This window comes from Umezawaea tangerina, from assembly GCF_003002815.1.
GTDB classification, from domain to species: domain Bacteria; phylum Actinomycetota; class Actinomycetes; order Mycobacteriales; family Pseudonocardiaceae; genus Umezawaea; species Umezawaea tangerina.
This window is the reverse complement of record NZ_PVTF01000007.1, coordinates 1-114,001: the sequence shown is the minus strand read 5'-3', so window position 1 is coordinate 114,001 and position 114,001 is coordinate 1. Positions and strand designations below refer to the sequence as shown.

At 73.5% G+C, this 114,001-nt stretch carries 107 protein-coding genes and 1 pseudogene (1 of these 108 cut by a window edge); 54 read left to right on the top strand and 54 right to left on the bottom strand.

Annotation, left to right across the window (positions count from 1 at the left end; genetic code table 11):
* Together CLV43_RS23660 and CLV43_RS23655 are read left to right on the top strand one after the other, a co-directional pair.
* Positions 1–231 carry the 3' portion of a hypothetical protein gene (locus CLV43_RS23660; protein ID WP_106189469.1) on the top strand. The gene continues 90 nt to the left of window position 1, outside the view, so the window shows 231 of its 321 coding nt (coding positions 91–321); the start codon falls outside the window, past its left edge; the stop codon is at positions 229–231.
* 97 nt (positions 232–328) lie between these two features.
* Positions 329–2,962: a SpoIIE family protein phosphatase gene (locus CLV43_RS23655; protein ID WP_245886890.1), complete on the top strand. Its 2,634-nt coding sequence runs from the start codon at positions 329–331 to the stop codon at positions 2,960–2,962.
* Between the two features lie 9 nt (positions 2,963–2,971).
* Here CLV43_RS23655 and CLV43_RS23650 read toward each other — a convergent pair whose 3' ends face one another.
* The gene (locus CLV43_RS23650; RefSeq protein ID WP_106189802.1) at positions 2,972–4,048 is read right to left on the bottom strand and encodes a carboxylate-amine ligase; all 1,077 of its coding nucleotides are present in this window, start codon (positions 4,046–4,048) and stop codon (positions 2,972–2,974) included.
* 231 nt (positions 4,049–4,279) lie between these two features.
* Here CLV43_RS23650 and CLV43_RS23645 point away from each other — a divergent pair, with 231 nt between their 5' ends.
* Positions 4,280–4,624 carry a DUF6292 family protein gene (locus CLV43_RS23645; RefSeq protein ID WP_106189468.1) on the top strand — a complete coding sequence of 115 codons (345 nt, stop codon included), beginning with the start codon at positions 4,280–4,282 and terminating at the stop codon, positions 4,622–4,624.
* A 6-nt stretch (positions 4,625–4,630) separates the two neighbouring features.
* Here the strand turns inward: CLV43_RS23645 and CLV43_RS23640 are convergent, their stop codons facing one another.
* Both CLV43_RS23640 and CLV43_RS23635 read right to left on the bottom strand, forming a co-directional pair.
* Positions 4,631–5,086 (bottom strand): GNAT family N-acetyltransferase, encoded by a 456-nt coding sequence (locus tag CLV43_RS23640; RefSeq protein WP_245886953.1) that lies wholly within the window; start codon positions 5,084–5,086, stop codon positions 4,631–4,633.
* A gap of 132 nt (positions 5,087–5,218) precedes the next feature.
* On the bottom strand, positions 5,219–6,016 hold the full coding sequence (locus CLV43_RS23635) for a GAF and ANTAR domain-containing protein (protein ID WP_106189467.1): 798 nt from the start codon (positions 6,014–6,016) through the stop codon (positions 5,219–5,221).
* A gap of 370 nt (positions 6,017–6,386) precedes the next feature.
* On the opposite strand from CLV43_RS23635, the gene CLV43_RS23630 reads away from it, so the two are divergent.
* Entirely contained in the window at positions 6,387–7,166 is a 780-nt protein-coding gene (locus CLV43_RS23630) for an SDR family NAD(P)-dependent oxidoreductase (RefSeq protein ID WP_106189466.1), read from the top strand.
* 140 nt (positions 7,167–7,306) lie between these two features.
* The gene (locus CLV43_RS23625; RefSeq protein WP_106189465.1) at positions 7,307–8,041 is read left to right on the top strand and encodes a hypothetical protein; all 735 of its coding nucleotides are present in this window, start codon (positions 7,307–7,309) and stop codon (positions 8,039–8,041) included.
* A gap of 65 nt (positions 8,042–8,106) precedes the next feature.
* Here CLV43_RS23625 and CLV43_RS23620 read toward each other — a convergent pair whose 3' ends face one another.
* The 6 genes from CLV43_RS23620 to CLV43_RS23595 all read right to left on the bottom strand — a co-directional run bounded on the left by CLV43_RS23620 (position 8,107) and on the right by CLV43_RS23595 (position 18,238).
* Entirely contained in the window at positions 8,107–11,499 is a 3,393-nt protein-coding gene (locus CLV43_RS23620; RefSeq protein WP_170155979.1) for a DUF4132 domain-containing protein, read from the bottom strand.
* A 127-nt stretch (positions 11,500–11,626) separates the two neighbouring features.
* Positions 11,627–12,838 (bottom strand): MFS transporter, encoded by a 1,212-nt coding sequence (locus tag CLV43_RS23615; RefSeq protein WP_245886888.1) that lies wholly within the window; start codon positions 12,836–12,838, stop codon positions 11,627–11,629.
* Between the two features lie 5 nt (positions 12,839–12,843).
* Complete coding sequence (locus CLV43_RS23610) at positions 12,844–13,539, bottom strand: GntR family transcriptional regulator (RefSeq protein ID WP_106189462.1); 696 nt, start codon at positions 13,537–13,539, stop codon at positions 12,844–12,846.
* A 469-nt stretch (positions 13,540–14,008) separates the two neighbouring features.
* Complete coding sequence (locus CLV43_RS23605; protein WP_106189461.1) at positions 14,009–15,661, bottom strand: methyltransferase; 1,653 nt, start codon at positions 15,659–15,661, stop codon at positions 14,009–14,011.
* A 15-nt stretch (positions 15,662–15,676) separates the two neighbouring features.
* The gene (locus CLV43_RS23600) at positions 15,677–16,906 is read right to left on the bottom strand and encodes a 4-hydroxybenzoate 3-monooxygenase (protein WP_245886885.1); all 1,230 of its coding nucleotides are present in this window, start codon (positions 16,904–16,906) and stop codon (positions 15,677–15,679) included.
* Between the two features lie 129 nt (positions 16,907–17,035).
* Positions 17,036–18,238 carry a cytochrome P450 gene (locus CLV43_RS23595; RefSeq protein WP_245886883.1) on the bottom strand — a complete coding sequence of 401 codons (1,203 nt, stop codon included), beginning with the start codon at positions 18,236–18,238 and terminating at the stop codon, positions 17,036–17,038.
* A gap of 543 nt (positions 18,239–18,781) precedes the next feature.
* Here CLV43_RS23595 and CLV43_RS23590 point away from each other — a divergent pair.
* Together CLV43_RS23590 and CLV43_RS23585 are read left to right on the top strand one after the other, a co-directional pair.
* Complete coding sequence (locus CLV43_RS23590; RefSeq protein ID WP_106189459.1) at positions 18,782–19,681, top strand: ABC transporter substrate-binding protein; 900 nt, start codon at positions 18,782–18,784, stop codon at positions 19,679–19,681.
* Between the two features lie 91 nt (positions 19,682–19,772).
* Positions 19,773–20,983: pseudogene (locus tag CLV43_RS23585) on the top strand (cytochrome P450).
* Positions 20,984–21,106: 123 nt separating this feature from the next.
* On the opposite strand, the gene CLV43_RS23580 reads toward CLV43_RS23585, so the two are convergent.
* Entirely contained in the window at positions 21,107–21,703 is a 597-nt protein-coding gene (locus CLV43_RS23580) for a cadmium resistance transporter (protein ID WP_106189458.1), read from the bottom strand.
* A gap of 237 nt (positions 21,704–21,940) precedes the next feature.
* On the opposite strand from CLV43_RS23580, the gene efeU reads away from it, so the two are divergent.
* Complete coding sequence (gene efeU / locus CLV43_RS23575; RefSeq protein ID WP_106189457.1) at positions 21,941–22,765, top strand: iron uptake transporter permease EfeU; 825 nt, start codon at positions 21,941–21,943, stop codon at positions 22,763–22,765.
* 14 nt (positions 22,766–22,779) lie between these two features.
* Positions 22,780–23,913 carry an iron uptake system protein EfeO gene (efeO, locus tag CLV43_RS23570; RefSeq protein ID WP_106189456.1) on the top strand — a complete coding sequence of 378 codons (1,134 nt, stop codon included), beginning with the start codon at positions 22,780–22,782 and terminating at the stop codon, positions 23,911–23,913.
* Positions 23,914–23,965: 52 nt separating this feature from the next.
* Here the strand turns inward: efeO and CLV43_RS23565 are convergent, their stop codons facing one another.
* The 3 genes from CLV43_RS23565 to CLV43_RS23555 are packed head-to-tail and all read right to left on the bottom strand — an operon-like array spanning position 23,966 to position 25,909.
* Positions 23,966–24,709 (bottom strand): ABC transporter permease, encoded by a 744-nt coding sequence (locus tag CLV43_RS23565; RefSeq protein ID WP_211304511.1) that lies wholly within the window; start codon positions 24,707–24,709, stop codon positions 23,966–23,968.
* A gap of 4 nt (positions 24,710–24,713) precedes the next feature.
* Complete coding sequence (locus CLV43_RS23560) at positions 24,714–25,301, bottom strand: phosphatase PAP2 family protein (RefSeq protein WP_106189455.1); 588 nt, start codon at positions 25,299–25,301, stop codon at positions 24,714–24,716.
* Entirely contained in the window at positions 25,298–25,909 is a 612-nt protein-coding gene (locus CLV43_RS23555; RefSeq protein ID WP_106189454.1) for a DedA family protein, read from the bottom strand. The genes CLV43_RS23560 and CLV43_RS23555 overlap by 4 nt, the downstream gene beginning before the upstream one ends.
* Before the next feature lie 60 nt (positions 25,910–25,969).
* On the opposite strand from CLV43_RS23555, the gene CLV43_RS23550 reads away from it, so the two are divergent.
* From CLV43_RS23550 to CLV43_RS23515, 8 genes are all read left to right on the top strand, one after another.
* Positions 25,970–26,344, top strand: a complete 375-nt coding sequence (locus tag CLV43_RS23550) for a BlaI/MecI/CopY family transcriptional regulator (protein ID WP_245886882.1) — start codon at positions 25,970–25,972, stop codon at positions 26,342–26,344.
* Positions 26,344–27,216, top strand: a complete 873-nt coding sequence (locus CLV43_RS23545; RefSeq protein ID WP_106189453.1) for a M56 family metallopeptidase — start codon at positions 26,344–26,346, stop codon at positions 27,214–27,216. The genes CLV43_RS23550 and CLV43_RS23545 overlap by 1 nt, the downstream gene beginning before the upstream one ends.
* 21 nt (positions 27,217–27,237) lie before the next feature.
* On the top strand, positions 27,238–27,933 hold the full coding sequence (locus tag CLV43_RS23540) for a response regulator transcription factor (protein ID WP_106189452.1): 696 nt from the start codon (positions 27,238–27,240) through the stop codon (positions 27,931–27,933).
* Positions 27,930–29,348, top strand: a complete 1,419-nt coding sequence (locus CLV43_RS23535) for a sensor histidine kinase (protein WP_245886881.1) — start codon at positions 27,930–27,932, stop codon at positions 29,346–29,348. The genes CLV43_RS23540 and CLV43_RS23535 overlap by 4 nt, the downstream gene beginning before the upstream one ends.
* Positions 29,349–29,442: 94 nt before the next feature.
* Complete coding sequence (locus CLV43_RS23530) at positions 29,443–31,446, top strand: glycosyltransferase (protein ID WP_106189451.1); 2,004 nt, start codon at positions 29,443–29,445, stop codon at positions 31,444–31,446.
* Entirely contained in the window at positions 31,376–31,642 is a 267-nt protein-coding gene (locus CLV43_RS23525) for a hypothetical protein (RefSeq protein ID WP_106189450.1), read from the top strand. The genes CLV43_RS23530 and CLV43_RS23525 overlap by 71 nt, the downstream gene beginning before the upstream one ends.
* 33 nt (positions 31,643–31,675) lie before the next feature.
* Entirely contained in the window at positions 31,676–32,380 is a 705-nt protein-coding gene (locus CLV43_RS23520; RefSeq protein ID WP_146174883.1) for a phosphatase PAP2 family protein, read from the top strand.
* On the top strand, positions 32,377–32,805 hold the full coding sequence (locus tag CLV43_RS23515; RefSeq protein ID WP_106189448.1) for a DUF1707 SHOCT-like domain-containing protein: 429 nt from the start codon (positions 32,377–32,379) through the stop codon (positions 32,803–32,805). The genes CLV43_RS23520 and CLV43_RS23515 overlap by 4 nt, the downstream gene beginning before the upstream one ends.
* Positions 32,806–32,814: 9 nt before the next feature.
* On the opposite strand, the gene CLV43_RS23510 is transcribed toward CLV43_RS23515, so the two are convergent.
* Together CLV43_RS23510 and CLV43_RS23505 are read right to left on the bottom strand one after the other, a co-directional pair.
* Complete coding sequence (locus tag CLV43_RS23510) at positions 32,815–34,329, bottom strand: FAD-dependent monooxygenase (protein WP_106189447.1); 1,515 nt, start codon at positions 34,327–34,329, stop codon at positions 32,815–32,817.
* A gap of 50 nt (positions 34,330–34,379) precedes the next feature.
* A complete protein-coding gene (locus CLV43_RS23505; RefSeq protein WP_106189446.1) occupies positions 34,380–35,108 on the bottom strand; it encodes an SDR family NAD(P)-dependent oxidoreductase in 729 nt (242 codons plus the stop codon).
* A gap of 182 nt (positions 35,109–35,290) precedes the next feature.
* On the opposite strand from CLV43_RS23505, the gene CLV43_RS23500 reads away from it, so the two are divergent.
* Together CLV43_RS23500 and CLV43_RS23495 are read left to right on the top strand one after the other, a co-directional pair.
* Positions 35,291–35,629, top strand: coding sequence for a winged helix-turn-helix transcriptional regulator (locus CLV43_RS23500; RefSeq protein ID WP_211304510.1), 339 nt, complete (start codon positions 35,291–35,293; stop codon positions 35,627–35,629).
* 98 nt (positions 35,630–35,727) lie between these two features.
* Positions 35,728–36,243: a hypothetical protein gene (locus CLV43_RS23495; RefSeq protein WP_211304509.1), complete on the top strand. Its 516-nt coding sequence runs from the start codon at positions 35,728–35,730 to the stop codon at positions 36,241–36,243.
* Positions 36,244–36,325: 82 nt separating this feature from the next.
* Here the strand turns inward: CLV43_RS23495 and CLV43_RS23490 are convergent, their stop codons facing one another.
* From CLV43_RS23490 to CLV43_RS23450, 9 genes are all read right to left on the bottom strand, one after another.
* Positions 36,326–37,057: an SDR family oxidoreductase gene (locus CLV43_RS23490; RefSeq protein ID WP_106189445.1), complete on the bottom strand. Its 732-nt coding sequence runs from the start codon at positions 37,055–37,057 to the stop codon at positions 36,326–36,328.
* Positions 37,054–37,962, bottom strand: coding sequence for an SDR family oxidoreductase (locus CLV43_RS23485; RefSeq protein ID WP_106189444.1), 909 nt, complete (start codon positions 37,960–37,962; stop codon positions 37,054–37,056). Before CLV43_RS23485 ends, CLV43_RS23490 begins: the two co-directional genes overlap by 4 nt.
* A 118-nt stretch (positions 37,963–38,080) precedes the next feature.
* Complete coding sequence (locus CLV43_RS23480; protein ID WP_106189443.1) at positions 38,081–38,959, bottom strand: helix-turn-helix transcriptional regulator; 879 nt, start codon at positions 38,957–38,959, stop codon at positions 38,081–38,083.
* A gap of 163 nt (positions 38,960–39,122) precedes the next feature.
* The gene (locus CLV43_RS23475; protein WP_106189442.1) at positions 39,123–40,196 is read right to left on the bottom strand and encodes an alkene reductase; all 1,074 of its coding nucleotides are present in this window, start codon (positions 40,194–40,196) and stop codon (positions 39,123–39,125) included.
* 196 nt (positions 40,197–40,392) lie between these two features.
* The gene (gene mmsB / locus CLV43_RS23470; RefSeq protein ID WP_106189441.1) at positions 40,393–41,316 is read right to left on the bottom strand and encodes a 3-hydroxyisobutyrate dehydrogenase; all 924 of its coding nucleotides are present in this window, start codon (positions 41,314–41,316) and stop codon (positions 40,393–40,395) included.
* Positions 41,317–41,351: 35 nt separating this feature from the next.
* On the bottom strand, positions 41,352–41,738 hold the full coding sequence (locus CLV43_RS23465) for a cupin domain-containing protein (protein ID WP_106189440.1): 387 nt from the start codon (positions 41,736–41,738) through the stop codon (positions 41,352–41,354).
* A gap of 26 nt (positions 41,739–41,764) precedes the next feature.
* Positions 41,765–43,120: an FkbM family methyltransferase gene (locus CLV43_RS23460; protein ID WP_106189439.1), complete on the bottom strand. Its 1,356-nt coding sequence runs from the start codon at positions 43,118–43,120 to the stop codon at positions 41,765–41,767.
* Positions 43,117–44,733, bottom strand: coding sequence for an HAD-IIIC family phosphatase (locus CLV43_RS23455; RefSeq protein ID WP_106189438.1), 1,617 nt, complete (start codon positions 44,731–44,733; stop codon positions 43,117–43,119). Before CLV43_RS23455 ends, CLV43_RS23460 begins: the two co-directional genes overlap by 4 nt.
* A 140-nt stretch (positions 44,734–44,873) precedes the next feature.
* Entirely contained in the window at positions 44,874–45,419 is a 546-nt protein-coding gene (locus CLV43_RS23450) for a carboxymuconolactone decarboxylase family protein (protein ID WP_106189437.1), read from the bottom strand.
* Between the two features lie 228 nt (positions 45,420–45,647).
* On the opposite strand from CLV43_RS23450, the gene CLV43_RS23445 reads away from it, so the two are divergent.
* Positions 45,648–46,259 carry a MarR family winged helix-turn-helix transcriptional regulator gene (locus CLV43_RS23445; RefSeq protein WP_106189436.1) on the top strand — a complete coding sequence of 204 codons (612 nt, stop codon included), beginning with the start codon at positions 45,648–45,650 and terminating at the stop codon, positions 46,257–46,259.
* Between the two features lie 30 nt (positions 46,260–46,289).
* Here CLV43_RS23445 and CLV43_RS23440 read toward each other — a convergent pair whose 3' ends face one another.
* Positions 46,290–47,756 (bottom strand): catalase, encoded by a 1,467-nt coding sequence (locus CLV43_RS23440; protein ID WP_106189435.1) that lies wholly within the window; start codon positions 47,754–47,756, stop codon positions 46,290–46,292.
* Between the two features lie 193 nt (positions 47,757–47,949).
* On the opposite strand from CLV43_RS23440, the gene CLV43_RS23435 reads away from it, so the two are divergent.
* From CLV43_RS23435 to CLV43_RS23420, 4 genes are read left to right on the top strand one after another with little or no spacing between them, the layout of a single operon-like run.
* Positions 47,950–48,627, top strand: coding sequence for a type 1 glutamine amidotransferase (locus CLV43_RS23435; protein ID WP_211304508.1), 678 nt, complete (start codon positions 47,950–47,952; stop codon positions 48,625–48,627).
* Entirely contained in the window at positions 48,624–49,325 is a 702-nt protein-coding gene (locus tag CLV43_RS23430; protein ID WP_106189434.1) for an MOSC domain-containing protein, read from the top strand. Before CLV43_RS23435 ends, CLV43_RS23430 begins: the two co-directional genes overlap by 4 nt.
* 1 nt (position 49,326) lies before the next feature.
* Positions 49,327–49,860 (top strand): redoxin domain-containing protein, encoded by a 534-nt coding sequence (locus CLV43_RS23425; RefSeq protein WP_106189433.1) that lies wholly within the window; start codon positions 49,327–49,329, stop codon positions 49,858–49,860.
* A gap of 7 nt (positions 49,861–49,867) precedes the next feature.
* Positions 49,868–51,130 (top strand): MFS transporter, encoded by a 1,263-nt coding sequence (locus tag CLV43_RS23420; protein ID WP_425445769.1) that lies wholly within the window; start codon positions 49,868–49,870, stop codon positions 51,128–51,130.
* Here the strand turns inward: CLV43_RS23420 and CLV43_RS23415 are convergent.
* The 6 genes from CLV43_RS23415 to CLV43_RS23390 form a co-directional block, all read right to left on the bottom strand.
* Positions 51,096–51,701: a MarR family winged helix-turn-helix transcriptional regulator gene (locus CLV43_RS23415; protein WP_106189432.1), complete on the bottom strand. Its 606-nt coding sequence runs from the start codon at positions 51,699–51,701 to the stop codon at positions 51,096–51,098. The genes CLV43_RS23420 and CLV43_RS23415 overlap by 35 nt on opposite strands.
* Before the next feature lie 92 nt (positions 51,702–51,793).
* Positions 51,794–52,117, bottom strand: a complete 324-nt coding sequence (locus tag CLV43_RS23410; protein ID WP_106189431.1) for a hypothetical protein — start codon at positions 52,115–52,117, stop codon at positions 51,794–51,796.
* Positions 52,118–52,127: 10 nt separating this feature from the next.
* Positions 52,128–53,594, bottom strand: a complete 1,467-nt coding sequence (locus CLV43_RS23405) for a nickel/cobalt transporter (protein WP_106189430.1) — start codon at positions 53,592–53,594, stop codon at positions 52,128–52,130.
* Positions 53,591–54,904 carry a tetratricopeptide repeat protein gene (locus tag CLV43_RS23400; protein ID WP_106189429.1) on the bottom strand — a complete coding sequence of 438 codons (1,314 nt, stop codon included), beginning with the start codon at positions 54,902–54,904 and terminating at the stop codon, positions 53,591–53,593. The genes CLV43_RS23405 and CLV43_RS23400 overlap by 4 nt, the downstream gene beginning before the upstream one ends.
* A gap of 67 nt (positions 54,905–54,971) precedes the next feature.
* On the bottom strand, positions 54,972–56,489 hold the full coding sequence (locus tag CLV43_RS23395) for a DUF4331 domain-containing protein (RefSeq protein WP_245886879.1): 1,518 nt from the start codon (positions 56,487–56,489) through the stop codon (positions 54,972–54,974).
* A 646-nt stretch (positions 56,490–57,135) separates the two neighbouring features.
* Positions 57,136–57,777 carry a LysE family translocator gene (locus tag CLV43_RS23390; protein WP_106189427.1) on the bottom strand — a complete coding sequence of 214 codons (642 nt, stop codon included), beginning with the start codon at positions 57,775–57,777 and terminating at the stop codon, positions 57,136–57,138.
* A 292-nt stretch (positions 57,778–58,069) separates the two neighbouring features.
* Between CLV43_RS23390 and CLV43_RS23385 the strand changes: the two genes are divergently transcribed.
* Positions 58,070–59,287 (top strand): MFS transporter, encoded by a 1,218-nt coding sequence (locus CLV43_RS23385; protein WP_211304507.1) that lies wholly within the window; start codon positions 58,070–58,072, stop codon positions 59,285–59,287.
* Here CLV43_RS23385 and CLV43_RS23380 read toward each other — a convergent pair.
* From CLV43_RS23380 to CLV43_RS23360, 5 genes are all read right to left on the bottom strand, one after another.
* On the bottom strand, positions 59,267–60,283 hold the full coding sequence (locus CLV43_RS23380) for a LacI family DNA-binding transcriptional regulator (protein ID WP_170155978.1): 1,017 nt from the start codon (positions 60,281–60,283) through the stop codon (positions 59,267–59,269). The two genes, CLV43_RS23385 and CLV43_RS23380, sit on opposite strands and share 21 nt — an antisense overlap.
* Before the next feature lie 81 nt (positions 60,284–60,364).
* On the bottom strand, positions 60,365–61,207 hold the full coding sequence (locus CLV43_RS23375; protein ID WP_106189425.1) for an NmrA family NAD(P)-binding protein: 843 nt from the start codon (positions 61,205–61,207) through the stop codon (positions 60,365–60,367).
* Between the two features lie 165 nt (positions 61,208–61,372).
* Complete coding sequence (locus CLV43_RS23370) at positions 61,373–62,098, bottom strand: SDR family NAD(P)-dependent oxidoreductase (protein ID WP_106189424.1); 726 nt, start codon at positions 62,096–62,098, stop codon at positions 61,373–61,375.
* Between the two features lie 76 nt (positions 62,099–62,174).
* Positions 62,175–62,867, bottom strand: coding sequence for a helix-turn-helix domain-containing protein (locus CLV43_RS23365; RefSeq protein WP_106189423.1), 693 nt, complete (start codon positions 62,865–62,867; stop codon positions 62,175–62,177).
* Between the two features lie 34 nt (positions 62,868–62,901).
* Entirely contained in the window at positions 62,902–63,843 is a 942-nt protein-coding gene (locus CLV43_RS23360) for an NADP-dependent oxidoreductase (RefSeq protein ID WP_106189422.1), read from the bottom strand.
* 108 nt (positions 63,844–63,951) lie between these two features.
* Here CLV43_RS23360 and CLV43_RS23355 point away from each other — a divergent pair, with 108 nt between their 5' ends.
* Complete coding sequence (locus CLV43_RS23355) at positions 63,952–64,596, top strand: TetR family transcriptional regulator (RefSeq protein ID WP_106189421.1); 645 nt, start codon at positions 63,952–63,954, stop codon at positions 64,594–64,596.
* A 146-nt stretch (positions 64,597–64,742) separates the two neighbouring features.
* On the top strand, positions 64,743–65,051 hold the full coding sequence (locus CLV43_RS23350; protein ID WP_106189420.1) for a DUF1540 domain-containing protein: 309 nt from the start codon (positions 64,743–64,745) through the stop codon (positions 65,049–65,051).
* Positions 65,052–65,146: 95 nt separating this feature from the next.
* Here CLV43_RS23350 and manD read toward each other — a convergent pair whose 3' ends face one another.
* Positions 65,147–66,376 (bottom strand): D-mannonate dehydratase ManD, encoded by a 1,230-nt coding sequence (manD, locus tag CLV43_RS23345; protein WP_106189419.1) that lies wholly within the window; start codon positions 66,374–66,376, stop codon positions 65,147–65,149.
* 141 nt (positions 66,377–66,517) lie between these two features.
* On the opposite strand from manD, the gene CLV43_RS23340 reads away from it, so the two are divergent.
* Positions 66,518–67,996 (top strand): amidohydrolase family protein, encoded by a 1,479-nt coding sequence (locus tag CLV43_RS23340; RefSeq protein WP_106189792.1) that lies wholly within the window; start codon positions 66,518–66,520, stop codon positions 67,994–67,996.
* A gap of 7 nt (positions 67,997–68,003) precedes the next feature.
* Here the strand turns inward: CLV43_RS23340 and CLV43_RS23335 are convergent, their stop codons facing one another.
* Positions 68,004–68,894, bottom strand: coding sequence for a DUF7666 domain-containing protein (locus CLV43_RS23335; RefSeq protein WP_146174882.1), 891 nt, complete (start codon positions 68,892–68,894; stop codon positions 68,004–68,006).
* Positions 68,895–68,994: 100 nt separating this feature from the next.
* Here CLV43_RS23335 and CLV43_RS23330 point away from each other — a divergent pair, with 100 nt between their 5' ends.
* On the top strand, positions 68,995–69,726 hold the full coding sequence (locus CLV43_RS23330; protein ID WP_106189417.1) for a TetR/AcrR family transcriptional regulator: 732 nt from the start codon (positions 68,995–68,997) through the stop codon (positions 69,724–69,726).
* Between the two features lie 195 nt (positions 69,727–69,921).
* Complete coding sequence (locus tag CLV43_RS23325) at positions 69,922–73,056, top strand: S8 family serine peptidase (protein ID WP_170155977.1); 3,135 nt, start codon at positions 69,922–69,924, stop codon at positions 73,054–73,056.
* A gap of 123 nt (positions 73,057–73,179) precedes the next feature.
* Here the strand turns inward: CLV43_RS23325 and CLV43_RS23320 are convergent, their stop codons facing one another.
* Together CLV43_RS23320 and CLV43_RS23315 are read right to left on the bottom strand one after the other, a co-directional pair.
* Positions 73,180–75,345, bottom strand: coding sequence for an FtsX-like permease family protein (locus CLV43_RS23320; protein WP_106189415.1), 2,166 nt, complete (start codon positions 75,343–75,345; stop codon positions 73,180–73,182).
* Positions 75,342–76,001: an ABC transporter ATP-binding protein gene (locus CLV43_RS23315; protein ID WP_106189414.1), complete on the bottom strand. Its 660-nt coding sequence runs from the start codon at positions 75,999–76,001 to the stop codon at positions 75,342–75,344. The genes CLV43_RS23320 and CLV43_RS23315 overlap by 4 nt, the downstream gene beginning before the upstream one ends.
* A 109-nt stretch (positions 76,002–76,110) precedes the next feature.
* Between CLV43_RS23315 and CLV43_RS23310 the strand changes: the two genes are divergently transcribed.
* Both CLV43_RS23310 and CLV43_RS23305 read left to right on the top strand, forming a co-directional pair.
* On the top strand, positions 76,111–77,247 hold the full coding sequence (locus tag CLV43_RS23310; protein WP_245886877.1) for a sensor histidine kinase: 1,137 nt from the start codon (positions 76,111–76,113) through the stop codon (positions 77,245–77,247).
* The gene (locus CLV43_RS23305; RefSeq protein ID WP_106189412.1) at positions 77,244–77,870 is read left to right on the top strand and encodes a response regulator; all 627 of its coding nucleotides are present in this window, start codon (positions 77,244–77,246) and stop codon (positions 77,868–77,870) included. Before CLV43_RS23310 ends, CLV43_RS23305 begins: the two co-directional genes overlap by 4 nt.
* 22 nt (positions 77,871–77,892) lie before the next feature.
* On the opposite strand, the gene CLV43_RS23300 is transcribed toward CLV43_RS23305, so the two are convergent.
* Positions 77,893–78,672 carry an alpha/beta fold hydrolase gene (locus CLV43_RS23300; protein ID WP_106189411.1) on the bottom strand — a complete coding sequence of 260 codons (780 nt, stop codon included), beginning with the start codon at positions 78,670–78,672 and terminating at the stop codon, positions 77,893–77,895.
* A gap of 132 nt (positions 78,673–78,804) precedes the next feature.
* Here CLV43_RS23300 and CLV43_RS23295 point away from each other — a divergent pair, with 132 nt between their 5' ends.
* The 6 genes from CLV43_RS23295 (at position 78,805) to CLV43_RS23270 (ending at position 84,676) form a co-directional block, all read left to right on the top strand.
* Positions 78,805–79,494 (top strand): GntR family transcriptional regulator, encoded by a 690-nt coding sequence (locus tag CLV43_RS23295; protein ID WP_106189410.1) that lies wholly within the window; start codon positions 78,805–78,807, stop codon positions 79,492–79,494.
* Positions 79,495–79,665: 171 nt separating this feature from the next.
* Positions 79,666–79,995 (top strand): hypothetical protein, encoded by a 330-nt coding sequence (locus tag CLV43_RS23290; RefSeq protein ID WP_106189409.1) that lies wholly within the window; start codon positions 79,666–79,668, stop codon positions 79,993–79,995.
* A 136-nt stretch (positions 79,996–80,131) separates the two neighbouring features.
* Complete coding sequence (locus CLV43_RS23285; protein WP_106189408.1) at positions 80,132–81,412, top strand: amidohydrolase family protein; 1,281 nt, start codon at positions 80,132–80,134, stop codon at positions 81,410–81,412.
* Between the two features lie 272 nt (positions 81,413–81,684).
* The gene (locus CLV43_RS23280) at positions 81,685–82,374 is read left to right on the top strand and encodes a glycoside hydrolase family 12 protein (RefSeq protein ID WP_106189407.1); all 690 of its coding nucleotides are present in this window, start codon (positions 81,685–81,687) and stop codon (positions 82,372–82,374) included.
* On the top strand, positions 82,371–83,360 hold the full coding sequence (locus tag CLV43_RS23275) for a pectinesterase family protein (protein WP_106189406.1): 990 nt from the start codon (positions 82,371–82,373) through the stop codon (positions 83,358–83,360). Before CLV43_RS23280 ends, CLV43_RS23275 begins: the two co-directional genes overlap by 4 nt.
* 113 nt (positions 83,361–83,473) lie before the next feature.
* Positions 83,474–84,676, top strand: coding sequence for a serine/threonine-protein kinase (locus CLV43_RS23270; RefSeq protein WP_245886873.1), 1,203 nt, complete (start codon positions 83,474–83,476; stop codon positions 84,674–84,676).
* Positions 84,677–84,709: 33 nt separating this feature from the next.
* Here CLV43_RS23270 and CLV43_RS23265 read toward each other — a convergent pair whose 3' ends face one another.
* Entirely contained in the window at positions 84,710–85,156 is a 447-nt protein-coding gene (locus tag CLV43_RS23265) for a MarR family winged helix-turn-helix transcriptional regulator (RefSeq protein WP_106189405.1), read from the bottom strand.
* Between the two features lie 62 nt (positions 85,157–85,218).
* Here CLV43_RS23265 and CLV43_RS23260 point away from each other — a divergent pair, with 62 nt between their 5' ends.
* The 9 genes from CLV43_RS23260 to CLV43_RS23220 all read left to right on the top strand — a co-directional run bounded on the left by CLV43_RS23260 (position 85,219) and on the right by CLV43_RS23220 (position 94,984).
* Positions 85,219–85,587, top strand: coding sequence for a VOC family protein (locus tag CLV43_RS23260; protein ID WP_106189404.1), 369 nt, complete (start codon positions 85,219–85,221; stop codon positions 85,585–85,587).
* Between the two features lie 62 nt (positions 85,588–85,649).
* A complete protein-coding gene (locus CLV43_RS23255; RefSeq protein ID WP_211304506.1) occupies positions 85,650–86,297 on the top strand; it encodes a TetR/AcrR family transcriptional regulator C-terminal domain-containing protein in 648 nt (215 codons plus the stop codon).
* Positions 86,298–86,386: 89 nt separating this feature from the next.
* Positions 86,387–87,343, top strand: coding sequence for an alpha/beta fold hydrolase (locus CLV43_RS23250; RefSeq protein ID WP_106189403.1), 957 nt, complete (start codon positions 86,387–86,389; stop codon positions 87,341–87,343).
* A 104-nt stretch (positions 87,344–87,447) separates the two neighbouring features.
* Entirely contained in the window at positions 87,448–88,785 is a 1,338-nt protein-coding gene (locus tag CLV43_RS23245; protein ID WP_146174881.1) for a glutamine synthetase family protein, read from the top strand.
* Positions 88,786–88,824: 39 nt separating this feature from the next.
* Positions 88,825–90,828, top strand: a complete 2,004-nt coding sequence (gene asnB, locus CLV43_RS23240) for an asparagine synthase (glutamine-hydrolyzing) (protein WP_106189401.1) — start codon at positions 88,825–88,827, stop codon at positions 90,826–90,828.
* Positions 90,825–91,553, top strand: coding sequence for a class I SAM-dependent methyltransferase (locus CLV43_RS23235; RefSeq protein WP_106189400.1), 729 nt, complete (start codon positions 90,825–90,827; stop codon positions 91,551–91,553). The genes asnB and CLV43_RS23235 overlap by 4 nt, the downstream gene beginning before the upstream one ends.
* Before the next feature lie 5 nt (positions 91,554–91,558).
* Positions 91,559–92,416 (top strand): pantoate--beta-alanine ligase, encoded by an 858-nt coding sequence (gene panC, locus CLV43_RS23230; protein WP_211304505.1) that lies wholly within the window; start codon positions 91,559–91,561, stop codon positions 92,414–92,416.
* Between the two features lie 22 nt (positions 92,417–92,438).
* On the top strand, positions 92,439–93,728 hold the full coding sequence (locus tag CLV43_RS23225) for a KamA family radical SAM protein (protein ID WP_106189399.1): 1,290 nt from the start codon (positions 92,439–92,441) through the stop codon (positions 93,726–93,728).
* Positions 93,725–94,984: a pyridoxal phosphate-dependent aminotransferase gene (locus CLV43_RS23220; RefSeq protein WP_106189398.1), complete on the top strand. Its 1,260-nt coding sequence runs from the start codon at positions 93,725–93,727 to the stop codon at positions 94,982–94,984. Before CLV43_RS23225 ends, CLV43_RS23220 begins: the two co-directional genes overlap by 4 nt.
* Here the strand turns inward: CLV43_RS23220 and CLV43_RS23215 are convergent.
* Complete coding sequence (locus tag CLV43_RS23215; protein ID WP_106189397.1) at positions 94,959–95,819, bottom strand: helix-turn-helix transcriptional regulator; 861 nt, start codon at positions 95,817–95,819, stop codon at positions 94,959–94,961. The genes CLV43_RS23220 and CLV43_RS23215 overlap by 26 nt on opposite strands.
* Before the next feature lie 501 nt (positions 95,820–96,320).
* Between CLV43_RS23215 and CLV43_RS23210 the strand changes: the two genes are divergently transcribed.
* Complete coding sequence (locus CLV43_RS23210) at positions 96,321–96,767, top strand: nitroreductase family deazaflavin-dependent oxidoreductase (protein ID WP_106189396.1); 447 nt, start codon at positions 96,321–96,323, stop codon at positions 96,765–96,767.
* A 54-nt stretch (positions 96,768–96,821) separates the two neighbouring features.
* Here the strand turns inward: CLV43_RS23210 and CLV43_RS23205 are convergent, their stop codons facing one another.
* The 3 genes from CLV43_RS23205 to CLV43_RS23195 all read right to left on the bottom strand — a co-directional run bounded on the left by CLV43_RS23205 (position 96,822) and on the right by CLV43_RS23195 (position 99,419).
* On the bottom strand, positions 96,822–97,508 hold the full coding sequence (locus CLV43_RS23205; protein WP_106189395.1) for an SDR family NAD(P)-dependent oxidoreductase: 687 nt from the start codon (positions 97,506–97,508) through the stop codon (positions 96,822–96,824).
* A gap of 137 nt (positions 97,509–97,645) precedes the next feature.
* A complete protein-coding gene (locus CLV43_RS23200; RefSeq protein ID WP_106189394.1) occupies positions 97,646–98,254 on the bottom strand; it encodes a TetR/AcrR family transcriptional regulator in 609 nt (202 codons plus the stop codon).
* 208 nt (positions 98,255–98,462) lie between these two features.
* Complete coding sequence (locus tag CLV43_RS23195; RefSeq protein WP_106189393.1) at positions 98,463–99,419, bottom strand: quinone oxidoreductase family protein; 957 nt, start codon at positions 99,417–99,419, stop codon at positions 98,463–98,465.
* Between the two features lie 51 nt (positions 99,420–99,470).
* Here CLV43_RS23195 and CLV43_RS23190 point away from each other — a divergent pair, with 51 nt between their 5' ends.
* Positions 99,471–100,073 carry a TetR/AcrR family transcriptional regulator gene (locus CLV43_RS23190; RefSeq protein ID WP_106189392.1) on the top strand — a complete coding sequence of 201 codons (603 nt, stop codon included), beginning with the start codon at positions 99,471–99,473 and terminating at the stop codon, positions 100,071–100,073.
* A 21-nt stretch (positions 100,074–100,094) separates the two neighbouring features.
* On the opposite strand, the gene CLV43_RS23185 is transcribed toward CLV43_RS23190, so the two are convergent.
* The 3 genes from CLV43_RS23185 to CLV43_RS23175 are packed head-to-tail and all read right to left on the bottom strand — an operon-like array spanning position 100,095 to position 103,709.
* A complete protein-coding gene (locus tag CLV43_RS23185; RefSeq protein ID WP_146174880.1) occupies positions 100,095–101,702 on the bottom strand; it encodes a CocE/NonD family hydrolase in 1,608 nt (535 codons plus the stop codon).
* A gap of 17 nt (positions 101,703–101,719) precedes the next feature.
* Positions 101,720–102,541 carry an alpha/beta fold hydrolase gene (locus tag CLV43_RS23180; RefSeq protein ID WP_106189390.1) on the bottom strand — a complete coding sequence of 274 codons (822 nt, stop codon included), beginning with the start codon at positions 102,539–102,541 and terminating at the stop codon, positions 101,720–101,722.
* Between the two features lie 34 nt (positions 102,542–102,575).
* Complete coding sequence (locus CLV43_RS23175) at positions 102,576–103,709, bottom strand: MDR/zinc-dependent alcohol dehydrogenase-like family protein (protein ID WP_211304504.1); 1,134 nt, start codon at positions 103,707–103,709, stop codon at positions 102,576–102,578.
* Between the two features lie 271 nt (positions 103,710–103,980).
* On the opposite strand from CLV43_RS23175, the gene CLV43_RS23170 reads away from it, so the two are divergent.
* Complete coding sequence (locus CLV43_RS23170; protein WP_106189388.1) at positions 103,981–104,781, top strand: IclR family transcriptional regulator; 801 nt, start codon at positions 103,981–103,983, stop codon at positions 104,779–104,781.
* Positions 104,782–104,802: 21 nt separating this feature from the next.
* Here CLV43_RS23170 and CLV43_RS48555 read toward each other — a convergent pair whose 3' ends face one another.
* The 3 genes from CLV43_RS48555 to CLV43_RS23155 are packed head-to-tail and all read right to left on the bottom strand — an operon-like array spanning position 104,803 to position 108,466.
* Positions 104,803–105,600 carry a nuclear transport factor 2 family protein gene (locus CLV43_RS48555; RefSeq protein ID WP_106189387.1) on the bottom strand — a complete coding sequence of 266 codons (798 nt, stop codon included), beginning with the start codon at positions 105,598–105,600 and terminating at the stop codon, positions 104,803–104,805.
* Positions 105,597–107,345, bottom strand: coding sequence for a CocE/NonD family hydrolase (locus tag CLV43_RS23160; protein WP_106189386.1), 1,749 nt, complete (start codon positions 107,343–107,345; stop codon positions 105,597–105,599). Before CLV43_RS23160 ends, CLV43_RS48555 begins: the two co-directional genes overlap by 4 nt.
* Positions 107,342–108,466, bottom strand: a complete 1,125-nt coding sequence (locus tag CLV43_RS23155; protein WP_245886871.1) for an FAD-dependent oxidoreductase — start codon at positions 108,464–108,466, stop codon at positions 107,342–107,344. The genes CLV43_RS23160 and CLV43_RS23155 overlap by 4 nt, the downstream gene beginning before the upstream one ends.
* A 153-nt stretch (positions 108,467–108,619) precedes the next feature.
* Between CLV43_RS23155 and CLV43_RS23150 the strand changes: the two genes are divergently transcribed.
* Entirely contained in the window at positions 108,620–109,525 is a 906-nt protein-coding gene (locus CLV43_RS23150) for a LysR family transcriptional regulator (RefSeq protein WP_342749807.1), read from the top strand.
* Positions 109,526–109,540: 15 nt separating this feature from the next.
* On the opposite strand, the gene CLV43_RS23145 is transcribed toward CLV43_RS23150, so the two are convergent.
* Positions 109,541–110,392 carry a helix-turn-helix domain-containing GNAT family N-acetyltransferase gene (locus CLV43_RS23145; RefSeq protein ID WP_106189384.1) on the bottom strand — a complete coding sequence of 284 codons (852 nt, stop codon included), beginning with the start codon at positions 110,390–110,392 and terminating at the stop codon, positions 109,541–109,543.
* Positions 110,393–110,490: 98 nt separating this feature from the next.
* Between CLV43_RS23145 and CLV43_RS23140 the strand changes: the two genes are divergently transcribed.
* On the top strand, positions 110,491–111,810 hold the full coding sequence (locus tag CLV43_RS23140; RefSeq protein WP_106189383.1) for an FAD-dependent oxidoreductase: 1,320 nt from the start codon (positions 110,491–110,493) through the stop codon (positions 111,808–111,810).
* Positions 111,811–111,907: 97 nt separating this feature from the next.
* A complete protein-coding gene (locus tag CLV43_RS23135; protein WP_106189382.1) occupies positions 111,908–112,321 on the top strand; it encodes an arsenate reductase/protein-tyrosine-phosphatase family protein in 414 nt (137 codons plus the stop codon).
* Between the two features lie 10 nt (positions 112,322–112,331).
* Here CLV43_RS23135 and CLV43_RS23130 read toward each other — a convergent pair whose 3' ends face one another.
* On the bottom strand, positions 112,332–112,985 hold the full coding sequence (locus tag CLV43_RS23130) for a DUF4232 domain-containing protein (RefSeq protein ID WP_106189381.1): 654 nt from the start codon (positions 112,983–112,985) through the stop codon (positions 112,332–112,334).
* Between the two features lie 755 nt (positions 112,986–113,740).
* Here CLV43_RS23130 and CLV43_RS48550 point away from each other — a divergent pair.
* A partial coding sequence (locus CLV43_RS48550) for a hypothetical protein (protein ID WP_211304503.1) occupies positions 113,741–114,001 on the top strand: 261 nt, incomplete at its 3' end.

The following is a 114,001-nucleotide window of genomic DNA, read 5'->3' as shown; positions in this document are numbered from 1 at the left end:
CCCGAGCCCGCGGCCGCGGTGCTGCGCAAGGCGCTGATGGCCGCGCGCCGCGATGTCGGACGGGCGCTGCGCGCCGGTGACGACCCCGCCTCGGCACGTGCACGGGTCCAGGTCGCGAAGGTGGCGCTCGGCGAGCGCGGCACCCCGTGGTGGGAGCAGACGTCCGAGCAGCGGCGACACCGGTGGGAGCACGGCTTGGCCGAACTGGGGGAAGCGCCCGCCACGGGGTGAGCCCCGCCCCCGGCAGCGGCCGGAACGCGGCCGCCTCGGCAACGTGAAAGCATGTCGGCAAACCATGGGGAAGCGGAGCCGATCTCCCGGGAGCGATGTGGAAGACCTGGACGTCGGGGAAGGCTCGGACATCGTCGCCTTCGTCGGGCCCGACGGTCGCTTGGCGCACCTGAACCCGGTGGGACGGGCGCTGCTCGGCCTGGGGGCCGACGCGGACGTCACCGGGACCCGCTTCGACCGGTTCCTGGTCGACGGGGCACTGGCCGCGGCGTTGGCCTCGGCCGACCGGGTCTGGTCGGGCGACACGACGCTGCGGGGCGACGGCGACGACGTCGCGGTCTTCCTCGTCTGCGCGACGGCACCCGACGGTGGTCTCACCGTCGTGGCGCGCGTCCGGGCGGACACCGGCGCCGACGGGCGCTTCCTCGCCGACCTCGAACGCGAATGGCAGGCGCTGGACGACGCCGAGGCCGTCATGGCGCTGGCGACGCGGCGGCTGGGCAGGCACCTCGGCGCCGACCGGTGCGCCTACGCCAGGACCGAGGCCGACGAGGACCACTTCGTCATGAGCGGCGACCACGCCACCGGCCTGCCGCACCTGGCGGGGAGGTTCGCGATGTCCCAGTTCGGCGAGGGCTGCCTGCGGGCCATGCGCGCGGGCGAGCCGTGGGTGGTCGCCGACAGCCTCGACGACGACAGGCTGCGCGACGACGACCTGGCCGCCTACGAGGTCACCGGCATCCGCGCGGTGATCTGCCTGCCGCTGCTGAAGAACGGCCGGTTCGCCGCGGCGATGGCGGTGCACCAGGCGACCGCGCGGAAGTGGACGGCGGCGGAGGTCGACCTGGTCGCGGCCGTGGTCAACCGCTGCTGGGAGTCGGTGGAGCGGACCCACGCGGACCGGGCGCTGCGCGACAGCGAGCAGCGCTACCGGCTGCTCGTGGAGCGCGCCACGGACGGGATCTGGATCGTCGACCGCGGACTGAGGTTCGTCGAGGTCAACCCGGCGGCCTGCGCGCTGCTCGGCTACGAGCGCGCGGAGCTGCTGGGCACGTCGGTGACCGACATCGTTGTCTCCGGCCCGGAGAACGCGCTGGACGGGCCGTCGGCCGAGGTCACCGACGTCTGGGACGTCCGCCGCGCCGACGGCACCGTGCTCTCGCTGGAGCTGGGCGTCCAGGGCACGCCCACGGGGTGGCAGGCCATCGCGCGGGACGTGACGGCCCGTCGGCGCGCCGACGCCGAGCGGGAGCTGCTGCTGCGGCACGAGCACGAGATCGCCGAGACCCTGCAGCGCAGCCTGCTCCCCCGGCGGCTGCCCGACCTGCCGCGACTGGCGGCGTCCGCGCGGTACCTGCCCGCGTCGACGTACGGGCGGACCGGTGGCGACTGGTACGAGGTGCTCCAGATCGCGGACTCCACCGTCGCGCTGTCGGTGGGCGACGTCGTGGGCAAGGGACCCACCGCCGCCGCGGTGATGGGGCAGCTGCGCAGCGCGCTCGCGAGCTACCTGCTGGACGGGCACTCCCCCGCCGGGGCGCTGGAACGCCTGGACACCTTCGCGCTGCGGGTCAACGGCGCGGCGGGCAGCACGTGCGCGTGCCTGACGTTCGACTGGTCCAACGGCCTGCTGCGCTGGGCCGTGGCCGGGCACCCGCCACCTGTGCTCGCCGACGGCGGCGAAGCCCGGTTCCTGGAGGGGCGGGCCGGACCGGTGCTGGGGGTCCGCGGGCGGACGACCTACCGCGAGGAGACGGCGCTGCTGGCGCCGGGTGCGTCGATCGTGCTCTACACCGACGGGCTGGTCGAACGCCGCGACGTCCCCATCGACGACGGGTTGGGCAGGCTCCTCGACGTGGTGCGCGCAGGTAGCGGGTCCGCGCCGGACGCGCTCACCGGAGCCGTCACCGACGCGATGCTGGCCGACGGGCACGACGACGACGTGGCGCTGCTCGTCGTGCGCTACCTGCCCGCGTCCTTGCGCGGGCTCGGCGTGCCCGCGGAGTCCGCCCAGCTCGGCGTGATGCGGCGCGCGGTCGACGGGTGGGCCGCGCAGGCCGGTCTCGCTCCGGACACGGTGGACGACCTCCAGCTGGCACTCGGCGAGGCGGCGGCCAACGCGGTCGACCACGCCTACCCCGACGGTGGCGGCGACTTCGACTACGAGGTCGCCCGCACGACCGCCGGCGGCGTCGACGTGGTGGTGCGCGACCACGGCCGGTGGCGCCCGGTCCCCGCGGACAACGGGACGAGGGGCCGCGGCCTGAAGATCATCAAGGCGCTGGCCGAACGCTCGACCTTCGACCACGGTGACGGCACCGGCACGACCGTGCGCTTCCGGCTCGCCCCCGAGAAGACCGAGCTCCCCGCCGAGTCGCACCCCGCCCCGGAGCAGCCGCGGACGGACGCGGACGGGGCGGGACTGGTGCTGGAGCTCACCGGCGACCTGGACCTCGCGGAGGTGCAGGAGGTGCGGGCCGGGCTGCTGGCGCGGATCGCCGCCGCGGCGCACCTGCGGGTCGAGGTCGACCTGACCCGGTTGCGGTACCTGAGCAGCTCCGGCATCGCCCTGCTGCTCGACCTGGCCGCGGCCGCCACCCGCGTGGACGGCACGTTGGGCGTGACCGCGGCCCGTGGCAGCGGTCCCGCGCGGATCCTGGAGCTCTCGGGGCTCGACGGGATCTCCACGGGGAGCAACCTCTCGGTGCGCACGGTGCCCGTCACGCCGTGACCGCCCCGGTCAGCCGCCGGCCCTCGTCGCCTCCGCCACGAGGTCCACCACGGCCGCCCCGCCGCCGACGGCCGCGCGACGCTGCCGCTCGGCACCCGTCCCGTCGGCCACGAGCTCCTTGAGCAACCTCCGCACCAGGGCGTCGTCCCCCGTGTCCTCCAGCGCCGCCGCGACGTGGCCGAGCATCCCCGCCACCAGGTCACCCACCGGTACCGCCCGGCCCGCGAGCACGTCGACACCCGGTCCGGTGACGCCGTGCCGCGCGGCCGACCACACCGCGGCGGCCGCGACCTGCTCGTCGACCACCGGCCCCTCGACGCCCCGGTCCAGGTCGGCCAACGCGGTGCGCACGAGCGCGCGGGTCAGGACCGCTTGCAGCACGGCGCCGTCGACCGTCAACGCGGCGTCGGCCGCGCGCACCTCGACCGTGGGGAACACCGACGACGGCCGGGCCAGCCAGAAGCTCATCCGCGGGTCGACCAGCACACCGCAGTCCACCAGCCGCGCGACCCCGGCGTCGTACCCGGCCGCCGACCCGAACCGCGGCGGCACGCCGAAACCGGGGAACGCCGACTGGCGCACCACCCGCCAGCTGCCGTACCCGGTGTCGCGCCCGCCGCCGAACGGGGAGTTGACCGACAGCGCCAGCAGGGTCGGCAGCCACGGTCGCAGGTGGTCGACCACGGCGACCGCCGTGTCGCGGTCGGGCACCCCGACGTGCACGTGCAGACCGCACGACTCGTAGTCGTCCACCACCGCCCGGTACCGGTCCGCGATCGCGTCGAACCGAGGTCCGGGGGTGTTCCGGACGTCCGCACCCGACAGGCACGGCATGCCCGTGGCAAGCAGCAGGCAGTCCTCCTCGCGGGCCGCCTCCACCAGCCGCGCCCGCCCCGCCACCAGGTGCGCGCGCAGCTCCTCCGCGTCACCGCACACCCCGGTGGTCGCCTCCACCTGCGACGTCAACAGCTCGGCGTGCACCAGCCCAGGACCACCGGCACCCACCCGTGCCAGCACCGCGGGCGCTCGGGGCGCGGTCAGCCGGGTGGTCCGGTCCGCGAGCAGGAACTCCTCCTCGACACCCATCGTGACACCACCGCGGCCGGTCACCCGGACACCCGCGCGGGAAGTTCGTTCTGCTCCATGGCTCGGGGATAACCGCGTGCGCCGGTTCGAACCCGACTGGGCCCCTGTTCCCCGGTCACCGTCCCGTTTCGCCACGTGCAGGATTGGCCGACTGTCCACTTGGGTACCTCGTGGTCGCGTCAAACAGTCGGCGCCTCCGTTTTCCGGACACGTGGTGAGGCAGGTCGTGCTGTGGATGTCGACTTCGACTACGAGGCAACGCAGGAGCTGCGCAGGCACGCCCGGCAGGTCAGCGAGGCGCTGGGCCTGACGGGCGAGAGCTGGTGCGTGGAGTCCGAACGACCCGGCGCGCTGTACCTGGCCGTCGACGGGCACGTGCCCACCTTCCCCGACGACGACCTCGCCCTGGTCTGGCGGGAGCGCCGCGGGTGGTCCGCGGTGGTCGAGCGGCCGGACGGGCGGGGTCTCCAGGAGATCGCCCACCTCCGCGGCCAGGTCGACCCGTCCCCGGCGGCGGTCGCCGAGTGGGTCGCGGGCCTGGTGGACGACTTCGGGGCACTGCCCAAGTCGGCCTGAGGCGACTCAGGTATCCGCGACCGGCCCCGCGGTGTCGCGCTCGAAGATCAGGTCGACGCCGTTGGCGTGGTCCTCGACGTGGCGGAAGCCGTGCCGTTCGTAGAGCGCCCGGACCCGGCTGCCCCGGTTGATGGACAGCCGCACCGGAAGGTCGGGCGCGCACCGCTCCAGGACGGCCGCCAGCACCCCGCTGCCCAGGCCGCGCCCCTGCACCGACGGCGACAGGTAGAAGTGCTCCAGCCACCGCGCGTCCGGCTCCTCCCGGACGGCGACGCACCCGACGTCCTCATCGTCCAGGACGACGACCAGCGTGTTCGCGGGCACGAACGCCGCCAGGAACCGGTCCCGCGCCCACGGCGGGTCCCAGTAGCCCAGCCGTTCGAGATCCGGCCGCATGACCTCGACCTTCAGGTCGGCCAGCCACCCGGCGTCCTCCGCCGTCGCCTGCCTGAACTCCCACACGTCACCCAAGAGGCCCTCCTGCCACCCGAGCACCGAACCCCGCTCCCGGTCACGATCGACAGTACCGAGCGGCGCGCCGGTGGGCCTGTCTTCGCCTGGTGTTCACGACCGCCTGCGCACCACCCCTGCCCCCTAGGAGGGCAGGTCGATCTCCTCGTGGCGGGCGGCGAACGTGGTGGCCAGGTCGGCGAGCTTGACGTTGAGCCGCTGGGAGGTCGAGCGCAGGGTGTCGAACGCCTCGTCGGCGGTGATCCCCCTGCGGTGCATGAGGATGCCCTTGGCCTGGCCGATGACGTCACGCGAGTCGACCGCCCTGCGCAGGTGCTCCAGCTTGAGGTCGGCGGCGGTGACCGCCCTGGTCGCGGCCAGCGCCAGCGAGCCGTGGGTGGCCAGCAGCAGCGCGGTGTCGCGGTCGGCCGCGGTGAACGCCGCCGTCCTCGCCGAGTACACGTTGAGCGCGCCCGACAGCAACGGCGGACGGGAGTCGGGCATCAGCGTCGTCGACAACAGCGAGTGCATGCCGTGCGCGGCGGAGGCGGGGCCGAACGTCGGCCACTTCGGGTCGCGGGCCAGGTCGTCGCTCTCCGCGATCCCCGGACCCGGCATGCGCGCCATGTCCACGCAGGGCCCTTCACCGGTGGCGTACTGGATCCGGTCGATCTCGTCGGCCAGCGGGTCGGTCTGCACCGGGGTGTGGAACGTGCCGTCCGGGGCGCGCAGCGTCACGCTCACGACGCTCGCGGCGGGGATCGCCTCGAGAGCCGCGAACACGACGCGGTCCAGGACGTGCGCCACGGACGGCGCGTCCAGCAGGGACCTGGTGAGCCGGGCGAGCTGCCGCACCAGCGGGCTCGACGCGGGTCGCGCGACCTCGTCGGTCTCCTCGACGAAACGGGACTTGTCCTGCTCCCACTCGAGTTCGTCGGACACGCGGTCCCCTGTTCAGCAGACGGGTTCCCCGGACGGACTCCCGCCCCGGGACTGGTCACGGCATCCGCTCGCTGCTGAACACGCGACACGGGCCGGAACCACGCGTCGCACCACCGCGCGGGAAGCCTACCCCGACCACCGCCGCGAGCACCCCCGCGGTGGAGGCGACTGTCGCCGTCGTCACAGCAGACTGTCCACAGTGGACTAAAGGTGTCGTCTTGAGGGGGTCCTGCCACTCCCCCGGCCGGCCAGGGCACTGGTCGGGCGGCACGACCGGGCGCAAGCTCGACGTCGTCGACCGCCGCGGCCCCACGACCGACGTGGACCGGGCCGGGCACCGCGGTCGACGCGTGGACAAGGAGTCATCCCGATGGACAAGCTCGCACTGGTGACCGGCGCGTCCTCCGGCATCGGCAAGGCGTTCGCCGAGCGGCTGGCGGCCGACGGCTACGACCTGGTCGTCGTGGGCAGGCGGGAGGACCGCCTCGACGAGCTCGCCGCCTCGCTGTCCTTTGTGGACGTCGAACCGCTGGCCGCGGACCTGGCGACCGAGCGGGGTGTCGAGGCGGTCGCCGAGGTGTGCTCGTCCCGACCGTTGACGATGCTGGTCAACAACGCCGGTGTCGCCCACTACATGCCGCTCGCCGACCTGCCCGCGGACAAGGCGCGGGAGCTCGTCCACGTGAAGGTCGTCGCCCCGACCATGCTGACCCGCGCCGCCGTGCCGGGCATGCTGGCCCGCGGCACCGGGGCGGTCGTCAACGTCGCGGGCATGATCGCGTTCAGCGGCCCAGCCCCGCACACCCAGATGCCCCGACGCGCCGTCTACGCGGGCTCGCTCGCCCACCTCGTCACCCTGTCCCAGACCCTCAGCGCCGAGCTCGAAGGTACCGGCGTCCGGGTCCAGGTCGTCTGCCCCGGCGTCGTCGCCACCGAGTTCCACACCCGCCAGGGCCTCGACCTGAGCACCGTCCCCCGGATGAGCGCCACCGACGTCGTCACCGCGTCCCTTCGCGGCCTCGAACTCGGCGAGGTCGTCTGCGCCCCCGGCATCGAGGACACCACCCTCCTGGACACCGTCTTCACCGCCGAGCTGTCCGCCTTCACAGCCCAGAGCCCCACCCTCGCCACCCGGTACCGGACCTCCTGACCCCCTGGGCCCGCAAACCCTTGGCCCAGCGGGTATTCCTGGTGCCGTGGACTTGCGACCGTTGCGGCGGAACGCTTTCCCGCGTCGGGTAAGTTCGGCCGCCCTGGTCATCGGCGGCGGGTCGGAGCGACGTGGCGGAAGTGGAACCGGAAGAAGAGTCCGGCGGTGCCGACCGGGAACCGCCGGTCAACTCGCTGACGGGCCAGGTGAGCGGGCAGTCGTTGCAGGTGGGCACCGTGTCCGGTGATGTCCTCGTGAACGGGTCGGGGTCACGCGGGGTGGCGGTGGCGGCGGTCGTGGCGCTCGTGCTGGCCGCCGCGGCGGTGACGCTGGCGTTGACGCGGTCGACCGCCCCGACCACCACCGCGACCGCCTCGACGTCCCCGGTTCCCGCGCCGGTCACCGACGTGTCCAGCTCGACCGGCCAACCCGCCACGACATCCACCACGACGACCGCGAACGCCTCGGCGGCGGAGTACGTGATGCCCTTCAAGACGTGGGGCGTCCCGCACCAGTTCCTCGACCTGGACAACGCGAACGCGGTCGAGGACACCGGGGCCGCGTGGGACGTCGACCTGGGTTGCCGCGAGGTCGAGGACCGGTCGACCGGGTGCACGCCGGGGCAGGCCGCGCACTACGACATCGGGGCCAACAAGGGCGTCGAGATCCTCGGGGTGACGTCCGCGGACCCCCGCTCGTGCCCGGACACCGGTTACACGACGGGGTTCCTGCCGTTCGTGCCCGGTGACGTCTTCTGCGTGCGCACGTCGGCCACGGTCGGCACGGTCGCGATCACCTCCGCGTCCCCGACCAGACCCGCGACCAGGCCGACCACCGTGCGGGTGGCGGTGGAGCTGCGCCGGATCGGGCGCTAGCGGGCCCGGACCACGGCGACGGCGTGGCCGGAGGCCCGGCAAGCACCGGACCCCCGTGCCGCGGCTCAATCGGTCAGGGAAGCAAGCTCGGCCAGCAGTTCCGACGCGGTGACCGGGTCCAGTTCGGCGAACGTCCTCCGGCCGCGGAAGAGCGCGACCTCGCGCAGGGTCTGGGGGCCGAGCTCGTCCGGTGTGCCGACCGGGATTCCCGGATCCAGGGCCGCCTCGACCGTGCCGCCGCCGGGCAGCGGTCGGATGATCTCGTTCTCGATGCCGGCGTCCATCGGCGCCCCGCGCTGCCACGCGCCCCTGGTCAACGCGAACAGCCTGCCCACCTCCACCTGCACGCCCGTGAACCTGTCGAGCACCCTGGAGGTCAGCTCGGCCTCGGTGAACCGGAACACCGGCCGCCCCAGCTGCACGAACGGCTGGAGGATCTCGTAGTCGGCGAACAGCTCCGCCCACGCGGCCACGTCGTCGCCGAGGTGAACCGGGTGCGCCACGCCGACCACCGCGTCGTCCGCCAGCGCGAACACCTCGTCGCGCACGTCGGCGAAGGTGCCGTCCTCGGCCACCCGGAACGAGTGCCCGTCCTCGGTCACCCACACCAGCCGCCGGACCAGGTGCCGCAGCAGCGGGTGCCCGACCAGCAGGGTCCGGAACCGCTCGGCGGGCCACCGGCGCACCAGGACCATCGCCCGTTCCAGCCGGACGACCTGGTCGCCGGCGATCGTCCGCACGTCCTTCTTCAGCTGCGCGAACCGCTTGTGCTCCGCCGCGGCCCGCTCACCGTCCTTCGCCCCCGGCTTCGGCAGGTCCTTGAGCCGCTTGCCGGACGCGTCCAGCACGAACGGCCGCAGCTGCTCGTCGAACCCGACGGTGAACCGCCGGGTCCCGTAGTCGACCACCAGCGTCGCCGCGTCGTCGAGCCCGAGGTCCGGGACGAGCCGGTCGCCCAGCTCCTCGGCGGTGAGCCCCATCGCGGCGGCGACCTCGTCGACCTTCTGCCGCGCCCTGTTCTTGATCCCGCCGAACTTCACCCGCTGCGCGATGCTGTTCAGCCCCGCCAACGCGGTGTCGGTGCCGATCGCGGCCAGCACGTCGAGCCCGGTCACCGCGCGGGCGTGCTGCGCCTCACCGGGCCACGCGCGGATCAGCGGCACCAGCCCGCGGGCCACCTCGTCGTCGCCCAGCACGCCGAGCGCGGTGAACACCCAGCCGTCCTTGGGCGGCATCCCGTTGGTGCGCCACACCTCGAACAGCTCCCACGCGAACCGCGCCAGCGACTCCTCGTCACAGGCCTCGCGCACGGCCCGCACGTCGGCGTGACCGTCGTCCGGCCCGCTCAACGCCAGCAGGGTCAACAGGGTGGGCACCACCGCGGCGGGCAGCGCCTGCCTCGTCCCGCGCAGCAGCACCGGGGGCAGCACGTCCAGGTCGACCCACTTGCCGAGCGCGGGGGCCTTCACCGGCACCACGACCTCCGTCGCGAGCAGGTCGGCGACCACCTTGGCGGCCTCGGGCCCGTACTCGCGCGCCACGTCCGCGGCCTGGTCCGGGATGACCCGCAGCGCGGCCTCCGCGGCCCGGCGCGCCGCACCCGTGGGCCCCACCGCGTCGGGCACCAGGAAACGGGCGGCGTGCACGGGGTTGCGCGTGAGCCACGCGACGCAGAGGTCGCGGGTGGACTTCAGCTTCACCAGCCACTGCGCCACCAGCCTCGCCGTCTCCAGCGACACCAGCGGGAGCAGCAGCCCGTCCTGGTCGCCCTTCAGCGCGGGGGCCAGGGCCAGCGCGTTCGGGATGGCGTCGACCTCGAAGCGGGCCACGACCACCTTGGCCAGCGAGGCCGACCGGTACCACCGGGAGCAGTCGAACCCCGGCACCAGCGGGCGCAGCTCCTCCACCGGACCGTGCACGAACAGGCCGATCTGCTGCTGGACGTCGAGCTCGCCCGCGCGGTACGCGTCGATCCGCGCCGACCAGTCCTCGTCCGGGCGGGGGAAGGCGAACTGCCTGGTCCACGCGTCCCGCTCACCGGGCTCCCACTCGACCGCCCGGAGGTCGGGCGCCGTGATCCCCCTGAGCACCACGGGTTTCGCGGGCTTGGGCGGGTCCTTCACCACCCACGGCGGGTCGACCAGGACGGCGGGCAGCGCGTCCACCGGCGCGTCCTCGACACCCGCCTTCGCCGCGCGCGTCCGGTCGACGAACGCCCGCACGTCCTCGGGGAGGTCGACGCGGTCGGCCAGGTCGGGATGGCTCCTGAGGTGCCGTTCCAGCAGCGGTGCGACCTGCGGCGCCTTGGCCGCGACGAACCGCTCCAGCGCCACCACCGGGTGGCGGCGGGCCATGTCGAGCACGGTCGGCAGCGCCCGCTTGGTCTTGAGCCGGACCAGCAGCCCGTCGAACGCCTCGGCGGTCGGGAACTCGGCCAGCGTCGCCAGGAGCAGGTCCCGGAAGTCGCCTTCGAGGTCCAAGTCCAGCAGCGCGGCGAGCACCGGCACGACGTCGGGACCGATGCCGTCGACCGCCGTGCACACGGCGTCCCTGGTGGCGAAGTACCCCTTCACCCCGTCGACCGCCAGCACCCGGCGCAGCCGGTCGGCCGTGCCGCAGGAGTACGACAGCAGCCCGTAGGCGGCCCCGCGCCGGTACCAAGGGAGGTTCGTCCGCTCGATCTCGTCGAACGCCTCGTCGACCCAGTCCTGCCGGTCGGGGAACAGGTACGTGGCGGCCAGCGTCGCGCGGAGGTCGACGCGCCCGTCCCGCACGGCCGCCATCGCGGGTTCGCGCTCCTCGTCGGACGCCACCGCCAGCAGCGCCCGCACCCTCCGCACGCTCGCGGTGTCGAAGCGGTGCTCCAGCGGCAGCCGTCGCAGGTGGGACGCCACCTTCCCGTAGTCGTTGCGGTGCAGCTCGACGCCGTGCGTCTCGACGGCCGCGCACGCGGCGAACGCAAGCCCGTGCTCCAGCACCCACGCGTCGGCCGACCGCGGCTCGGATCCCAGCAGCACACCCAGCACCGCCGCGCCCAGCGGAGTCGGCTCACCGGCCAGGTGGGCGCGGGCCGCGGCGACCAGGTCCGGCTCGCTCGCCGGGTCGGCCAGCACCGCCTCCACCGTCGGCAGCCGCTCGGCCAGCGCCTCCCGCTCACCCTGCACGGCGTCCGCCGCGACGACCGCGTCACCGAGCAGCCCGCCGCCGCGCCGCACGTGCACGTGCCGTCGCCACTCGGCGGGCATCGTGAAGGCGGGCACGCTCGTGTAGCCCTCCTTCTCCTTCCCGGCGACCAGCTCCTCGACGTGCGCGGACGCCGCCGCCGCGGAGTCGAAGGACATGGTCCCGGAACTGCCCGCCGTGCCCAACCGTCCACATCGGACGGTCACCTGCGACCCGTCGACCGCGACTTCCCAGAACTCCGCCACGCCGTCACCAACGAGCTGCCACCTGCGCACGCCATGCTCCCCACTCCAGTCGGTGCCGCAGACCCTATTGCGGGGGTCCGACAAGAACCGACATGTGGACCACCGCGCGCAGTGGACCAGCTCCGACCGCCACATCGGCGAGGCGCGGCCAAGGCGATCACGACGCGCGCGTGTCCCCGTCGTCGGTCGGCGGGCGGTCGCTCTGCCGGAGTCGTGCCGCGGCGATCCCGGCGGCGGTCAGTCCCACGGCGGTCAGGACCAGGACGCCGGAGGCCCCTGTCCCCGCCGCTAGCAGGCCCGCCGCACTGGGGACGACGACCTGGCCGACGCGGTTGCCGGTGAGCCGCAACGACATCGCGCGGCCGCGCAGGCCCGGCGGGGTCGACTCCGCGAGCCAGGACATCGTCAGCGGCTGGCCCACGCCGAGGCCGAGGCCGATGGCGAGGACGACCAGGCCGAGCAGCCAGACCGGCATCGGGACGGCCGCCGCGAGGAGGCCGAGGGCGGACAGCGCGATGCTGCCCACCAGCAGCACGCGTCGACCGAGCCAGGCCGCGAGCCTGCCGAGGAACAGCCTGGACCCCATCGACGCCACCGCACGCAGGGTGAGCAGCACCCCGACCACACCGGAGGCGATCCCGCGTTCCGCGCCCAGCGCGGGCAGGTACACCAGGGTGATGTCCACGGCCGCGATCACCACGCAGCTCACGGTGAGGGCTCGCAGGAGTCCGGGGCGGCGCAGCAGGTCGCGCAGACCGGCCGGTTCACCGTCCACAGCGGCCGGACGGGCGGTGGCGGGCGGACGCAACGCGACCGTGACACCCAGCAGCACGAAGGTGATCGCGATCGTCACGCCGAAGATGGTGTCGGTGTGCGGGATCGTCCGGTCACCGCCGAACAGCAGGATCAGCCCCGGCCCCACGGCCTGGCCCAGCGAGGCGGCGAACGTGTAGTAGCCGAACGCGGCGTCGTAGCGGTGCGGCGCGGTCACGTTCGCGACCAGCGCCTGCTGCGCGACGACGGAGCACAGGTGCCCGGTGCCCAGCAGCACGCTGCCGACCAGCAGTCCGACCACACCGTCGCCGAGGAACTCGAACACCCCGGCCGAGGCGCACACCAGCACCGCGCCCGCGAGCAGCACCCGGCGTTCACCGAGCCGGTCGACGGCCTGCCCGGACGGGATGGCCAGCAGCAGCGGAGCCACCGCGAACGCCGCCGAGAGCACACCCAGCCACGCCGACGGCACACCCAGCTCCAAGGCGCGGTAGGTGGAGGTGGGGCGCAGCACGAACGTCACGAGCTGGACGAGCACGGTGTGCGCGAGCAGCAGTGCCAGCATCCCGCGCGCGGGCCCGCGCTCGCCGTCCACGCCGGTCAGGACAGGGCGCGCGGTGTCGCGACCGGGCGCACGCCCAGTCGTGCCGCGGCCTTCGCCCCGAGACTGGCGGTGACGTGCCGGTGCATCACGGCCGCGGCCGCGTCGGAGTCACCCGCGACGACGTGCTCCACCAGAAGCTCGTGCTCGGTGGCCGTCCGCTCGCGCTCCTCCTCGCCGCGCACGTCCTCCAGCGCGAGCCTGCGGTAGCGGTCCGCCTTGTCCCACAGGCCGTCGAGGGTGGCGATCAGCAGGTCGTTGTGCGACGCCCGGTACAGCGCGGCGTGGAACCGCCGGTGCGCCACCAGGTCGTCCACCGCCGGGTTGCTCGGCAAGGGCTCCAGCCCGCGCGCCGCCGCCCGGATCTCCTGGATGTCGGCCTTGGTGCGGCGCTGCGCCGCCAACGCGACGGCCAACGGGTCGAGCGACCCGCGCAGCTCCAGCAGGTCACGCGCCTCCTCCGCGGTCAGCTCCGCGACGCGGGCGTCGCGGTGTGCGTCGAGCTCCACCAGCCCCTCGGCCTTCAACCGCCGCAGCCCCTCGCGCAGGGGAGTCGTGCTGATGCCGATCGTGCGCGCCAACGTCGCCTGGTTGAGCACCTCCCCCGGCCCGAACTCGCCGGACAGGATCTTCTCGCGCAGGGTCGCGTACGCGAAGTCGCTCTTCGTCGTGAACGGCTCGGCGGGCTCCGCCATCACAGGTCCTCCCTCGCGGCTTGGTTATAACCTACCCCGAGGTGGGATGACTCCACCATCGAATGTGATGGCTCTAGCTGGTTAAACGTGGGTGAACGAGGTTATAACCTTCGGCTAGCGCCTATCCGACGCTCGGGGCAGCGTCCGCGCCGGCCGTTCGATCCAGGCGAGCAGGCGCAACACCTCGGAGCCGACGAAAGCGGTCGCGCCGGTCGGAACCACCTTCACGGTCCACAACCTTGGGTAGGCCGCACTCTGAAGTGGGTCACTCACCTTTCTGCTCTCGTCAGCCAGTCGAGGCCAGGTGCGCTCGGAACTCTTCTTCGCCCCTCCCACCAGGCCCGCTTCGCCGCCGGCTCCGAGAGCGTCGCCGACGGCGGCTTCGGCCTCAGTCCCCTGTCCTGGCGGACGAGCCCAGCGGGTGGGCGGTTCCCCCTTGTCGCGGCGGGGATCCGCCCACCCGGTGGGCTCAGCGGCGGCGGGCGTGCACGAGGTGGGCGTCCAGCGGGAGCGGATGGGTCTCGACGACCTCGAAGCCCGCCTCGGCGAGCAGTGCCCGGTAGTGGGAGGCGGTGCGTTCGCGGCCGCCGGTGTTGCACAGCATGTGGACGTCCCACGGCACGGCCAGGGACTCCGGACCGCCCGGCTCCGGCAGCAGGCGTTCGACCACCAGCAGCTCCGCGTGCGCGGGCAGGTCCCGTGCGAACGTGGCCAGGATGGCGCGGCACCGTTCGTCGTCCCAGTCGTGCAGCACGCGGGACAGCAGGTAGACGTCGCCGGTGTCGGGGACGGACTCGGTGAAGTCGCCGGGGACCAGGGTGACGCGGTCGGCGAGGTCGGCCAGGTGGGCCTCCGCGGCCGTCAACGCGTGCGGGCGGTCCATCAGCACGCCGTGCAGCGCCGGGTTGGCGCGCAGGACGCGGGACAGCAGCTCGCCGTTGCCACCCGCCACGTCGACGACCGTGCGCGCGGCGGAGAAGTCGAAGACCCTGGTGACACCGGCGAACATGGCGTTGCTGGCGGCCATGGACCGGTGGAACAGGTCGGCGAGGTCGGGGTCGGCGGCCAGGTGCGCGAAGTGGTGGGCGCCGAAGACCTTCGCGTAGCCCTCGTCACCGCTGCGGACGGCCTCGGTGAGCGCGCCGAACGACTGGTAGAACGGGCCGCCGTACATCTGCGCGAGCGACCGCATCGAACCGTCCACATCGGAGCGCAGCAGCTCGCCGAGCTCGGTGGGGCAGTACCGGGTTCCCGAGGTGTGCACCACACCGAGCCCGTCCAGGTAGCGCAGCAGCCTGCCCAGGCTGTGCTCGTCGGTCCCGGTGGCGGCGGCGAGGCCCGGCAGGTCGCCGGTCGTGTCGAGGTGGTCGAGCAGCCGCAGCTCGGCGGCGGTCGCGAGGGCCTGCGTCGCCCACGCGCCGGTCAGCAGGCGCAGCAGCCCGGTACCCGCGCACGACTCGCGCCGGTGCGTGGCCAGCAGCTCGGCGAACCGGCCCGCGCAGACCAGCTCCAGCCTGCGGAACGACGGGTCGGTGCCGTGCGCGTCGCGGAAGTAGAGGACGGTGGAGTTCTCGTACCCGTTGTACCCGCCCCCGTCCGGGCGCATCGCGGTGCGGATGGCGGTGCGGAGTCCTTGCAGCAGAACGGGGTCCGGCCGGCGGACGGTCAGCGCGAAGTGGTTCTCCCTGCCGTGCGCGCGTTCGTCGTCGGCGATGTGCGCCAGCTCCGGCGGTGTGACCATCGCGAAGATCTCGACCTGGCGGGGCAGGCCGGTGCGGTCGGTGGCGCAGGCGCGCAGGATGCCGACTCGCAGCTCGTGCGGCGGCACGCCGTACCGGTGGGCCAGCCGTTCGCGGACGACGACGCTGGGCGCCATCCCGCCCACCCGGACGCCGTGCTCGGCCAGCTCCTCGGCCAGGCCGTCGAGGGTCTCGGGGAAGATCAGCAGGGCTACGTGGTCGACGGTGACGTGGCCCGCCACAGCGGCTCGGTGGTCCTCGTCCAACGACGGCAGGGCGGCGGCGAGCACCGACGCGGTGTCGTTGGCGCCGAGCAGGTCGATCGCCGCGGTGACGCGGGCGAGGTCCGCTGTGGCGAGCACGGGTGTTGTTGTCGCGATCATGGTTCTTCCCGGTGGTCAGATGCCGACGTAGTGCTCGGCGAAGAAGTTCTGGTGGGCGTGGGACTCGCGCAGGCTGTCGAGCCGGGCGTGGCGCAGTGCGCGCTGGAAGTCCGCGTCGGCGGAGGCGGCCGCCGGGCCGTGCAGGAGCTCGATCATCCAGCGGGAGAACTCCTGCGCCCGCCAGATGCGCGGCAGGCAGGTCCGGGAGTACTCGGCGAGCGCGCCGTGGTCGTCGCGCACGAGCGCGTCGGCCAGCGCGCGGGCCAGCAGCTCGGCCTCCATGATCGCCAGGTTGGCGCCCTTGGCCGCCGACGGGCTGATCAGGCTGGCCGCATCGCCGACGAGGAACAGCCGCTCGTGCTGGATGGGGTCGACGACCTCGGAGCGCAGGTGCACGATCCGGCGTTCGGTGATCGGGCCCCGGCGCAGCGGGCCGAACTCGCCGGTCCGCATCCGGGTCTCCAGCGCGGCCCAGATCCGGTCGTCCGTCCAGGCCCGCGGATCGTCGTCCGGCGGGACCTGGAGGTAGTAGCGCGTCACCTCGGGGCCGCGGGCCATGTGGCCCGCGAACCCGTCGTCGTGGATGGCGTAGGTGACCGCCGCCATGCTCTGCGGTGCCTCGGCGAGCACCGCCAGCCAGGCCACCCCGTGGTCCTGGCGGTGCCGGGTCACCGACTCCGGCATGGCCCGCCGGGTGGCTCCGTTGCCGCCGTCGCACCCGGCGACGAACCGGCCCGTGACCCGGCCCGTGCCGTCGGCGTCGCGGTAGCCGACCGCGCCCGTGCGCGGGTCGACGTCCGTGACCGTGACGCCGAACCGCAGGTCACCGCCCCTGTCCAGGTACTCCGCGACCAGGTCGGTGACCAGGTCCTGCTGCGGGTAGACGGTGTGCGCCTCGCCGCGGCCGAGCCGGGAGTAGTCCAGCTCGAACTCACCGTTCCCGGCGCGGAACGCGCACACGCCGTGCGATCGTCCTTTGTGGAGCATCCCGGCGCCGAGCCCGTTCCCGGCCAGCACCCTCGCGCTGTGCGGGCCGAGGAACCCCGCTCTCGCCCTGGCCTGCACCTGTTCGCGGCCGGACCGCTCCACCACCACGGTCCTGATCCCCGCCGCCAGCAACAGGTTTCCCAGCACCAACCCCGCCGGCCCCGCGCCCACGATGAGCACGGGTGTGTCGTCGACCACGCCTTCCGGTCCCTTCTCCGCTCCCGCGCGCCACTGCGGCGGGTCCCTGTGCGGCAGCACTGGACCTCACCGGCAGCGGCGGGTGCCTGCGGCTCGCCGACACGGAGGAGATGACCACTCCATCGTGTTGGACGACCCGGTCCGAAGAGGACGGCGGAGGGGCCGGAGGCGCGGTCGGGCTCGGGCGGGCTACCCCCAGGCGACCGGCATCTCGGTCATCCGGCGCATGAAGCCGCCCTCCTTCCAGCGCAGCCCGTCGACGGGCACGGCGAGGCGGAGGTCCGGGAGGCGGCCCAGCAGGGTGGAGAGCGCGACCTGCAGCTCCATGCGGGCGAGCGGGGCGCCGAGGCAGTGGTGCGCGCCGTGGCTGAAGCCGATGTGCGGGCCGCTCTTCCTGGTGACGTCGAGGGTATCGGCGTGCGGGAACGCGGACTCGTCGCGGTTGGCCGACCCGATCGCGGCCAGGACGGCCTCGCCCTGCCTGACCAGCACGCCGCCGACCTCGATGTCCTCCTTGGCGTAGCGCGGGAACGCGGAGCCGAGGCCGAGCGGGATGTAGCGCATCAGCTCCTCGACCGCCTGCGGGATGATGTCCGGGTTCTCCCTGATCCTGGCCATCTCCGCGGGGTGCTCGATGAGCGTGAGGACGAAGTTGGGGATCTGGCTCATCGTCGTCTCGTGCCCGGCGGCGAGCAGGCCCGCGGAGAGCTGGAGGATCTCCTGCCCGGTGAAGCGGTCGTCGTTCTCCCGCACCTGGGCCAGCGCGCTGAGCAGGTCGTCCTTCGGGTCGGTGGTGCGCTCGGCGAGCAGGGTGGCCATGTACTGCCACAGGTTGCCCTGGTACTCGGCGATCTTCGCGGGGCTGAGGCCGGTCGCGGACAGGAAGCCCTCGGACCACTCGGCGAACAGCGGGTGGTCGTCGACCGGGACGCCGAGCAGGGTGCAGATGACGGTCACCGGCAGGGGCAGGGCGAACGCGCTGACCAGGTCGACCGGCGGCCCCTTCTCGACCATGGTGGTGACGAGCCCGTCGGCGACCTCGACGGCGACCTGGCGCAGCGACTCGACGCTGCGGTTGGTGAACGCCTTCGTGGCCAGGCGGCGGATCCTGGTCTGCTCCGGCGGGTCCATCGACAGCATCCCGGCCGCCAGGGTCTGCTCACCCAGCCTCGGCTCGTCGCGGCCGGGTGGTGTCACGCGGCTGAAGCGCGCGTCGCCTAAGACGAACCGCGCGTCCGCGTACCTGGTGGCGAGCCAGGCTTCGTCGCCGTAGGCGAGCTTCACCCGTGCCATGGGCTCTTCCGCGCGCAGTCTGGCGTAGCGCTCGTCGAGCTCGAGGGTGTCCGACCGGTTGAACGGGTAGGACAGGGGTTCGGGTCGAGTGATGTCCACGTGTTCCTCCTGGGTGGAACCGCATTCCGAGCCAAGTGCGACACCCCGTGGCGAGACCGCCGGAACGGGGTTCGGACCCAACCCTACAAGCGGCGCCATCACCCGCGACGCCCCGACGCCGGTCGGTTCCGCGCTGTCCGGGTGCCCGCCGCGAACGGCGCAACGCCTACCCCCAACAGGCCCCTTGCGGCCCAAGGTGATCGTTGCGTCAGTCGGCGGCGGCCGGTACCGCGACCGGCCTCACCCGAGCCCCGCCACCGCGGTGATCACGACCGGGACCGCGACGACGATCACCAGCTGCCACAACGGTAACGTGACCGGGACGCGGAAGCCGCGACACGCCCGGCAGGATTCCCAGCACTGCTCCGATGGCGCCGTGCGGACCGGCCCCGGTGTGATCATCACTCGCACCCCGGCCTATTGAGACCCGGTGCCCGCGGCAAACCGATCCCACCGGTGCGCTCGTGCCCGAAAGCGCGGTGGTCGTACTCCCGTACCCGACGGGCCGTGCGGTCGGTTCGGCGACGGTGATTGGATCGCACCATGCGGATCCTGTCGCTGCTGCCCGCCGCCACCGACATCGTGGCCGAGCTCGGCCACCTGCCCGACCTGGTCGGCCGCACCCACGAGTGCGACTGGCCCGCCCCGGTCGGCACGGTCCCCGTCGTCACCGCGGGCGCGTTCGACCCGGACGCGCTGTCCAGCAAGGAGATCTCCGACGCCGTCGGCGGCAGCCACCGCGGTTCCTCGCTCTACACCCTGGACACCGACCTCGTCGCCGCACTCGCGCCGGACCTCGTGCTCACCCAGGACCTCTGCGACGTCTGCGCGCTGTCCTACCAGCGCGTGTCCGACGCCGTGCGGGTGCTCGACGCCGACACCCGCGTGCTCAGCCTCGAACCCCGCACCCTGGCCGAGGTGCTGGACTGCCTGCGCGTGGTGGGCGAGGCGCTGGGCAGCGCGGACGTGGCCGCGGACCGGATCGGGACGTTGCGGGCCAGGTTGGACGCCGTGGAAACGGCCGTCCGGGGCCGGAAGCGGCCTCGGGTGGTGGCCGTCGAGTGGCTCGACCCGCTGTGGCCCGCGGGGCACTGGGTGCCCGAGCAGATCACCACGGCGGGTGGGACCCCGCTGTTGGCCGCACCGGGCGAGCACACGAGTCCGATGACCTGGCAGCAGGTCCGCGACGCCGAGCCCGACGTGGTGCTGCTGCTCCCCTGCGGCCTGGCACCCGAGCGGACCGTGGCCGAGCTCGGTGTGCTCACGGCCCTGCCGGGCTGGTCCGACCTGCCCGAGGTGTGGGTGCTCGACGGCCCCGCCTACTTCAACCGCCCCGGTCCGCGCGTGGTGCGCGGCGCGGAGGTCCTCGCGCACGTGCTGCACGGCGTGGGCGAGGTCGACCCCACCGAGGCGTTCAGACTCGACGGGCCGTCGCCACGCTGAAGGTGCCCGTCACGCCGCTGTCGCCGTTCCGGGCGACGAACACCCTCCCCTCCACACGAGTCGCCGGTTGTCCGGACATGAGGAGCACACGATGGTCGACGTATCCGGGATCCGTCCCGAGCACTTCCCCGTGACCAGGACATGCCCGTTCCTCCCGCCCGAGGAGTACACGAGGATCCGGGAGGAGGAGCCCGTCGCCAAGGTCCGCCTGGTCGAGGACAGGTGGGCGTGGGCGGTGACGCGGCACGAGGACGTGCGGGCGGTGTTGGCCGATCCGCGGTTCAGCTCCGACCGGGACAACCCGGACTACCCGCGGCTGGTGCCGGGTGGGCGGGTGCGGCCAGGGGGTGGGAAGACGCTGACGACGATGGACGCGCCCGAGCACGGGGTGGCTCGGCGGGCGGTGCTCGGGGAGTTCACGGTGCGCCGGATGGAGGCGTTGCGGCCGCGGGTGCAGGCGATCGTGGACGAGCGGGTCGACGCCGTGCTCGCCGGGCCCAGGCCCGCGGACCTGGTGCGCGAGCTGTCGCTGCCGGTGCCGTCGCTGGTGATCTGCGAGCTGCTGGGCGTCCCCTACGACGACCACGAGCTCTTCCAGGGGCACACCTCGACGATGGTGGACACGCGGTCGTCCGGCGAGGACCGGCAGAACGCCGTCCTGGCGATCTCCGCCTACCTCGACGACCTGGTGTCCCGCAAGGAGAAGAACCCGGATGACGGGGACCTGCTCGGCAGGCAGGTCCTCGCCGGCCGCGCGGAGGGCACCTACCGGCACGAGGCGCTGGTGGCGATGGCGTTCCTGCTGCTGGCCGCCGGGCACGAGACCACCGCGAACATGATCTCGCTCAGCACGGTCGCCCTGCTGGAGAACCCCGACCAGCTCGCCGACGTCAAGGCGAACCCACCAGGACCCTGCCCGCCGTCGAGGAGCTCCTGCGGTACTTCACCGTCGTCGACTCGCACATCGCACGGGTGGCCGTGCAGGACGTGGAACTGGGTGGCGTCACGATCCGGGCGGGCGAGGGCGTGCTCGGCCTGCTCCACTCCGCGAACCGCGACCCGGAGGCCTTCGAGAAGCCCGACGAGCTGGACATCGCACGCGGGGCGCGGCACCACGTCGCGTTCGGCTTCGGCCCGCACCAGTGCCTCGGCCAGAACCTGGCCCGCATCGAGCTGCAGACCGTCATCGACACGCTGTTCCGCCGGATCCCCGACCTCGCGCTTGCCAAACCGCTGGAGGAGCTGGACTTCAAGGACACGGGCGTCATCTACGGACTGCACTCGCTGCCGGTCACCTGGTGAGGCCCGCGCTCCGGACGAGCGGCGGCCGGCCAAGCCGAAGGCTGCTCGGCCACGAGGTCGAGGCGTCGGCCGGCACCGGGGCGAGGTGCTGCGCGGAGTTCACGCTCGTACCGACGTGCCGGGCTACAGGCCGAACGCGCCGCCCTCGACGAGGATGAGCAGGCCGATGCCGATGAGGACGACCGGCAGGAGCACGTGGCCCCAGCGCGACAGCGCCTTCGCGATGGTCGGGCGGGTGGCGAAGTAGCGGCCGGCCGCGACCCAGACCGCGACCAGGACGAGGAACACGGCCGCGTAGACGCTCATGCCGCCGATGCCCGCGGTGGCGAGGACCGGCACGTACACGCCGATGTTGTCGCCGCCGTTGGCGAAGGTGACCGCCGCGACCTCCAGCGTCTGCGGGGCGGTCTGCCCGGCGGTCCGCTCCTCCTCCGTTTCGTCGCGGTGCCGCCACGCCCGCACCGCCGACCTGATGCCCAGTGCCAGCGGCAGCAGGCCGAGGTAGGGAACGGCCCACTCGGGCAGGAAGGTCGCGCCGAACGCGGCGGCCACGGCGACGACGAGGATCGCCGCGAAGCCGAGGTACTGGCCGAGGAGGATGTTGCGCGTGGTCCGGGCGTGCCCGGCTCCCTGGGCGAAGAACAGGGCCAGCACGAGGATGTCGTCGACGTTCGTCACGGCGAACAGGCCGACCGCCTGGCCGACGACGCCGGGGGTCACGACCGGACCGCCCTGTCGACGGCGGCGCGGACGAGCGATGACTGCATGGTCGCCCTTCGGGTGGTGGCGTCCGGGGGATCCGGGATCACGAGCCGCCCATGATGGCGGCGGCCGCGGGCACGACGACCACCCACCCTCCTGACACCGCGACTTGACAGGACCCCGCCTCTTACTTCTACAGTCCTGTAGAAGAACTGAGGCAAGCCTCGCCTAAGCAGGTGGACCGGGGGGATCGGCGTGCTCGTCAACAACGGACTCATCGGGCTGCGGGAAGGCCTGGAGGCGGCGCTCGTCGTCAGCATCCTGATCGCCTTCCTGGTCCGCACCGACCGCCGCGCCTCGCTCCCCCACGTCTGGGTCGGCGTCGGGGCCGCGGTGGCGCTGTCCGTGGCGGTCGGCGCGGTCATCACGTTCACCACGGCGACGATGACGTTCCGGCAGAAGGAGGTCTTCGGCGGCGGGATGTCGATCCTCGCGGTCGTGTTCGTGACCGGGATGATCTTCTGGATGCGCGGGGCGGCCCGCACGATCGCCGCGGAGCTGCGCGGGAAGATGGCCAACGCGCTGGACATCGGACCGTTCGCGGTCGTCGTCGTCTCGTTCGTCTCCGTCGGCCGCGAAGGCCTGGAGACCGCCGTGTTCTTCTACTCCAGCGTGCAGAGCGCGGGAGTCGGCACCACCGAGCCGCTGATCGGGTTCCTGGTCGGGATCGCGGTCGCCATCGCGCTGGCGTGGCTGCTCTACGCGGGCGCGATCCGGTTCGACCTGGGCAAGTTCTTCACCTGGACCGGCGCCCTGCTGGTGTTCGTCGCCGCCGGGGTCCTCGGCTACGGGCTGCACGACCTCCAGGAGGCCGCGGTGCTGCCCGGCCTGCACACCCTGGCCTTCGACCTCACCACCACCGTTCCCGAGGCCTCCTGGTGCGGGGCGCTGCTCAAGGGGATCTTCAACTACTCCCAGCAGACCACCGTGGTCCAGGCCGTCGCCTGGGTCGCCTACGTCGCGATCGTCCTGCCCCTGTTCCTGATCCGCCCCCGCACGCGCGCGCTCACCGCGCGCTGAGACAGGAGAAGCCCTTGTCCACCGCATCCCGGAGCAAGGTGGCGCTGGTCGCCGCCGCATCCCTGTCCGTCCTCGCCGCCTGCGGCACGTCGTCGACCCCCGCGGGTGCCGACGGCCCGATCGCCGTCGAGGCGAGCGACAGCGCGTGCAAGGTGGCGCGCGACAACGCGGGCACCGGCAACGTGACGTTCGAGATCACCAACAAGGGCACCAAGGTCACCGAGTTCTACCTCTACGCCGAGGGCGACCGGATCCTGGGCGAGGTGGAGAACATCGGCCCCGGCCTGACCCGACGGCTGATCGTCGAGGCGACGGACGCGGGCAAGCTCCAGACCGCGTGCAAGCCCGGCATGGTCGGCGACGGCATCCGCGCCGACTTCACCGTCACCGGCGAGGGCCGCAAGTCCGTCGACACCGACCAGAAGCTCGCCGACGCCACCAAGAGCTACCAGCGGTACGTCAACTCCCAGGCCGACAGCTTCCTCGCGAAGACGACGGAGTTCGTCGACGCGGTCAAGGCGGGCAAGGTCGAGGAGGCGAAGGCGCTGTTCCCGATCGCCCGCACCTACTGGGAGCGCGTCGAACCGGTGGCGGGCAGCTTCGGCGACCTCGACCCCAGGGTGGACGGCCGCGAGGACGTCATCGCGGAGGGCACCGAGTTCACCGGGTTCCACCGGTTGGAGAAGGACCTGTGGGAGACGGGGCTGCTGGCCGACTCCCCGTCGATCGCCGACCGGCTGCTGTCCGACGTGAAGGAGATCGTCGACCGGTCGAAGGCCGTCGAGCTCACGCCGCTGGAGCTGGCCAACGGCGCCAAGGGCCTGCTCGACGAGGTCGCCACCGGCAAGATCACCGGTGAGGAGGACCGCTACTCCCACACCGACCTGTTCGACTTCCGCGCCAACGTCGACGGCTCGCAGGCCGCGATCGCCGCGCTGCGACCGGTGGTGCAGGACGCCCAGCCCGCCCTGCTGACCACTGTGGACACCGGCTTCAAGGCCTTGGACGACCTGCTGGAGAAGCACCGCAAGGGCGACGGCTTCAAGCTCTACACCGAGCTGACCGAGGGCGAGGTCAAGGACCTGGCCGCCGCGCTGGACGCACTGGGCGAGCCGGTGAGCAAGGTCGCCGAAGCGGTCGCGAAGTGAGCGCCCGCAGGCTGCTCAGCACCAAGACCGCGGGGCCGCGCGACCTGTTCGGCTAGGGCGTGAGCCTGCCCGCGGCGACGAGCTCCACGACCACGAGAGCCGCGACGGACTCGACCGCCAGCAGGGAGATCAGCACGAGCACCTGGGTGGCGCCCGCCTGCAAGGGCGTGGCGCCGCCCAGCAGCACCCCCACGAACGCCCCCGGCAACGTCACCAGGCCCACCGTCCGGGTCTGGTCCAGGGCGGGCACCAGTGCGTCGCCCGCGCCACGGCGGCAGATCAGCAGCACCGCGTCCCGGCGGCCGAACCCCAGTGCGAGCGCGGCCTCGTACTCGCCGTGCCGCGTCCGCAGCTCCTCCAACGCCCGCCGCCCCGCCAGCGACGTGGCGGTCATCGCCCCGCCGACGAGGATGCCCGCCACCGGCACGAGCGCGATCGGCACCGGCGGGACCAGCCCCGATCCCACGAGCAGCCCCAGCACCGGGGCGACACCGGTCCCGAGCGCCACCGCCGTCCACCCGACGACGCGCAGTCCACCGACCCGCCGCGCCGAGGTCGCGGACGCCACGCCGAACATCACCGCGATGAACAGCGCGGTCAACGGCACCGACCCCAGCACCGCGGCCACCACCGACGACACGACCCCGAGCTGGACGACCGCGCGCGCGGAAGCCGTGACGGCCGCGGGCCACCGCCCGATCCGCCCCAGCCCCGTCACCAGTGCCGCGGCCGCCACGAGCACCAGCAGCACGACCGCCAGCACCGGCCCTGGCGCGATGATCCCGTCGGTCCCCACGGCGTCAGGCGCGCAGCAGCGGCCGCAGCCCGCCTCGGCGCAGGTCGGCGACGAGCGGTGGCAGGAACGCCCGCGCGGCCAAGCCGACGGCGGCCGCGACGATCCCGCCGACCAGCAGCCCCATGACGACGTCGTGCGGGTAGTGCGCGCCGACGTACACGCGGGACGCGGCCATCGCGAGGGCGAGTGCCACGGCGAGCGCGCCGAGGAGCCGGTGGACCAGCAGCACCCCCACGGCCATCGCCGCCGCGAGGGCGGAGTGGTTGCTGGGGAAGGAGTAGTCACCGGGCGGGTCGCACGGCAGGACGGTGGCGACGCCGCCGAGGACCTGGCACGGGCGGGGCTCGGCGAAGACGAGCTTGACCGCGTCGTCGACGCCGAACGCGGCCAGGGTGGCCACCGGCGCGGTGAGCACGACGGCCATCGTCGCGTCGTCACGCGACCGCGCGCCCCACCACGCGGCCACCAGGAGTGCAGCGGACAGCACCAGGCCCCAGGTGGTGAACAGCACGACCGGCCCGTGCAGCCGGCCGGTGGCCGCCGCGAAGCGGGTGGCGGCCTCGTACCAGCCGCTGTCGAACAGGGCCGTCACCGGGCCCTCCGCGCGCGCACGACCTCGATGCCGACCGGGACCAGGGATACCAGAACGATGAGCACGATCACGGGCAGCAGGTAGCGGTCGACGTCGGGGACCGACGTGCCCAGGACGTACCCGGCGACGGTCAGGCCGACCGTCCACAGCAGACCGCCGAGCACCTGCCAGCGCAGGAACACCCGCGGCGGGACCGACACCGCGCCCGCGACGGGGTTGAGGACGGTGCGGACGATCGGGAGGAACCGGGCCAGCACGATCGCCTTGCCGTGGCCGTAGCGCTCGAACAGCTGCTGGGCCCGTTCGACGGCCTCGTGCAGCTTCGGCTTGCGGGTGCGGTCGAGCAGGGCCCGGCCGCCCCTGGCCCCGATGTGGTAGCCGACCTGGGCACCGATCAGCGCGCCCGCCGCGGCGGCGACGAGCACCCACGGCAGCGACAGGTGCGGTCCGGTCGCGCACAGCAGACCCGCGGTGAACAGCAGCGAGTCGCCGGGCAGGAAGAAGCCGACCAGCAGCCCGGTCTCGGCGAACAGCACCAGGAACACCCCCAGCGTGCCGAAGGCCGACAGCAGCGACGTCGGGTCGAACGGGTTGAGCGCGGCGGTCATCCGTCCTCCTGTCATATCTACAACGTTGTCGATGTTCTACACCACTGTAGATTGAACGGCGTGGAGGACGACGTGAGGGAGCAGACCGACCGGCGCGCGCCGGGCGAGCTCGAGGCGGCGGTGCTCACCGCGCTCTGGGCCGCCACCGGGCCGCGCACACCGGCCGAGGTGCAGCAGGACCTGGGCGACGCGCTCGCCTACAGCACCGTGGCCACGATCCTGTCCCGCCTGCACACCAAGGGGGTCGTGGGCAGGGTCAAACGCGGTCGGTCCTACGTGTACGCGCCGGTGGCCGACGAACCGGGCGTGGCGGCCCGGCGGATGCACCAGGTGCTGGACGCCCGCGCGGACCGCGACACCGTGCTGGCCCGGTTCGTCTCCGACCTCTCCCCCGCCGACGAGCTGCTGCTGCGCGGACTGCTGGAGGAGGGCTGATGGACGCCACCGTGTACCTCCCGCTGCTGCTGCCGCTGCTGGCGGTGCCCGTGACGCGGTGGCTGGCCGACCGCTGCCACCCGCGCGCGGCCACCTGGGCACTGGTGGTCACCGCGGTCGTCGTGGCCGCGGCGAGCACGCTCTCGCTGGGTCTGCTCGCGGTCGCGGGCCTCACCCGCGTGACGGCGTCCGCGGTCCCGGTCGGTGTCGTCGCGGGCGTCGCGCTCACCGCGGCGGCGGTCGCCTTCGTCCGCGTGGGCGCGCGCCACGTCCGCACGCTGCGCGAGGCCTACGCCGAGGCCCGCCTGCACCCCGACTCCGACCTGGTGGTCACCTCCGACGAGGCCCCGATCGCCTACGCCCTGCCCGGCGCCCCCGGCCGGGTGGTCGTGTCCACGGGGATGCTGGCCGCGCTGGACGCCGTCGAACAGCGGGTGCTGCTCGCCCACGAACGCGCCCACCTCGCGAACCGCCACCACCTGTTCCTCGCGGCCGCCGCACTGGCCGCCGCGGCGAACCCGCTGCTCCGCCCGCTGCGCGCCGCCGTGGCCTACACCGTGGAGCGGTGGGCCGACGAGACCGCCGCCGAACGGGTGGCCGACCGCCGGTCCACCGCGCGAGCCGTGGGCAAGGCCGCGCTGGCCACCCGCCGCACGGCCGCGGGCCACCCGGCGGCACTGCACGCGGCCGCGGGTCCTGTCCCCCGCCGGGTGGCCGCGCTGCTGGCCGAACCGCCCACCGGGAGGGGCACCCGGTTCCGGGCGGTGGCGCTGGCCGCGGTGGCGCTGCTGGCCCTGACCGCGTTCTCCTCGCTGGACGCCGCCGACGACCTGCACGAGCTGTTCGAGGCCACCGGCCTGACCGCCCGCTGACCACCGATCCGGGAGCCCCCCGTGCACATCGTGATCGTCGACGACGAGGCCGCCGTCCGCGAGTCCCTGTCCAGGACGCTGCGCTTCGAGGGCTACCAGGTGTCCACCGCGCCCGACGGGGCGCAGGCGCTGGAGCTGATCCGCTCCCGACGCCCGGACGGGGTGATCCTCGACGTCACCATGCCGGTGCTCGGCGGCTTGGACACCTGCCGCGTGCTGCGCGCCGACGGCGACGCGACCCCGGTGCTGATGCTGACCGCGCGCGACGACGTCACCGACCGGGTGGCGGGCCTGGACGCGGGCGCCGACGACTACCTCGCGAAGCCGTTCGCGTTGCAGGAGCTCCTGGCCAGGGTCCGCGCGCTCGTCCGCCGCGGCGGCTACGCGGGCGCGAGGCCCACGACCGACGAGGGCGAGCTGCGCTTCGCGGACCTGGCGCTGAACACCGGCACCCGCGAGGTCAGGCGCGGGGACCGGCAGCTGGGGCTGACCCGGACCGAGTTCTCGATCCTGGAGACCTTCCTGCGCAACCCCCGGCAGGTGATGACGCGCGGGGCGATGTTCCTCGACGTGTGGGGCGTCGACTTCGGCGGCACGTCCAACGGGCTCGACGTGTACGTCAGCTACCTGCGCCGCAAGCTGGAGGCCGACGGCGAGCCCCGGCTGCTGCACACCGTGCGGGGCGTGGGCTACGTGCTGCGCGAAGACCCGCTGTGAGGCTCCGGTCCGCGGCCGGGCGGTGGCGGCGGACGTCGCTGCGGTCGCGGTTCACCCTGCTCGCCGCGGGCGCCGCGGCGGTGGCCGTGATCGGGGTCGCGGTCGCGTCGTGGTCGGTCGTGCAGGTCAAGCTCAACCAGCAGTTCGACGACCAGCTCCGGTCCTACGCGGAGCTGGCCGCCAAGTCCTCGACCGCGGCCGACGCGCTGGCCACGGTGCGGCCCGCCGACCGGCCGAGCACCGACGAGGACCACCGCTCCGCCGAGCTCGTCGTGCAGTTCGTCGACTCCTCGGGGGCGGTGAGCACCGCGGGTGCCGACGGTGCGGACCGGATCCCCGTCACCGACCAGGCCCGGTCGACCGGCGCCGGGCGCACCGGGCGGGTCGAGGTGCTGCGGATCGGCCACGACCAGTACCGGGTGTGGACCGTCGCCCGGCCGGACGGCGGGCTGGTGCAGATCGCCCGCGACGCCGAGGACATCGAGAAGACCCTCGCCGAGCTCGGCCTGCTGCACGCGGTGATCGGCCTCATCGGGGTGCTCGGCGCCGCGGTGCTCGCCCGGTCGGCCGCGCGCGCCGCGCTGCGCCCCGTCGACACGCTCACCGCGGGCGCCGAACGCGTCGCGCGCACCCAGGACCTCACCGCCAAGATCCCGGTCGAGGGCCGCGGCGAGATCGCCAGGCTCGCGGAGGCGTTCAACGCCATGCTGTCCGCGCTCGACACCTCCCGCGTGGCGCAGCGCCGACTGGTGGAGGACGCCGGGCACGAGCTGCGCACCCCGTTGACCAGCCTGCGCAACAACGTCGAGCTGCTCGTCCACGCCGAACGGCAGCACCGGGACCTGTCCGCCACCGACCGGGCGCGGCTGCTCGCCGACCTGGGCACCCAGGCCGTGGAGCTGAGCACCCTGGTCGGCGAGCTCGTCGAGCTCGCCAAGGAGGACACCAACCCCGAGCCGTTCGTGGCGGTCGACCTCACCGAGATCGTGGAGGGCGCGGTCGAACGGGCCCGTGCGCGGGCTCCGCACGTGGGGATCGAGACGGACCTGACGTCCGCGCGCGTGGTCGGCGACCCGGTGTCGCTGGAGCGCGCGGTGCTCAACCTGCTGGACAACGCCGCCAAGTGGAGCCCGGCCGACGCCACGGTGCGGGTGGCCGTGCGGGCGGAGGCCGGGCGTGCGGTGGTAACCGTGACCGACGGGGGACCGGGGATCGCGGAGACCGACCTGCCGCACGTGTTCGAGCGCTTCTACCGCGCCGAGTCCGCGCGCTCGCTGCCCGGTTCCGGGCTGGGCCTGGCGATCGTGGCCCAGGTCGTCGCCGCGCACGGCGGCACCGCGCGGGCGGGCTCAGCGGACACCGGCGGCGCCTTGGTCGAGATCGGGCTCCCGTCGGTTTCTCATCCAAACCCTTGAGGATCTTCATCGTGCTCTAACGATCGCCCGGCATCGTCGAGGACATGACGGCACTGCCGCTGACCGCGGCCACCACGACCCCACGGGTGACCGGATGACCGACCTCCTCTTCGCGGTGCTCCTCGCGGCCCTCGCGGCGTGCTGCTTCGCCGCGGCGATCCACCTGCAGCACCGCACGGTGCGCGACGAGGGCCGCGTGCGGGTGGGCAGGCTGCTGCGCACCCCGACGTGGCTCGCGGGCACCTCGCTCGCGGTCGTGGGCGGCGGGCTGCACGTCCTCGCCCTGGCCACCGCACCGCTGGCCGTGGTGCAGCCGATCGGTGTGCTGAGCCTCGTGCTCACCACACTGGTCGGCGGCCACTCCCGACGCGCCGCGCTCGCGGTGTGCGTCGGCACCGCGGGGTTCGTGGTGCTCGCAGCGACGTCGGTTGCCCCGGCATCGTCCACTGTGGACTCCTCGCGGGTGCAGCTGGTCGTGGCGATAGCCGCTGTGGTCGCGGTGGCCGGGTTGCGGACCGGCGGGCGCGTCCGCTGCCTGGTGCTCGCCTCGGCCGCCGCGGTGCTGTTCGGCCTTGGCTCCGCACTCATCCGGGGCGCCGTGCTCAACGGGTCCCCGCTGCTGGTCGGCGAAGCGGGTGCGCTGATGCTCACGGGTGGCTGGCTGGTCCACCAGGCCTACGCAAGCGGTCCGCCCGCCGTGGTCATCGCCGCCGTCACCGTGCTCGACCCGTTCACCGCGGTCGCCGTCGGCATCGGCCTCTACGGCGAGACCGGCGGTATCGCCCTCCCGCAACTGGCCTGCGCCGCGCCGGCCATCGGGGGTGTGGTCGCGCTGACCAGGTCGACGCCGGTGGACAGTCCCTCGTGGACCCGCCCGGAACCCGCCGCGGGGCAACGGATCCTGATCGCCGCGGACACCTACCCACCCGACGTCAACGGCGCGGCGAACTTCGCGAACCGGCTGGCCGAAGGCCTCGCCGCCCGCGGCCACGAGGTCCACGTGGTCTGCCCCTCACCGACCTCCCAGGACAGCTCGACGGTCGTCGGCGGGGTGGCCGTGCACCGGATCGCCTCGACCCGCACCCCGTTCCACGCCGCGTTCCGGGTCTGCACCCCCTGGCAGGTCGGGCGCGCCCTGCCCTCGCTGCTCGCCACCGTCCGACCCGACGTCGTCCACGTGCAGGCGCACTTCGGGGTCGGCCGGACCGTGCTGCGCGCCGCCCTCGCCCACGACCTGCCGGTGGTCGCCACCAACCACTTCATGCCGGAGAACCTGCTCGACCACAGCCCACTCCCCCGCGTGCTCAACGGGATCGTGTCGGACTGGACCTGGCGCGACCTCGTCCGGGTCTACCGCCGCGCCCACGCCGTCACCGCGCCGACCCCGCGCGCCGCGGACCTGCTGCGCGACCGCGACCTGCCGACCCGTGCGATCTCCTGCGGCATCGACCTCGACCGGTTCGGCTCGGCCGGCGCCCACATGTCGACCACGACCACCGCGGTGTTCGTCGGCAGGCTCGACCCGGAGAAGAACGTCGACGAACTGCTGCGCGCCCTCGTCCTCGCCCCGGCCGTGCACGCCGAGGTCGTCGGCGACGGCGTGTGCCGCACCGACCTGGAGTCGCTGGCCCTCGACCTCGGCATAGCCCGCCGGGTCCGGTTCCACGGCTACCTGCCCGACGACGACCTCGTGGCCGTGCTGCGGCGGGGCGACGTGTTCTGCATGCCCGGCACCGCCGAGCTGCAGAGCATCGCCACGATGGAGGCCATGGCCGCCGGTCTGCCGGTGGTCGCCGCGAACGCGATGGCCCTGCCGCACCTGGTCCACCACGGCACCAACGGCCGCCTCTACCCGCCCGGCGACCCGGCCGCGCTCGCCGCCGCGCTGCGGGAGCTCGACGCCGACCCGGTCTCCCGCGTGGCCATGGGCACCGCGAGCAGGCGGATCGTCGCCCGGCACGACCTCGCCGACACCCTCGACGCCTTCGAAGACCTCTACCTGCGAGTGCAGGAGGAAGCGACCGGTCATGACCACACCACGACAGCCCCCGCCCGACCCCGCCGAGCCGACCGGGAGCGCACCGCCACCGCGGGCTGACACCCCGCCGCCCCGGCGCCGCCGGATCCGCGGTGCCGTCCGCCACCGCACCACCCAGCTGGTCGCCGTCGTGGTGCTCGGCCTCGCCATCGGCGCGGGCACGACCGCCTTGGCCGCGCACGAGGAGGGACACGACGAAGGCGGGCACAGCGTCCGGCACGACGGGGACCACGAGGAGCACCAGGGTGAGCGCTGACCACCGCACCGCCGAACGGGAAGCCACCCGGTGGTGAGCTCCCCGTCGACGGGCACGACACCCCCGGACGCCCGGTTCGGCGTCCGGTCGGTGCTCGCCCTGGTCTCCCTGGCGCTGGTCGCGGTCCCGTTCGGCCTGCTGCTGTTCTTCGTGCAGGACAACTGGCCGCCGCTGCGGGCGGTCGACCAGGGAGGCCGCGACGGCCTGCACCGGTTCGCCTTGGCGCACCACACCTTCACCGCCGTCATGAAGGCGCTGAGCACCATCGGGTCGGCACCGGTCTACTTCGCCGTCTTCGCGGTGCTCGTGGCCTGGCTGCTCCACCGGCGGCGGCGCGGGCTCGCCGCGTTCGTCGCCGTCACCGAAGCGGGCGGCGCGGTGCTCAACGAGCTCGTCAAGACCGTCGTGCACCGCGCCCGCCCGGTCGTCGCCGATCCCGTGGCACACGCCTCGGGCCTCAGCTTCCCCAGCGGCCACGCCCAGTCCGCCGTCGTGTCGTACTCGTTGCTGCTCCTGCTCTTCTGGAACAGCGCGGGCCGCCGGTGGCGCCCGGTCGCCGTCGCCGTCGCGGCCGTGGTGGTCCTGGGCATCGGCCTGTCCCGCACCGCGCTGTCCGTCCACTACGTCTCCGACGTGCTGGCCGGCTACGCCCTCGGTGCCGCCTGGGTCGTCGCGATGACCGCGACGTTCGGGGCCTGGCACCGGGAGAACCCATCCCGATTCGAGGAGGAACCATGACCGCGTCCACCGACGAGACCAGGGGCATGCGCTGTTCCGACGCCGAGCGCGAGCAGGTGGGCGCACGGCTGCACGAGGCCGCGGGCGAGGGCAGGCTGACCCTGGCCGAGGTCGAGGAACGCCTCTCCCAGGCCTACGCCGCCCGCTACCGGCACGAGCTCGACGTCCTGACCGAGGACCTGCCGCCCGCCCGCAGGCCGGTCACCGGTCGGCGCGACGCCGTGCTGCGGGTGCGCACCCACCTCCTCGCGTTCATCGCCGCCCTGCTGGGCCGCGGCGGCACGCCCCTCGCGCCGCGCGGGCGGCTGCTGGGACTGCTCGCCGTGCTGGTGGTCTCCGCGTTCGTCGGCGCCGTCGTCATGTCCGTGCTGCACGGCGTCTTCTTCGAAGGAGGTGTGGAACCGTCCGGCTTCGGCGAGCGCTGACCGGCCCGGTCAGCTGTCCGGGGTGCCGAACCAGCGGGTCGCGGCCCGCTCGAACCCGGCGCGGTCGGGGTCGCGGTCGCCCGCCCAGGCGACGATGCCGTCGGGGCGGACGAGCACGGCGCCGCGGCCGAGGTCGTCGCGCGCCGGACCCGCGGCGTACCGCGTCCGCCCTCCCCAGCGGGATGCCGGGCCCCGGAGGCGGTGGTCGGGGGTGAAGTCGAGCACCACGCCCCGACCGTCCTGGAGCAGGTCGCCCAGGCGGGTGCCGTCCCGGAGCCGGAACTCCGGGGCGTTGCGGCCGACCAGCGGGTCGTCCTCGCCGAGGTCGTAGCGGATCGACAGCCCGGACAGCCGGTCGTGCACGTAGGTGGCCCCGTCACGGGTTCCGAGCAGGTCGCGCAGCACGCCCTGGAGAGCCCCCGTGTACGGCCCCGGCTTCATGGCCGCCGCCTGGGCGCGCGCCCAGTCCAGCACCCGCGCGGCGATCGGGTGGCGCTCGGCGGTGTAGGTGTCGAGCAGCCCGTCGGGGGCGTGGCCGCGCACGGTCGCGGCGAGCTTCCAGCCGAGGTTCACCGCGTCGCCGACACCGAGGTTGAGCCCCTGGCCGCCCAACGGTGCGTGGACGTGGGCGGCGTCGCCCGCGAGCAGCACGCGCCCCTTGCGGTAGGTCGTGGCCTGCATCGCCCGGTCGGTGAACGTGGACACGGCCCTGACCTCGTCCACCGCCACGCCGGTGCCGGACACCCGGCGCAGGATGGCCTGGAGGTGCTCGGCGGTCGGCTTCCGCGACCGGTCGTAGGCGCCGCCGTCGAAGTCCTGGAAGGCGAGGTAGCCGTTGACGGGGTTCAGCAGGTACAGGCCCTCCGGCGTGAGGGTGAAACCGGGGCGCAGCCCCTCGGTGTCGGTCGTGGTGGCGTCCAGGACGTAACCGGTGAACTGCGGCTCGGTGCCCGCGAAGTCGAAGCCGAGCAGGCCGCGCACCGCGCTGCGCCCGCCGTCGCAGCCCACGAGCCAGCGCGCCGCGTACTCGTGCCCGCCCGCGTGCGCGACCACGCCCTCGTCGTCCTGCGTGACGTCGGAGACCGCGACCCCTCGCGCGATCTCCACACCCAGCTCGGCAGCCCGCTCCACCAGTACCGACTCGACCGCCTCCAGGCTGGTCACCAGGAACTCCAGCGCCGGGCCGGGCAGCCGGAACGGCAGGGCGGCGAGGTCGACGTCGGCCGGGTCGGGCGTGATCCCGGCGAAGTGGCCCGCGCCGCGCGGGGCGGGAGCCTCGTCCGCGTCGGGGACGTCCTCGGCGGCGACCCCCGTCGCCGCCGACAGCCGCGGCAGCATCCCCCGGCGGTGGAACACCTCGACCGACCCGGCCGACAGGCCCCGCATCCCCAGCGGGTGCGCCTTCGCCGAGGTGTCCGGCTCCCGGTCCCGTTCGAGCACCAGCACGGAACAGCCCGCGAGGCCCAGCTCGCAGGCCAGGAGCAGGCCGACCGGGCCCGCGCCGACGATCACCACGTCGTGCATCGGAGGACTCCTTCGTCTCAGGTCGTGCGGAACTCGGAGGTGGTCGGGCGTCACACCTGGTTGCGGCCGCCGTCGACGAACAGCTCGCCGCCGGTGACGTAGCTGCTGTCGGAGGAGGCGAGGAACAGCACGGCCGCGGCCACCTCCTCGGGTCGCCCGACCCGGTGCAGCGGGATGCCCGCGGCGCCCGCCTCCTGGAAGGCGTCGACGGCGGGGTCGTCGCTGGTCCGGATGTAGCCGGGGCTGATGGCGTTCACCCTGACGTCCCGCTCCCCCAGCTCCGCGGCGAGCGTGCGGGCGAACGAGCGGATCCCCGCCTTGGCCGCCGAGTAGACGCCGAGGCCGGGCAGTCCGGCGGTGCCGCCCGCGGACGACATCAGGACGACCGAGGCCTTCGGGTTCAGCAGGGGCGCGAGGGTCTGGACGGTGAAGTAGACCCCTCGCATGTTGCTCGCCAGCGTCTCGTCGAAGTCCTCGCGGGTGACCCCGCCGAGCGGCGCGAACCGACCCCCGCCCGCGTTGGCGAACACCACGTCCAGGCCTCGGCCGTACTCCTGGACCGCGAGCCGCAGGCGGTCCAGGTCCTCCTCCGCGGTGACGTCGCCGCGCACGCCGACGACGGCGGGCCCCAGCTCGTTCTCCGCCGCGGCCAGCGGTTCGGCGCGCCGACCGAAGAGGAACACCCGCGCTCCCTCGGCGACGAACCGGCGTGCGGTGGCCAGGCCGATCCCGGTCGCCCCGCCGGTGATGACCGCGACCTTGCCCTCCAGCTGCCCCATGGTTCAGGCCTCCGGAGCCGGGCGGTGGCGGTTGGGGGACGTGCCGCCCACCGCGGCGGAGCGGTCGGAGGGCGGCGGGCCGATGTCGAACGGGGAGAAGGCGTCGGTTGCGGTCATGATCGCAACAATTCGCCACCCCCTGGATCTTGCCAACGCGCCGATAAGGTCCTTACTTTTTGTAAGTGACCAATCCACCCGAGGTCGGGGTCCGCAAGATCGACGTCGACGCCTGCGAGCACGCGGGCAACGCCATCACGTTCCTCAACACCCGCTGGACGTCGGCCGTCCTGCTCGCCGCGGCGTTCGGCGCGGTCCGGTTCGGCACGTACCGCCGCATGGTGGAGGGCATCTCGGACCGCATGCTGTCCTTGCGGCTCAAGGAACTCCAGTCGCGCGGGCTGATCCGCCGCGAGGTGGTGCCGACCATGCCCGTGCAGGTGCTCTACCGCATCAGCGAACACGGCCGGTCGCTCATCGACGCGATGGACCCGGTGGCCCGGTGGGTGCACGCGCGGCGCTGAAGACCACCCTGCGGCTTGCCGTCCCGCCGAACTCACCGTCCACAATGGAGCGGAACGGGCCGGCGGGGCCGGAGAGCCGGCCTCACTACGATGGCGCGATGGACCACGACGACGGCACGGACCTCGTGGGCTGCGCGCCCTGCGACATGACCCGCGGCCGGGTACCGCTGCCCGGCGGGCGGATCCACGGCACGCCGCGGTGGCTGGTGGTGCACGTGCTCGGCGCGTTCGGCCTCGGCGCACTGGCCGTGGTGCCGCGGCGGCACGTCGTCCACGTCGCCGCCCTCACCGGGCAGGAGGCCGCGGAGCTGGGCGGTCTGCTCAGGGACGTCGCCGCGGTCGTCACGGCGTTGACCGACCCGGTGCAGGTCTACACCTGCCAGTGGTCGCACACCGGCGGAGAGGCCGCCCACGTCCACTTCGTCCTCCAGCCGGTCCGGCGGTCGGACATGGAGCGCCACCCCGGCAGGTTGGGGCCCGCACTCCAGTCGGCGATGTTCGACGACGGCGACAGGCCGGACCCGGCCGCCGTGGAGTCCTTCGCCGAGCAGGCACGTGCGGAGTTCGCCCGGCAGGCGGCGGGTCGACCCACCGGCGTGGAGGACTCCTCCTGACCTGACGGCGCGCACGGGCACGGCGGCGTGGTGCACACGGTGGGCGGACCGCGGGGCCCGTGGCGCGGGCCCCGCGGTGTGCTCAGCCGATGCCGCCGTTGGCGAACAGCACCTGGCCGTTGACCCAGCGGGCCGAGGGGCCCGCGAGGAACGACACGACGTCGGCGACGTCCTCGGGGCGGCCGAGGCGTTCCAGCGGTGCGGCCTTCGACAGCCGCTCCACCTCCTCGTCGGACTTGCCGTCGAGGAACAGCGGGGTCGCGGTCGGGCCGGGGGCGACGGCGTTGACGGTGATGCCGCGGCCGCGCAGCTCGCGCGCCAGGATCAGCGTCAGCCCCTCGACGGCCGCCTTCGACGCGACGTACGGACCGTAGGTCGGCATCTGCAGGCGGGTCACCGACGTGGAGAAGTTGACCAGCGCCCCGCCTTCGCGCAGCCGTCGCGCGGCGAGCTGCGACACCACGAAGGTGCCGCGGATGTTGACCCGGTGCATGCGGTCCAGTGCGGCGAGGTCGAAGTGCTCGATCGGGTCGAGGACCATGACACCCGCGGTGTTGACCACGACGTCGACACCGCCGAACGTGCTCTCGACCTCGTCGAACAACCCGCCCATGGCCTCCTCGTCGGCGACGTCGCCGCCCACCGCGACCGCCTGGACCCCGCGTTCGACGGCGGCGTCCACCGCCTCCGCGGCCCTGGCGCGGTTGCCGGAGTAGTGCACGGCGACGTTGAAGCCGTCGGCAGCGAGCCGGTCGACGACCGCGCGGCCGATACCCCCGGAGCCACCCGTGACGATCGCGACCCTGGCGCTCACGCGTCCGCCCCCTTCGCCGTGACCGGGACGAGCAGCTCCGGCATGCCGATGCGGTCGTAGAACTCGCGCCGCACGGTCTCGCCGACCTCGTAGACGCGCTCGGCGCCGTCGTCGGCCGGGTCGATGTAGACCCGGAACGGCCGTTGCCCTGCGGGCAGGTCCACCACACGGGTGATCTCGCGGGCGACCTCGGCCGGGTCCGCGTCGGCCGGGGACAGGCCCGCGAGCCGCTTCAGCACGGTGTCGATCGTGTCGCCGAACCGCTCGGCGTACTCGGCCGCGACGTCGTCGCGGTCGGGCGAGCCCGCGTGGGCGAAGTGGTTGGTGCCGGTGGTGAACGAGCCCGGCACCACGATCACCGAGTCGATCCCGAAGCGGCCCAGCTCGACCGCGCAGCTCACGGCCAGCGCGTCCTCGGCGGCCTTGGCGGCGAAGTACGGGCCGAGGTACGGCGGGGTGCCGCCGCGGGCGCTCGACGACCCCACCCACACCACCAACCCCTCGCCGCGCCCGCGCAGGTGCGGCAGCACGGCCTGGTTGAGGCGCTGCGTGCTGAGCACGTTCACGTCGTACACGGCGGCGACCTGCTCGACGGTGAAGGCCTCGACCGGGCCGAGCACCATGTGGCCGGCGTTGTGCACGACCACGTCGACGCGCCCGCTCTCCTCGACGATCGCGGCGACGGCGCGGTCCACCGAGGACTGCTCCGCCACGTCCATCTCGAGTGGACGCAGGTCGACGCCGTGGTCCGCGGCGTACTCGCGCGCGTCGGCGACCGCGGGCGCGTTCCTGCCCTCGGTGGCGCGCATCCCCGCGTAGACGCGGTGCCCCGCGTCGGCGAGGGCGCGCGCCGTCATGGCTCCGAAGCCGCTGGAGGCTCCGGAGACGACGACAACCTTGTTCATGCGTTCTCCCGTCGGTCTGCGGTCCAGGAGATCGAGTCTCGGCTCGCGGACGCGGACGGGGTGTCGTCTGGTTGCGCCGTTCTGCGGTGTGGTGGCCGTTCTCGGCCTGCGGGCGGCGTCAGGTGTCCAGGACGCGGAACCTCGACGGGGTCACGCCGTGCTCGCGGCGGAACACGCTGGTGAAGTGGGTGGGGTTGCGGTACCCGCACCGGTCGGCGACGACCTGCACCGCGAGGGTGTCGTCGCGCAGCAGCTCGCGGGCGCGGCGCATCCGCAGCGACGTGAGGTAGCGCATGGGTGTCGTCCGGGTCGACGCGGTGAACTGGCGCAGGAAGTGGTGCCTGCTCAGGTGCGCGACCGCCGCGAGGTCGGCGAGGGTGATCTGCTCGGCGATCCGCTCGTGCATGGCGTCGACGACCGCGCTCAGCGCCCGCACGCCCAGACCACCGCCGTTGCCGCCGTCGTCGTGGACGTCGGCGAGCAGCAGGTAGCTCGTGATCGACTGGGCGAGCGTCCCGGCGTGCAGGGCGGGCAGCCCCTGCCGGGCGGCGCGGCCCAGCTCCAGCACGGTCTCGCGCACGAACGGGTCGTCCCGTCCCAGGTAGTCGGGGTCGGCTCGGCGCACGTGGCGGGGCAGCGCGTCGCGGGTCGCCGCGAGCGAGGCCGCCGGGAGGACCAGGTGCACCGAGCGGAACTGCTCCCCGAGGCCGGACCGCCACCGCGCCCGCACCTCCTGCCGCGGGGCGTTGACCGCGGAGGTACCGGGTGAGACGAGCGCGTGGCGGCGGCCGGACCCGGCACCGCTCTCCACGACGTAGCTGCCCGCCGTGACGAGCAGGACGGTGAGCGAGTCCACCGGGGGCAGCACGAAGTCCGCGACCGGCGGGTCGGCGAGCTCGCGCACCCGCACCCCGTCCCACCCGAGCCCGGCGCTGTCGACCAGCACCCGCGACGGCAGGCCCGCGGCGATCGGCACGGTCTGTTCGGTACTGCTCATGGGCGGCGACGTCCTCCCCGGTCGACTGCCGACCAGGCTAGTTCGCGCGACCGCCCATCGCCCCGGACGCGGCCCCCACCTGCGGTGACGTCCGTCCTGGTGGCACGGTCCCCGCTGCCGCACCGTCCAGGTCGGACGGTCGCGCCGCACCGGCCGGGCGCGGCTAGCCCGCGTGCTGGTAGGTCGGGTAGGTGAGGTAGCCCTGGTCGGCGCCGGTGTACCAGGTGGCCTGGTCGTGCGGGGCGATCGGCAGGCCCTGGCGCAGCCGTTCGACCAGGTCGGGGTTGGCGATGTAGGCGCGGCCGAAGCTGATCAGGTCCGCGCCCAGCGCGAGCCAGTGGTCGGCGGCGGCGTGGTCGGTCTGGTCCGGCGAGGCCGGGTGCACGGGGTTGACGATCAGCGTGCCCGGCCACACCTTGCGCAGGCCGAGCAGCACGTCCTCGTCGGTGGTGGCCTCCAGGTGCACGTAGGCCAGGTCGAACTCCGCGAGCGCGGTCAGCAGCGCCCCGTAGAGCTCGGGGACCTCGGTCTCCTCCGCGCCCCAGATGCCCGAGCCCGGCGAGAGCCGGATGCCCGTGCGCCGCGCGCCCACGGCCTCCACGGTCGCCTCCACCGCCTCCACGGCGAACCGGATCCGGTTCGCGATCGACCCGCCGTAGACGTCGGTGCGCAGGTTCGCGCTGCTGGAGAGGAACTGGGTGATCAGGTAGCCGTTCGCCCCGTGCAGCTCGACCCCGTCGAAGCCCGCCTCGACGGCCCGGCGCGCGGCGTCGCCGTAGGACCGGGCGTGCTCGGGGACCTCGGAGGTCGCCAGCGCGCGGGGCACCGGCGCGGGCGCGAGACCGGTCGGCGTGAACACCGACCCGGTCGCGGGGACCTCCGAGGGCCCGACCGGCCGGAACCCGGTCGTGTCCGGGTGCGACACCCGGCCGCCGTGCATGATCTGGGCGAACAGGCGTCCGCCGTTGACGTGCACGGCGTCGGTGACCTGCCGCCACGACTCGGTCTGCTCGTCGGTGTGCAGACCGGGAGTACCGGGGTTGGACTGCCCGACCAGGCTGGGCTGCACCCCTTCCGTGACGATCAGCCCGGCGGTGGCGCGCTGGGCGTAGTAGGCCGCCATGGACGGGGTGGCCAGACCACCCGCGGCCGCGCGGACCCTCGTCATCGGGGCCATCACGACCCGGTTGGGCAGCACCAGGTCACCGAGCGGGAGGCGGTCGAAAAGGCTGGCCATGACTGTCGTCCTTAGCTGTCGGGGTGGTTCTGCGGACCACCGCCAAGCTAGGACCTGACATCAATGTCAGGGTCAAGCCGGTGCGAAGTGGATCACACTCGCGGGTCGGGGAGCCCTCGGCGAGGACGTCCGCCGTGAGCGCACTTGACCGCCTCTCGGCGACGAACCGGGAGCACCCCCACCCGACGAGCCGCGGTCAGGTGCCGTCGATCCGGCGGGGCAGGACCGAGATGACCGCGGAGAAGTCCTTGTGCCCCAGGCCCGCCGGGCCGAGGCGGGCGTAGAGGTGGCGGGCGGCGGAGGTCAGGGGCAGGTCGAGGCCCGCGTCCACGGCGGCGCTCAGGGCCAGCTCGAGGTCCTTGCGCATGAGGTCGCTCCGGAAGCCCGGCTCGAAGTCGTGGTCGGCGGGACCGGCGGCCAGCACCCCCGGCACCGGCGGGCGGGTCCGCAGGGGCCAGCTGTCGCCGGAGCTGGACGTGGTCACCTCGTGGAGCAGCCGCAGGTCGACGCCGAGGGCCTGGGAGAGGCGGAAGCCCTCCGCCACGGCGACCATCGAGATCCCCGCCATGACCTGGTTCGCCAGCTTGACGGTGGTGCCCATGCCGGTCGCCCCGCAGTGGACGATCTTGCCGCCGAGCAGGGACAGCAGCCGCCTGCTGCGGTCCAGCACCTCGGCGCTGCCACCGACCATGATGGTGAGCGAGCCGTCGACGGCTCCGGCGCTGGAGCCGCTGACCGGTGCGTCCAGCATCCTCACCCCCTCGCGCTCCGCCTCGAAGGCGACGGCCCGGCTCGTGGCCGGGTCGACCGTGCTCATGTCGATGAGGACGCTTCCGGGTGGTGCGCCGGACAAGGCGCCCGTCGGACCGGTGGTGGCCTCCAGGACGCGGCGGCCGTCGGGCAGCATGGTGATCACGAAGTCGGCGCGCCGGGCCGCGTCGGCCGGGGAGGCCGCCGCTCGGGCCCCGGCGTCCAGCAGCGGCCGCATCGCGGCGGGCGCGGTGTCGAACACTGCGAGGTCGCAGCCTCCCGCCAGCAGCCGTCGGGCCATCGGCCGCCCCATGGTGCCCAGGCCGATGAAGGCGACCCGTGGTCCGCCTCCCGCACCAGTGGTGTCCATTGTGGTCGTTCCTCCTGAGGTGGTGGTCGGGTGTGCTAGTGCGGCTCGTGCCCGTCCAACCAGACGATCTTCCCGTAGGTGACCGCGAGGTGGGTCATCCCCGGACCTTCCGGGGTCGCGCCGTGCCAGTGCTCCTCGTCGGGCGGGCACGCCACCGCGTCACCCGCGCGGACGAGGACCGGTGCCTCGCCGCGCGCCTGGACGTAGCCCTCCCCGTCGGTCACGAACAGCAGCTGGCCGCCGGTGTGCGAGTGCCAGTTGTTGCGGGCTCCCGGTTCGAAGCGGACGAGCAGCACGCTCGCGTCGTCGGGCGTGGCGCCGGCGTGCAGCTCCTCCAGCGCCGTTTCGCCGGTGAAGTGCGCGTGGTACTGCTCGGGCAGCGGCGGGATGTCCCGCATCTCGGTGGAGCTGATGAACTTCATGGTGGTACCTCCTGTTTCGGTGTGGGTCAGGTGTTCCTGGTGCAGAGCGCGGCCAGCGTCGCGGCGGTCGGCGACCGGAGGAACTCGTCCAGCCAGAGCTCGTAGCCGTACTCCCGGCGCAGCCGCGACAGCATGCGCACGGCCAGCAGCGAGGTGCCGCCGGCCTCGAAGAAGTCCGCGGCGCCCGCGGGCGGGGTTCCGACGGTGCGCTGCCACGCCTCCACGACGCCCGGCACCGACTCGGGCGCGACCAGACCGGCGGCGCTCTCCGGTGGTGGTCCCGGACGCACCTCCAGGTCGACGTCGTCGGCGCCCGGCAAGCCGTGCAGGGCCAGGCGCAGTCGTTGCCGCGCGGTCAGGGGCGGGATCGGTTCCGGCGACAGCGGTCCCGTCCGGACGGTCGTCCGCCGGGACGCGTCCGGCCGGGTGGCGTGCAGGGTGGTGAAGCCGGTGCCCTCCAGCGCCGCCACCTCGGTCACCTCGCAGGTGAACCCGGCGTCCTCCAGCAGTGACAGGAGAACCCGCCGGTCCTCGGGGGTGTGCGCCTCCATGACGACGTTGCCGATCCGCGCCCAGTCCTGCGGGCGCAGGCCGCGCAGGATGTCCGGTTCGGCGCCCTCCGCGTCCAGCTTGAGCAGGTCGACCCGACCGATGTCCAGCTGGTCGAGCACGTCGGGCAGTCGGCGCACCTCGACCGGCACGTCGACCGCGCTCCCGACCCGGTCCGCGGCGACCCGGTCGACGATCTCCGCGCTGCTGTCGTCGTCCACCGCGCCGCCGACCGCGGCCCGGATCGCCGACCGGTCCGCGTCCGGGTCCGCGTGCAGACCGGAGAACACCGAGGCGGTCGGGTAGACGGTCATGGTGGTGCGCCCCGACTCGGCGCCGAGCGCCCACGGCAGGCACACCACCGGGAGCGCGAGGTCCTCGACGTTGGCGACCAGCGCGGCGTACGCGTCCGGCGCCGGTTCGAAGGCCACCACCCGGCACCGCGGCAGCGTGCGGGCCACGGCCAGGGAGAACATCCCGATGTTCGCGCCGACGTCGAGCACCACGGCGTCCGGCGGCAGGTCCAGGACGTCGAGGCGGTAGGCCTGGTCCACCAGCACCTCCTGGTGCAGGTAGGTGGTCTCGTACCGGTTCAGCTCGGTGAGGACGGTGCCGTCGGGCAGCTCGCGCTTCGCCAACCCGCTCGGTGTGGGGGCCACCCACACCACCGCGCGCAACCGGCCGGAGGACTCGACCCGCACGTCGACGTGCTCCACGCCGTTGTTGAGCGCGAGGAACCGGCGCACCCGCGCCGCCCGGTCGGCGGACGCCAGGTGCTGCCGCCGCACGGCGGCGACCAGCGCGGCGGGGCTCGTCTCGTTCCACTCGGTCATCCGCGTGGTCCTTCCGCTCGCGCCGGGTCCGTCCGGGCGATGGTCATGAGGAGTCCACCGTCCGCCTGGACGCTGACGTCGGTGGACCGCTGGGTGAGGAAGTCGACGGCGAGCGCGTTGCGCCCGGTGGGGTGGACCGAGACGCGCGTCCCCAGGAGCCCCGCGCTCTCCCCCGCCCGGACCACGGTGGCCAGCAACGCCTCCGCGACTCCCCGGTTCAGCGCCCGGCAGCTCATCATCAGCGCGTCGACGTGCCAGTGGCCGCCGCTCTCGGCGGCCACCGCCGCACCCACGACCCCGTAGTCGCCGAACCGGTCCCGCAGCGAGACGACCCAGCCCGCCGCGCCCTCGCGCAGCGCCGCCGCCACCCGCGCGGGTGTCATGGTGGCGCAGGTGAACTGGTTGGTCCGGGCGGCCAGCTGCTCGACGCGCCGCCAGTGCTCCCGGCGCACCGGGACCACCTCGATGTCGGTGCCCAGCCGGGCGTTGAGCTCCTCGGGACTGCTGATGGTGCCGACCTCCCGCGCCCGCAGCACCTCCCCGCGGTAGCTCTGGTTGCGCAGCCGGTCCTCCCGCGTGACGAAGAACCGGTCGAAGTGCGGGCTGCGCTTCAGGCGCACGAGCGGGTCGGCGTCCACCGGCAGCCGCACCACTCCGATCGACGGCAGCGCCTCGGCCGTCTGCGCGCAGGTCAGCGGGTCGTCGTCGACGAGCACGAAGCTGTCCACGCCGACGCCGAGCTCGGCGGCCAAGGAGTTGAGGTTGCGCCACTTCGGTTCCCAGTCGACCCGCCTGCCGACGAAGTGCTCCGGGGTGAGCAGGAGGTCGTCGGCCCGTTCGGCGAACACGCGGTCGACGCTCGCCGGGTCGTTGCGGCTGCAGACCACCAGCATGAACCCGGCGTCGTGCCGTTCGCGCAGGAACCGCTGCACACCCCGGTACCGGTCGTCGATCGTCAGCTCGGCCGGGTCGAGGTCACCGCAGGCGCCACCCCACAGCGTGTAGTCGCAGTCGACGGCGATCACCTTGCGCGGCCTGCCCCGCAAGGAGGCCACGACCCGCGTCAGTCCTATCGCGACGGCCGCGAACGCCTCGTCGGTGAACGGCACGTCGGCGAGCGCCGCGGCGTGGGAGTCCGCGGGGTCGTCGATCCCGTAGGCGAGGAACCAGTCCTCGGCCCTGACGACCGCGACCCCCTCCACTCCCGTGAGCAGGTCGACGAGCTCGGTGCCGAGACCCGCGGTCCGGCGCCCCGGCGGGTCCGGGAGCACGCAGACCACCAGGTGTCCGCGGTGGCGCCCGGCGAAGTCGGCGACGGCGGAGGCCATGTACCGCAAGGACTCCCGGAAGTCGTCGGGTGGGGATCCCTCAGGAGCCCAGTCGCCGGGACGGGTCAGGCAGACGTCCAGGCCGGTCGTGTTGCGGGCGAACGCGCTCGCGGGGTTGAGCAGCTGTTCGACCACCTGGCCGTAGGGCGCGGACGTGACCGTCGCGTCGAAGCCGCGCTTCTTGTTCAGGTGCTCCAGTAGCGGGACCACGGGCGTGCTCGTGAAGGTGGAGGCGACCACGATGTCGAGTCCGTCCGGGGCTTCCTGTGCCGAAGTCCCGATCACAACGCCTTCCTTTCTCGTGGTGGGTCGTCCGCGGTGGCGCCTTCGCGGCGGGTGAAGGCCTCTTGTGCCGCCGCGCGGGCGGCGCGGGGCCGGTCGAACAGACCGGCGCCGCGCCGCCCGCGGGTCGGGGCCACCGGGGACTAGTGGGCGATGGTCGTGTCGACCGCCGGGAAGTCGAGCGTGGTCTCGCCGACGGAGTTGAAGTAGTTCGTGAAGGTGTTGAGCGCGACGGCGGCGACGATCTCGCCGATCTCGCCGTCGTCGTAGCCCGCGGCGCGGACGTCGGCGAGGGCGTCGTCGCTGACGAACCCCTTGGTGGTGATGACGGCGAGGGTGAACCGCAGGGCGGCCTCGACCTTCGGGTCGGCGGCGCGGGCGTGGCGGCCCGAGACGAGGTCCTCGTCGCTGACCCCGGCCTTGGCACCCAGGACGGTGTGGGCCGCCAGGCAGTACCCGCACTCGTTGGCCACGGCGGTGACGAGGGCGATCTGCTCCCGGACCGCGGCCGACAGCCGTCCCTTGGCCAGCGCGCCGCTGAAGGACAGGTAGGCGTCGAGCACGGCGGGCGAGGTCGCCATCGACTTCATCATGTTCGGGGTCACGCCGAGTGCGCGTTCGACCTTGCCCAGCAGTGCGCGGGCCTGGGGCTCGGCGGTGGCGGGGTCGACGACGGTGAGGCGGGGCATGGCATGTCCTTCCGGAGTTCCAGTTTGTTTGGCAGTGCCAAATGTATCGGTCGGAGCGAGGCGCGCAAGAGGTCGTGCGACACGTCACAAAGATCGTCGCGGGGGAATTTCCTTGGCGCGCAACGAGAACGGGCTTCGCGAACGGGTGATCCCGTTGCCGGCGCCCGAAACGCGGGACCGCGGTGCGTACTATGAAATTGAGAAGGAGTCCTACCTCGAGGCGGTTCGATGACGGGCGAGACCACCGGCGGCGCGGCCGACCTGGACCGGCGGCTGGCCGACGCCGTCGAACGGTTGGGCCACGGCCTGCGTTCGCTGGCCCAGCGCAGCGCCCGCGCGCAGGGGCTGTCCCCGTTGCAGCAGCAGGTGGTTCTCGCGCTCGCCGGGCAGCCCGCGGCGCGCCGCGAGGTCAACGCGCTCGCCGCGGAGTTCGACGTCACCACGCCGACCATGTCCGACGCGGTGGGAGCCTTGGAGCGCAAGCTGTTGCTGGCCCGGTCGCCCAGCTCCGACGGGCGCAGGCGCCTGCTCACCCTGACCGCGCAGGGCGAGGTCGTCGCCCGCGAGCTGGCCACGTGGGACGAGCCGTTGCTGACGGCACTGGCGAAGCTGCCGGTGGAAGACCGGGCGACCACATTGGACACCCTGCTCCACCTCATCGGCGACCTGCACCGCCGCGGGGTGGTGAGCGTGGCGCGGATGTGCACCACGTGCCGCTTCTTCAGCCCCGACGTGCACCCGGACCCGGCAGCGCCGCACCACTGCAACCTGCTGCGGACTCCGCTGCCGCTGGCCGAGCTGCGGACCGACTGCCCCGAGCACGAGCCCGCCACCGCGTAGCCGCGCGGACGGCGGGCGGACGCGGCGCGTTCAGAGCGCCCCGATCACCTCGCAGGCCTTGCGCACACCGGCCCCGTAGGCGGGATCCGCCTTGGCGCAGTGGGCGATGTGCCGTTCGACGGTCTCCGCCAACGCGCCCTTGATGGACCGCGCGGTGTTGTCGAACAGGGCTTGGCGCTGCTCCTGCGTCATCAGCCGGAAGAGGTCGCCGGGCTGCTCGAAGTAGTTGTCGTCGTCCTCGCGGAAGTCGAACCGGTCCGCGGTGCCGCCGACCGCCATGGCCGGTTCGGCGAAAGCGGGCTGCTCGCCCCAGCGGCCGAAGCTGTTCGGCTCGACACCGGGGACCCCGCCCTGGTTGCCGTCCACGCGCATGGCCCCGTCGCGGTGGTAGGAGTTGACCAGCCGCGCCGCCCGCGGGTGGTTGACGGGGATCTGGTGGTGGTTGACGCCGAGCCGGTAGCGGGCGGCGTCGCCGTAGGAGAACAGCCTGCCCTGCAACATCCTGTCGGGACTCAGGGAGATCCCCGGAACCACGTTGGCCGGGGTGAACGCGGCCTGCTCGACGTCGGCGAAGTAGTTCTCCGGGTTGCGGAGCAGTTCGAGCTCGCCCACCTCGATGAGCGGGTAGTCGCGCTTGCTCCACACCTTCGTCAGGTCGAACGGGTGGAACCGGTACCCCTGCGCGTCGGCCTCGGGCATGACCTGGACGTGCAGCGTCCACTTCGGGAACTCGCCGCGTTCGATGGCGTCGTGGAGGTCGCGCTGGTGCGACTCGCGGTCCCGGCCGATGAGGGCGCCCGCCTCCTCGTCGGTCAGGTTCCCGATCCCCTGCCGGGTGCGGAAGTGGAACTTCACCCAGTGCCGCTCGCCGTCGGCGTTGATCAGGCTGAAGGCGTGCGAGCCGAAACCGTGCATGTGGCGGTAGGACCGCGGGATGCCGCGGTCGCTCATCACGATCGTCACCTGGTGCAGCGCCTCGGGCAGCCTCGTCCAGAAGCCCCAGGTGTTCTCGGGGCTGCGCAGGTTCGTCCTCGGGTCGCGCTTCACCGCGCGGGCGAGGTCGGGGAACTTCAGCGGGTCGCGGAAGAAGAAGACCGGGGTGTTGTTGCCGACCACGTCCCAGTTGCCCTGCTGGGTGTAGAAGCGCACCGCGAACCCGCGGATGTCCCGCTCGGCGTCGGCCGCGCCCCGCTCCCCCGCCACCGTGGAGAAGCGCACGAAGGTCTCGCACTCGTTGCCGACCTCGCCGAACAGCGCGGCCTTGGTGTAGCGGGTGATGTCGCCGGTCACGGTGAACCGGCCGAAGGCACCGGACCCCTTCGCGTGCATCCGCCGCTCGGGCACGACCTCCCGGTCGAAGTGGGCCAGCTTCTCCAGCAGCCACAGGTCCTGGAGCAGGACCGGACCACGGGGTCCCGCGGTCACGCTGTTCTGGTTGTCGGCGACCGGGGCACCCGCGGCCGTGGTCAACGGGTCGATGTTGTCGTCGGAGGTCATCGCGGCTCTCTCGCTGTCGGGCCGTCGCGGATCGCGAGGCCAACTAGTTAGGACTCCTAGCGAGTCTGGCACGCCGGAGAGATCCGACGCAACAAGTCTTGATTGATTCCAGAAAAGACCTAAACTAGGTAGGAGTCCTAGCTAGATTGTGCCATGCTGCGGGAGACGACGCCCCGCGGCGGAAGGAGGTCACGTGCGAGCGGCAGTGGTCCAGCACGTCCCGTTCGAAGGTCCCGGCCTGATCGCCCCGGCGTTGGCGGCCGTCGGCGCCGACGTGCGGGTGGTCCGGGTCGACCAGGGGGAATCCCTGCCGGACGCGGCGCGGCTCGACGTGCTCGTCGTCCTCGGCGGCCCCATGGGAGCGCTCGACGACCACACCCACCCGCACCTGGCCCGTGAGCGGGAGCTCGTCGCGGAGTGCGTCCGCCGGGGCCTGCCGGTCCTGGGCGTCTGCCTCGGCGCCCAGCTCCTCGCCGCGGCCCTGGGCGCACGGGTGTGGCGCGGCCCCGAACCCGAGGTCGGCACCGGCCACGTCGAGCTCACCCCCGCCGGGTTCGCCGACCCGGTCCTGGGCCCGTCCGGCCCGCGGCTGCCGGTGGTGCACTGGCACCAGGACACCTTCGACCTGCCCGAGCACAGCGCCGCGCTGGCGTCCTCCGACCGGTACGCGCACCAGGCGTTCCGGGTCGGCGACTCCTACGGCCTGCAGTTCCACGTCGAGCTCGACCTCGACGCGCTCGGCCACGTCGCGCCCCACCTGCCGCCCGGCACCACCATCACCCCGGACGGGATCCGCTCGGTGGCGGTGCGGGGCGAGCAGGTGCTCAAGCGCTGGGCCGCGCACGTCGCCACCGTGACGGGCGACCGATGAGCCACCGCGCGGCCCGTGTGCTGGTCGTGTCGACGGGTGCCGTGCGGTCGGTGCCCTGGCACGGGCGCACCGTGGCCTCGGGCATCGGGAAGACGCCGGTCCACGCCCCCGTCGACGTCGGCGCGGCCGGTCTGGCGGGTGACGAGCAGGCCGACCTGGAGCACCACGGCGGGCCGGACAAGGCGGTCCTGGTCCACCCCGGCGAGCACTACCGGGCCTGGGCCGGACGGGTCGGCGACCTGGTGCCACCGGCGTTCGGCGAGAACCTGACCACCAGCGGACTCCTGGAGACCGACGCGGTGATCGGCTCGGTGTACGCCGTCGGCACCGCCGTGCTGCAGGTGACGCAGCCCCGCCGCCCCTGCTACAAGCTCGCCGCGCACAACGGGGTCGCCGACCTGGCGGTGCGGACCCAGCGCACCGGCAGGACCGGGTTCTACTGCCGGGTGCTGTGGCCGGGCACGCTCGAGGCGGGCCAGGCCATCGAGCTGCTGCACCGGCCGGACCACGGCGTCACCGCGGCCGAGGTGCACCGGGTCGTCAACGTCGACCGCGACGACCTGGCCGCAGCCCGCCGCCTCCTCGACCACCCCGACCTGCTGCCGTCCTCGTGGGTCGGCCTGCTCGACAAGCGCCTGGCGGGCCACGTCGACGACCAGGCCGCCCGGCTGCACGGCCGACCACCAGAAGGAGCTTGAGATGACCGTTCCCGCCACCGCGACGCAGGCGCCCCCGTGGGCGACCAGCCGCTGGTTCAACAGCGACCCCCTGGAACTGGCCGACCTGCGCGGTCGGGTTGTCGTCTTGGAGGCGTTCCAGATGCTCTGCCCCGGCTGCGTCGGGCACGCCCTGCCGCAGGCCACCCGGCTCGCCCGCACGTTCGGCGACGAGCTGGCCGTGGTCGGGCTGCACAGCGTGTTCGAGCACCACGAGGCCATGACGCCGACCAGCCTGGAGGCGTTCCTGCACGAGTACCGGATCGGGTTCCCGGTGGGGGTGGACGCCTACCGGGACGACGACCCCACGCCCGTCACCTTCTCCCGCTACCGGATGCGCGGCACCCCGTCCACGGTGCTGATCGACCAGGACGGTGTCGTCCGGAGCCACCAGTTCGGATCGGTCGACGACATGGCGATCGCCGCGGCCGTCGCCCGCCTGGTCGCGACCGGCCCCGTGGCCGACCTCGGCGGGGACGCGACGGGCGTGTGCGCCGTCGACAGGACCTGTTCCTAGCACCTGCATGATGACCGTCTGGTCCGAAGTGAGGAGTGCGGCGGTGCAAGAGGTCGAGTCGACGTCGGTCTTCCGGAGTGCGCCCTTCCTCCGGCTCTGGACGGGGACGACCGCGTCCGGTCTGGCGACCTGGGCGCTGCCGTTCATCCTCGGCCTGGCGGTGCTCGACCGGTCGATCGGCGCGGTGGAGCTGGGTGTGGTCCTGGCGGCGCGCACGGTGGGCTTCCTCGCCGCGGCGCCGGTGGCGGGGGTGTTGGCCGACCGGTACCCGCGGCGTCGTGTGGTGCTGTGGGCGGGCCTGGTCGCCGCGGGCGCCTCGCCGCTGATCGCGCTGGGCCTGGGGCGTTCGACGGTGCTGATGGCGGTGGCCGCCGCCGTGGCGGGAGCGGGGCAGGGCGCCTGCCGTCCCGCGTTCCAGGCGTTGACGGCCGAGGTCGTCGCGGCGGACCAGCGGCAGCGGGCGAACGCGGCCATGACGCTGTCGGTGCGGGTCACCACGCTGGTGGCGCCCGGACTCACCGCGCTGCTCGCGGTCGTCGTCGACACCTCCGCGCTGCTGGTCGGCACCGGGGTGCTGTGGCTGGGCGCCGCGCTCCTGCCGCCGAAGGGCACGGCCGCGGTCGTGGCGACCGGCTCCCGCTTCGCGGCCGACTTCGTCGCGGGTGTCCGGGAGGCCCGCGGGCACCCCTGGTTCCTGGCCGGTCTCGGCGCGCTGACCGCGGTGATCGCCACCGGGTACTCCGCCACCGGGGTGGCGCTGCCCCTGGTCAGCCGGGACCGGTACGGGACGGAGACCGTGCTCGCGGGCGCCCTGACCGCCTACACCCTCGGCGCGCTCGTCGGAGCGGTCCTCATCGCCCGCTGGCGACCGCGTGCCGAGGGGTGGGTGGCCCTCGCGGGTCTCGGCGTGTACGGGTTCGCGCCGCTGAGCCTGCTGCTCCCCGTCCCGGCGGTGGTCGTGGTGGGCGCCTACGTCGTGGCGGGGGTGGGGATCGAGCTGTTCAACGTGCCGTGGTTCACCGGGACGCAGCGCGAGGTCGACCCGAGGATGCTGGCGCGGGTGTCGTCGTTGGACTTCCTGCTGTCCTACGGCCTGGCACCGGTCGGCCTGGCGCTGATCGCCCCGGCGATCGACCACTTCGGACCGCGCCCGGTGCTGGCGGTGTGCGCGGTCGTCTGCTTCGCCGCACCCGCCGCCGCCGCGCTCGTGCCGTCGACGCGCGGGTTCCGCACGGTCACCCGTCGGCAGGCTGGTGGTCCGGGCAGGTGACCCGCAGCTGGGCGTCGCCGAAGGGCGCGTCCACGAAGTTGCAGTGGTGCGGGCGCGCCGCGTCGCGCGGGTGGGCGTCCGGGGCGAAGAACCGGCACGTCAGGCACATCCGCGAGACGGGGATCGCGTGGCGGTCCTGCAGCCCCTTCATGACCGCGGCGGTCCCGCGCAGCATCGCGGCGAGATCGGCCTCCGACAGCACCGCGAACGCCTCGCTCATCACCTGCGACGCGGCGCCGAGCCGGCGGGCCTCCTCCTCGCCTTCGGGGGTCAGCCGCACGACGACCGCCCTGGCGTCCGCCGGGTCGCGGACGCCTTCGACGAGCTTCTTGGCGCGCAACACCTTCACCGCGTCGGAGACCGTCGGCGGCGTGGACGCCAGCGCCGCCACGACGTCCCCCTGCCGCCTCGGCCCGGCCTGCTCGTCGAGGAACGCGATGATGTCGGCCTGCAACGGCGACAGGGTGTACGGCCCGCTGTTGCGCCACGCGTCCATCCGGATCGCCTGCCCCAACCGCGCCAGCCCGACCAGGAGCTGCTGTGCCGGTGGCACCCCTGGCACCTCCGACATGCGGCTCCTCCGCCGTGCGAACAAGGTGTCCCCGCGGGACGGTCACATCCTACGTGGCGCCGATCGCCCCGCAGGTCGGGTGCGGTACCCGTTCAGTCCACGATGGAGGAGACGTTGGCGCGATCCGCTCCGAGCCGGACGTAGAGCTCCGCCCACGCCTTGTCGTCGGCGGACGCGCCCGCGCCGTCGCAGAACGGCTTGCGCCCGTGCGCGGTGTAGTACCGCAGCAGGGGCAGCACCTCGTCCGAACGCCTCATGCCCTCGTCGGAGTACCGCGCGCCCGGAGCGGCCGGTTGGTGCCCGAGGCAGGTGATGTCCGCCTTGCCCTCGTCGTCGAAGACCGGGCCGGGTTCGGCCTGCGCGGTGCAGGCGGTCAGCGCGAGCAGCAACGCGCACAGAGCGGTGGTTCGGCGCACTGGTGGCTCCCTATCCGAGTCCGAGTGCGGCTCGTGCGGCCAGACCGAGGCCGACGACGAGCACGAGGGTGGCGGTGAGGACGGGCATCAGCGCGGTGAGGCCGCCGAGCCGGGCGCGGAACCGGTCCACGCGTTCCGCGGTCTCCAGCCGGTCGCGCAGGCGGACGAGCACGAGGCCGACGGCGGTCAGGGTGGCCGCCATGCCGAGTCCGTAGCCGAGGACCAGGAGGACGCCGAACCAGGTGCGGCCGAGGGCCACCGCGCCAAGGAGGACCACGAGTGCCGACGGACTGGGCACCAGTCCCCCGGCGACGCCCATGCCGATCAACCCGGATCGCCCGATCCCATGTCCGTGGCCGTGCCCATGTCCGTGGCCGTGCCCATGTCCGTGCCCGTGCCCGTGGCCATGCCCGTGTCCGTGGCCGTGCTCGACAGGTGCGCCTGCTCCGACCAGCACCGGTTCCGGGAGGTGCGCCGCCGCACGCTCGGCGGCGCGGCGCCGCAGCGCCGACACCAGCAGCGCCACCCCGATCCCCGCGACGAGCAACCCGCTGACCACACCCAGCAGGCTCAGCACTCCCTCGCCCGCCACGGCGCTGGAGGCGCTGATGAGCAACCCGAGCACGAGCACACCGGCGGTGTGGGTGATCGTCACGGTCGCCCCCACGACCACGGCGTCCTTCGTGGACCCCCGCTTGCCCGCGAGGTAGGCCGCGATCACCGTCTTGCCGTGTCCCGGCAGCGCGGCGTGCGACGCGCCGAGCAGCAGCGACAGCAGCACGGCGAGCAGCCCGACCACGGGCGTGAGGTCCCTGCTCCCCGCGAGGTCGGTGAACGTCGAGGTCGCGGACCCCACCACCGAGTCGAACGGACCGCTCCCCCGCCGAGGGGCGCCGGCGACCGCGCCGCTGGAGCCGGGACGTGCCCGCAGCTCGACGGAGCGGACGTCGAGCGGGTCGGCTAGCAGGTCGTCGGGGTAGCGGCGCAGCTCGTCGCTGGTGCTGGAGGTGGGCACCGGCGAGTCGGTCAGCGCGACACCGTCCCCCACGGCGGTCATCTCGCGCCAACCGATCCGGTCGGACCGGTAGGAGTCGCGCACCGACACCGTCGACTCGCGGTCGAGCGCGGCCGGGGCGTCGAACCGGCAGGTCAGCCTCGTGGTGGCGAGCCCGACCTCACCAGGTGGGAACTCGACGGCACTCGCGCGCACGGTCAGCGCGGCCGTCTTCCCGTCAACGGACACCTCGGTCCTGTCCCGCAAGGCGGCGCACTCGCGGTCGGCGTCGGTGACGGGCTCCTGCAGCGTGGGGATCTCCGCGATGTCGACGACCACGCGCAGGTCGACCCGATCGGGGCGCAGGGTGATGCCGGTGTGGTGGTTGACCGTGAAGTTGCCCAACGGGTGCGCGTCGGCCTGAGCCGGGGCGAACAGCAGGGCGGCGGCGCACAGGACGAGCAGTGCCAGGGGTTTCCTCATCGTGGGCTCCGCAGGTCGTCGAGTGCCCGCTGCGCCTGTGGGGCGTGCAGCGGGGAGAAGTGCGGGTTGGTGCGCAGTGCGGTGTCCAACGCGGTGACGGCCTCGTGGGAACGTCCCAGCGCGGCGAGGATCATGCCGCGGTGGAAGGAGAAGCCCGCGTCGACCTTGCCGAGCGCGGCGGCCTTGTCGGCGTACTCCAGGGCTTCCGCGTCGCGTCCGCCGAGGTGCAGCGCCCACGCGAGCGCGTCGGCGACCAGGACGTTGGGGCGCCTGGACCACTCGGCTTCGGCGTGGCGCAGCGCGGTGGCCGCGTCGCCGCGGTCGGCGGCCACCGCGGAGGCCGCCAGGTCGTCCACCGAGCCCGCGGCCGCCAGCACCTTCTCCTGCTGGGCCAGCACGTCGTACTGGTGGGCGGCGTCGTCGCCGCGGCCCGCGCTGGTCAGCAGCGCGGCGTACTCCTGGAGGTACTGCGGCAGCGGCACCCGGCTCGTGATGACCCGGTAGGCGGCGAGCGCCTCGTCGGTGCGACCGCGAGCCGCGGCCGTCTTCGCCTTGCCCTGGGCGAGACCGGTGTCGTTCGGGTCGGCCAGGAGCCCCTGGTCGTAGTGCTCGTCGGCGAGGTCGAGGTCACCGGAGCCGAACGCGAGCTCGCCCAGGTAGTACTGGCAGAAGGCGATGTCGTCGGGTCCGGTGGCGTCCTGGAGTGCCCGGTCGAGCGCTTGGCGGGCCTCGTCGGTGCGGCCGTGGAGCTCGAGGTCGTAGGAGGCCCTGGTGAACGCGGGCACACCGGGTTCGAGGTCGAGCATCCGCTGGACGGCGGCGGTGGCCGCGGCGGTGTCGCCGAGCTGGGTGTAGGCGTCCGCGAGCACGCCGTGGGCCTCGGCGGTGTCGGGCAGCGCGGTCCGCGCGCGCAGGCCCCAGTCGCGGGCGGCGGCGAAGTCGTGGCGGGCGTTGGCCAGCGAGCCCATGCCGATGAGCGCGGGCCCGTTCTCGGGACGTTGGGCCAGCGACCTCTCCAGTGCTCCCTGGGCCTTGGCGTAGTAGGAGGGGTCGGCGGTGATCCGGGCCTGCTCCACGTACGCGGAGCCCAGCTGGGCCCACGTCGCCGGGTCGTCCGGTGTCGTGCGCAGCCTGGACTGCGCGGAGGAGATGGCACGCGAGAGAGCCGTCTCGGCGACCGGCGCGGACGCGGGTGGCGGCGCCGCGGGGGCGGGGCGCAGGAGGGTGGCGGCGGTGGTGCCGAGCAGGACGGCGCCGCCGACGATGGCGACGATGGCGAGCAGCCGCCTGCGGCCGCTGGGGGAAGGCATCGGGGAGACCTCCGGGTCGGTGCAGGCCCCGTGGCGCGCGGGAGAGGCGCGCCACGGGGAGGAACAGCTAGGCCGTGGCCGGAGCGGTCGTCCACCGCGGACGCCGCCGGAGCAGCCACGCGCCGGACCCGATCAGCAGGGCCGCGAGCAGCACGTTGAGCACCGGACCGGCCGGGAACCCACCGCCGCCACCACCGGGAGGCGTCGCGGCGCCACCCGACTGCGTGTTGACCCCGGTGTTGGCGGGCAGTGCGACGTACGGGAACGACGTGCCGAACGCCTTGTCGTTGGCGTTCACCGCGTCACCCGCCGCCAGCGCGGGCACGATCCCGCTCACGGCCGCGCCCTCGAGCGCCTGCACCTCGATGTCGACCACGTCGTCGGTCAGCCTGCGACCGTTCGGGTAGCCCTGCAGGTCGTTCGCCAGCACGCCCAGCCGGTTGGGCTGCGCGGCCACCGGCACCGAGGTGTTGAGCCGCAGCTGCTCGGAGGGCACGAACCGCTTCGGGTTCACGTCCGCGTTGTCGAGCTGCGAGTTCAGGTCCGCCTTGATCGGACCCGGCGTCTTCGTGGTGATGCCCGTCAGGAAGATCTCCACCAGGTCGGTGCGCGGAGCGGCGGGCGCGGGCAGCCCGTAGATGCCCTGGATCAGCCTGGGCACCTCGGGGTCGGTCACCCGGCTGACCAGGTCGGGGACCTTCGCGTCCTGGTCGGGGGTCAGGGAGTTGAACTTGTCCTTGAGCCCCGCGGGCACGACGACCTCGTTGACCAGCGGGTTGCCCAGCCGCGAGACCTGGACGAACGGTCCGAGCGGCTTGGACTGGCCCGGCGTGAGCAGCATGGACTGCCGCTCGGTGTCGCTCCACACGCCGATCACCGGGTTGCGCGTCGCGTCGCCCTTGAGCGCCAACGCGGACTTCGGCACCTGCAAGGCGATCGTGTTCACGTTGTAGCCCTTGAGCGTGTCCTGCCCGACCTCGGACAGGTTGCCGCCGTAGAGCAGGTCGAACACCCGCAGGTCGAGGAAGAACGAGTCGTCGGCCTGCCCGACGAACGACTTCCCGCCACCCGGCACGTCCGTGATCGCCTGGTTCCGCAGCGTCCCGTAGTCCGGCATCGACGCCGCGCCGGTGTTGGACGGTGCGACCGGGCCCGATCTGACCAGCCGCTTCGAACGCCCGTTCCCGTCGATGACCTCCAGCGTGTAGCTCTGCCGGAACAGCAGGTTCTCGTCGTCGAGCGAGGTGACGGGTCCGTTGTCGTAGAGGAAGGTCGACTTCCCGCGCTTGTCCTGGTTGGTGAACGTCCACCGGTAGGTCAGGTCGGGGCGCGCGTCGCCGTCGTTGTCGATGTTGATGTCGTAGCGGGCGTCGGTCGCCCACGGGTAGAAGTTCGGGCCGCCGTTGGGCTCCTGGAACGGGTACCAGTTCGCCACCAGGGTGACGGTGTCCGGCTTGTCGGGGCTGACGAACGCGTACACGTCGGTGTTGTCCACCGGCGGGTCGCCCGCGATCAGCGGGGCTTCCCGGTGGCTCGACGCCCCGGCCGTGCCGGGCCCGAACCCGACCAGACCGGCGGTGAGCAAGGTGCTACCAGCCGCGATCAACGCGACCGCCACACGTCGCCTGCGACGTGGGCGAGGCGGTGCTGACATGCTCCATCCCTTCATCCGCGGACGGCACGACGCCGCGGCCCGCGGAGTTCACGATCAGATCGAATACCGCCCGACTCCCTCGTCGGACGATCGCATGTCATTCGAAACGGGGCGTGACGCGGTTCACTTTTCGACGAAAAATCATCCGCACGAGGTTATCGCAGAACTTTTGCAACAAGAGCGGCGGATTCTTGCACGAATTCTTCTCCGGCTCAAATATGAATGCTGTTCGTCAATTTGTCCCGGTGACCCGGAGTGGACGAAGTGGACGGTCACCGCCACGAGCGTGGACCCCGACCAGGGCACGCACCCACCACCCTCGGCACCAAGATCGGCCTCGACCCGCGAATTCCGCCGCCACACCGCGGGAGCGCCCCGGAAGATCGCCCGATCGGCGGACGTGTTTTCGAGCGCCCCTCCGCACAGCGGATCAGGACCGTTCTTCAGACCTCATTCCCCACCCCTGACGGACGAGGACTTGCCGGTAGGCGGAAATCCCGGACCCGCGCAATTCGCGAATCCGGGATTTCCGCACACCGACCCGAGCGACCTCGGCGTCGACGTGGAGCGGCTGCGCCTACCCCTTGTTGCCGGTGAGCGCCAAGCCCCCGGCGAGGCCGACCATCATGACGCCGCCGCTCGCGCGCATGGCCGACATGCGGCGCGGGGACCGGGCGAACCACGCGCGCGCGGTGCCTGCGAGCAGCGCCCAGGCCGCGTCGAACACGAACGCGATCGTGATGAACAGCAGGCTGAGGACCAGCATCTGGAACGGGATGGAACCCGCCTCGAAGCTCACGAACTGCGGCAGCACGGCGACGAAGAACACGATGGTCTTCGGGTTCGTCACGCCCACGGCGAAACCCTGGCGCAGCATGGCCGCGGGCCTCACCACGCGCCGGTCCGACTCCACGTCGCCCGCGCCGCCCTCCTTGCGGTGGCGGATCGCCTGCACGCCGAGGAAGAGGAGGTACACCGCCCCGAGCAGCTTGATGGCGGTGAACAGCATGATGGACCCGGCCACGATCGAGCCCACTCCGAACGCGACCGCCGCCGCGAGCACGAGTGCCCCGAGCTCGTTGCCCAGCACGCTCATCAGAGCACCGCGCCGCCCGTAGGACAGCGCGCGGCCGATCACGAAGAGCACGCTCGGTCCGGGGATGACGATGAGCACGAACGAGGTCAGCGCGAACGCCACCAGTGCTTCCGACGTGGGCATGGGGTGATCCTACCGATCCGGGGGTGCCGCCGGGCAAGCATCACCGCCCCCTAGCCGCGGACCACCGCGTCGGTGACCCGGTCCGCGGCCGCCCGGAAGCGGTCGTCGTCGATGCCGACCCTCGCGCACACCGCCGCCGTGGCCACCCCCGCGGCTGAGGCGATGTCCTGGACGGTCGTGGCGACGACGCCCTGGTCGACCGCCCCCGTCGGCGCTTCTCCTGGAACCGCTCTCGCCCCTACCGTCCGGCGGACCCTCGGTACACCCCCGACTGCTGAGCACAGGAGCGCCCGTGGAAGACCTGACGACGGACCGGCGCGGATCCGCGGTGCGGTCGACGCTGGCGTCACCGCTGTACCGGGGCGCCGCGATGGCGTTGTTCCTGTCCGGGCTCGGGTTCTCGGCCGCGGCGCCGCGGATCGCGTCGTTCCTGGTCGACGAGCTGGGCGGGTCGCTGACCGCGGCGGGGCTGTTCTACCTGACCAACCTCACCGCGCCGGTGGCCGGTTACCTGGTGGGGGCGCGGTCGGACCGCACCGGTCACCGCCTGGGGCTGTTCCGCGGGTGCGCGGTCGCGGGCTTCGCCGGGTGGGTGGGGATCGCGTGCTCGACGCGGCTGTGGATGCCCTACGTCCTGAGCGCCGTCGTGCTCGCGTTCGCCGGTGCCGCCACCTCGCAGCTGTTCGCCGCCGTCCACGACGAGATGACGGCCCACCCCCGTCCGGGTGACGACGGGGTGGTGGCCGTGGTGCGGATGGCGTTGACGGCGGGCTGGGTGGTCGGCCCGGTGGCGGGCTCCTTCCTGGCCGCGCACACGTCGTCGCGCACGATGCTGGTCGCGACGGCGGTCTGCACGCTCGCCCAGGTGGTCCCGATCGGGACCCTGCGGGCACCGCGGGTCGAGGCGGCGCCCGCGGCGGTGGGAGAGGTCCTGCGCGGCCCCGGTGTGCGGGCGATGCTGCCGCTGCTCGCCTTCACGGCGCTCTACGTCCTGGTCTACGCCGGGGAGTCGATCAAGTACGCGTACCTGCCGATCTACATGGACGACCGGCTCGCGTTCCCCGCCGGGCTCAGCGGCGCGGTGATCGGGATCCAGCCGCTGGTCGAGATCGTCCTGATGCCGCTGGCCGTGGTCGTGGCGCGGCGGACCGGGATGCTGCGCCTGATGGTGCTCGGCGCCGGTCTCGGGGTCGCCGCGAACCTCTGCTTCGCGTTGACCGGCACCGCCGCGGGGCTGTTCGCGGGACAGGTCTTCATGGGCGGGGTGTGGGGCGTCTTCGCCGCGCTCGGGATCATCGTCGCCCAGCGGCTGCTCCCGACGGCCGTGGCCACCGCCTCGGCCGTCTTCCTGAGCTCGACCGCGCTGAGCTCCGCGCTGGGCGGGCTGGCGGGCGGGATCGGCGCCGCCGGGATGGGGCTGCCGCTGGTGTTCCTCATCCCGGCCGCGCTCGCCCTCGCCGCGACCGCCGGCCTGGCCGTCATGGCCCGCTCAGCGGGGCGCGACCGCTGAGCCCGGCCCAGTGCTGTCGCGCACCACCAGCTCGACGGGCAGGCGCCGCCGGTACCCGGAGGCGATGGTGCCGTCGAGCAGCAGCCGGGTCGCCGCGACCGCCATCTCCTCCACCGGCATGCGCATCGTGGTCAACGGCGGGTTCGCGCACACCGCGGCCACGCTGTCGTCGAACCCCACGACGGCCACGTCGTCGGGGACCTTCCGGCCGAGCGCGGTGATCGCCTGCACGGCGCCCGCCGCCATGAGGTCGCAGGCCACGAACACCGCGTCGACCTCCGGGTGCGCCGCCAGCAGCCTGCGCGCGGCGAGGTGGCCGTCCTCCCGCCGGAACTCCCCGCGCTCGACGAACTCGGGCAGCCCGAGCTCACGGATCGCGCGCAGGTAGCCCTCCTCGCGCTCGCGGGCGTCCGCGCTGTGCCCCGGACCGTGGACGGCCGCGATCCGCCGCCTGCCCGACCGGTGCAGGTACTCGACGGCCGCGTGCGCGCCACCGGCGTTGTCGGCCTCGACCGCGGGCATCGACGACGACGTCGCCGCCAAGGACACCACCCGGCGGCACCGCTGCCGGAACCTCAGGGCAGCGGCGAGCGGGACGTCGGCCAGCACCACGCCGACGGTGGCCCGCGCCGCGATCGCGTCCACCGCGGCGAAGTCGTCGGGACTGGACAGGGCCTGCACGCGGACCTGCACGTCGGTGCCCTCCAACGCCGAGGTGACCCCGGCCAGCACCCGGCTGTAGTACGGGTGCGACCCCAGCCACTCGACGACCGGCCCGTTCGTGATGGCCACGACGTCCACCGCCCGCTGCCGCCCGGACGCCAGCGCCCGCGCCGTCTGGTCGGGCTCGTACCCCAGCTCGGCCATCGCCCGGCGCACCCGCTCCCGCACCCGCGGGGAGGCACCGGGCTCGTTGTTCATGACCCGCGACACCGTCGCCCGCGAGACGTCCGCCCGCTCCGCGACATCGCTGATCGTCGGCTTCGACCTGCCCACCCCGCACCCCTTCCGCACCGCGCCACCGGGACTCTGCCAGTTCCCGGCGCGGCGGGTCGGTCCGCCGCGGGAACGGGTGCGTCAGGAGAACGCGGCGAGGTGGTCGGTGGCGAACCGCTCGAACGACCGCGCGCGCCTGCCCAGGATCGCGGGCACGTCGTCGGTGACCCAGTCGGAGTCCCCTTCGGCGAACAGGGAGAGCGCCTGGGCGTTCATCGCGGCGACCGCCTCCGGGACGCCGACGTCGACCATCGCCCGCTTCTGCTCCTCGAACGTGAGGGGGTGAAAGGTGATCGTCCTGCCGAGCACCCTCGTGAGCACGGCCGCCGCGTCCGCGTAGGACAGGCTCTCGGGACCGGTGGGCCAGTAGGTCTTCCCCGCGTGCGCGGCGGGCGCGACGGCGATCTCCGCGGCGACGGCGGCCACGTCGCGCGTGTCCACCATGCCGACGCGACCGTCGCCCGTGGACGAGCCGAACCCGTCGGTCCTGGCGATCCCTGGTGCCAGCATGAGGAAGTTCTGCATGTAGGCGTTGTTGCGCAGCAGGGTGCAGCCGAGACCGGAGGCGGTCAGGGCGTCCTCGATCCCGGCCTGGTGGCGCCGCCGCGGGATCGGCGAGTCCGCCGAGGCCTTGCTGGTGATCTTCACGACGTGACCGACTCCCGCGTGGACGGCGCTGTCGACGACGGCCACCTCCTGGGCGGGGACCGCCGGGCTCACCAGCACGACGGCCGAGACGCCCTTGACCGCCGCGTCGACGTCGGCCCGCTCCGCCAGGTCGCCCCGGACGACCTCGACGCCGTCCCGTTCCAGCGCGGCCGCCTTCACCGGGTCGCGGACCAGGACCCGCACGGGCACCTCCCGGCGGGCCAGCAGCCGCGCCGCCTCCGCGCCGACCTTTCCCGCGGTGGTGATGAGGATCATGACGGCTTCTCCTGTCGGTCGACGCGGGGGTGGTCCCCGGACATTCGTAGAGTAGACCCCAATTTTAGGGTTGACTACAAATATCGACCGGCGGAAGCGGACGATGGTCTCCGGGGTCGCCCTCGGAGACCGTCCGCGCGGAGGAGCCCGCGGCGCGGCCGGCGCTCAGACGCTCTGACCGCCGCTGAGGTCGACGATGCTCCCGGTCGCCCACCGGAAGCCGTCGGACAGGATGGCCGGGACGGCCGCGGCGATGTCGTCGACCGCGGCGATCCGGTTCCACGCGATGGTGTGCGCGGCCAGGTCCTGGACCTGCGGCGAGTGCATGATGCCGCCGCCGAAGTCGGTGTCCACCGCTCCGCCCATCAACGCGTTCACCGCGATCGACCGGTCCGCCAGCTCGACGGCCTGGTAGCGGGTGAGCACCTCGACCGCGCCCTTCACGGCCGCGTAGGCGGACATCCCCGGCACGACGCCGCGGGTCAGCGCGGTGGTCACGTTGAGCACCCGCCCGCCCTCGTTGATCAGCGGCAGCAGCCGCTGGGTCAGGAAGTACGGGCCCTTGAGGTTGGTCGCCACCAGCTCGTCGAACTGCTCGGGCGTTGTCTCCGCGTACGGCGCGTGGATGCCGATGCCCGCGTTGTTCACGAGGTGGTCGATCCGCTCGACGCCGTACCGCTCGCGCACGGTCGCCCGCACCGCCTCGACGAACTCCGGGAACGTCTCGTGCCGGGCGGTGTCGAGGCGCAGGAACGGCAGGTCCGCGTTCGGCGGCTCGGTGGTCCGGTAGGTGCCCAGCACCGCCATGCCCGCCTCGGCGAGCCGTCGGGCCATGCCCCGCCCCAGCCCTCGGCTCGCCCCGGTGACGAGCACGATCTTCTGGTCCGCCATGAGAAGCACTCCTCCGTGATGTGTGTAGGCGACACACGGTGGCGGAGTCGGCGGGCGGGTTCGAGGCGTTGTCCGCTCAGCGGACGAGAGCGGCGGCCCGCCGCTCCAGGGCGCGCGCCGCGTGGTGCACCGCGGCGGCGAACCGGTCCGCCGGGCGGGCCGCCGGGGTGGCGATCTGCAACGCCGCCCGCCCGCCGCCGGGCAGCGCGACGGTCGTGGCGTAGCAGGTGAGCCCTTCGAGCACGTCCTGGTCGTCGACCGCGGCGCCGAACCCCCGGCGGCGCGGGGACGGTGTCCGGCCGTCGTCGAGCACGATGCCCGCGGCGGTCGTGGTGGGCATCGCCGCGCCCGGCCGCGCGTCGATCGGCAGCGCCTCCTGCCCCGGCACCATCTCCAGCGCGACGAACGCCGCCCGGTCCGGCACGACCAGCGACACCGCCGCACCGGTCTGGGCGCGCAGCCCCCGGATCACCGGGGCGGCCGACTCGCGCAGCCCGCCGAGCGGCTCGACCCGCCGGGCCAGTCCCAGCAGGTCCGCGGCGAGCACCCACCGGCCGTCCACCAGGTCGACCGCCCCGGCCTGGCGCAGCTGGCCGAGCAGCCGGTGGACGGTCGGCCGCGGCAGTCCGGTGAGCTCGGCGAGCCGCGCCACCTGACGCGGGACGCCGGTCTCCGGCAGGGCGTGCAGCACGCGGAAGGCGCCGTCCACCACGCCGCGCCCGGCCCCGCCGGTGGGCGGGACCGGGCCGCGGGTTCGCTCCTGGGTCACCGGCCCATTGTCCGCCGGACCGGGCGGCGGTCGGCTAACCGGTCGTGATGACGAGCTTGCCGCCCTTCGGCGTGCCCTTGAGCTCCAGTTCGGCGAGGGCGTCGACGGCGTCGGCCAGCGGCACCGTGCGGGCGATCGGCAGGCGCAGCGCGCCCTGCCCGGCGGCTCGCGCGACCTCCTCCAGGTCCCCCGTGACCGACTGGGCGATCAGGACCTGGTAGCGCGCCGACACCGCGCTCCTGGCGAACTTCGCGGGAGTGGGGGTGATGTCGACGACGCGGCCGCCGGGCGTCAGCATCGTCCGCGCGGCCTTGGCCGGGAGCGTGCCCGCCGTGTCCAGGACGACGTCGAACCGCTCACCGAGCCTCCGCGGGTCGAAGTCGAACCCCACGACCGGGGACAGGCCGAGGTCTCGGGCGACGTCGGCGGAGGCGGGGCGGCAGCTGCCCCCGACCACCGCGCCGCGGGCCAGGGCGAGCTGGGTGGCGGCGCGGCCGACCCCGCCCAGGCAGCCGTGGACGAAGACGGCCTGCCCCGACCGCACCCTGTTCTTGCCGAACAGGGCCTGGTACGCGGTGATCCCGACGGTCGGGAGCACCGCGGCCTCCTCGAACGAGAGCCCCTCGGGCTTGCGCACGACCGCCTTCTCCTCGGCGACGACCACCTCCGCGAACGCCCCCGAGGCCTTGAGCTGCGCCCCGCCGAGCACCTCGTCGCCGACCCGGATCCGGGTCACGCCCTCCCCCACGGCCTCGACCACACCGGCGAAGTCGTTGCCCATCGCCCGAGGGAAGCTCCGGCCGGTCATCAGCTTCATCGTGCCGTTGCGGATCTTCCAGTCCAACGGGTTGACCGCCGCCGCCCGCACCCGGACCAGGACCTGGCCGGGACCGGGCCGCACCGGCTCGAAGTCCTCGAGCCGCATGACCTCGGGCCCGCCGTACTCGTGGTACTGGATCCGCCTCGTCGTAGCCATTCAGAGCCTCCACCTCAGTGACGTCATCACGTGACATCACCATACCCCCCTGATGTCACGTGATGACATGACGGTGTCGCGCAGTGACATCACCTAGACTCGACCACCATGGGACGGTGGGAGCCAGGGGCGGACAGCCGGTTGCGCGAGGCCGCGATGGAGCTGTTCCTGGACCGCGGCTTCGAGCAGACGATGGTCGCCGACATCGCCGAACGGGCCGGTGTCACCGCCCGCACCTTCTTCCGCCACTTCACCGACAAGCGCGAGGTCCTCTTCGACGGGTCGCCCGACCTGCTGGAGCGCTCGCTCGCCGCCCTGGAGTCGGCGCCCGCCACGACCTCGGTGCTGGACGCCGTCGCGCTCGCGCTCGACGCCGTGGCCGGGCTGATCGGCGGCGACCGCGAGTACTCGAAACAGCGGCAGGCGGTGATCATGGCCAACCCCGAGCTGCAGGAACGCGAGCTGATCAAGCTCGCGCACATGTCGGGGGCACTGGCGGCCGGGCTGCGCCGACGCGGTGCGGAGGCCTCGGAGGCGGAGCTGGCCGCCGAGGCGGGCCTGGCCGTCTACCGCGTCGCCTACGCGCAGTGGGTCGACGCCGCCGAGGACGGCGACCTGCGCGACGTCATCCGCGAGTCCATGGCCCGCCTGCGCTCCCTGACCGCGGGCGCGACGCCCGACCAACCGTCCACCGCGCCGGATTCCGACACCGTTGGGACGGGTGTCCTCCAAGGAGTGGAGAGACCCTCCTAAGAGGACGGACAGCGGCCGAGAACACCTTTCTCCCAAGGAGAAAGGACAGGCTCCCCTAACAGTTCGCCGAATTGCGCGCCCCGGCCCGCGGTGGCACCGTTCGAACCAACCCGAACGCGTTCCCACCACGGAAAGCAGGAGCGGACATGACCACCCTCGAGAACCCGGCGATGCCCGCCGTCCACGAGTGCACGGTGAGCGGCTGCTCGTACAACCACGACGGCTGCCACGCCTTCGCCATCACCGTGCGCGGCGAGAACGGCGCCGCCGACTGCGGCACCTTCATCCCGTTGAGCACCAAGGGAGGCCTGGACAAGGTCGTGGCGCAGGTCGGCGCGTGTTCGCGCGGCGACTGCGCCCACAACGCCGCGCTGGAGTGCACGGCGAAGAGCGTGCGCATCGGCGCCGGGCAGGGCGACCACGTCGCGAACTGCCTGACCTACCAGAAGAACTGACCGCACCGGCGGGAGCACGGTGATGCCCACGACCGGGCCACCGTGCTCCCGCCGCGTCCGGGCTGCCACCGGGGCCGGCGTCCACCGCTCGCGGCTCACCAGTCGTGGACGGTCCCGTCGGCCAGTCGGTTCACCGGCAGGTACGCGGCGCGGTAGGGGAACCGCGCCGCCGCGGCCAGGTCGAGCTCGACACCGAGGCCTGGTGTGTCCGAGGGGTGCAGCAGGCCGTCGGCGAACGTGAACGAGGTGCGGAACACCTCCAGGGTCTCGGCGGTGTGCGGCATGTACTCCTGGATGCCGAAGTTGTGCACCGCGATGTCCAGGTGCAGCGCGGCGGCCATGCCGACCGGGGAGATGTCGGTCGGGCCGTGGATGCCGGACTTCACGCCGTACACCGCGGCCAGGTCGAGCACCTTCTTCAGCCCCGTCACCCCGCCGGCGTGCGTCACGGCCGACCGCACGTAGTCGATCAGCCGCTCGCCCAGCAGCGCGGTGTAGTCGTGCACGCTGTTGAACACCTCCCCGATCGCCAGCGGCGTCGTGGTGTGCTGCCGGACCAGCCGCAGCGCCGCCTGGTCCTCGCCGGGGGTCGCGTCCTCCAGCCAGAACAGGTCGTAGGGCTCCAGGGCCTTGCCCAGCCGGGCGGCCTCGATCGGCGTCATCCGGTGGTGGCCGTCGTGCAGCAGCGGCAACTCCGGCCCGAACTCCGCGCGCACCGCTTCGAACACGCCGGGCACGTGCCGCAGGTAGGCGCGGGTGTCCCAGACCTCCTCCACCGGCAGCGCGGTCGGCCTGGCGGGCTCGTAGTCGTAGCGCTGGCCGCCACCGGCCTCGGACGCGGCCACGCCGTACACGGTGTCCAGGCCGGGGATGCCGGTCTGCACCCGGATGGCCCGGAAACCGCGCTCCAGGTGCAGCCGGATCGAGTCGAACAGCTCCGGCACGTCCCGTCCCGAGGCGTGGCCGTACGCCAGCGCGCCGACCCTCGACGCACCGCCGAGCAGCTGGTAGAGCGGCATCCCGGCGGCCTTGGCCTTGATGTCCCACAGGGCGGTGTCGACCGCGGCGACCGCCGCCATCGTCACCGGCCCACACCGCCAGTAGGCACCCCGGTACAGGTACTGCCAGGTGTCCTCGACAGCCCCCGCGTCCCGCCCGATCAGCAACGGCACCACGTGCTCGCGCAGGTACGCCTCGACCGCCAGCTCACGCCCGTTGAGCGTCGCGTCGCCCCACCCGGTGAGCCCGTCGTCGGTGGTGATCCTCAACGTCACGAAGTTGCGCCCAGGGCAGGTCACCACGACCTCGGCCGACTCGATCCTCATGCTGGCTCCTCCGCGGTCCCGGCACGATCACGCCGTGCTCCTCCGACTCCACCCGACGGCGGAATCACCTAGGCTCCAGCTTCCAGGTCCCGGCCACGACGCGCTCCCGCGGGTGGCGTGGTCGAGAAGGGCGGCGGACACATGAGCGACCTCGTGCTGCGCGGTGGCCGGGTGGTGGACCCCGGTTCCGGTCACGACGCCGTGGCGGACGTGCACGTGCGCGACGGCCGCGTGCTGGAGGTCGCGAGCGCGGTCGGGCCCGTGGCCGGCGCGACCGAGGTCGACGTGGCCGGGCTCGTGGTCGGGCCGGGGTTCGTCGACCTGCACAGCCACGTGAACTCCGTGGCGGGGCACCGGTTGCAGGCGTTGGACGGGGTCACTACCGCGCTGGACCTCGAGTCGGGGCTCATGCCGCTGCGGCGCGCCTACGCCGAGGCCGCGGCTGAGGGGCGGCCGTTGAACTACGGGTTCTCGGCGTCCTGGGCCGGTGCGCGGGCGCGGGTCCTGGCCGGGATCGAGCCCGACGCGAGCCGGACCGGGATGCTGGCGGTGCTCGGGGAGCCGCGGTGGCAGGCGACGTCCACCCCCGAGCAGCTCGGCCGCTGGCTGGGCGTGCTGGAGGACGAGCTGGCCGACGGCGGGCTGGGCATCGGTGTGCTGATGGGGTACGCGCCCTACTCCGACCCGGCCGAGTTCGTCGCGGTGGCCCGCCTGGCCGCCCGTGCCGCCGTGCCCACGTTCACCCACGTGCGGGAGATCGTGGAGGCGGACCCGTCGATCCCGGTCGACGGCAGCGAGGAGATCGCGATCGTGGCGGCCGAGACCGGCGCCGCCATGCACCACTGCCACGTGAACAGCACGTCCCGACGGCACGTCGACCGGGTGCTGGCGACCCTGGACAAGGCGCGCGCCGCGGGCTCGCGGATCACGGTGGAGGCCTACCCCTACGGCGCGGGCAGCACCGGCATCGGCGCCTTCTTCCTCGAACCGGACCGGCTCGCCCGCTGGGGCATGAGGCCGAGCGACATCACGATCGTGCGGACGGGTGAGCGGGTCGCGGACGAGGCGCGGCTGCGGGAGCTGCGCGCCACCGACCCCGGTGCCGCGTGCGTCCTGGCCTACCTCGACGAGGACAAGGCCGTCGACCGGGAGCTGCTGCTGCACTCGCTGGCGTTCCCCGACTCGGTCGTGGCCAGCGACGCCATGCCGGTGGTGTGGCCCGACGGGACCAGCGAGAGCTTCGAGTGGCCGCTGCCCGCGGGCGGGAGCACGCACCCGCGGACGGCGGGCACGTTCGCCAAGTCGTTGCGCCTGATGGTCAGGGAGACGGCGACGTGGACCTGGTCGGAGGCGTTCCGGCGGTGCTCCTACCTGCCCGCCCGCGTCCTGGACGAGGTGGCTCCCGCGATGCGCCCGAAGGGGCGGCTCGCGCCCGGCGCGGACGCCGACATCGTCGTGGTGGACCCGGAGGCCGTCACCGACAACGCCACCTACTTCGACTCGGTGCGCCCCTCGACCGGGGTCCGGCACCTGCTGGTGGGCGGCACGCCGGTCGTGCGCGACGGCGTGCTCGACACCACCGCGTTCCCCGGCAGGCCCGTGCGCGGCGAACCCCGCTGAGCACCGGTCAGACGCGTGCGCCCCGCGCGTCGGCGACCAGCTTGAGCAGGTCCGCGTCCTGCTCCAGGTAGTGCGCGTCGACGGGGTGCGCGGAGAACGCCGACCAGGCGGCGTAGTAGCGGTCCGCGGCGGTGTCCGGCGGGTGCACGCCGCTCCGCGCGGCCACAGCCGCGGCGTGCGCGACCGCACCGGCCGACGCGGCGGTGCGGGCGGCGGCAGCGGCGCGGTCGGCGGCGTTCGCGGCGGCGATGCCCGCGGCGACGTTGTGCACGCCCGTGAACGCGGCCGTGAGCGCGGCGGCCGCGTCGATGGCGTCGGCGCAGACGTGGGCCGCGTAGGCGGCACCGGCCGCCGAGGCCGCCCAGGACGCGGCGTTCCCGTTGGCGGCGCGGGAGGCGGAGAGCGCGGCCGCCAGGGCGCGCCCGGTGTCGGGACCGGTGGCCGGGTCCTCGTCGAGGACGGCGCCCGCCGCCCGGCGGGCCTCCAGCAGGTCGGCCTCGCCGACCGCGCCGTCGAGGAAGCCCTCGGCCGCCCGGACGCAGTGCCGGATCCGGGCGTCCACCGGGTGCCGCCGTTCGAGGTGGTCGACGGCGCGCCGCGCGCACACCACGGCGAAGCGGCGCAGGACGACCGCCGGGATCTCCTCGACCAACCTCATCCCCGAGGCCGCGAACTTGGTGTCCTCGTGGGAGAGCTCGCCCCTGGCCTCCGCGAGGAACCACCGCGTGCCGCGGACGTTGCGGACGGAGTCGCGCGGCGTCAGCGACGCGTGCAGGCCGGAGGAGCAGCAGGCGATCCTCCCGCCCACCTCGTTCCACTCCCCCACCCGCCAGGACAGGTCCCCGTCGACCGAGGTCAGGTCGTCCTCGACGAACCGGTAGCACTCGACGATCGCCATCGCCACACCTTCCTGCCGTACACCGTATCGCTGTTCGTACACCGTATCAGGATCCGATACGGAGTATCGCCGGTGCGGTCGACCTAGGTACCCTCGGCTCGTGCCCACACCACGTCCCCCCGCCGAGGGTCGCGGCGAGCCGATCTGGCTCCGCGAGGCGACGCGCGAGCCGAAGACCCGGCCGCTGACCCGCGAGCGGATCGTCGAGGCGGCGATGGCCGTGGCCGACGACGAGGGCCTCGACGCCGTCTCGATCCGCCGGATCGCGGCCGAGCTGGACGCCCGCCCGATGAGCCTCTACGGCCACATCGGCGGCAAGGACGACCTCCTCGACCTCATGCACGACGCCGCGGCCGAGGAGACGCTCGTGGGCGAGGTCCCCGCCGACTGGCGCGAGGCGCTGCGCAAGCTGGCCCGCTGCAACAGGGCCGCGGCGCTGCGCCACCCGTGGCTGCTGGTCACCCGCGACACCGGGTGCGCGATCGGCCCGGCCTCGCTCCGGCGCATGGACGAGTCCGCGGCCGCGGTCCGCGGGCTCGACGTCGACGGCGCCACGCGGCGCGCGCTCGTGCTCGCGGTCGAGACCTTCACCTACGGTCACGTGAGCGCCGAGCTGGCGGGCCGCATCCGCCGCCGGGCCACGGAGGAGGTGGACGTCGCCCGGCGCGAGGCCGCCGCGCGGTACGTGCGGGAGCAGGTCGACGCGGGCGGACTCCCCCACCTCGCCGACGCGGGCCCGTCCGAACCGCCGTCCGCGCAGGAGTCCGAGCGGAGCTTCGAGCTCGGTCTCGACTGGCTGCTGGCCGGGGCCGCCGCGTCGTTGGGCCGGTAGGGGTTCGCGGAGGCGGGTCGGGGCGCGCGGCATCGGTCGGACGACCGACCCCCTCGCCCCTCCGGGCGAGGCCGCGCGAGAGTTTTCCCGGCCCATCGACCGAAGAAGGCCACCTCCGCTCGTCAGTACGTTCCACGCATGCACACCACAGGTGTACGAGCGATACGAAAATCGTTGGGGCGCAAGGGAATGGTCGTGCTCGCCGTCTCCGTCGGCCTGGTGGTCGCGGGCGCGGCGCCCACGCCGTGGGCGCGGACCGCGGACGCCGGGGCGGCCCAGCCGGGCGCGGCGCGCCACGACATCACGCTGATCACCGGCGACCGCGTCGTGGTGGCGGGCGACCAGGTCGTGTCCTACGAGCCGGGGGCGGGGCGGGAGGAGGTGGCCGTCGACACCTACCGGGACGGCGGCCGGCTGTACGTCCTCCCGCAGGACGCCGCGGCGCCGGTCGCCGCGGGCAGGCTGGACCGGCGGCTGTTCGACGTGACCTCGCTGGTGGAGTTCGGTTACGACGACGCGCGGCGCCCGACCGTGCCGGTGATCGTCCGAACGGCGGCGGGCGCGCGGGCGGAGGTCGGCGCGCTGTCGGTCGGCACGCGACTGGACGCGGTGGGAGCGGTCGCGGGCACCGTGGACAAGAACGGCGGCGCGTGGGAGGCGCTGCGCGACGGCGCGGTCGGGAAGGTGTGGCTCGACGGCAAGCGCGACCTGGCGCTGGACCGCAGCACCAGGCAGATCGGCGCACCGGCGGCGTGGCAGGCGGGGCTGACCGGCAGGGGCGTGACCGTCGCGGTGCTCGACACCGGGGTCGACGAGGAGCACCCGGACCTGGTGGGCAGCCAGGTCGCCGAGCGGAACTTCACCGACGACCCGGACAACACCGACACCGCGGGGCACGGCACCCACGTCGCCTCGATCATCGCCGGCAGGGACGAGCGCTACCGCGGTGTCGCGCCCGAGGCCCGGCTGCTCGACGGCAAGGTCTGCGTGGGCGCGCTCGGCGGCTGCTCCGACTCGGCGATCCTCGCCGGGATGCAGTGGGCCGCCGACCAGGGCGCGCAGGTGGTCAACCTCAGCCTCGGCGACACCGACACACCCGACACCGACCCCCTGGAGGAGGCCGTCGACCGGCTCTCCCGCGAGAAGGGGATGCTGTTCGTGGCCGCCGCCGGGAACGACGGGCCCGGCGCCGGGTCGATCTCCTCACCGGGCAGCGCGCGGAGCGCGTTGAGCGTCGGCGCGGTGGACCGCTCCGACGTCGTGGCCGCGTTCTCCGGACGGGGCCCGACCGCGACGGGCGGGGTGAAGCCGGACGTGACCGCGCCCGGCGTGGACATCACGGCCGCCAAGGCGGGCACCGCGGACCACCGGTCCATGACCGGCACCTCGATGGCGACCCCGCACGTGGTGGGCGTCGCCGCGCTGCTCAAGCAGCAGCACCCGGACTGGTCGGGCGAGCGGATCAAGTCGACCATCACCGCGTCGGCCGTGGCGTCCCCGGCGGTCCCGGTCACCGACCAGGGCTTCGGCCGGGTCGACGTGCCGCGGGCGCTGGCGCAACGGGTCGTCTCCGAGCCCTCGAACCTCGACCTCGGCCTCCAGCGGTGGCCGCACGGGGACGACCCGACGATCACCCGCGAGGTGACCTACCGCAACTCCGGCACCGAGCCCCTGGTGCTCGACCTGGCGGTCGACGTCACCGGTCCGGCGGGCGCGGCACCCGCGGGCATGATCACCGTCTCGCCGACCAGGCTGACCGTGCCCGCGGGTGGCGAGGCCACGACGACGGTCACCGCCGACACGACCGTCCCCGCCGCCGACGGCCGGTACGCGGGCGCGCTGGTCGCGTCCGGCGGCGCGGGGCCGCGCACGCTGGTCACCGTCACCCGCGAGACCGAGCACTACGACTACACGATCGCCCACCTCGACCTCGCCGGGAACCCGGTGCCCTACTCGCGGACGACCGTCGTGGACGTCGCCACCGGGCGGAGCAGGCTGGTGGACGGCGGCACGGAGCCGTCGACCACGGTCCGCCTGCCCCGCGGCGACTACCGGGTCTACACGAGCATGACCGGACCCGACCGCGAGCGCGTCGTGATCGCGCAGCCGAAGCTCTCGCTGACCGCCGACACGCGGTCGGTGTTCGACGCGCGCGAGACCAGGCCGGTCGTGCTCGCCACCCCGGACCCCGCGGCGCGGCAGCGGGCGGGGTACGTGACCTTCACCGGGTCCGGCGACGGGCAGGCCCCCTTCACGACGTGGTTCCAGTCCGGCCGCCTGCACACCGGGCGGGTCGGGCCGGACGCGCCCGACCTCACCACCTCGTTCGGCGCGCAGTTCACCGGCACGCCGAGGGGATCCACCCCGGTGACCTACCGGCTGCACTGGTCGGAGACCGGCAGGCTGCCGGTCGGCTACGAGCGCACCGCGACGCCGTCCGAGCTGGCCGAGACGACCACCGTCGTGCGTCCCGGCGGGCCGGACAAGCAGTACCGGCTCGCCGTGGTCCCGGAGGGGATCACCGCCGGGTGGTCGTCGACGACACCGGCGGGCCCGTCGGTGGACCTGGTCACCGCGGGCGGCGGACTCCGGTGGCGGTGGGCGTTCGAGCAGTGGTCGGCGGACCTGCGCACCGAGGTCGTGCTGGCACCACCGGCACGCGCGGTCGAGCCCGGCGGCGCCTACGACCAGACGCTCAACGCCGCCGTGTTCGGTCCGTCCACAGCGGACCGCGCACTCGTCCGGCGCGGTGACGACATCGGCGTGCGGGTGCCGATGCACGCCGACACCAACGGCGGCGAGGGCTCCCGGCCGTCCGCGGCGAGCCGGATCACCCTGTACCGGGACGGCGTCCGGATCGGCGAGGAGGCCAAGCAGGCCGCGGACTTCCCCGTACCGGCGGCCGAGGGCGGCTACCGGGTCGAGGTCGAGCAGACCCACACCGCGTCGAACCTGTCCACCAGGACCAGCGGCACGTGGACGTTCCGCTCCGCCCACGACCGCGAAGGCCCGTTGCCCATGTCCGTGCCCCGGTTCCGGCCGGAGCTCGACGGCGACAACGCCGCGTGCGGTGCGACGGTGCCGGTGCCGTTGACGGTGGAGCGGCAGCCGGGCACGCCCGCGGTGACCGGTGTGGAGGTCGAGGCGTCGTTCGACGACGGCACGACGTGGACGGCCGTGCCCGTCGACGGCGGCACGGCACTGGTCCGGCACCCGACGGGCGCGAGGTTCGCGTCGTTGCGCGCCAGGACGACCGACGCGGCGGGCGACACCGCTGAGGTGACCGTCGTCCACGCCTACCGGATCGCGGAGTCGACCGGCGGGTGCTGAGCCGACCGGCGTGACGAGCGGGGGCGACCACCGTCGCCCCCGCTCGTCGTGCGACGCCTCGGGCTTTCCGCCGTCCGGTCCGGTGGTCCTCGATCGGACTGCCGGACCGGACGGGGGCACCGTCTAGTCCTGGTAGTCGGTCGTGGGCGTGACCCCGCGCAGCGCCAGCCCGCACGCCGTGGCGGCGACCAGGGCGACGAGCGACCCCGCGGCGACCGGGGCGAGGATCCACGGGGTCATCGGGGTGCCCGAGTGGTGCGGGATGCCCGGTGTGATGGAGAGCAGTCCGAGGCCGACGCCGGTACCCGCCGCGCACGCGGCGAGCGTCGCGGTGACCACCGGCAGCACCACCTCGCGCCGCAGTGCCGCGCGCAGCAGCCGCAGGGGCGTGCCCGTCGCCAGCAGCGCGCCGAACGCGCGGCGGCGGTCGACCACGGAGCCCACGGCGGACACGGCCGCGCCCGAGCCGCCCAGCAGCACGGCGAACGCCAGGCCGAGCAGGACCGCGCGGCGCAGGTCGTCGAGCACCGTGCTGCCCAGCACGTCGGCGGTCTCGCCGTCCTCCAGCGCGACTCCGGGGAAGGCCCGGACGAGGGCGGTGTGCAGCACCTCGCGGTCGCCCGGTGTGGTCAGCACCGCCACGCTGGTGGGCCGCGCGGCCAGGGCCGGTGCGAGCTCGGGGTCGACGACGGCGTAGGAGCCGCCGGGGTAGGGCCGGACCTCGACGTCCGACGGCAGCTCCGTCCTGGCCGCGGCCTGGCGGCTGGTGATCCTGAGTGGACCGTCGAGGGGCTGCGGCAGGTACACCGCGGGCCCCGGCGCGCAGCTGAGTCCGGTGAGGACCCTCGTGACGTCCTCGCACCGGCCGACCAGCGCGGGCTGCGACCGGCCGCCCGCCGCGAGCAGCCCGTAGGTCAGGGGCAGGACCGGGGCGTCCGTGGCCGCCCGCAGCGCGTCGACGCGGCTCGGGTCGGTGACGCCGTGCGCGACGATCGCGTCCGGCGACCACGTGCCGTCGTCGAAGCGGACCTGCCCCTCCAGCGTCGGCATCATGGTCAGCGCCATCGACGCGGTGAACACGGCGACGACCACGCCCGCCGACCCGCGGAACGCCGCGACCGGGTCGCCGACGAGCCGTCGCCCCGCGAGCAGCGTCGCCGGTCCGCGCCAGCACCCGACGAAGAGCCGTCCGACCAGCGACGTCACCAGGGGCCCGGTGAACACCAGCGCCAGCGCGACCCCGCCGACCCCGGCCAGCACCACCTCGAACCGCCTCGGGCCGCCGACCTCCCGTGCGACCACGACACCGGCGGAGAACAGCACGAACGCCGCCAGACCGATCAGCAGCCGCCTCCCGCGGACCCGGCGGAGCACCGCCACGCCCGGCGGTCGGGTGACGACCCGCCAGTGCCCGAGCACCGCGGCGCCCACGACCAGCACCGGCGCGCACACCTGCACCGCGGCGGCCACGAGCGGGTCGGAGGTGAAGTCGCCGGGGAACCAGGTCCCGCCGCCCCAGGGGATCCGCGCGACCAGGCCGCTCGACGGCCAGGCCAGTGCGCCGCCGAGCAGGCTGCCGATGACCGCGCCCGCCGCGATCTCCACCGCGACCACCACGGCGGCCTGGACCGGCGTGGCACCCGCGAGCCGCAGGGCGGTGAGCCGGCGTTCGCGCCTGGCGGCCGTGAGCCTGCCGACCGAGGCGACGAGCACCAGGCAGGGCACCACGAGCACCACCAGGCCGATCCTGGTGAGCAGCCACAGCATCCCGGCGGAGCCGTCCACCGGCACGCGCGACCCGAGCAGGTCGCGGACCCCGCTGCCGTCGACCACTCCCGGCGGGTGGCCGACGACCACGACCAGCTCGTCGGGGAACCGCAGCGCCTGGTCGCCGATCATGCCCACGACGACACCGGGGAAGCGGTCACCGAGCTCCGCCGACGGCGTCGTGCGCACCAGGTCGGCCAGCGCCGGGGAGAACAGCACCTCTCCCGGACCGGGCAGCCGCGGGATCCCCTGCGCGACGGCGACCTCACCGGGGTGCTCCGCCGCGACGTCGAAGCGCTCGATCATCCTGCCGCGGAACTCGTCGCGCGTGGCCGAGACCGCCAGCGGCCCCGGCTCCCCGCCGACGCGCCAGGCGGCGCGGTCCTCCCGCGCCCTCAACGCGGTCGGCGCCGCGAGCAGCCAGAGGACCAGCAGGACACCCACCGCCACACCGAGGGCGACCAGCGCGGCGGAGATCCGGCCGCGGCGGTCCCTGCGCAGCAACGTCATCGCGAGCCTCATCCCGACCTGCCGTCCTGGAGTCCGACCACCCGGTGGGCGCGGTCGGCGATGGTCCGGTCGTGCGTCACGACCACCACCGCGGCACCGGTGTCCCGCGCGGCCTCCAGCAGCGCGGACATGACCTCGTACCCGGTCCTGGTGTCCAGCGCCCCGGTCGGCTCGTCGGCGAAGACGACCCGCGGCCGGTGCACGAGCGCGCGGGCGATGGCGACCCGCTGGGCCTGGCCGCCGGACAGCGCGGCGGGTCTGCGCGCCTCCAACCCCGACAGACCGAGCCTGCCCAGGCACTCGCGGGCCGTGCGCAGCGCGAGCCCGCGGGGCGCGCCGCCCAGCAGCATCGGCAACGCCGCGTTCTCCTCCGCGGTCAGCTCGTCGACGAGCATCCCGGACTGGAACACGAAGCCGAACGCGGTGCGCCGCAGCCTGCCGCGCCCCGCCTCGGACAGCCCGCCGAGCGGGGCGCGGTCGAGGAACACCTCTCCCCCGTCGGCGGGCACGATCCCGGACAGCACGTGCAGGAGGCTCGTCTTGCCCGAGCCCGACGGCCCGACCACGGCCAGCACCTCCCCTTCGCCGATGTCGATGTCCACACCGTCGAGGGCGGGTGTCCCGCCGTACCTCTTGGCCAGTCCGCGGCCGCTCAGCACCGGATCCATGCCGAGGATGCTGTCGGCCCCGCGGTGGTCCCCGCCTCGGCCGCACCGCCATCGCGGGTCGGTCAGGTGACCGAGGTGGCGGGCGGGCCGGATCAGTAGCGTTCCCACCGTGGACGGACTTCGCAGACAGTGGCCGACCGCGCTCGCGCTCTCCGCGTTGCTGGTGACCGAGCTGACCTGGCTCCTCCCCCGGCACGGCCCCGGCCCCGACCTCTGGGTGTGGCTGCTGACGCTGCCCGCGTGCGCGGCAGCGCTCCTCGCGCACCGCCACGCGGTGGCGGCGACGGCGGTGGCGGCCGCGGCGGTGGTGCTGGTCACCCTGGTGCTGCAGGGGTTCAGGCCCGTGGGGACGCACCTGGAGGGCCTGTTGAGCCCGCTCACGCTCGCCGAGACCGCGGCGTGCATGGTGCTCGTCGCCGTCGTGGTGCGGCAGGCGACCCCGCGGGCGTCCGCCGCCACCGTGGCGGTCTTCATGGCGGTCAGCCTGCACGCCGCCGTCGTGCGCACGACCTTCGTCTGGACCCAGTCGAACGTCGTCGGGTCCCTGCTGCTGGGCACGGTCGCGGTCGGGACCGGGTGGTACTTCCGGTCGCGCGACGAGGACCGGGAGCGGCTGCTGTCCAGCTCGGTGTCCGGCGCGCAGCGCGAGGAGCGCATCGCACTGGCCCGCGAGCTGCACGACGTCGTCGCGCACCACGTGACCGGGATGCTGGTGCAGGCGCAGGCCGCGCTGGACGTGGCGGAGGACGATCCGGGGGCGGCGCACCGGCTGCTGCCCGGCATCGTCGGCAGCGGGAAGGACGCGGTGGGCGCGATGCGCAGGCTCGTCGGGACGCTGCGCGGCGGTGGGCCGGACGTGGCGACGACCGACCTCGGCGCCGACGTCCTGGCAGTCGTCGAACGCGCCCGCGAGCAGGGGCTGCCCGTCCGGCTGCGCGCCGACCTCCCGCCCGACCTGCCACCGGAGCTGGGCCGGTCCGTGCTGCGGCTGGTCCAGGAGTCGTTGACCAACGCCCACAAGCACGCCGTCGAGCCGACCGAGGTCGACGTGGCGCTGTCCTGGACGCCGACGGCGCTGCGGGTCGTCGTCACCGACGACGGCAGGCAGCGGTCGGCGGGCCCGGCGGGCTACGGCATCGTCGGCATGCGGGAACGGGTGGGCATCCTGGGCGGCCTGTTCTCCGCGGGTCCGCACGACACCGGCTGGCAGGTCCTCGCCGAGCTGCCGCGGGAGGGACGCGGGTGATCTCGGTCCTCATCGCCGACGACCAGGAGATGGTGCGCACCGGGTTCCGGCTGATCCTGGAGCGGCGGCCGGACATCACCGTGGTCGCCGACGTGGCCGACGGCGTCATGGCCGTCACCACCGCCCGCGAGCTGCGCCCCGACGTGTGCCTGCTGGACATCCGGATGCCGGGGCTCGACGGCCTCGAGGTCACCAAGCGGCTCTCGCCGATCTCGAAGGTCGTCGTCGTGACGACCTTCGACCTCGACGAGTACGTGCACACCGCGCTGCAGCACGGTGCCAGCGGCTTCCTGACCAAGGACGCCGGGCCAGAGCTGCTGGTGGAGGCCGTGCGGGCGGCGGCGAAGGGCAACGCGCTGATCTCCCCGGAGGTGACCCTGCGGCTGCTCGAGCAGTTCTCGCGGCCGGACCGCGCGGCCGAGCGGACCAGGCTCACGGCACGGGAGCAGGACGTCGTGCGCGAGGTGGCGCGCGGGCTCACCAACCAGGAGATCGCCGTCGAGCTCCACATGTCGCTGTCCACGGTGAAGACGCACCTGACCTCCGTGACGTCCAAGCTCGGCGCGCGCAACCGCGTCGAGATCGCCTCGTGGGCCTGGCGGACCGGTCTCGCCGGGTCGTGACGGGAGCGGCGGGGGTGCCGGGTCAGGTCCTGGCGCGAGCCACGACGTCGCGGACGGCGGCGAGGGTCTCGTCGGGGTGGTCCAGGTGCGCGCTGTGGGTCGCGCCCGGCCAGCACACGACCTCGGTGCCGAACGCGGCGGCCAGGCGGGTGTGGGCACGGCGGACGACGGAGTCCGGTGCGCGGTCGGCGGTGACCACGACGGCCGGGACGCGGGGCAGGTCGGCTTCCCGGAGGCCTTCGGACAGCGCGGTGATCCCCCGGACCGCCGCGGCCAGCTTGCGGAGGTCGGCGCCGCCGGTCCTGACGAGCGCGGCCGCGCAGTCCGGTCGCAGCCGCAGCCGCCGCGCGGTCCGCCGGGTGGCGGCGCCCAGGGCAGCCGACAGCAGCCTGCCGACGCCGGGAACCGACGCGAGCGCGCCGACCGCCCGCATCGACCGCTCCAACCGGGAGCAGACGCGCGGGTCGTTGACGGGCGTCGGGTCGATCAGGACCAGACCCGCGACCTTCTCCGGGTGCGCGGCGGCGAGGAGCACCGCCACGGCGCCGCCGAGGCTCTGGCCCGCCAGCACCACGGGGCCGGAGTCGAGCTCGTCGATCAGCCGGGCCAGGTGGGCCGCCGCCCCGGCGAGGGACCCGGCCGCCGCGGAAGTCCCGGTTCCGGGGCGGTCGTGCACGACCACCCGGCAGCCGGGGTCGGCGGCCAGGCCCTCGGGCAGGCCGGGGAAGAAGCCCTCGCAGGCTTCGGCGCCACCGGGCAGCAGCAGTACGGGTGGTCCGGTGCGGACGTCGTCGATCGGCATCGTCACTCCTCAGCGCCCGGCAGGTGGGCCGGCCACCGTGCTCGACTGAATTTGTACAACAATACTGGCGATTTTGTAGCACAATCTGCCCGTGTATCGTCGTCGCGGGTGGAAGGCACGTGGGGGGATGGCATGACCGTGGCACCGTCGACCGGCGCGCACACCGCTCCGGAACGGGTGGCGGCGACCCTGCGGGACGAGCTGCTCGACGGCGCGCACCCGGTCGGCACCCGCTTCCGCGAGGAGGACCTGGCCGAGCGCTTCGACGTGGGCAGGCACACGATCCGCGCGGGGCTGCGGCTGCTCGTCGAACGCGGCCTGGTGATCCACGAACGCCATCGCGGCGCCGTCGTCGCCCCGTTGAGCAGGCAGCGCATCGACGAGGTGTTCGACTACCGCAAGCTGCTGGAGCTCGGCGCGCTGCGCATGGCGCTCGACGCGGGCGCGGACCTCGGCCCGGTGCTGGCCGAGGTGGAGCGGCTGGAGGCGCTGGCGGAACGGTCGCCGGGCCCGTCCTGGCGGGAGCTGACGCAGGCGCACAGCGCCGTGCACCGCGCGATCGTCGCCACGGCGGGCAACGCGCACGTGCTGGAGAGCTACCGGCGCTGCGAGGACGAGGTGCGCCTGCTGCTCACCTTCGTCCGGCCCGACTTCGACGCCCGGCGCATGGCCGCGGTCCACCGCGAGCTGGTCGGGCGCCTGGGGACGGGCGGGGAGACCGCCGTGCGGGCGCTCACGCAGGACATCGACCACACCGGCCGGGCGGCCCTGCTGACCGCGCTGCACCGGGCCGAGGAGAGCGCGCGCCTGCTCGGCCACTGACCGCCCGTGCCGCTTCGGGCGGACGGGTTCGGGCGGACGGGTGACATGATCGAGTTCGACCGGCCGACACACCGGACTCGAAGACGCGCACCGGGTGACCCCGCTCGTACTGTCGGGTGGGCCCCACGCAGGAACGACCACCGGACGAGGCACGAGGAGACCCCAGGCACCGTGAGCACCTCCAGGCTGCACGACGCGCTCGCCGACCCCGCCGCCGACGCCCGCGCCCGGTTCGGCCACGGCGACAACGGCTACCTCGAAGGCTCGAAGGTGGTCCACGCGGTCCGGTTGCAGGACTGGCTCGGCGTGTCCGTGCCCGGACCCGGCTGCCACGTCGGCACCGGCGGGTGGGACTTCACCCGGTTCAAGCCGACCCGGTCGCCGGTCGACTGCGGCCGCTGCTCGAAGTCCCGGCTGCACGGACCGGTCGCGGAGGGCGACCTGCCCGGCCAGCTCGGGCTCGACCTCGGCCCCGACTACCACCGCGGCCCCACCGGGTGACCTCACCGGGTGCGGTGGTCCGCCGACACCACCCACCTGTCATGCACCCGGCCGCCGGGTCAGCGCCGCCAAGCCCGCCGAACGCGCGCCCTAGACTGCCCGCGCGGATCTTCGGGACCTCTTGGGGGAGGACGTCGTGGCGACGACAATCGTGAACGCGAAGGTGTTCGACGGGACGACGACGCGGGACTGGACCTCGGTCCGGTTCGCCGACGGCCTGGTCACCGCGTGCTCCCCCACCTCCGCCGCCCTGGAGGGCGACGAGGTGGTCGACGCGGGCGGTGGGACCCTGCTCCCCGGTCTCCTCGACGCGCACGCGCACCTGTTCCCCGGCGCCCTCGCGCAGTCGCTGACCTTCGGCGTGACCACCGTCCTGGACATGTTCAGCACCCCCGACCTGCTGGCCGCGGCCAAGGAGCAGGCGGGGTCCCGCCCGGACGTGGCCGACGTGCGCTCCGCGGGGGTCGGCGCCACCGCGCCCGGCGGGCACCCGTCGATGATGTACGCCCCGTTCCCGACCCTGACCTCGGCCGACCAGGCCGAGCGGTTCGTCGCCGACCGGGTCGCGGAGGGCTCGGACTACCTGAAGGTCGTCTCCGGCGTCGGGGGCCTGTGGCCGTCGCTGGACGCCGGGACCATCGCGGCGCTCGTCACCGCCACGCACGCCCGCGGCCTGCTCGTCGTCGCCCACGTGAGCTCGACGGCCGGTGTCGCGGAGGTCGTGTCCGCCGGTGTCGACGTGATCGCCCACGTGCCCGCGGACACCGTGCTGGACGACGCCCTGGTCGCCCGGATCGCCGAGGCCGGGATCGCGGTCGGCCCGACGCTGGCCACCATCGAGAACACCCTGGGCGAACGGGGTGGCGCGGCGGTGGCCGGGGACCCCCGGCTCGCCGAGGCGCTCGGGGACACCTGGAGGCGGCGGTTGACCGCGGACGCCCCAGCCCTCGGCAGCCGGATGCCGCCCTACTCGCGGGCCGAGGACAACGTGCGGCGGCTGGCCGACGCGGGAGTCACCCTGCTGGCGGGCACCGACGCCCCGAACCCCGGCACCGTGTTCGGGGCGAGCCTGCACCGGGAGCTGGAGCTCCTGGTCCGGTGCGGCCTCAGCCCGGCGCGAGCCCTCGCCGCCGCGACCGCGGAGCCCGCACGGGTGTTCGGCCTTCCCGACCGGGGAGCCATCGCGGTCGGCGGGCGCGCGGACCTGGTCCTCGTGTCCGGTGACCCGTTGGCCGACATCACCGCGACGCGCGCGATCGAGCGGATCTGGCGCGCGGGCACGGCCTGCGACCGACGCGCCTTCGTCGCGAGCGGTGCCGAGGCCGAGCAGCTCGACGCCTTCGACGCGCAGGTCGCCAAGGTCGTGGCGGCGGTGCGGGAACGGCGGTCCGGCTTCGCGCCCGGAAGGGCCCGCTGACCGCGCGTCCGTCGCCGGACGTCGAAGGGGTCACCCGGAGAATCGACCGGAGAATCGACCCGCCGACGATCGTGGTCGAATACCGGGATCGAATTCATCGAATACGTGAATAAATGCGCATGGTAATCCATTCTTGTTGACACGAGGTTACCTCCGCGGCGATAGTCGTCGGTACCGCCCCGTCATCGACACTCGCCCGGCGAATCGGTCGGAACCATTCGACCGCGTTTCGTCGCGACCACTCGGGCGGACACGCCCCGGAAAGCGGAGCCATGGTCAACGGAATTCGATCGACCGTTGTTGCGGTCCTCGTCGTGCTGGGTCTGGTTGTCGCGACCGGAATGGCGCGGGCCGCCACCTGGTCGTCCACGGACAAGTGGGGGACGTGGTCCAACGGCGGCTACACCGTCCGCAACGACGTGTGGGGAAGCGGCGCCGGACCGCAGACGATCTGGGCGAACTCGTACAGCAACTGGGGCGTGTGGGCAGACCACCCCGACACCGGCGGCGTGAAGGCGTACCCGCACTCGGCGAAAGCGGTCAACAAGAAGCTCAGCGCGCTGGGCAGGCTGTCGAGCTCGTTCGCGGTCAGCAGGCCGGGATCGGGCGCCTACACCACGGCCTACGACATCTGGGCGGACAACAACGCCTACGAGGTCATGATCTGGGTCAACAAGCAGGGCGCGGTGGGCCCGATCGGGTCGAAGCAGACCACGGTGACCGTGGGCGGCCACACCTGGGACGTCTACCGCGGGTCCAACGGCGCGAACCAGGTGTTCTCGTTCCTGCGCACCGGCAACACCAACTCCGGCACGGTCGACGTGCTGGCGGTGCTGAAGTGGATCGGGTCGCGCGGCTGGTACGGCGACGTGACCGTGGGAGAGGTGCAGTTCGGTTTCGAGATCACCTCCTCGGCGGGCGGCATGGACTTCGCGTCCAGCAGCTACTCGGTGACGACGTGAGGGCGCTCGCGGCCGTCGTCGCGGCGGCACTGCTTACCGGGCTGTCCACCGCCACCGCGCACGCCGCCGCGGTGACGGTGGCCGCCGACGGCAGCGGCGACTACCGCACGCTCCAGGCGGCGGTGAACGCGGTGTCCGCGGGCACGACCATCACCATCGCCCGCGGCACCTACCGCGAGCCGGTGACCGTCCCGGCCGCCAAGTCGAACCTGCTCATCCAGGGCGCGACCGGCACCGCGTCGGACGTCGTGCTCGTCATGAACAAGGCCGCCAAGGACACCGGCAGCACGCTGACCTCGGCGACGGTCACCATCAACTCGCCCGGCACGACGGTGCGGGCGCTCACCGTGAAGAACGACTTCGCCGAGACCGGGGCGCCCTCGGAGCAGGCGGTGGCGCTGGCGGCCAACGGCGACCGGCAGGTGTACGACAACGTGCGCGTGCTGGGCAACCAGGACACGCTGCTGTCGTGGGGCCCGTCCTACACCTCGCGCTACCGGCAGTACTTCCGCAACTCCTACGTCGAGGGCGACGTGGACTTCGTCTTCGGCCTCGGCACCGTGGTGTTCGACGGTTCCACCATCCACTCGCTGTCGCGCGGATCGTCGAGCAACAACGGCTACGTCACCGCGGCCGCGACGGACCGCAACAACCCGTACGGGTTCCTGTTCCACAAGTGCGCGTTCACCTCGAACGCCCCCTCCGGCACGGTGTACCTGGGCAGGCCGTGGAGCCCCAACGGCACGGCCAACCAGGCCCAGGTGGTCATCCGCGAGTCCTCGCTGGGCGCGCACGTCCGCACCTCGCAGCCGTGGACCGACATGGGGTCCACGACGTGGAAGTCGGCGCGGTTCTTCGAGTACGCCAACACCGGGGCGGGCGCGGGCACCAACGCGAACCGGCCCCAGCTGTCGTCCTCGCAGGCCGCCACCTACACCCGGCAGAAGTACCTCGCGGGTTCCGACGGCTGGAACCCCGTGGGCTGAGCGCGCACCCCGGCGGCCGCACTCCCCCGACGGCCGCCGGGGTGCGCGCGGTTTGCGACTCCCGGCGGCGGGGCAACCCGGCGGTGTCCCGAGTCGCGACGAGAGGTGCAGCGGTGACCGACGAACTGCTCGCCGACCGGTACGAACTGGCCGAGGTGATCGGGGTCGGAGGCATGGCGGAGGTCCGCCGCGCCCAGGACACCCTGCTGGGGCGCGAGGTCGCGGTGAAGCTGTTCGCGGCCGACACCGACCTCGCCAACGCCCGCCGGTTCGACAACGAGGTCCGCATCCTGGCGGGGCTGTCCCACCCCGGCCTGGTGTCCGTGCACGACGCGGGCACCTCCGGGCGCACGCGGTTCGTCGTGCTGCGCCTGGTCGACGGGCCCACGCTGCGCCACCGGATGGCCGAGGGACCGCTGCCCGTCGAGGAGGTGCGGACGCTGGGTGCCGCCGTGGCCGACGCGCTGGCCCACGTGCACGGTCAGGGCGTGGTGCACCGCGACGTGAAGCCGTCCAACATCCTGCTCGACGCCGACGGCACCCCCTACCTCGCCGACTTCGGCCTGGCCCACACGATCGGCAGCACCCGCCTCACCCGCACCGGCCTGCTGGTCGGCACGGCCGCCTACATCGCCCCCGAACAGGTGCGCGGCGCCGGGGTCGACTCCCCCGCCGACGTCTACGCCCTCGGCCTGGTCCTGCTGGAATGCCTCACCGGCCACTGCGAGTACACCGGGAGCGACGTCGAGACCATCGTCTCGCGCCTGCACCGCTCCCCCGTCGTCCCCGCGCACCTGCCCGCGGACCTGGCCCGGTTGCTGACGCTGATGACCTCGCAGTCCCCCGCCGACCGGCCCACCGCCCGCCAGTGCGCCGACACCCTGCGCTCCGGCGACCTCCCCACGACGGTGATGCGCGCCCCGCGCCGGACGGCGCTCGTCGCCACCGCGGCGGGCATCCTGGGAGCCCTCTGCCTCGGCTGGGCCCTCGCGCCCGACTCCGCCCCGCCCGTCTCCGAGTCACCCGGCACCGCCGACCCCGCGGTCGTCGTCGAGTCCACCACGACCGCACCGCAGCCCGCCGCGATGTCCGACACGAGTCCCCCGGCCACCCAGCAGCAGACGTCCGACCAGGTCGGCGCCGCGGCCGCCCAGGCACAGGACACCGCCCAGGCGCAGCAAGCCGCACCCGCCCAGGAACCCGCACCCGCCCAAGGCCCCGCGCCCGTCCAGGCCGACGGCCCCGGACAGGGCGAAGGGCACGGGCCGGGCAAGAAGGACGAGCCGCCGGGCCAGGCCAAGAAGGACAAGCCCTAGGGGCTCCTCTCGCGGCAGGGCGGTCAGAACGCGCTAAGCGCCGTCGTCACGCAGGGAACCGATCATGCTGCGCAGGATCCGGAACGCGCCCGCCTGCTCGGCCTCGGTCATGCCCGCCAGCATCCTGACCTCGACGGCCCGGACGGCCGCGCTCGCCTTCGCCAGGCTGCGCCTGCCGCGTGGCGTGAGCTGCGCGGGGAGCGCCTTCCCGACGGGTGCCTGCTCGGGCCTGGTCACGTAGCCGTCCCGTTCCAGGGCCTGGAGCAGCACGTTCATCGACTGCCGCGTCACGAACGCGCCGCGCGCGAGCTCGGAGTTCGACAGGCCCGGTCGTTGGGCCAGCAGTTCCAGGCAGGAGTAGTGGGTCACGCTCATCCCGAGCGGCCGCAGCACCTCCTCCATGGCCGCGCGCAGGACGCTCGACGCCTCCTTGAGCAGGTAGCCCAGTGACGTCCCCAGGTCGACACCGTCTTGACTCATGTCAGCATTCTGACATAGATTGTCTCGTGTCAGAAAGCTGACACATAGCGGAGGAGCACACCATGCCCGTCACCGGACCCGACTTCATCTCGCTGCAGGCCCGCGACCTCGACGCCTCGCAGGCGTTCTACGAGCGCTACCTCGGCCTCGTCCGCTCCCCGGCCGGACCCCCGCACGCCGTCGTGTTCGAGACCAAGCCGATCGCGTTCGCCCTGCGCGACGTCGTCCCCGGCACCGACCTCGACTCCGCCGACCACCCCGGCGTCGGCGCCGCGATCTGGCTGCACGCCACCGACGTGCAGGCCATCCACGACACCCTGGTCGCCGACGGCCACACCATCGTCGCCGCTCCGATCGACGGACCCTTCGGCCGGACGTTCACCTTCGCCGACCCCGACGGCTACCGGATCACCCTCCACGACCGCGGCTGACGCACCGGACGGAGGGGTCCGGCCCGCGGATGCCGGGGCGCTGCACGTCGTAGGGTTCCGGGATGGGCAAGCGGGGTGTGCGACTGAGTCGCGAGGCGATCGTCGGCCGCGCGGTCGAACTGGCCGACGCCGAGGGGCTGGCGGCCGTGACGATCCGGCGCCTGGCGCAGGAGAACGCCGTCACCCCGATGGCCATGTACTGGCACTTCGACGACAAGGACAGCCTGCTCGACGCGATGGCCGAGCACCTGATCGCGTCGGTGGACGTCCCCGAGCCCACCGACGGGCCCTGGGACGGGCAGCTGCGCGCGATCCTCGCCGCGCTCCTGGCGGCACTGCGGCCCCATCCGGCGGTGGCGGGGCTGGCGTCGGCCAGGGTGCTCGCCACCGAGCCGGGTCTGCGGTTGGCCGAGCGGGTGCTGGAGCTGCTGGGCCGCGCCGGACTGGACACGCGCCGCGCGGCCGAGGCCGCGATGTTCCTGGTGTCGTCGGTGATCGCGCTGGTGACGGCCGCCCCCGCCGACCGCCGCGGGCCGGAGGACGAGGAAGACGCGGTCCGGCAGCGGAAGGCGCGGCTCCAGGCGCTGCCGCCGAGCCGCTACCCGCACGTCGTGGCGGCCGCGCCGGAGCTGGCGAACTGCTTCGACCGGGACGGCTACTTCGACGACAACCTGGACCTGCTCGTCCGGGGCGTCCACGGCATCGCCTGACGACCACGACCACCTCCCCTTGACGCTCCCCCGCGCCGTGGCTATACGTTGTACATGTACGTCGTACAGCCAAGCGTCGGAGGAACGTCATGACCACCCACGGGTTCATCGAGACCAACGGCATCCGCCTGCACGTGGTGGAGGCGGGAGAAGGACCGCTCGTCCTGCTGCTGCACGGGTTCCCCGAGCTCTGGTACTCCTGGCGCCACCAGATCCCCGCGCTCGCCGCGGCCGGGTACCACGTGGTCGCCCCCGACCAGCGCGGGTTCGGCCGCAGCGACCGGCCGGGGTCCGTCGACGACTACACGATGCTCCACCTGGTCGGTGACGTCGTCGGGCTCGTCCACGCCTTCGGCGAGGAGCGGGCCACCGTCGTCGGCCACGACTTCGGCGCCCCGGTCGCCTGGCAGACGGCCCTGCTCCGCCCCGACGTGGTCCGCGGCGTCGTCACCCTGAGCGCGCCGCCCCGCTACCGCCCGCCCACCCCGCCGTTGCGGACGATGCGCGAGCTCCTGGGCGGCGAGTTCTACGTGAACCGCCTCGAGGAGCCCGAGGCGGACGCCGAGTTCGACCGCGACCCCCGGACCACCTTCCGCCGCCTGCTCTTCACCCTCTCCGGCGACAACCCCGCCAACGACCCGACCCCCATCCAGCTCGTGGTGCCGCGGGACACCGCCATCCTGGACTACCTCGACGAGCCCGCGGAGCTGCCCTCCTGGCTCGACGAGACGGAGCTCGACGTCTTCGCCGACACCTTCGCGGAGTCCGGCTTCACCAGCGCCCTCGACTGGTACCGCGCGCTGGACCGCGGGTGGGAGCTCACCGGCGCGTGGGCCGGTGCGACCGTCCGGGCGCCCGCGCTCTTCGTCGGCGGCGACCGCGACCCCAGCCAGGTCATGCCCGGCGCCCAGGAGCTCATCTCGGCGCTGACCATCCCCAAGGTCATCCTGCCGGGGGCCGGTCACTGGATCCAGCAGGAGCGCCCCGACGAGATCACCGGGCTCCTGCTCGACTTCCTCGCCGAACACGGCCGGACGGCCCCGTGAGCACACACCTCGAAGAGCACCCGCGACACCCGCGTCAGCGCTGACGCCATCCACGTACAAACAGGACGTGGTTGGCCCGGATCGGTACTCCTACCGTCGGTCCCGTGCGTGATGCCACGGTGGGAGACGGGACGCGGGCAGTCGACCGGTTCATCGACGACCACTCGATCGAGACCGTCGAGCTCGCCGTCGTGGACGTGATGGGGGCGATCCGGGGCAAGCGGATCCCCGCGCAGGTCTTCCGGCGGACCGCGGAGTTCGCGCTCTCCTCCGGGGTGTTCTGCCTCGACTACGGCCTCGACGTGCTGCCGCCCGCGGGCGGGTACAGCTGGGAGAGCGGCTATCCGGACGTCTTCCTGGTGCCGGACCCGACGACCCTGCGGCTGGTGCCGTGGCGGCCGGGGACGGCGCTGGTGTTCTGCGACGTCGTCGACCGGGAGGGCCTGCCCGTCCCGCTCGACCCGCGGCTGGTGCTCCGCCGCGCGCAGGACCGCGTCCGGCAGGCGGGGTTCGAGCCGGACGTGGGCCTGGAGACCGAGTTCTACCTGCTCGACCGGGAGACGCTGCGCCCGCGCCACGGGCGCAACCCCATCTACAGCCTGCACGACGACTCCTACCTGTGGCCGGTGATCCGGGACGTCCAGTCGGCGCTGCACGCCGTGGGCGTGGTGGTGGAGGCCAGCGGGGCGGAGTACGGCGCGGGCCAGGTGGAGATCAACCTGCGGTACTCCGCGCCGCTGGCCGCAGCGGACGACCTGGTGTTCTTCCGCTACGCGGTCAAGCAGGTCGCGGCCTCGCACGGGTACCTGGCCACGTTCATGGCCAAGCCGTGGGCGGAGTCCTCCGGCAGCGGGCTGCACGTGCACCAGAGCCTGCGCGACCGGCGGACGGGCCGCAACGCCTTCTGGGACGAGGAGACCGGCGGGCTCAGCGAGCAGGGGCGGTCCTACCTGGGCGGTCTGGTGCACCACGTCGCCGAGACCTGCCACGTCGCCGTCCCGACCCCCAACGGCTACAAGCGGTCCGTGGGCTACTCGTTCGCGCCGACCCACGTCACCTGGGGGTTCGACCATCGCTCGGTCGCGGTGCGCGCGCTCGTGCACGGCGACGCCGGGACCCGGCTGGAGCACCGGGTGGCGACGGCCGACGCCAACCCCCACCTGCTGGTGGCCACCCAGCTGCTGGCGGGGCTCGCCGGGCTGGAGGACCACCGGGAACCGCCGCCCGAGTCGACCGCGGACGTCTACGCCGGGGGCGACGCCGAACCGCTGCCGCGCACCGTGGCGGAGGCCGTGACCCTGCTGGACCGGAGCAAGTTCGCGCGGTCGGCGCTGGGCGACGAGCTGACGCGGCTGCTGTGCCTGCTGGGCCAGGCGGAGCAGGCGGCCGCCGACGCCGAGGTGACCGGCTGGGAGCGGCGCCGCTACCTCGAGTCGGTCTGAGTTCCACCCGTCCATCACTCGACAAGGTGGGGTACGTCCATGTGCGGTGTCGTCGGTTTCGTCAACAGCGGCAAGCGGAAGGAGGACCGGATCACGAACCTGCGCCGCGGTGTCCGGGCGATCGCCCACCGCGGCCCCGACGAGGTCGGCATCTACGACGACGCCCGGCTCAGCTTCGGCACGGTCCGGCTCTCGGTCATCGACCCGCTGCTGGGCAAGCAGCCGATGGTCACCGCCGACGACCGGTACGTGCTCGGGTTCAACGGGGAGATCTTCAACTACCTGGAGCTGCGGCACGAGCTGGAGGCGCGGGGGGTCTCGTTCGCCACGAGGTCGGACACGGAAGTCCTGCTGCACAGCCTCGTGGTCTGGGGTGAGCGGGCGCTCGACCGGCTCAACGGCCAGTTCGCCTTCGCGTTCTACGACCGCGAACGGCAGGAGCTGCTGCTGGGGCGCGACCCGTTCGGCGAACGGCCGTTGTTCTACACCGAACAGGGCGGCTCCCTCTACTTCGCCTCCGAGATCAAGGGCCTGTTCGCGTTCCCGGAGGTGCGCCGCGAGCTGTCGGCCGACGGCGTCCGGGCCAACGGCCGCTACTGGACACCGGTGCCGGGTGAGACGTGCTTCACCGGTGTGCGCAGCCTTCCCCCCGGCCACTTCGCCCGCGTCGGCCCCGCCGGGGTGGTGGTGTCGCGCTACTTCGAGATTCCGGTGGACCGGGGCGCGGGAGCACGGCCGGGCCTGACCTTCGAGGCCGCCAAGGAGGAGCTGCGCGACCGGCTCGACGAGGCGGTCCGGTTCCGGCTGCGCGGGGACTACCCCCTCGGCGCGTTCCTCAGCGGAGGGCTGGACTCGAGCGTCATCGCCGCGATCGTCCGGGAGCGCACGACCGGCACGCTGCCCACGTTCTCCATCACCGTGCCGGGGTCCTGGGCGGACGAGTCGGCCTACCAGCGGGTCATCGCGGAGAAGCTGGGCACCGACCACTCGTCGGTGGTGGTCACCGGCCGCGACATCCGCGACCGGTTCCCGAACCTGGTCCGCAAGTGCGAGGCGCTGCTGCACTTCTGCGCGCCGGTCGCCTCCGAGATGCTCGCCGAGCACGTCGGGAAGGCCGGGGTCCGGATCGTGCTGGGCGGCGAGGGCGCCGACGAGTCGTTCTTCGGCTACGACATCCTCAAGGAGGCCACCGTCCTGGACTCCTGCCTGGCCGACGGGTTCACGGCGGAGCGGGAAGCGCTGCTGGGCAAGGGGTTGAACGACGTCCTGCTCACCGACCCGATGACGGCGGGCGACATCCTGCGCTTCTTCCAGGAGCGGGCGGGCGACGGCGGCCCGGTGCTGGGCGCCCACCTGCGCCGGTTCGAGGCCGAGCTGCTGCCCGGTCTGCTGGCGGCACGCGACGGCGTCGCCGACGACGACCGGCGGCTGGCGGAGTTCGCGCGCGCCCAGGTGAGCGGGTACGACGACCTGGACGTGGTCGGCCGATCGCAGGTGCTCGACTTCGTGACCCTGTTGTGCGGCTACGGGATGACCTGCCTGGCCGACCGTCCCGGCGCCGGGTGCCGCATCGAGGCGCGCTACCCCTTCGTGGACAGGTCGGTCGTCGAGTTCGCGGCCGGGCTGCCCCGCGAGTGGAAGCTGCGCGGGCTGACCCGTGAGAAGCACGTCCTGCGCGAGGCGTACGCGGACGTCCTGCCCGCCGAGATCCGCGACCGGCCGAAGTTCGGGATGCGGGTCCCCGGCGCGGAGCACCTGCTCCCGACGGGCACGGGCGACTGGGTGGACGAGCTCCTGTCACCGCGCCGGGTGCGCGACTGCGGCGTGCTCGACCCGCACGGCGTGCGGCGGCTCGTCGACCGCGTCAAGTCCACTGAGGACGGATCGGTTCCCTTCCCGGACAACCACGCCTACCTCCAGGTGCTCAGCACGTTGCTGCTCCAGGACAGCCTCGTCGACGACTTCCGGGTGCCCGACCTGGACATCGACCGGATCCTGCTGCGGGAGTTCGACGGCACGGGCGGGGCGCTGGTCCGGCGATGAGCGAGCAGTACGACGCGATCGGCGCGCGGTTCGAGGAGTCCAAGTCCACCGCCGCCTTCTCCGCCGCGGACACGTTCACCCTGTGCGGCGCGCTCGGCGACCTCACCGGGCTGTCCGCCCTCGACCTCGCCTGCGGGTACGGCTACAACACCCGGTTGCTGGCCGAGAGCGGTGCCCGACCGGTGGTGGGCGTGGACGTCTCGGTGGAGATGGTGCGGCTCGCCCAGAAGTACGAGGCGAGGGCACCGCTGGGCATCGAGTACGTCATCGCCGACGCGACCGACCTCCCGCCGCTGGGGCGCTTCGACCTGGCCACCGCGGTCTACCTGTTCAACTACGCGTCCAGCCGCGCGGCGCTGCACTCGATGTTCCTCAACATCCGGGCGACGCTGACCGACGGCGGCCGGCTGCTGGCCATCGTGCCCAACCCCACCCCGTTCCCCGAGGGCAACTACGAGGAGTTCGGGCTGCGCCTGCTCGACCGCGTGCCCGGCGAGGAGGTCCCGCTGATCCGCCAGGAGTTCACCACCGACCCGCCGACGCCGCTGGAGGACTACGAGTGGCAGCTCGCGGACTACGAGCTCGCCGCGGTCCAGGCGGGTTTCGGCACCGTCAGCTGGTCACCGGTGCGCACGCCGCCGCCCGACGGCGACCGCGACGAGTCCTTCTGGCTGAGGTACCGGGAACACCCGGTCAGCTCCCTGATGACCTGCGACCGGAGGTGAGACCGGTGTCCCGGTGCGTCCTTGTCCGCTCCCGCGCGGAACTGGCCGAGGTGGTCGACCGCGGCAGCGGTGGCCTGGCCCTCGTGATGACCATGGGATCGCTGCACGCCGGGCACGCGGCGTTGATCCGCGCCGCCCGGCGCGAGGCGGCGACCGTCGTGGTCAGCGTCTTCGTCAACCCGCTCCAGTTCGGGGCCGCGGAGGACTTCGACCGCTACCCGCGCGAGCTCGACGCGGACCTGGCGCTGTGCGCGGCGGAGGGGGCGGACGTGGTGTTCGCCCCGACCTCGGCCGAGGTCTACCCCAACGGCGGGCCGGTGGTCCGCCTCGACCCCGGTCCCATCGCCGCCACGCACGAGGGCGCGCTGCGGCCGGACCTGTTCCCTGGGATCCTCACCGTGGTCACCAAGTTCTTCCACCTCGTGGCCCCCGACGTGGCCGTGTTCGGGGAGAAGGACGCCCAGCAGCTGGCACTCGTGCGGCGCATGGTCGCCGACCTGGACTTCCCGCTGCGGATCGTCGGCGTGCCCACCGTCCGCGAGCCCGACGGGCTGGCCATGTCGAGCCGCAACGCCTACCTGTCCCCCGCCGAACGGGTCACCGCCCTGTCGTTGTCGCGCGCGCTGTTCGCCGCGCGGGAACACCTGGATACCGCGAAGGACGCCCTCGCCGCGGCCGAGGAGGTGCTCGACGCCGCGAGCAGGCTCGACCCGCCGCTGCTGGTGAAGTCGCTGACCGTCGTGGACGCCGACACCTTCGCCGCCGTCCCGGACGACTTCCGCGGCGACGCGGTGCTGGGTGTGATCGCCAGGGTGGGCGGCACGCACCTGGTCGACCACCTGCCCGTCGTCATCGGTGGCTGACCCCCGGAGGAACGGCTTCGCGATGCCGAACGCACTGGAGGGCACCAGGTTCCACGCCTACGGCCCGCGCCACCTCGACGCGATCGCGGACCGGTACGGGCTGCCGCCGGACGTCCGCGAGTCGATGCGGCGGGTCTCCCTGGTGCTCCCGTTCCGGGTCAACGACTACGTGCTGGACAACCTGGTCGACTGGGCGGCCGTGCCGGACGACCCGATCTTCCGGCTGACCTTCCCGCAGCCCGGCATGCTGCCCGACTCCGACGAGCGGCGGCTGGCGGCGACGACCGGCGGGCGGCTGCGGGAGGTGGTCGACGACATCCGCGCGGGCCTCAACCCGCACCCGTCCGCGCAGCGGTCCAACGTGCCCGTCCAGGCGGGTGCGGCGGTGCCGGGGTTGCAGCACAAGTACCGCGAGACCGTCCTCTACTTCCCCGGACAGGGGCAGACCTGCCACGCGTACTGCACCTACTGCTTCCGGTGGGCGCAGTTCATCGGGGATCCCGAGCTGCGGTTCGCCGCACCGGAACCGTCAGGGCTGGTCGCCTACCTGCGCGCGCACCCGGAGGTCAGCGACGTCCTGGTGACCGGCGGCGACCCGATGGTGATGTCCGCGCAACGGCTCCGCAGCCATATTGCGCCGCTGCTGGCCGTCGAGACCGTGCGCACGATCCGGATCGGCACCAAGTCGGTCGCCTACTGGCCCCACCGCTTCACCACCGACCCCGACGCCGACGAGGTGGCCCGCCTGTTCGAGGACGTCGTCGCCTCGGGCAGGCAGCTGGCCGTCATGGCGCACTTCAGCCACCCGCGCGAGCTGGAGACCGACCCGGCGCGGCGCGCGTTGCTGCGGATCCGCGCCACCGGTGCCGCGGTGTACTGCCAGGCCCCGCTGATCGCCCACGTCAACGACGACGCCGCGGTCGTGGCCGAGCTGTGGCGGGCGGAGCTGGCGGCGGGCACCGTGCCGTACTACCTGTTCGTGGCACGGGACACCGGACCGCACGACTACTTCAAGGTGCCGCTGGCCAGGGCCGTGGACGTCTTCCGGACGGCCTACCGCACGCTGCCGGGGCTCGCCCGCACCGTCCGCGGCCCGGTGATGTCGGCGGCACCGGGCAAGGTCGTCGTGGACGGGGTCGACGGCGGCTTCTTCCAGCTGCGCATGGTGCAGGCCCGCGACCCCGCCCTGGTCGGCAGGCCGTTCCGCGCCCGCTACTCGGCCACCGCGGCGTGGCTCGACGAGCTCGACCTCGCGCCCGACACACCGCCTGACCTCGCCGCGGCGTGCAAGCCACCGAGGAGCGCCCCATGACCACCGACCTGTCACCCAACCTCGCGCTCAACCAGATGGTCGACCGGCGCCGGGCCGACGGGGAGTCCCTGGTGCACCTGGCCTTCGGCGAGGCCCGGCTCCCCCTGCTCCCGGAGCTGGCCCGGCAGCTCGCCGCGGGGGCCCGCCGCACGGCGTACGGACCGGTCGCGGGCGCCGAGTCCGCCCGCGCCGCGGTGGCGGGCTACTTCGGTCGGCGGCGGCTGCCCACCGACGCCGACCAGATCGTGCTGGCGCCCGGCAGCAAGGCGCTGCTGATGGCGCTGCAGCTCGCCGTGCCCGGCGACGTCCTGCTGCCGCGCCCGGCGTGGAACAGCTACGCCGCCCAGGTCCGGTACGCGGGCAAGGAGGTCATCGGGGTGCCGATCCCGGACGCGTGCGGTGGTGTGCCGGAGCCGGGGGCCCTGCGGCGGGCCGTCCACGCCGCCAGGGCGCGCGGCCGCGACCCGCGGCTGCTGGTGCTCACGCTGCCGGACAACCCGACCGGCACGCTCGCGCCGCCCTCGCTGGTGCGCGAGGTGTGCGCCGTCGCAGAGGCCGAGGACCTGCTGGTCGTCTCGGACGAGATCTACCGCGACCTCGTGCACGACCCCGCGGCGACCCCGTTCCTCAGCCCGGCCGAGGTCGTGCCGGACCGGACCGTGGTGACCAGCGGCCTGTCCAAGTCGCTGGGCCTGGGCGGCTGGCGGATCGGGGTCGCCCGGTTCCCCGAGGGGGACCGCGGCCGGTGGCTCCGGGACTCCGTGGTGTCGGTGGCCGGCGAGGTCTGGTCGACGCTGGCCGGGCCGATGCAGCACGTCGTGGAGCACGTCTACGCGGAGCCGCCCGAGATCCGCGAACGGCTCGCCGCCGGCACCCGGCTGCACGGTGCGGTGGCCAGGGCGGTGCACGACGTCGTCACCAGGTCCGGTGCCCGGTGCAGGCCGCCGACGGGCGGGTTCTACGTCTACCCCGACTTCGAGCCGGTCCGCGGGCTGCTGGCGGGCAACGGCATCGGGGACTCCGCCGAGCTGGGCAGGCGGCTGCTGGACGACTCGGGCGTCGTCGTCCTGCCGGGGCACCTGCTCGGCGACGACGTGCGCGGGCTCCGCTTCAAGGCCGCCACCAGCCTGCTCTACGGCGACGAGGACCAGCAGCGGGAGGCACTGGCCGCCGACGACCCCGTCCGCCTGCCGCACCTGGCCGCGGCGCTGACCAGGATGGAGGAGGCCTTCACCGGGCTGACGACCCGACGATGAGCGCGGTCAACCGCTGCTGGGTGGGGGTGCCGGTGACCGCGTGCAGCGAGTACAGGCGTTGCCCCAACCGCGAGTTGACCATCAGCGCGCCCTCGAAGTCCAGCCTGCCGACCCGGTCGTCCAGCACGCTCAAGACCGGGAACGGCGAGCTGGAGACCCGGTGCTCGTCCCACATCCGCAGGAACTCCTCGCTCGCCGCGCACAGGTCCGCCACCAGTGCCGCCGCGGCCACGTCGTAGCCGCGCTTGGCCACGACGACCCGCAGGTAGGCGACGAAGTTGCGGCCGATGGACTCCTGGTGCTCCGGCGGGTTCAGGACCGACCGGCGCAACCGGCCGGAGGCGAACCAGCCCCAGAACAGGTTTCCCTCCCGGCGGGGCCGTCCGGCGACCCGGCCGAACAGCCTCGTGTACAGCTCGTTCTGCGCCGCCACGGTGCCCAGGTCGTCGGTGACGAACGCCGGGAACGTCGCCGCCATCGCCCGCATCACCGACAGCAGCCGGGGGTCGACGGCGGCGGCCGGTGCCGCCACCACGGGCTCGGCGTGCCCGGCCAGCAGGTGCAGGTAGGCCCGCTCGTCCGGGTCCAGCCGCAACGCGCGCGCCAGGCCGCCGAGGATGGCGGCCGACGGCTGCGGGCCGCGCCCCTGCTCCAGCCGCTCGTAGTAGGTCGTCGACATGTTCGCCAGGCGCGCCACCTCGTCCCGGCGCAGGCCCGGCGCGCGGCGCCGCAGACCGGCCCGCAGCCCCACCACCTCCGGTGACAGCGCGTCGCGCCGCTGGCGCAGGAAGTCGGCCAGCGCGCCCCGCGTGATCGCCTCGGTCTTCCCCCGCATCGGCTGCACCGCCCGTCCGAGCCGGTTCCCCGGCCGCGCCTGTGGTGTCCGCCGGATTCCCGGCCGTCCCGCAATCGACGCCGCGGTGGAGGACTAGGGAATTCCGGGTGTCCACGGCACGTCATTCCGCATAAAATGCGTGACCCTCGACGATCCGACGGCCATTGACGTGAATACCCGGTTCTCCCACGTCAACGACGACTCGCGACTCAATCCCCTAATTGTCTTCCCATTTGTCGGAATTTAGCCCGGCGACGTCGAGGGCGTCAAGCACGCCGTTGGGCGAGATGTTGCCACCACGCACACCGGGTGAAATGAGAAAGGGGAATTGGTTCGCGCACCCGAATCACGGCGGGCCCTGCGGAATTCGGCCGACGCTCCCGGTGGGCGGGCACGCCTCGAAGGAGGGTGACCGCCGTCACAGGCATACCGTGTCGAGACCACCGCGCCGGGTTCGTCCCAGGGTCGCCGACCACCCGCCAACCGGAAAGGACCGCCGCCATGGCCGTCGCCGATGACCTCGACCGCGCCACCGACTCCCAGTGGGACTGGGTCGCCGAGCAGACCCGCGAGTACCTGGCCTCGGGCGGCACCGAGGGGTACGAGTCGAACGGCGTGTTCACGCTCGTGCTCGCCACGACCGGGCGCCGCAGCGGCATCGCGCGCCGCACGTGCCTGATCTACGGCACCTCGGGCGACGACTTCGTCGTCGTCGCCTCCAAGGGCGGTGCCGACGAGGACCCGGAGTGGTTCAAGAACCTGGTGGCGGACCCGAGCGTCGGCGTGCAGGTCGGCGCCCGCCGGTTCACCGCCACCGCGAGGGTCTGCTCCCCCGCCGAGCGCGAGCCGCTCTGGGCGCTGATGGCGGGCATCTTCCCGCTCTACGACGAGTACGCGCACAAGACCGACCGCGAGATCCCGATCGTCGTGCTCACCCCGCGGGACTGATCCCGACCACCCGTGAACGGTCGAGGGGCGGCACCCCTCGACCGTTCCCACCACCTACCAGGCCAGCTCCCCGGCCTCGTCCCGCAACGTGCCCGTCGGACCGTCCGCGCCGAGGGTGGCCAGGCGCACGACGACCGCGGCGCTCTCCTGCGGCGACCTCCCGATCCCGAAGGCCGCGGTCATGTCGGTCGCGGTGGTGCCGGGCTCCAGCGCGTTGAACCTGATGCCGGGCTGGGACTTCGCGTACTGGACCGTCAGCATGGTCGCCGCCGCCTTGGACGCGGAGTAGAGCGCGAGCGGCAGCCGGAACTCCGGCCGGTCGGGGTTGGTCACCGCCCAGAACGACCCGGCGCTGCTGGAGACGGTGACGACGTTGGGGTTGTCGGACTTGCGCAGCAGCGGGAGCGCGGCCTCCGTGACGCGGACGATCCCCACCGCGTTGGTGTCGAAGACCCGCAGCGCCGCGGGACCGTCGACGCCCTCGTCGCCGAGGACACCCGCGTTGTGCACCAGGACGTCGAGCCTGCCCTCGTCCGCCCCGATCGTCGCCAGCGCGGCGGCGACCGAGGCGTCGTCGGTCACGTCGAGCCGCACGAACCTCGCGCCGATCGACGCGGCCGCCTTCCCACCCCGTTCGACGTCGCGCGCTCCCACGTAGACGACGTGGCCCAGCTCCCGGAGCTGTTTGGCCGTCTCGAAACCGATGCCCTTGTTGGCGCCGGTGACCAGTGCGACGGACATGCCCCTCCTCCGCGGATGTGCGGTCCGGCAGGCCTGCTGCCCGCGCAGATCGCTTTCGAGTTGTGCATCGATCGATGCACAACTCGACCGTAGCACGTTCTGCATCGATCGCTACAGAAGTCGGAGAGGCGTGGGGGTCAGGTCAGCGGCCAGTTGCGCAGCGCCGCGTCGGCCAGCTCCTGGAGCTCGTCGCGCCCGACGCCGCCCGCGGCCTGCACGGCGATGCCGAACGACAGGGTGGTGACGTAGCGGGCGAGCAGCGCCGGGTCGGCCTCCCCCGGCAGGTCGCCGTCCTCGACGGCGCGCTCGAACCGCTCCCGGATGGCGCGGAAGCCGTTGTCCCGCCAGGCGACCAGGACGTCGCGGACCTCGCGCCCGGAGTCGCTGGTGACCAGCGCGCTCTGCACTCCGAGGCACCCGTTGGGCTGCGCCGGGCGCGTGGTGGTGCGGACGGTGCCCGCCAGGACCGCCGTGGCCACGCCCAGCGCGGTCGACTCCTCCAGGGCGCGGTCCAGGTACGCGCTGGGCCCCTCGGTGTAGCGCCCCAGCGCTTTGCGGAACAGCTCCTCCTTGTTGCCGAAGGTCGCGTACATGCTGGTGGTGGAGATGCCCATCGCCGCGGTCAGGGTGGCCAGGCTCGCGCCCTCGTAGCCGTGCTCCCAGAAGACCATCATCGCGCGTTCGAGGGCTTCGTCGACGTCGAACCCCCGCGGACGGCCGGTCGGGCGGCGCTGTTCGGTCCTCATCCCCGCAGGGTACGCCTTCCGCATCGATCGATGCGGAACGTGCTAGCGTCGGGCTCCGCAACGATCGACGCGGAACCGGGAGGTCGAGCGAGCCGTGGCGCGGCGGATCAGGAGGGCCCACGTGGGACGCGCCCCGTGCCGAGCAGACCGGGGCGCACCGGACCACCTCACCGCGAGTCCTCTTCGGACTGTCCACAACGGCTCGTGGTCACGGGAACAGCAGCAGCTTCCCCGTGGTGGCCCTGGACTCGATGTCGGCGTGGGCCCGTGCCGCGTCGGCCAGCGGGTAGCGGCCGCCGATCCGGACGACCAGCTCGCCCGTCCCGACGAGCGCGAACAGCTCGGCCATGTGGGTCGCGAGCGCCCCCTCGCCGCGGAGGTGGTCGTCGGTCGTGGGGTAGGTGAGGCGGACGCTGCGGGGGAGGTCGTCGACGCGGATGCTCGGCACCTCACCGATCAGCGGCCCGTAGAAGACCAGCGTGCCGTGCGTGCGCAGCGCCTCCAGCGACGCGTCGAACGTGGTCGCGCCCGCGCCGTCGTACACGACGTGCACGCCCTCGCCGCCGGTCAGGTCGCGGACCGGCCCGACGAACGCGGCGCCGGTGGAGACCAGGACGTGGTCGGCGCCCGCCTCGGTGGCGATCCCGACCTTCTCCGGCCGCGACACCAGGCCGATGACGGTGCCACCGCGGGCTTTCACGAGCTGGGTCAGCAGCATGCCGACCCCGCCCGCGGCGGCGTGCACGAGTGCGACGTCCCCCGGCCGCACGGCGTGGGAGACGGTGGCGAGGTGGTGCGCGGTCAGGCCTTGCAGGACCAGGGCCGCGGCCGTCTCGTCGTCGACGGTGCCGGGCACCGCGACGAAGCAGGTCGCGGGGAGCACGACCTGCTCGGCGTAGCCGCCGTGCCGGGTGCTGTCCATCCACGCGACGCGGTCACCGGGCGCGAACCCGTGCACACCCTCCCCGGTCTCCAGCACCACACCGGCGCCTTCCGCGCCCGGCACCTCGACCAGGCGGTGCTTGCGGACGGAGGTGTCGAAGAAGTTCACGCCCGCCACGCGGACGTCCACCAGGATCTCGCCGGGGCCCGGACGGGGTGCCTGCCGCTCACGCAGCCGCAGGACCTCCGGACCACCCGCCTCGTCGATCTCGATCGCTTTCACCCGACCCAAGCTAGGAGCCGCAGAATGTACCGGCAAGTACAGTCCGGGGGCGTGGCCACCGCCAAGGGCGCGGCCACCCGACGGCGCATCGTCGAGGCGGCCGCGGCCGAGATCCGGGAACGCGGCACGCTCGCCACCACGCTCGACGACGTGTGCAGGCGCAGCGGAACCGGGAAGAGCCAGCTGTTCCACTACTTCCCGCGCGGTCGGGAGCAGCTGCTGCTCGCGGTCACCGAGCTCGAGGCCGGGCGCGTGTTCGACGACCAGGGGCCGTACCTGGACGGGCTCGACTCGCGTGCGGCGTGGGCCGACTGGCGCGACACCGTCGTCCGGACCTGCCGCGACCGGGGACCGCACTGCCCGCTCGGGGTGCTGATCGCCGACGTGGGCCGGTACGGTCCGGCGGCCCAGACCGTCACGGCGCAGCTGGTCCGGCGCTGGCAGGCGGCGATCCGGGTCGGCATCGAGGCCACCCAGGCGGCAGGCGAGGCCGACCCCGCCCTCGACGCCGACCGCACGGCCGCCGCCGTGGTCACCGCCGTCCAGGGCGGCGTCAGCGTCCTGCTCTCCACCGGCTCCGCGGACCACCTGGAGGCCGCGCTGGACTTCTGCCTCGACCGCCTGCTGCTCGCGGACGCCCCCGAGCGCACCTGACCAGGGGGCGTCCGGCTCCGGTCAGCAGAAGGGCACGAGGAGGTGCGAGGGGTGCTCCGCACCGGCGTGGATCTCGTACCCACCCCGGTTGACGGTGTCGTCGTGCCCGAACCGCGCGTGCTCCACGATGTCGCGGCCGCTGACCACCAGGCGCAGCGACTCCCCCGCCTCGAAAAGGGTGCTGGACGGCAGGACCTCGATCTCGACCGGGACGATCCCGCCCGGCCGCACCGGCTCGCTGCGGTCGTGGCTCAGGAAGGGCCGCCACGGCGAGGACCGCTCCCGGTCCGGGTGGCGCTGCGACACGCGGAGCCAGCCGAGTGCCACGACCCCCTCGCGGTGCCCGTCCTTGCCCGCGAAGTGGACCTCGCGGCCGTCGCGGTCGAACTTGCGGACGGCGACGAAGAGGTCGAGGTCGTCGGTGTCCACAGTGGACACCCAGAGCCTGGCCACCATCGGGCCGGTCACCTCGGTCCTGCGGTCGAACGACAGCTCGAACCCGGCGGTCTGCCCCGACTCCGCGTCGAGGAGACGGGACTGGCCCGCGGACGGCGCGTCGGGGGTCAGGCTCCCCTGGCTCAAGTCCAGGTAGTGCGGGACGAGCTGCGTCCGATCGGGCGGCCACGAGTCCTCACCCCGCACCTCGACGGCCTCGCCGTCGAGCCGCACCTCCAGCCGGACGCGGGGACGCCGGGGGAAGCCGTTGTCCTCGCCCTTGAGGAAGTGGTCGAAGAACGACCTCTGCCACTCCAGCGCGTCCGCGCTGTAGTAGACCTCCCACTTCTTGCCGCCGTGCGTGTACAGCCACTTGTCGCCCGACGACATCCGCGCGAACCCCTCGACCGACCCGCGGGAGTGCAGCCCGTGGTCGGACCAGGAGGCGCAGACCAGGGCGGGCACGTCGATCGCCTCGAGCGGGAACGGGTCGCGCTCGGCCCGTTCCAGCATCGCGGGCCCGCGCGCGACGATGTCGTCCCCGGCGCCGCGCGCCAACGACCCGGCCAGCCACGCGGTGCGGAACCTCGTCTCCGGTATCCCGCCGTGGTGCGTCGCGTCCCGCAGCAGGTCGCTCGCGCCCTCCCAGGGGATGATCGCCTTGAGGTGGGCCGGTTTCGTCCGGGACGCGCACATCCACTGGGTGATCGCGAGGTAGGACACGCCGTTCAGGCCGACCGCGCCGGTGCTCCAGGGTTGGCCGCCCGCCCACTCCACCAGCTCGGCGTAGTCCTCGGCGTCCTGCTCCGAGTAGATGCCCGCCCGCCCTTCGGACTCGTAGAACCCCCGTGCGTCGGCCACCACGACGACGTACCCGTTCGGCACCCAGAACGCGGGGTCGGGACCTTCCCACGTCGTCACGTCGGAGATGTGCATCGTCCCGACGGCCATGCCGGCGTCCCGCATCCTCGGGAGCGTGGAGTAGTCGGCCGGGCCGAAGTCCTTGCCGTAGGCCGTAACGCACAGCACGACCGGGAACCGGCCCGCCTCCCGCGGCCGGTACACGGTGACGGCCAGGCGCACGCCGTCGCGCATGGCGACGCGGACGTCCCGTTCGACGACCACCCCGTCGGGCAGCGGGTGGGTGACCGCTCCCAGGTCCTGGCGGGCGTCCTCGGGTGTCGGCTGCGGCACGGTCGGGTCTCCTTCGTTCACGGCGTCGCGGCGACCAGTGGTTCCCGGTCGTGGTCGAGGAAGGCGAGGATCTCCCGCGCGGTCATGGCGGGGCTCTCCTGCGGCAGCATGTGGCCCTCGGTGGAGAAGGCCACCTCCTTGCAGCGCCTCAGCTTCCGCGCCAGGTCGTGCTGCCGCTCGGGCGCGATGACGGTGTCGCGCTCCCCGCGGACCAGCAGCGTCGGCGCGGCGACCTCCCCGAGCCGGTCGTCGACCGAGTGCGTCGAGTTCTGCTCGGACAACGCGCGGTGCACGCCGCTGTCGACCAGGACCGCGGCGTCGACGGCGAGCTCCAGCATCCGCCCCGGCGGGCGGGCGAACATCCCGCGGAACCCCTCGCGCACCGCGTCCCGGTCGTGCCCGTGCTCGACGAGGAACCGGAGCATGTCCACCGGGTCGCGGCGGGTGTCGGCCGGCCCCGGCGCCAGCAGGCACAGGGCGGAGAAGGTCCCCGGATGGCGGATCTCCGCGAAGACGCCGATCTGGGCGCCGAGGGAGTGCCCCGCGTAGGCGGGCGCGTCGAGCCCGAGCGCGTGCGCGAAGGCCACCACGTCGTCGGCCACCGCCGCGAGGGTCCAGTCCGCCGGGTCGCAGGGGGACGCGCCGTGCCCCCGGAAGTCGAGCGCGTAGACGGTGCGGCTCGCGGCGAGCAGCTCCAGCACCTCCTCGTAGGACCCGGAGGTGGAGCGCATGCAGTACCCGTGGACGAACACCAGCGGCGGTCCGCCCGACGCCGCCCCGTGGACCCGGTAGCCCAGCTCCACGCCGTTCACCGCGATCTTCGCCAGCTCGTCGCCCATCACCGCGGCTCCTCGTCCCGTGTCCGCGCGCCGCTCACGACTGCGGCGCGATCAGGTACTTCTCGCCGGTCGCACGGCGGTGGTAGGCGGCGACGACCTCGGGGTCCAGGGCCTCGCGCAGCGAGATCGTGCGCGCGTAGCGGCTGGCGAACGTCGTGGTGAGCTCGTCGGCCACGCGGTCCTTCAGACGACCGACGACCTCGGGCCCCACCTGGGCGAGGAAGGTGGTCAGCAGCCATCCGCCGACACCCCAGGCCAGGCCGAAGGTGTTCGCGAGCTCCGTCGGGCGGGTGTCGAGGCGGCCGCAGACGTAGACCTGCTTGTGGACGCTCGACCCGTAGCGGTGGTGCCCGGTCAGCTTCGCCGCCTGGACGGTCTCCATCGCGGTCAGCACGCGCGAGACCATGTCGCCGCCGCCGATCACGTCGAAGCAGAGCGTGGCGCCGGTCGCCGCGATCGCGGCGGTCAGGTCCTCCGGGAACGTCGGCGTGCTGGAGTCCACGACGTGCTCGGCCCCGATGTCCCGCAGGATCCCCGCCTGCTCCTGGCTGCGCACGACGTTCACCAGGCCGACGCCGTCGGCGAGGCAGACCCGGTTCAGCATCTGCCCCAGGTTCGAGGCCGCGGCGGTGTGGACGAGGGCCGTGTGCCCCTCGCCGCGCATCGTCTCCAGCATGCCCAACGCCGTCAGCGGGTTCACGAAGGAGGACGCGGCCTCGGCCGGTGTCGCACCGTCCTTGGTCACCAGCAGGTCGTCGACCTTGGCGACGCGGTGCTGGGCGTACATGGCGCCGGTGCTGGTGGCCACCACCCGTCCGACCAACGCCCGTGCCCGTGGGGACGAACCGGCCGCAACGACCACACCCGCGCCCTCGACGCCCGCCGGGACCGCGGGGCCGACCCTCGCGGCCAGCGCGGGCATCGCCTCCGGCGGCATGGGCATGGAGATCTCCGGCGCGTCGCCGGACCGCTCGACCCGCGTGCGCGAGACGTCGGCCGGGCCGATCATCGCGCCGATGTCGGACGGGTTGACCGGCGCGGCCTCCACGCGGATCACGACCTCGTCGGCGGCCGGTCGGGCGACCGGCACGGTGGCCAGCCCCAGGTGCAGCCGCGCGTCGGGCGACAGGCGGGACTGGAGCTGCAGACTGGTCTCGGGTACGGACACCGACATCCTTCCTCCGGTGGACGATGACGTGGACCGCACGTCCTACTGCGCGGTACACGTCCCTCACAGTAGGACGAACTGCTCCCCGAGGCAAAGCCCGTTCGCGGCACACACTCGCCGAACTCCCGAGATGTCCGAGGTTCTGGACGGGAACGCGTCCCCTGGTTAAGGTCCCACCCAGCAGAACTCCCCCTTTCCAGTGGGACGCCTGATCGGCGGGCCGAACACGGGCCGCGACCGGAGCCCGACCACCAGATGGGATACTGGGTCCATGTCCACGGCCGACCGCCCACCCGCCGAGCCCACCCGAGGCCCGTACACCATCGAGGCCGTCGACAACGCCGCCCGGATCCTGCTCATGCTCATCGAGCGGCCGTGGCTGCGCACCAGCGACGTCGCCAAGGGCCTCGACGTGGCGCGGTCGACCGCGCACCGCATGGTGACCACCCTGCTCGACCGCGGCCTGCTGCGCTACAACAGCGACGACAAGTCCTACGGCGCCGGGTACCGGCTGGTCGAGCTCGGGATGTCGGTCATCGGCGTCGGCGACCTGAAGAGCGAGGCGACCCCGTTCCTGGCGCAGGCCGCGGCCGAGACGGGCGAGACCGCCCAGCTGATCGTGCTGGAGGGCACCGACATCGTCTTCGTCGCCGCGATCGAGGGCGGCCACGTCATCCGCGCCGCCTCGCGGGTCGGCGCCCGCATGCCCGCCCACGCCACCGCCGCGGGCAAGTGCCTGCTGGCCCGGCTGAGCGAGGACGAGCTCCAGCACGTGTTCCCCTCCGCACGGCTGGCCGTGAGCACCTCGGCGACCATCCGCTCCCGACGCGCGCTGTCGGAGGAGCTGAAGCTGGTGCGGTCGCAGGGGTACGCGTTCAACGACGGCGAGAGCGAAGACGACCTGGCCGCCGTGAGCGCGCCGGTGGTCGACACCAGGGGCACCGCGCACGGCGCCATCAGCGTCTCCGGTCCGAGGGAGCGCGTCCGGCAGAACCGGGAGCGCTGCGCCGAGGCCGTGCGCACGGCCGCACACGACCTGGAACGCACGATCTTCGGCCGTCCCTCGACCTGACCGCGACCGCCGGACGCGCCGTCAGGGCAGGACTTCCGTGTCCACGGGGACCAGGCGGGTGGTGGACGGTCGGCCCGGCGCGAGCAGGTCCCGCACCGCCGGGCCGATCCCGTCGCGCCAGCGCGGGTCGTCGTGGACCGCGTCGAGCACGGCGCGGCGCTCGTCCTCGTGTGCGAACCGGCGGACCCACACGTAGGCGTCCTCGTCGTCCAGGTCGACGAACGCGGCGACCACCTCCATCCCCTTCTCCACGTGCAGCGGGATGACCTGCTCCCCCATGCACCGCACCAGGTCCGCGCGCCGTCCCGCCGCGGCCCGCTCGCGGCGGACCTCGAAGTACCCGCCGTCGTGCTGTCCGCGGCGGGTCCGGACGCGCTCGGCCGCGAGCCGGTAGACGTCGGGCGAACCCTCCCACGGTTCCGTCCGCACCACGGCCCACCGGTGCACCAGCCAGCGGCCGGACTCCTTGCGCAGAGCCAGGTCCCAGTGGCCGCGCATCGTGCACTCCCCCACCGCTCCGGGTGCGGTCGGCACGTGGTGGTAGGCGATCACCTCTGCCCGGCAAGTCGCCTCGACACCGTCCACAGTGGCCACCAGGTGCCAGGGCGTGTGGACCGTGCGGTCGAAGCCCTCCAGCACCGACCGCGCCCTGGCGACCAGCGCGTCGGCGGTGACGTCCTCGGCCGGGGCGCCGGGGTGACCGGACAGGTCGAGGTGCGTGCGATCGGCGAACAGCGCCCGCAACGCGGTCCAGTCGCGGCGGTCCTGCGCGTGGGCCAGCCCCGCCACCAGGCGGGCGATGTCGTGGGAGTCGGTCACGGCCTCGGATCCCCTCGGTCGATCACGGGCAGGACCAGGCGGCTGGGGTGCGCGGGGCCGTGGAACACGCGGTTCACCGCGACGACCAGGTCGGCCTCCCCGTCGTGGGCGACGGCGCCGCCGGTGTTGGTGTTGCGGTCGTAGCGCGGGAAGTTGCCGCTGGACACCTCCAGCCGGATCCGGTGGCCGGGCAGGAAGGCGTTCGACGTGACACCGACGTCGACCACCAGCTCGGTGACCTCGCCGGCGCGCAGGGGTGTGGGTTCGGCGGGGGAGTCGCGGTAGCGGGCCCGTCGGACGCCCTCGCACAGGATGATCGCCCGGCCGTCCGGGTGGACGTCGACCAGCTTGGCCGTGAAGTCCGTGTCCAGGGCCGAGGAGCTGACGTGCAGCACCAGCCGGACGTGCCCGGTGACCTCGACGGCGGCGCGCAGCACGGGGGTGGTGAAGCAGAGCACGTCGTCGCGACCCTCGACCGGGGACTGGTCGGCCGGACCGGCGAACTCGCCGGGACCGGTCGCGAGCACCGTGCCGCCCAGCGTGGGCACGGGCCTGCGCGGGTCGTACAGGTAGGTGTCGTGCGCGTCGGCGGTCGGCGGCGCGGTGCCCAGCTCCCCGTCGCCCGCGGCGGTGTTGGCCCCGGCCCGGCTGGAGAGGTGGTAGTCGGTGTAGCGGGTGTCGGGCAACGGCCAGTCGTCCTCGTCGCGCCACTCGTCCAGGCCCATCACGAAGAGGCGCACGCGCTTCCCGTCGTCCGGCCGGTCGTCGCGGCCGCGCACCCAGCGGTCGAAGAAGCGCAGGTGCGCCTCCGTGACGCCCGCTGCCTCGATGCCGCCCGCCGGCCCGAACGAGCGGTCCGGGAACCGACCGAGGTCCGCGCCGTCGGGATGGGCCCACGGTCCGATCACCAACCGCTGCCCCTCGCGCGCCTCGACGCTGCCGCCGTGCCGCCGCATCTCCGCGTAGGCCCGGACGGTCTCGCCGATGAACACGTCGTACCAGCCGCCGATGCTCAGCGCGGGCACCGTGATGGCGGCGCAGCGCTCGGTCGACGCGAGGTCACGCCAGTACCCGTCGCGCGACGGGTGGTCGAGCACGTCGCCGACCCACGGCAGTGCGTCGCGCAGCACCGGGCGCTCGGCGACCGGGAGCGGGTCGAGCAGCGGACGCCGTCGTACCAGCATCTCCCGCAGCAGGGCGACCTCCGGCGCGTCGGGGGTACCGCGCAGCGAGCCGAGGGCGGCGAGCGCACCCCAGCTCAGGACCGCGTCCAGCGACAGCGCGCCTCCGGGCGAGTACCACGGTGCCCGGTAGAGGTCGGCGGACGTCATCACCGGTGCCATCGCGCGCAGGCCCGCAGGCCCGCCCACCGCGGTCTGCCACTGCACGAACCCCATGTACGAACCGCCCCACGTGCCGATGTTCCCGTCGCACCAGGGTTGGGCGCGCAGCCAGGCGATGGTGTCCACGCCGTCGTCGCCGTCGGTCAGGTGCGGGACGAACGTGCCGGGCGACCGGGACGTGCCGCGCACGTCCTGCACCACGATCGCGTACCCCGCCCCCACCAGCGCGAACACGTCCGGCAGCTTGGGGTTGCCGAACAGCCCGGCGTCGTCCTTGCCGTAGGGCGTGCGCAGCAGCAGCGCCGGGAAGGGCCCCTCCCCCGACGGGCACCAGACGTTGGTCGCCAACGCGGTCCCGTCGCGCGTCGGCACCTCCACGTCGACCGTCACCGTGAACGTCATGGCCGCACCCCCAGGTCCCGCTCGGCCACCGGCTCCTGGTTGGTCATCCAGTGGCTGAAGGCCGCGTAGCTCCGGGCGAACTCCCACGGGGAGGCCGAGTCCTCCACCACCTTCGAGAGCGCCGCGACGTGGGCGTAGTGGGGGATGCGGTCGGCCTCGTAGGCCTTGAGCGCGACGGGCACGTCGTGGTGGGTGGTCAGGTAGCGCGCGAGCAGGGCGGCGTCCTCGACGCCCAGCGAGGCGCCCGCGGTGATGTGCGGCGACATCGCGTGCGCGGCGTCCCCGACGAGCGCGACCCGGCGCGAGGTCCAGTGCGGCAGCGGCGGCACGACCATGATCTGGTTGTGCAGCACCAGCTCCTCCGGGGTGGCCTCGATGAGCTCGGCCAGCGACGAGTTCCAGCCGCCGTCGTCGAGGTCCCGCGCGCGCTCCAGCGCCTGTTGCTTGGCGGTGCCGGTCAGGGCGGGCGAGCCGAACTGGGACAGCAGCCAGAACACGCCGCCGTCGTAGGACCGCGTGTACCCGCCGCGGGAACCGTTGCGCCCCAGCACCATCACGTCCCGCTCCACCTCCGGCCCGCCGGGCGGCAGGACCGCGCGCCAGGCGTGGTGGCCGACGTGCTCCCGCGCACGGGCGCCGGGGACGAGGAGGCCGCGCACCGCGGAGAACGCACCGTCCGCGCCGACCAGCAGGTCCGCGTGCTCGGTGCGGCCGTCGGCGAAGTGGACGGCGACCCCGTCGTGGTGCTCCTCGTAGCCGACGAACTCGGCGTCGAGCCGGATGTTCCCCGCGCCGACGGCGTCGGCGAGCAGGACGTTGAGCTTGGCCCGGTGGGCCAGCAGGTACTCGTGGTCCGCGGCGGTGGACCCAGGGGTCTCGATCGGCGCACCCGTCCGGTCGTGGAACCGCATCGCGGAGGGCTTGCCGATCGCGCGGACGCCGTCGCCGACACCGAGGGAGTCGAAGACGGCCAGCGCGTTGCGCCACAGCCCCAGCGACGCCCCGGCGGCCCGGATCTCCGGCGCCCGCTCGCACACCAGCACGTCGGCTCCGGCACGGCGCAGCGCCAGGCCCGTCGTGAGACCGACGATGCCCCCGCCGATCACGATCACCCGCGTCACCGGTCGCTCCCCAGTGGACGCGCACGGCGGTGGGACCTGTTGTGGTTCAAGGGAATCCTCCTGTGGTGGTCGACAGGTCCACCGTAGGAGCGGTCGCCGGTTGACTCCAGTGCAACGTTGATAAGGAGTCATTCCACCCCTGATAATCGGCAGGTGGAGTCCCTGGACATGAACCTGCTGCTGGCGCTGGACGCCCTGCTGACCGACAACAGCGTCACGGCCGCGGCCGCGCGCACGCACACCTCGGCGCCCGCGATGAGCCGGTCGCTCGCCAGGCTGCGCCGCGTGTTCGACGACCCGCTGCTGGTCCGCGCGGGCCGCGACCTCGTGCCGACGCCGCGCGCGCTGGAGCTGCGCGGTGAGGTGCGCGCCGTGGTGGCGCGGGCGACGGCGCTGTTCGGCCCGGCACCGGACGCCGACGTCGCGACCACCGTGCGGACGTTCGACCTCCAGGTCACCGACCTGTACTCGACCACGGTCATCCCGCGGCTGATCGGCGACGTCCGCGGCCAGGCGCCGGGCGTCACCCTGCGGTTCCGGCCGGAGGGGGTGGAGGGCGGTCCCGCGTTGCGCGAAGGCGTGGTCGACCTGGAGATCGGCGTCATCGGCGCGACCGACCCCGAGATCCGCACCGAGGTGCTGGCCACCGAACACCTCGTCGGCTTCGTCCGCCGCTCGCACCCGCTCGCCGCCGTCCGCAGGGTCACCCCGCGCCGGTTCGCCGCGGCCGACCACGTCGCCCTGTCCCGCCGCGGCCGGGCCCGCGGGCCGGTCGACGAACGCCTGGACGAGCTCGGCCTGAGCAGGCGGGTGGTGGCCGTGGTACCGACCTACGCCGCGTCGCTGTTCCTGGCCGGGGAGACCGACGTCGTCTGCCTCGCCCCCGCCGTCACCGGCCGGGCGACGCTGGAGCGGTTGGGGCTGCACGCCTTCGAGCTGCCCTTCGACCTGCCGCCCGTGCCGCTGGGCATGGCGTGGCACCCGCGCAACGACGCCGACCACACCCACCGGTGGCTGCGCGACCGCGTCCGCGACGTCGTCACCGGGTCGCCGGGCTGAGGCGCCTCCCCCGGACTACTCGGCGGCCACGGGGTCGCCGGCCCGGCGGCGTTCGAGGAACACGGTGTCGCGCCAGCGCCCGTGGTGCCGCGCGACCCGCTCGCGGACCCCGAGCGTCCGGAAGCCCGCGGCGTGGTGCAGGGCGAGGCTGGGCCGGTTCTCCGGGAAGATGGCCGTCTGCAACGTCCAGAGCCCGGTCTCGTCGGCGGCCGTGACCTGCTTGCGCACCAACGCCTTGCCGACCCCGCGACCGCGGAACCCCTCGCCGATGTACACCGAGGTCTCCGCGACCCCCGCGTAGCAGTCCCGCGCGGACACGGGCGAGGCCGCCGCCCACCCCGCGACCCGGCCGTCGACCTCCGCGACCCACCGGTGCCCCGGTAGCCACCTGCCGTCCAGCGCCGCGCGGTCGGGCACCTCGGTCTCGAAGGTGGCGTCCCCCGTGGCGATGCCCTCGCCGTAGATGCGCAGCACAGCCGCCCAGTCGCCGCGGCGCAGCGCGCGGACCACGACGTCGGCGGGCACGTCGGTCGGGCAGCACGGTCGGGGTGCGAGCACGCCCATCACGACGTCGGCGGCGTGCGGGAGACCGGTGCAGCACGCCGGGTTGACGGTGACCAGCGTGGTCGTGCCCTCCTTGCGCAGCGACAGGAACCCGACCTCGGCGAGCTTGCGCAGGTGGTGCGAGCAGGTCGACTGGCTGATGTCCGTCCACCCGGTCAGCTCGCCCACGGTCACCGGGCGGCCCGCCGTCGCGACCGCGTGCAGGAGCCGCACCCTGGTGGGCTCGGCCAGGCAGGCGAACCACTCGGCGTAGGTGGCCGCGTCCTGCGGCGCGAGCTGCCCGTGGACGGGCGTCGTGGTCATGGTCCGGATTATCGGCCCGGTTCGACGGTTGCGTCAATCGACGCCCGTCGATAGAGTCCGCCGCGTCGGATCGATCCCCATCGATGAATGGTGCCGTGATGGACGAACTCCCCGTGGTAGTGGTCGGAGCCGGTCCCGTCGGGTTGGCCGCGGCGGCGCACCTGGCCGAACGCGGCCTGCGCCCGCTGGTGCTCGAAGCGGGAGCCCAGGCCGGTGCCGCGGTGCGGCGGTGGCACCACGTCCGGCTGTTCTCGGCGTGGACCGAGCTGGTCGACCCCGCCGCGGCCCGACTGCTGGCGCCGACCGGCTGGCAGCGCCCCGCCGACGGGTACCCGACCGGCGCGCAGTGGGCGCAGGAGTACCTGGAGCCGTTGGCCGACGCCCTGGGCGACCGGGTGCGGTTCGGCGCGCGGGTGGTCGGCGTCGCCCGACGCGGACGTGACCGGCTCGTGGACTCCGGCCGGGACACCGAACCGCTGACCGTGCACGTCCGGCACGACGACGGCACGGAGGAGCGCGTCACCGCACGGGCCCTCGTCGACGCGTCGGGAACCTGGGGTGGCCCCAACCCGCTCGGGGGTGACGGCCTGCCCGCGGTCGGCGAGCGCGGACAGGCCCGCGTCTCCTACCGCGTCCCGGATCTGCAGGACCCGCAGGTCGCCGCCCGGTACGCGGGCGGGCGGGTCGCGGTCGCGGGCAGCGGGCACTCGGCGTTGACCGCCCTTGTCGCGCTGACCGCGCTCCCCGACACCGAGGTCGTGTGGCTGCTGCGCCGCGGCGTCGTCGGCAACGCCTTCGGCGGCGGGGACGCCGACCAGCTCCCCGCACGCGGCGCCCTGGGGCTGCGCGCCGAGCAGGCGGTGCGCGCCGGACGCGTCCAGGTGGTCACCGGGTTCCGCACCGCCGCCGTCGAGTCCGCAGTGGACGGTCGACTGGCGCTGGTGTCCTCGGCGGGACACCGGGTGGAGCCGGTGGACGAGGTGCTCGCGCTGACCGGGTTCCGACCGGACCTGGCCTGGCTCTCGGAGCTGCGCCTCGACCTCGACCCGGTGCTCCAGGCGCCGACCGCGCTGGCACCGCTGATCGACCCGAACGCCCACTCGTGCGGTTCCGTCCCGCCCCACGGCGCGACCGAGCTCGCCCACCCCGAGCCGGGGGTGTTCCTCGCCGGGATGAAGAGCTACGGCCGCGCGCCGACGTTCCTCGCCCTCACCGGGTACGAGCAGGTCCGCAGCATCGCGGCCGAGCTCGCGGGCGACCACGAGTCCGCCTCGCGGGTGGAGCTCGTCCTGCCCGAGACCGGCGTGTGCGGCGGTGCGGGCGTCTTCGACGCCCAGGACGACGACACCACCGGGTGCTGCGCCCCGACCGGACCGCAGGTCCTGTCCTTGAGCGCTCCCGCTCCCCAAGGCCCGTGACCACCCAGGGCCGTGTCCGACGTGGCGCGGCCCGGCGCACGAGGGGTGGCGCCGGTCCGCGCCGCACCAGCCCGCGTCCGAACCCCGAGGAGCCAGTGTGACCGGCAAGCCGGAAGTCCTCTTCGTCTGCGTCCACAACGCGGGCCGCTCCCAGATGGCCGCCGCGCTGCTGGCCCACCACGCGGCGGGCCGGGTCACCGTCCGCTCCGCCGGGTCGGCGCCCGCGAGCAGCGTCAACCCGGCCGTGGTCGAGGTGATGGCGGAGCTCGGCCTCGACCTGGCGCGGGAGTTCCCCAAGCCGCTGACCGACGAGGCCGTGCGGGCCGCCGACGTCGTCATCTCCATGGGCTGCGGCGACGCCTGCCCCGTCCACCCCGGCAAGCGCTACCTCGACTGGGACCTCGAGGACCCGGCCGGACAGGGCGTCGACGCCGTGCGACCGATCCGGGACGACATCGACAGGCGGGTGCGCGACCTGCTCGCCGAACTGCTCCCCGACGACGTCGGCTGACCGGCCGGGATCACCTGTTGCCGTAGTCCACGGCGTCGACCGCGCGGACGAACGTGCCGGGGCGGGTGGCGGTGTCCTGGCGCAGGATCGCGCCGAAGTCCCACGTCAGGCGCTGGGTGTCGGTCGTGTTCGGCGGCGTGACGAGAACCGAGTCGGGCGTCCAGTGCGAGGTGCCCTCCCTGGTGCCCGCGCTCAGGAAGACCAGCGTGGCGCTGGTCGACTCACCGGGTGCGAGGCTGACCGGCTTGATCGGGTCGTCCCCGCGCCCGAGGTCCCAGGGATCACCGTTGATCGTCTGGAACTGGACGCCGGGGAAGCCCTGGATCGTGCAGCGGGCGGCCGAGCTGTTGGCCAGCAGGACCGGGACGCTCAGCTGACCTTCCACCCCCTGGACCGGGAACTCGAGCCCGAGGCTCACCTTCGCGGTGGCGCACAACGGCTCCCCGCTGGGGGGCTTGTCGCCGTTGTCGCGCAGGGCGTCGGAGCCCCCGGCGCTCGCACTGGCGGAGGTCTGGGTCTGCTTCACCGTCGAGGAGGACGGCGTGACGTCGTCTCCGCCGGCCGACCCCCCGGTCTCGCCGGCGGAGCAGGCCGTCAACGCGCCGAACGCCGCCAAGACGACGACGGCCGCACCGCGGACAACCCGACTGCTGTTCTTGCCCATCGCTGTTCCCGACTCCCTCTGGATTGCCCTGTGGTGTCACGCGACCCGCTCCGCCGAAGGTAACACCGGGAGGTTGAGCGCTACACCTGACCAAGCCCGACCAAGACGTGCGGAGATGTCGGCCGTCGGCCGAACACGCAGGCCAGAAGGCGGAACAGCCCGCGGAGATCGGCACGATGTTGCCAGCAGGAGCAGGGGTGTCGGACTCGGGCGGCGCGGGCCGCGGCAACCGGCGGGGAACACCTGACGACGACCGCCTCGACGAGGGTGCCGGCCGAACGAGTCCACATCGGACAGTCCGACGTCCGGGACGTCCGACCGGCGGTGGTCTCGACACCATCCGCGCCGGGCGGTCACGCCGGCGTCCCGCGATGCGACAGGAATTCGACAGCCGACCGACAGCAAAGTGGCCTTGCCTACTCGAGTGCCCGCGCAATACCGGTCCATTGTGGACACTTTATCGTTACAAATGGGAGCCGACTTCCATTTAGACCAGGGTCGTCACCGTCGAACGGCGGCGGTGTGCGACCCCTGACCTCCAGTCCGCGAGAACACCCCTGCCCGAAACCCGGTGATACCGCCGGAGATATCCTGCCCGGCGAAGCGGCGCAAATAGTTCGCCGCGCAAAGAATATGTTGGCTTATTCCACTGTTGCGGATACCGAGGGCGGGCCTGTTCGGCGTGGGAACGGCGAGAACCCTTGTCCACCCGGTATATGCGCGCGCACCGGACAACGCGACGGACCACATGCAGAATGACCGGCAGAACTGCTCGTCGTCGTGTGGTCAACGTTGAAATGCGGCAGGTAAGCGCCATCCAGATGGTCATGCATCCTTTAGCTTGGGACACTGCGGACAACCTCTGCCCGGAAGATGCACCCGTCCACGCGCGCCGTGCTGCGCTCCACACGCCGACGCAACGCGGCTCCTCGTCCAGAAAGCCAGTGGTGAAGCGGATGCCCACCGACACCAGTCGGGAGTCCCCACTCCGGATCAACATCCTGGGACCGGTGGAA

Excerpts from the sequence above, each read along its gene's own strand:
- CLV43_RS23650 (WP_106189802.1), bottom strand. The coding sequence starts at position 4,048 with ATGGGTGTCGAGGAGGAGTTCCTGCTCGCGGACCGGACCACCCGGCTG.
- CLV43_RS23630 (WP_106189466.1), top strand. The coding sequence starts at position 6,387 with ATGGACAAGCTCGCACTGGTGACCGGCGCGTCCTCCGGCATCGGCAAG.
- CLV43_RS23610 (WP_106189462.1), bottom strand. The coding sequence starts at position 13,539 with ATGGCGGAGCCCGCCGAGCCGTTCACGACGAAGAGCGACTTCGCGTAC.
- CLV43_RS23605 (WP_106189461.1), bottom strand. The coding sequence starts at position 15,661 with ATGATCGCGACAACAACACCCGTGCTCGCCACAGCGGACCTCGCCCGC.
- CLV43_RS23590 (WP_106189459.1), top strand. The coding sequence starts at position 18,782 with ATGCGGATCCTGTCGCTGCTGCCCGCCGCCACCGACATCGTGGCCGAG.
- CLV43_RS23555 (WP_106189454.1), bottom strand. The coding sequence starts at position 25,909 with ATGACCGCCGCGCTCAACCCGTTCGACCCGACGTCGCTGCTGTCGGCC.
- CLV43_RS23545 (WP_106189453.1), top strand. The coding sequence starts at position 26,344 with ATGGACGCCACCGTGTACCTCCCGCTGCTGCTGCCGCTGCTGGCGGTG.
- CLV43_RS23530 (WP_106189451.1), top strand. The coding sequence starts at position 29,443 with ATGACCGACCTCCTCTTCGCGGTGCTCCTCGCGGCCCTCGCGGCGTGC.
- CLV43_RS23525 (WP_106189450.1), top strand. The coding sequence starts at position 31,376 with ATGACCACACCACGACAGCCCCCGCCCGACCCCGCCGAGCCGACCGGG.
- CLV43_RS23515 (WP_106189448.1), top strand. The coding sequence starts at position 32,377 with ATGACCGCGTCCACCGACGAGACCAGGGGCATGCGCTGTTCCGACGCC.
- CLV43_RS23510 (WP_106189447.1), bottom strand. The coding sequence starts at position 34,329 with ATGCACGACGTGGTGATCGTCGGCGCGGGCCCGGTCGGCCTGCTCCTG.
- CLV43_RS23505 (WP_106189446.1), bottom strand. The coding sequence starts at position 35,108 with ATGGGGCAGCTGGAGGGCAAGGTCGCGGTCATCACCGGCGGGGCGACC.
- CLV43_RS23495 (WP_211304509.1), top strand. The coding sequence starts at position 35,728 with ATGGACCACGACGACGGCACGGACCTCGTGGGCTGCGCGCCCTGCGAC.
- CLV43_RS23485 (WP_106189444.1), bottom strand. The coding sequence starts at position 37,962 with ATGAACAAGGTTGTCGTCGTCTCCGGAGCCTCCAGCGGCTTCGGAGCC.
- CLV43_RS23480 (WP_106189443.1), bottom strand. The coding sequence starts at position 38,959 with ATGAGCAGTACCGAACAGACCGTGCCGATCGCCGCGGGCCTGCCGTCG.
- CLV43_RS23475 (WP_106189442.1), bottom strand. The coding sequence starts at position 40,196 with ATGGCCAGCCTTTTCGACCGCCTCCCGCTCGGTGACCTGGTGCTGCCC.
- mmsB (WP_106189441.1), bottom strand. The coding sequence starts at position 41,316 with ATGGACACCACTGGTGCGGGAGGCGGACCACGGGTCGCCTTCATCGGC.
- CLV43_RS23465 (WP_106189440.1), bottom strand. The coding sequence starts at position 41,738 with ATGAAGTTCATCAGCTCCACCGAGATGCGGGACATCCCGCCGCTGCCC.
- CLV43_RS23460 (WP_106189439.1), bottom strand. The coding sequence starts at position 43,120 with ATGACCGAGTGGAACGAGACGAGCCCCGCCGCGCTGGTCGCCGCCGTG.
- CLV43_RS23450 (WP_106189437.1), bottom strand. The coding sequence starts at position 45,419 with ATGCCCCGCCTCACCGTCGTCGACCCCGCCACCGCCGAGCCCCAGGCC.
- CLV43_RS23445 (WP_106189436.1), top strand. The coding sequence starts at position 45,648 with ATGACGGGCGAGACCACCGGCGGCGCGGCCGACCTGGACCGGCGGCTG.
- CLV43_RS23440 (WP_106189435.1), bottom strand. The coding sequence starts at position 47,756 with ATGACCTCCGACGACAACATCGACCCGTTGACCACGGCCGCGGGTGCC.
- CLV43_RS23430 (WP_106189434.1), top strand. The coding sequence starts at position 48,624 with ATGAGCCACCGCGCGGCCCGTGTGCTGGTCGTGTCGACGGGTGCCGTG.
- CLV43_RS23425 (WP_106189433.1), top strand. The coding sequence starts at position 49,327 with ATGACCGTTCCCGCCACCGCGACGCAGGCGCCCCCGTGGGCGACCAGC.
- CLV43_RS23420 (WP_425445769.1), top strand. The coding sequence starts at position 49,868 with ATGATGACCGTCTGGTCCGAAGTGAGGAGTGCGGCGGTGCAAGAGGTC.
- CLV43_RS23415 (WP_106189432.1), bottom strand. The coding sequence starts at position 51,701 with ATGTCGGAGGTGCCAGGGGTGCCACCGGCACAGCAGCTCCTGGTCGGG.
- CLV43_RS23405 (WP_106189430.1), bottom strand. The coding sequence starts at position 53,594 with ATGAGGAAACCCCTGGCACTGCTCGTCCTGTGCGCCGCCGCCCTGCTG.
- CLV43_RS23400 (WP_106189429.1), bottom strand. The coding sequence starts at position 54,904 with ATGCCTTCCCCCAGCGGCCGCAGGCGGCTGCTCGCCATCGTCGCCATC.
- CLV43_RS23390 (WP_106189427.1), bottom strand. The coding sequence starts at position 57,777 with ATGCCCACGTCGGAAGCACTGGTGGCGTTCGCGCTGACCTCGTTCGTG.
- CLV43_RS23375 (WP_106189425.1), bottom strand. The coding sequence starts at position 61,207 with ATGATCCTCATCACCACCGCGGGAAAGGTCGGCGCGGAGGCGGCGCGG.
- CLV43_RS23370 (WP_106189424.1), bottom strand. The coding sequence starts at position 62,098 with ATGGCGGACCAGAAGATCGTGCTCGTCACCGGGGCGAGCCGAGGGCTG.
- CLV43_RS23360 (WP_106189422.1), bottom strand. The coding sequence starts at position 63,843 with ATGGCTACGACGAGGCGGATCCAGTACCACGAGTACGGCGGGCCCGAG.
- CLV43_RS23355 (WP_106189421.1), top strand. The coding sequence starts at position 63,952 with ATGGGACGGTGGGAGCCAGGGGCGGACAGCCGGTTGCGCGAGGCCGCG.
- CLV43_RS23350 (WP_106189420.1), top strand. The coding sequence starts at position 64,743 with ATGACCACCCTCGAGAACCCGGCGATGCCCGCCGTCCACGAGTGCACG.
- manD (WP_106189419.1), bottom strand. The coding sequence starts at position 66,376 with ATGAGGATCGAGTCGGCCGAGGTCGTGGTGACCTGCCCTGGGCGCAAC.
- CLV43_RS23340 (WP_106189792.1), top strand. The coding sequence starts at position 66,518 with ATGAGCGACCTCGTGCTGCGCGGTGGCCGGGTGGTGGACCCCGGTTCC.
- CLV43_RS23335 (WP_146174882.1), bottom strand. The coding sequence starts at position 68,894 with ATGGCGATCGTCGAGTGCTACCGGTTCGTCGAGGACGACCTGACCTCG.
- CLV43_RS23320 (WP_106189415.1), bottom strand. The coding sequence starts at position 75,345 with ATGAGGCTCGCGATGACGTTGCTGCGCAGGGACCGCCGCGGCCGGATC.
- CLV43_RS23315 (WP_106189414.1), bottom strand. The coding sequence starts at position 76,001 with ATGGATCCGGTGCTGAGCGGCCGCGGACTGGCCAAGAGGTACGGCGGG.
- CLV43_RS23300 (WP_106189411.1), bottom strand. The coding sequence starts at position 78,672 with ATGCCGATCGACGACGTCCGCACCGGACCACCCGTACTGCTGCTGCCC.
- CLV43_RS23295 (WP_106189410.1), top strand. The coding sequence starts at position 78,805 with ATGACCGTGGCACCGTCGACCGGCGCGCACACCGCTCCGGAACGGGTG.
- CLV43_RS23280 (WP_106189407.1), top strand. The coding sequence starts at position 81,685 with ATGGTCAACGGAATTCGATCGACCGTTGTTGCGGTCCTCGTCGTGCTG.
- CLV43_RS23265 (WP_106189405.1), bottom strand. The coding sequence starts at position 85,156 with ATGAGTCAAGACGGTGTCGACCTGGGGACGTCACTGGGCTACCTGCTC.
- CLV43_RS23260 (WP_106189404.1), top strand. The coding sequence starts at position 85,219 with ATGCCCGTCACCGGACCCGACTTCATCTCGCTGCAGGCCCGCGACCTC.
- CLV43_RS23255 (WP_211304506.1), top strand. The coding sequence starts at position 85,650 with ATGGGCAAGCGGGGTGTGCGACTGAGTCGCGAGGCGATCGTCGGCCGC.
- CLV43_RS23250 (WP_106189403.1), top strand. The coding sequence starts at position 86,387 with ATGACCACCCACGGGTTCATCGAGACCAACGGCATCCGCCTGCACGTG.
- asnB (WP_106189401.1), top strand. The coding sequence starts at position 88,825 with ATGTGCGGTGTCGTCGGTTTCGTCAACAGCGGCAAGCGGAAGGAGGAC.
- CLV43_RS23235 (WP_106189400.1), top strand. The coding sequence starts at position 90,825 with ATGAGCGAGCAGTACGACGCGATCGGCGCGCGGTTCGAGGAGTCCAAG.
- CLV43_RS23225 (WP_106189399.1), top strand. The coding sequence starts at position 92,439 with ATGCCGAACGCACTGGAGGGCACCAGGTTCCACGCCTACGGCCCGCGC.
- CLV43_RS23220 (WP_106189398.1), top strand. The coding sequence starts at position 93,725 with ATGACCACCGACCTGTCACCCAACCTCGCGCTCAACCAGATGGTCGAC.
- CLV43_RS23215 (WP_106189397.1), bottom strand. The coding sequence starts at position 95,819 with ATGCGGGGGAAGACCGAGGCGATCACGCGGGGCGCGCTGGCCGACTTC.
- CLV43_RS23210 (WP_106189396.1), top strand. The coding sequence starts at position 96,321 with ATGGCCGTCGCCGATGACCTCGACCGCGCCACCGACTCCCAGTGGGAC.
- CLV43_RS23205 (WP_106189395.1), bottom strand. The coding sequence starts at position 97,508 with ATGTCCGTCGCACTGGTCACCGGCGCCAACAAGGGCATCGGTTTCGAG.
- CLV43_RS23200 (WP_106189394.1), bottom strand. The coding sequence starts at position 98,254 with ATGAGGACCGAACAGCGCCGCCCGACCGGCCGTCCGCGGGGGTTCGAC.
- CLV43_RS23180 (WP_106189390.1), bottom strand. The coding sequence starts at position 102,541 with ATGGGCGACGAGCTGGCGAAGATCGCGGTGAACGGCGTGGAGCTGGGC.
- CLV43_RS23170 (WP_106189388.1), top strand. The coding sequence starts at position 103,981 with ATGTCCACGGCCGACCGCCCACCCGCCGAGCCCACCCGAGGCCCGTAC.
- CLV43_RS23160 (WP_106189386.1), bottom strand. The coding sequence starts at position 107,345 with ATGACGTTCACGGTGACGGTCGACGTGGAGGTGCCGACGCGCGACGGG.
- CLV43_RS23145 (WP_106189384.1), bottom strand. The coding sequence starts at position 110,392 with ATGACCACGACGCCCGTCCACGGGCAGCTCGCGCCGCAGGACGCGGCC.
- CLV43_RS23140 (WP_106189383.1), top strand. The coding sequence starts at position 110,491 with ATGGACGAACTCCCCGTGGTAGTGGTCGGAGCCGGTCCCGTCGGGTTG.
- CLV43_RS23130 (WP_106189381.1), bottom strand. The coding sequence starts at position 112,985 with ATGGGCAAGAACAGCAGTCGGGTTGTCCGCGGTGCGGCCGTCGTCGTC.